Origin of the sequence: Mycobacterium sp. IS-3022 (assembly GCF_001500065.1) — a bacterium.
Lineage (GTDB): Bacteria > Actinomycetota > Actinomycetes > Mycobacteriales > Mycobacteriaceae > Mycobacterium.
The window spans coordinates 111,652-226,994 of sequence record NZ_LQIN01000048.1; the positions used below are offsets into that span (position 1 = coordinate 111,652).

Genomic DNA, 115,343 nt, shown 5'->3' on the forward strand with positions numbered 1-115,343 from the left:
TCGACGTCGCCGGCGATGATGCGCAGCAACGCGCCGCCGTCGTCCGACGACAACAGCTTCACCTCGTTGCCCTCGATGGCCTGGTACCTCGGGGTGGCGAACTTGTCCGTGCGGGGCAGGTTCACCCACAACTGGATGCCGTGGAATACGCCGCCACGCTCGACGAGTTCGGCGGGCGGTGTCTCGATGTGCAGGATGCCCGAACCGGCGGTCATCCACTGGGTGGCGCCGTCGGTGATCAGTCCGCCGCCGCCGTGGGAGTCCTGGTGAGCGAAGCGGCCGTCGATCATGTAGGTGACGGTCTCGAACCCGCGGTGCGGATGCCAGTCGGTGCCGCGCGGTTCTCCGGGTTCGTACTCGACCTCGCCCATCTGGTCCATGTGCACGAACGGGTCGAGATCGGCGGCGGCGACGCCGGCGAAGGCGCGCACCACCGGGAAGCCTTCGCCTTCGAAGCCCCGCGGGCCGGTGGTGATCGACCGCACGGGGCGTTCGGTGTCCGCCGGGGCGGGGGCGGCGATGCGTGGGAGGGTGAGGGTATCGGCTGTGATGGCAGGCATGCGTGAAATAACCGGACCGCGGTCCGATACATTCCCCGGTGTCCGCAAATGACTTTCCGCAGGCGTCACCGCGCGGAGTTACCATTCGTACATGCGTTCGAAACAGGTTACCGACGTGCTCACCGCGCTCGAGTCCGCCTACAAGCAGGTAGCGGCCCTGCGGTTGGACGATTTGTCGCGCACCGATCTCTACGCGCTGATCGAGCGACTGGACCGACTGGACCACCAACGCGCAGCGCTCGACCGGCGGCTGTTGGGACGGCTACTCGCCGTCGGCGGTTCGTCGGCCAAGGATGTGGCCAGACGACTGCGGATTTCACCGGGAGAGGCGCAGCGGCGCCTGGGCCAGGCGGCCTGCTAGCCATCACTCGGACTTGGGCTTGAGGGTCCATGCCGGGATCCAATGCGTCACGGCCTTACGGCGCGTGCCGTAGGCGATCTCGTAGGTGACCAGGCCCCACCAGTGGCCCTGCTCGCACAAGCCCCAGCACGTGAGTCGCCCGTCGACGACGGCGTGCATCTGCAGCCCCGCCGGGTTGTAACCGCCGACGGCATGCGGCTCGCGCGGGAACACCGCGGCAAGATCTATCAGGACGGTGATCGGCGGGTCGACGCGGCGGAACGCGTGCGCAACGGGCTGGCCGTTGTATCCGATGCCCTTCAACTCGCCCACCGCTCGATCATACGTTCGAAGCCGTGGCGGGCGGACCCTGACTGTATTCGGCCGCCCGAACATCGGCGATCGGCTGTCCCGCAGCAGGATTGCTGCCATCCGGCAACCAATTTCTGCCATCGGAATTAAAAGCGTTGACCACGTGGTTTCCAAGATCAGCTGCAGCTACGAACCGCGACACATGCCACGGCTCGGATACCAAACGCACGAGAGAAGAAGGGTCCGAAATGAAGAAGTTTGGGATCGCCACCGTCGCCGCCAGCGCCTTCGCCGCCGCTCTGATCGGACTGGCAGCGCCTGTCCAGGCTGCTCCGTCCGGACCGGGAAACGCGCAGCAGACCATCAGTGAACTCGAATCGCAGGGCTACAACGTGATCGTGAACCGCATCGGCAATGCCCCGCTGGACAAGGCGAGCGTCGTGGCGGTGCGCCCCGGTCAGACCTACACCGAGACAAACAGCCTCGGCGTCGGTGGTGACCGCGCCACCCGGGTGATCAACAAGACCGTCTATGTAGACATCAAGTAGTTCGTCCGCCAGACAGGCCCCCGGATGCCACGGCATCCGGGGGCCTTCATGTTGGCGAACAAGTGTTTCGCGACGCCCTCCGCTGGCTAACAGACTGACGTGGCCTTCGACCTCACGCCCACCGCCGCCCAGCACGACCTCGCGCAACGGACACACGAGTTCGCCGAGCAGTGCATCCGTCCGGTTGCCCTCGAGTACGACCGGCGTCAGGAGTTCCCCTGGCCGGTCTTGGAAGAAGCGGCTGCTCGGGGGTTCTACAGCCCCTTGTTCTATCGGGACCTCATCGGGGATCCGACGGGGCTGTCGCTGCCGATGTTCATGGAGGAGTTGTTCTGGGGATGCGCCGGGATCGGACTGGCGGTGGTGATGCCCGCGCTCGCGCTGTCCGCGATCGGGCAGGCCGCGTCTCCGGAACAGATGCTGGAGTGGGCGCCCGAATGCTTCGGCACACCCGGCGACCTGAAGCTGGCCGCGTTGGCGATCTCCGAACCCGAGGGCGGCAGCGACGTTCGCAACCTGCGCACCCGCGCGCAGCGCGACGGTGACGATTGGATCATCGACGGCCACAAGATGTGGATCGGCAACGGCGGTATCGCCGACGTGCACGTGGTCAACGCCGTCGTCGACGAACAACTCGGGCACAAGGGACAGGCGCTGTTCATCGTGCCCGGCGGCACGCCCGGTCTTGAGATGGTGCGCAAGCTCGACAAACTCGGCTGCCGCGCATCGCATACCGCGGAGTTGAAGTTCAACGGCGTCCGGGTGCCGGCCGCCAACCTGCTCGGCGGTCAGGAAAAACTCGACCACAAACTCGCCAAGGCGCGCGAGGCCGTCGAAGGTGGGCAGCACTCCGGTTCGGCGACGCTGGGCACCTTCGAGCAGACGCGTCCGATGGTCGCCGCGCAAGCGCTCGGGATTGCCAGGGCTGCACTGGAATACGCGACGGAGTATGCCAACCGGCGGGAAGCGTTCGGTGCGCCCATCATCGACAACCAGGGCATCGCGTTTCCGCTCGCCGAACTGGCGACCGGGCTCGACGCCGCCCGCCTGCTGACCTGGCGCGCGTCCTGGATGGCCGCGAGTGGCGTGCCGTTCGAACGCGGCGAGGGGTCGATGTGCAAGCTGGCCGCCAGCGAGGTCGCGGTCCGCGCCACCGAACGCGCCATCCAGACGATGGGCGGCTGGGGCTACATCACCGACCATCCCGTCGAGAAGTGGTATCGGGACGCCAAGTTGTACACCATCTTCGAGGGCACCAGCGAGATTCAACGCATCGTGATATCCAATGCGCTCGGCGCCGCCGACGGCAAGCCGCCGCTGCATTTCGACCTCGAACCCACCGGCGGGCCGATCAATCGCGTCTTCGGCCGCGGCACGCCGCTACGCGGACGCGCCGCCGACGCCGCGCTCGCCGCCAAGGATCGGGTGCCTGCGCCGATAATGCGGTTGGCGATGAACGTGTTGCGCCCGCCTCGAAAGTGATTCGCGGACAGGGGGTATCCCGAAATGGGCGTCAGGATGGCCGAACTGCTGCGCGGGAGCCTCGACGCCCTGCGATACGAACCGACACCCAAGCGGATCCGCGTCAGCCTGGCCGGTGAACCGCTCGTCGACACCGGTTCCGCCCTTCTCGTGTGGGAGCCGCGCCGAATCGTGCCGACCTACGCGGTTCCGGTGTCCGACCTGGTCGAGCGACTGGCGCCAGCGGGCGCCGAGTCCGGCGACGACGATCTCGATCGCCCCGGGTCCGACCGTGCGGTGCTGGATCCGACAGTTCCGTTCGGCGCTCACACGTGTCCCGGCGCCGAGTTCGATGTGATCGCCGGCGAGGAGACGGCGCCGGCGGCGGCCTTCCAGCCTGACGACGCCGACCTGGCCGACTATGTGGTTCTGGAGTTCGGCGCCTTCGAATGGCTGGAAGAGGATGAGCCGATCGTCGGCCATCCGCACGATCCGTTCCACCGCATCGACGTGCTGGCCAGCGGACGGCACGTCCGCATCGAATCCGATGGACACCTGCTCGCCGAGTCGAACCGCCCGCTGCTGCTGTTCGAAACCCACCTACCGGTGCGGTTCTACCTGCCGCGCGATGACGTACTCGCCGACCTCGCCGACAGCGACGCGGTCAGCTACTGCGCGTATAAGGGCCGGGCGTCCTACTTTTCGGTGCCCGACGGGCCTCGCGATGTGGCGTGGACCTACCCCGATCCGCTGCCGGACGGTGCGCGGGTGCGTGACCGGATCTGCTTCTTCGACGAACGAGTCGACGTCACCGTCGACGGCGTTCGCCGCGACCGCCCGGCGACGCAATGGAGTTAGCGCCGCAGACGCTGTCTACTCAGGGAAGCGAGTGAAGCACGCGTCGGTGTCGGGATTCACCAAACCTGAGCGGAACGCCATGATGCGGGTGAAGCCGGCCGCGACGGTGTTGCCGTTGACGTCACTGGCCGCCAGGCCGTTATTGAGCAAGCCGGCAACGGCCTCATCGAGGTCACCGGCGGTCAACACGATGGAGTTGCCCGACGGCAACTTCACCTCCGAGACCATGCCGCGTTGACCAACCCCGGTCAGGCATGCGGTGCGCAGTGCCGCCGCAGCCGAATCGAGCTCTGCTTGCCGTTGATGTTGCAGCGCAAGCATGTAACGCGACGTGAGCACCGAGATTGCGGTGTTGTCCCCCTGCACGAGCACACCCTCCTCGGTTCCCGCCTGGGTGCCCAGAGCCTGCAGCCCCGGCAGATCGACCGAAATCGTGTTGTTCTCAGGGCAGTACGACGTCGGCTCGGTCACCTTGGCATCGCCGCATGACTGTCCGGGCTGCATCGACAGCGTCGGCGGCTGCGCGGGCTTGAACTGCAAATTGAGGGCCTCGATCACGGTCTTGACCAGTGCCTCGTCGAGCGCCGTCTCACCGGTCTGCAGGGCACCGCTGTCATCGACGTCGAGCATGATCGGCAGATCCGCTCGACTCTGCTCGACAGAGTCGAGATCGATTGCCGCGCAAGCTGAAAGCCCGTCCGTGAATCCTGATTGGAATGCGCTGACGCGGTCCAGCGCAGTGCCGTGGCCACCCTCGACCATCTCGGCGTCCTCGGGTGTCAGGATCGGGTCCCGGATGGTGATGACCCCGGCGAGCACCTTGTTCAGCCCATCGCCGGTGCTCATCTCGAAGCGCGGTGACGACCCCTCGGCGACCCAGCGGGTGTAGCTGCCCGCGAAGCAGTCGGCTTGCTGCTCGCGCACGATCGTCGGGGTGGTCCGGTCGACCAGATCGGCCATGTTCTGCACCGCGTGGCCGTACTCATGCGCGATCAGCGCCGCGACCGACATGTCACCGAAGAACTTCTGACCGGTGGGTACCAGAACGCCTCTGTCCCAGGCGATCAGGTCGCTTCTGGGACAAAAGAAAGCATTGGGTTCCTGGTAGAGAATCTGGCCGCACAACGGCGGGCCGAGCGGGTCTTCGGAATCGTAGGACGCAAGGTTCTCAACCGGCTCGAACCTTCCGTCCAGCGCCTCGCTGTAGTGCTCCTCCCAGTACTGCACGAGATCGTTGACCGCCGACAGCGCCATCCGGTCGACGGGCCCGTCGTCGGTGAAGCGGACTTCTCCGGTGGGTTCGGCAGCATCAGGGCGAAGACCGCTCGGGCCGTCGACGACCGGCAGCCCGCCCACGCTGTTGGGGTTGTAGAGACTCGAAACCGCCTGGCCCTCGACCGTGGAGCAGCCGGTGAGCACGAGGGCACTGACCCCAGCCGACACCAAGGCCGGCGGCAGCCACCTACGGCGCGACATCTGCCCGATAAGCCTCATGACCCCTACTTCCGCTCTGGCGTTGCGATCTGATGCTAACGGCGCCATGACCCCTCCCCCGACACCAATTTGCCCCGCCGGAGCTTCATCGCGGTTCCCAGCCGTGCTCGAGGATGTCGACGAACCGCTGCAGGGTGGCCGCGGCCGGGCCGGGCACCACGAGGTCGGATTCAGCGTTGATGACGTCATCGTCGGTGACGCCGGCGGCGTTGGCGGTTTCCTGCACCGTCAGTTGGCAGCGGTGGCGCGCTTCGTAGAGACGCTGACCCAGAGTCGCTGCGGGGGCGCGTGCGGCGCGGCGCATCAGATCGGTGTATGCCTGCCTTACCTCGCCGAGGGCGATCGCGAGTTCGGGCCGCCCGGTAGCGCTACGCGCGGCGTTGGTGAGCGACGTCTCGAGGCGGCGCAGCTCGGACAGCAACGCGGCGGCTTCGGGAGCGAACTGCGGGTCGTCGCTCATGGGCAGCATGGCCGTGCGCGCGTAGATACCCCGCAGCGCGATGTCGGCTGCGTCGATGGCGACCGCCACCTGCACGGTCGGCGTGATCGCCTCGGTGGACTCTTCCTCGGGGTCGGGCTCGGCGTCGTCGGTGCCCGTAGCCGTCACGTCCGGGGCGAACGTGTCCGTTGCCGCGGGCGCCACCACGGCCCCGGCGCCTGCACCGAGGGAGGGACGCAGCCGCACGCAAATGCCGTCGGGGTTGCCCAAGTAGACGTCGAGTTCGCGGTCGATCGCAAGGGAATCGACGCGCCGCCTGTCGAAGAAGGTCCCGTTCCGGCTTCCGGTGTCGGTCAACACCCAGTGGTCACCGGCCGGTTCGAGGCGAACGTGCATGCGCGAGATGCCGGGCTCGTCGATGCGGATCTGCGCGGGCAACTCGCGACCGATCGTGACAGGGCCGGCGTCGGGATGTGCGGTGTAGTCGACGCCGGCGACGTGCACCGTCAGCGTCGCCGCCTCGCCTTCTCGCGTTTCGGCTCCGGCGGACCGTCCCTCGTTCATGAGACCTCCCGGTGCGCCCGCAGCACTGACCAACGGCGAGCGCTCATGCTAGCAATTCCGCTGGCCCGCTACCGTTTCGCCCTGACCGTCGCCGGGCCAAAATTCCTGCACTGAGGGTGTGCTCGTTCATGCGATGATTTGCGTGGCCGCACGGCCGGCGTACTCGACGCATGAGACAAGTGGTGAGGGGACTGAGCGTGAACCCGAACGACCCGGCAGAAGGGCCTCGCGGCGAGGAGACGGCGGACTGGCCAGCCGGTCAACAGCCACCGGCGGGCGGGCAGCCCCAAGACCCGGAGACCACTGTTCCGGCGCCCGCCACCCCGCGGGGCTTCCACGAGGAGAACACCCTCGACGCCGGACAATTTCTTAGTTCACAGCAGCCTCCGCCGGCATCACCGCCACCGTCCCCGGGCTGGCCAGGTCAGCCCGCAGGGCATCCGCAGCCGTCTCCACCGGGGCCGGGCGGTAATCCGCCGCCGTACCAACAGCCCGGTTCCTGGCCCCCTGGGTATCAGCAGCCGCCAAACGTCGTCCCGCGCCCGCAGCCCAGCCTGGCGAGCCGGCTCGCCGAACACCGCAAGTGGGTGATCGGCGCCGCCGCGGCCCTCGCTGTCGTCCTGGTCATTGCGCTGATCGTGGTCACCAGCGGTGACGACGGCTCCTCCGAAGCCGGGCCGCCGACCAGCCCGGCGCAGGTGCCCGCCCGTCCCACGACGAGCCTGCCCGCCTCCCCGACGGCCGCGCCGCCGACACAGCCGCCACCCCCCCCCCCGGCACCGATGGTCGCGCCCGATGCCCTGCCCGGCCTGCTGCTGCCGGCCGAGCAGATAAACCAGCGCCTGAACACGACAGGGATGACTGCGCTACCGACGGAGCATGCGCCGCTGGCCGGATCCGTCACTCCGCCCCACTGCACCGGCGTGTGGGCTCCGGCGTACCAGGCGACCTACGACGGCTCGGGCTATACCGGGCTGGCCATTCAAGGCGTCCACCGGGAGCCGTCGCACAAGGTGGCCCAGGCCGTCATCTCGTTCCCCGACGCCGGGCGGGCGAAGGCGTTCTACGACAAGCAGGTTGCCGATTGGAATGCCTGCAAATCCACTCACGTCAGGTGGGAGTACGGCGGCAATTCCACCGAACTCGACGTCGGCGTGCCCGCGACCACCGCGGGAGTGATGACCGTAATGCTCTTCCCCACGAACTCGCCAACCGCCGGTCAACAGTGTGAACGCGATATGACAGTGCGCGGCAACGTGATTGTCGATGTACGCGCTTGCTCGCCGACCGTGGGCAGCGCGGGGTTGTCGATTGCGACCGCCATCGCCGACAAGATCGCGCCGGCGCCGTAGTCAGCGCACCTGCCGGGCAAGTGCGCCCACCAGCGTGGTGTTGAGGAACTTCGTCGCCGCATAGCCGGGAGTGGAGAGCGCGTCGATGACCTGGGGGTCGTCGATGATCACCGTGGTTCCCCGGTAGGTCGAGAATGCTTGCGGCAGACCGTTGTAGCTGCCGCCACCCGCCCCTTTGTCGGTGCGCACCACAACCCGCACATCTGTCGGTGTGGTGTTGAGCTCCTCAGGGTTGGCGACTGGCCGGAATGCAGCGCCGGTGCTCGCAGGATCGAACTCGGCCGGGTACCGGAAGCCCAATCCCCTCAGGTAGCGGCCGGCGGGCGAGTCGGGCAACGCGACCGTGACACCGTCGTCGGCGACCGTGACCACTTCGACGCTCTTGCCGTCGAAGGTCGGATGCTGGCTGCGCAGGTCGGCCTGCTCGGCGGCGGCCTCGTCGAGTAGCTTCTTGGCCTCATCGCTGCGGTCCAGAATGCGCCCGATCCACTCGAGCTGGCTCTGCCAGGTCCACTCCGTGGTGTTCAGCGGCCGGGTCACGGTCGGCGCGACCGCGGCCAACGCCTCGTAGGCCGCGTCATCCATCTCAGCGGTGTCGATGATGAGATCGGGGTTCGCTGCGGCGATCGCTTCTGCGCTACCCTCCGCCAGCGTCCGCACATCACCGTTGACCATCTGCTGCAACCAGTTGGGCAGTGCGCCACCAGGCGCCACCACCGCTGCCGGCTGCACGCCCAGCGACAACACCGCGTCGCCGTCACCGGGCCCGACCGCGGCGACCGCGCCGGGCTGGGCGGTCAGCTGCGTTTCACCGTGTTGGTGCACCAAGGTCTGGGCCGTGTACGACGGTGCTGAATCCTCCCGCATTGCAAGCGATCCCACACCGATAGCCGCGGAGAGGGCCACGACCGCGGCAACCGCGATCAGCCCCCACTTGCGTCGTCCCGCGAGCCGCGATCGCGACGCCGGCCTAGCAGCGATGGGCGGCGCCGGGGCGTAGCCGGCCGTCGTCGGGCCACTATGGCCTGGCCATGCCGGCCCACCGTAGGCGCCGGGCATCGGAGGGCCCGTGTGGTGAGGTGGCCGCGGCGGTGGTGTCTGTTCGCTCGGCCACGGCGGCGCGCCGGCGAACGGCGCAGGCGCAGCCCGAACGGCGTCGGTGGTTTCGTCGAGTGCCCGGGCCGCGGCGACAGCCAACTCGCCCGCGCTCTGGTAGCGCTCGTTCGGGTTCTTCGCCATCGCCCGGGCGATGACGGCATCCATCGCGGCGGGCAACCCGGGCGCGACGTCGGTGGGCCTGGGCGGCGGCTCCGTGAGATGCGCGGCCGCCACCGCGGCCATGCCGCCCGAACGCGAGAAAGGTGAAGTGCCCGTGAGCATCCGGTAAAGCGAACAGCCCAGCGAATAGGTGTCGGCGCGGTGGTCGACAGCCTCACCGGCGAGACTTTCGGGCGCGGCGTAGGCCACGCTGGCCATCACCATCCCGGTCTGGGTCAATCCGACCGCTTCGTCAAGGGCACGGGCGATGCCGAAGTCGGCAAGGAACACCCGCTCGTCGTTGGGCGCGAGCAAGAAGTTGGCCGGTTTGACGTCCCGGTGCAGCAGATGCCGGCGGTGCGCGTAGTCGAGCGCCTTGGCGACCTCGCCGACGATGTGCACCGCCCGCGCCGGCGTCATCCGCCCCTGGCTGAGCTCCTTGTCGGCGTCGCTGCCGGCGACGTATTGCATCGCGATCCACAACTGCCCATCAGTTTCGCCGCGGCTGTAGACGGTGACGATGTTGGGATGATCCAGGGTGGCCGCCAGCTCGGCTTCCCTCTCGAAGCGGGCACGAAAGTGTGGATCCTGCGACAGCTGCTCCGAGAGGACTTTCAGTGCGTCACTTCGCGGCAGCGTCGGGTTTCGGGCCTTGTAGACCGTGCCCATGCCACCCGCGCCCAGCACCGCCTCGATGCGGTAACCGCCCATTACCGAACCCACGCTCAGTACCACTTGCCATGGCCTCCGGTCACTGGCCCGACAAGATGCGGTACTGGGCCGAGATCTGCTGATGGACATCCTCGAGGTCTACGGAGAACCCGGTATAGGCGTAGCGGTCCACACTGGCCACGCACTTGAAATGCCACACGACCCGCTGCCACGTCATCGGCGTAGTCGCCGGAATCCAGCCCTTGGCCCGCTCGAAACAGCGCGCCGATGGAAAGCCCGGCACACCCTCGACCGATCGGACACCACTGATGCTGCCCATCTGCTCGGAAAATTCGTCGACGATGCGGGCGGCCCCATCGGCGTTGGCCGCCTGATACACCGTCGTCAACCGCTGTGTGACTGCATCGACACCGGCGGTGCTGAACAGCGACGTCGACGCCACCGGATCTTGTTCGAAATGCAGCCAGGCTCGCGGCCGCCACACCCCCATGATGAACGGCGACCTGTTGTCGGGGGACCACAGCGTGCGTGCCAACAGCTGGCCGGTCGGGTCCAGCGGCAACTGCGGCATCGCCGCGGGCTCGGTCGGGGCGAATTCGTCGATGCGCCGCTTCTGCTTGTTGAGGGCGCCCTGAACCAGCGGCCCGGCGGTCGCACCGAGGAACATCTTCGCTGTGCGGGCCGATTGGTACAGCACGTACCGCCCGTGCGCGGTGTAGCTCTCGACCCGCTCGGTACCGTCGGGCATGTCATAAGTCTTGGCGATCGCTTCCGATGTCCCTGCGATCGGCGTCGGGCGCCCCGGCGTGCCGTCTGGATCAGGCGCCTTGGCCGCCATCTCCCCTGCCGCGGCCGCGGCCGCCGCTGCGTCGGGGAACTGCAGCACCACGTTGTGCAGCCCACGCTGCTGCCCCGACTCCGGTGCAGTCATCCGCACCGTCGTAAACCCGGTTATGAAGCGGTGTGCGGCAGCGATGTCGGGCAAGGGCTCGGGCAACACATGGTTGTCCCGCATCATCTGCAGATCCGACACCGGCCCGATCAGGCCTGAATCCATGGCGCCCGGGAGCATACGGAGCGCCGCGTCGACCTCCCACGGACCGACGGTGAACTCGGCGATGCGATGCGCCTCCATCAAACTCTGACTTGCCGGATCGTCGCCCACCGCGCCGAACGGGTGGCCGGCCGCCGTCGCATACGCCCCGGTGTCCAACAAGGACGGCACCACACCGTCCGAGCCGGCGGCATCCGAAGCCTTCACGGCCCTGCCTGGCGTCATCGAGGAGCATCCTGCAACCACAACAGCGCACCCGAGCGCCACCGCCAGCCGACCCAAACCAGCCTTTGGTCGCCGCACCGACCCTCCTCTCCTACACCCACTGCTCAGCAGACCACACCTCCGGCGTCGGGCGTGCGACATGGCATAAGTTTGGCACGACGACGGTATACCGAACGCGGGATGCAGGCTCGCAGCAGAAACCTGCGGTCACTTGCCCGACAAGATGCGGTACTGGGCCGCCATCTGCTGATGAACGTCCTTCAGGTCTTCAGAGAACGCGGTGTAGGCGTAACGGTCAACCCTGCCAACACACTTGAAATGCCAGGCGACTCGCTGAAAGCTCATCGCCGTACTCGCCGAAACCCACCCGTTCGTCCGCTCGAAACAGCGCGCTGACCCAAGGCCGGGTACACCGTCGACCGAGCGGACTGCACCCATGCTTCCCATCTGCTCGGAGAACTCATCAACGATGCGGGCCGCTCCATCGGCATTGGCGGCCTGATACACGGTCGTCAACCGCTGCGTCACCGCGTCGACGCCGGCGGTTTGGAACAGCGCCGTCGAGGCAAGGGGGTCATCTTCGAAATGTAGCCATCCACGCGGCTGCCACGTCCCAACTATGAACGGCGCACTGTTGTCAACAGACCACAGCGTGCGCGCTAGCAGCTGACCGGTCGGATCCGTGGGCAACTGGGCCATTTTCGCCAATTCGGTTGGCACGAACCCGTCGATACGCCGCTTTTGTATGCCGAGGATCCCTAGCACCAACCCGGTAGCGGTGACACCCATGAACTTCGCGGTCGTGCGGGCCGACTGGTACAACACATATGGGCCGAGCGGGGTGAAACTGTCCACGCGCTCGCTGCCGTCGGCCATGTCATAGGTCTTGGCGATCGCTTCCGGTGTTCCTGCGAGCGGTGTCAGCCGCCCTGGCGCAACACCGATCTCAGGCGCCTTGGCGGCCATCTCGCCCGCAGCGGCCGCTGCAGCCGGTGGGTCGGGGAACCGCAGCACCACGTTCTGCAATGCACGATGCTGTTCCTCGTCGGGTGCGGTGGTCCGCACCGTCGAGAACCCGGTTATGAAACCGTGGGTGGCAGCGATGTCGGGCAACGGGTCCGGCAACACCTCGAGGTCCCGCATGAGCTGCGGAGTCGGGACCGGCCCAGTCCTCCCCGTTCGCAGCACTGGTGGAAACATGCGCAGCGCCTTGTCGGTTTCCCACGGGCCCACGGTGAATTCGGCGATGCGATGCGCCTCCAACACACGCTGGCCCTGGGGATCGCCTTCCCCCATCACGCCGAACGGGCGACTCTGCGCGGTCGCATAGTCGCCGGTGTCCAGCAAGGACGCCACCACACCGTCCCCATCCGCCGCATCCGATGCCTTCACGGCTTCTCCAGGTGTCGTCGACGAACACCCTGCAACCGCGATGACGCACCCGACTGCTACCGCCAGTCGACCCGAACCAACCACTGGTCGCCGCACCGCCCTCCTCTCCTGCTTCCACCCGTCAGTAGATCGCACCGAGTCGCGGCCATGCCGGCCCTCGTGGTCACTAGCTCCGCACTCGAGGCACACCGCAACATGTCGCACGGCGAGACCTAGAACCGCAGGTTGCGCAAAACGTCATAGACGCTGGCGATCCACAGCAGCATCGGGATCACGGCGGCGATCGCGGCACCGTCGAGCAGTTCGAGGATGCGCTTGGTTACCGGTGAGACCCGGCGCACCCCCGCGGTGGCCCCGACGATGATCAGCGCGATGATCGCTGCCGCCACGTACCCCGCTAGCACCAGCCACGCCGAGTCCGGGTACCAGAGACAGAGCCGAATCATCACGCCGGTCGGAATGAGGACGACCGAGCCCAGGAGCGCCCACGCACACCACCGCTCGGCGTAAAGCCGAGAACGGAAAGCGCAAATCGCGGTGACGAGACCCGCGACCATCATGCTGTGCACGAAGAAATGTCCCTGCACCACAACGGCGATGGCGCCGACGGACAACACCAGCGCTCCGGCCGTGACGAACCCGATCAGCAGGCGCTTGGCCAACTGGCTGCGCTCGTGCAGGCGCGCCGCGGAATCCGGTACGGAGGCGATGATGGCCTGCCAGGTCGGTGACTCCTCATCCGTCCCAGAGGTTGTCACCGGATCCAGCAGTTCGTCGTTGGAAACCGTCTCGCCCGGCGCCGGAATGGGCGGCAGCGCGATCCGGGCCACCGCGACCGTGAGCTTCGCCGCGTTGGTGACGACGATGAGGCCGAACGCGATCGCACCCGTCGGCACCCAGTACTGCCATCCGTAGCCGTAGGCGATCGCCGCGGCCGTCGCCGCGACCGCTGTGACCGCAGTGAAGGAGGCGAACTCCGCTCGCCGGCGAGGTCCGCCGCGTGTCGCCAACGTCAACAGCAGCACAACGGCGGCCGCACCCGCGATCTGCGGTGCCCCAAGCGAATCGACCCCGCGGGGTAACGGCACGGCCAGCGCAACCGCACCGGCGAGTGTCGGTATCGACGCCGCCAGCAGGCTTTCCGACATGTCGAGGTTCTGGTAGCGGTTGGTAGCCAGCGCGCTGCCGACGAGCAGACCCAAACCCAGCACGCCGAGGGCGGCCGACCACCACCAGTCATGGCCTGCCCGCGTCCACGCCACCAGCGCCATCACCGTCACGACGAGCGCCACCAGCGGGATGGCAACGCCGACAAAGCGATTCAGCGCGGTCCGGTCGAACTCCGGTGACTCGTCGAGCACTGCGATGGCGTCGATGACATCCTCGACAAGGGGGCGGTACCGCTCGGTGCGGCTCACCGAGACCAGGGTCAGCAGCGACCCGTCGACGACCCCTGCGTCGTCCAAGGACTCGTTGAATTTCAACGGCGGGGCACCGGGCCTGGCGAACGCCCACACGCCCTGCGCCGAGAAATCGAATCCGGCGAGTACGTCTTTCGGTGTGTCCTCGAGGAGTTCGGCCAGCACCGACACGGTCTCGTCGATGTAGGTCTCGATCGGCGCCGCCGCGGGCAGCACCAGATCGGTCATCCGCCTGCCGGTGAGGATCGTGACCCGCGTGGTCGACGGCCGGCCGGGCGTGACGCTCGACGTGGATGCTGCTGCTGCGGTGGAGGTCAACGCCGTTCGAGCCTGTCGAAGTCGTCGGACAGGGCGGCCGCCAGCTCGACGACCCGGCGCCGGAACGTCTTACCCAACAGGTCGAGTTGGATCTCGGTGCCCGCAGCGATGTGCTTGTCGAACGGCAGGACGATGACCCGGCCCGGCGGGACATGGCGCTCGAACTGCGCGACCAGATCTTCGACGTCGATGTTCGGCTTGCCCGGGACGACGTGGTTGATCACTACGCACGAGCGGCCGAGCAGATCCTGATACCCGTTCTGGCGCAACCAATCCATCGTCATCGCCGCCTGTCGGGCACCATCGATCGACGCACTGGCAACAATCACCAGACCCGATACCGTGGACAGGACGCCGCGGGCCGCGGGCTGGAACAGCCCGGCGCCGCAGTCGGCGAGCACGAGGTTGTAGTAGCGCGACACGATGCCCGTCACGCCCTTCCAGTCCTCGTCGTTGAATTCGCGACGGGCGCCGCTGTATTCCTCGCTCGACAGCACTTCGAGGTTCGCGCCGTTCATGCTGGTGTACGCGCGAATGTCGTTGTATCGCGCCAGTTCCTTGTCGGCGAGCAGATCGGCGACGGTGGCGGCGGACTGGCGTCCCGCCCGGTCACCGAGGTTGCCGCCGTCGGGGTCGGCGTCGATGGCCAGGATTCGGTCACCGCGCACCTTGCTCAACGCCGATCCGAGTGCGACGGTGACCGCGGTCTTGCCGACGCCGCCCTTGAGTCCGAAGATGCCGATCTGGTAGGAGTCGCGGGCGTTGCGGCGGATCCGGGTGTGCAGGTCCATCTCGTAGAGCTCATCGGACGACAGCCCGAGGTTGATCCGGGTCAGCAGGTACAGCAGATGCCGCCAGCCCCGCTGCGACGGCATCTTCACCGCGGACTTGACCCCGACGTGGGACAGGGCGTCGATCGCGCGGTGATTGCCGATCGTGGCCGCCGATGTCTGTGCCGGCGCGGCGCTACCGAAGGCGCCGTTCTTGTCGGCCTGCACTTCGGCGAAGTGCTGGCTCGGGGCGGGGGAAGGCGCGTGCCGCGGTGCCGGCGCCGGCGCGGGCCGGGGCTGTTCGTATCGAGCACCGGCGGGCATGTTGTGGGCCTGCGGCGTGCGCATCATCCCGTTCGCAGGAAGCTGCGGCGCTGTTGAACGCGCGGGCGGCATCTGCGTGGTGACCTCGGTCTGCCCGGGCGGGGGCGCCGGCGCAGGCTTGGTTTGGCCGACAGGCATCGTGGGCGATGTCAGCTCGCTGTTGCCCTGGCCGGTGGGCATGGGCGGTGGGGCCTCGCCGTGCTTCGGTCCGTTCGGCGTGGGCTTGCCCTCGGAGGCCGCGACGACGTCGCGGTCCACCGTCACGGTGTCCTCTTCGGTCGTGGTCGCGGCGTCCGCGGAATGGAAGAGCCGGTCATAGTCTGCCGACATGGGTGCCTCTCATTACTGAATGTTGCACCGGGCGCACGAGGTGGGCGAGCATCGTCGTCGAGCTACCCGCCCACCAGCGTGCGTAGCCGGCTAGTGGAACGAGTTCGCGATGCCGGTGTTGATGTTCCCCATGTGGTGGCCCGTATCGCGCACGGTTGCCGCAAGGCTCCTCAGCGCCTGATTCAATTCGTTCGCGTTGACATCCCAACGGGTCTGGGCCTCCTGCCACGACATCGAGGCATCGCCTTCCCACTGGCCGGCGAGCCGGGACAAAGACTCCCTGCCCTCCTCGAGCAGACCTTGGGTCTGCACCACGGAACCGTCCAAATCGCTGGCGCCGCCTTCGATTGCACCGAAGTTGTATACGAGTTCTGGCACGTTGTTTCCTTTCTAGAAAGTGCTTGGGTCAGCCGCCGAGCTGCATCTGATGAGCGAGGGCTTCGCTGCCATCGATATCGGCAGTGTCGTACTGGAGACCGCCCTGCTGCACGTTTTGCGAGATCTCCGTGAGGAGCTGTGTCTGCTGCCGCGCAGCCTCTTCGAAGCGCGTCAGCGCCTGCTGTGCTGCGGTGCCGGCCAGCCCCTGCAGAGACGCCGCCAAGCCCGCCGCTGTCGTGCCGACGTGGTTCATGACTGCCGTGAGCTCGCCGGCGATGCGATCGAAATTGCCAGCCTCCGTCTGCATTGCTGCAGATTCGGTCCTTAATGGATCCATGCTGCCTGCCTAACTGTTCTTCACCTGTTCCCACCACGGCAGTGGTGAGCCTTCCGGCCGGGTGGCCGGGAAGTCCGATCTGTGACTGTTACCAGTCGTCCTCTTCGTCCTCGTCGAGTTGTTGCGGGAGCGGCGACGGGGCGGTCCGCCCCGACTTGGAGCCACCGCCTTTCGAGCGCTGCCCCAGCATCCCCATCGGACCGCCGGTGCCCATCCCCGCACCTACCGGAGCCAGCCCCGCAGCGGCCGCGCCCGCAGCGGCCCCCGGCGAAACGGATACCGGAGATCCGTCCTGCAGACCGATGAGGTTGGCCATCAACGGCGTACGGATCGCTGTCCCGCCGGCTCCGGGCAGCGAGGCGGCTCGGACCAGTCCAGCCCCCGACGTCGGGCCGTTTCCACCGATTGCGGGGTGATTGGAAAACGGCGAAGCACCGATCAGGCCGACTTGAGCCCCCTTGCTCCCATTCATGCCGCTCATCTGGCCGAACAGCGATGACACCTGCTGCAGCGGTTGCGTCAGTTGCTGAAACGGCTGCGTCACACCCTGCATCAACTGCTGCGGTAGCTGCCCGAGCGAGGAGCCCATCTGCGTCGCCATCTGAACGCCCTGCTGCATTCCCTGCTGGACCATCTGATCCTGCAGCCGGCCGGACGACGAGAAGTCGCCCGCCCGCTTTGCGTCCGAACTGGCATGCGCCACACCTTGATTGGCGGCCGACGCGGCGCGCCCGGTCTGAAGGGCGACCGAGCGCGCTTTTCCCTCGGCGCTGACCTTGGTGAACGTGGCATTCCGCATCATCGCCGTCGGGGCCATCGCTGCGGCGTTGCTCAGCGCAACGCCCGTCGCGGCTTCGGCCACGCCGGGAATCACGATGGGCTTCGGCATCACGATGGGCTCGAACGTCGTGTTGACCACCGTCTCGGCCTGATAGGCATCCATCACCGCGGCGGCCTGATCCCACATCCGGATGTAGTCGAGTTCGTTCAGCGTGATCGGCAGCCGGTTGATCTCGAGGAAGTTGGTGGCCTCTAACACCGCGTGGGTGATGTGGTTCAGTTCGATCTCGACCAGCGGCGGCGTCGTTGCCATCGCGGCGGTGTACGCCGTCGCCTGCGCCGCCGCCTGCAGCGAACGCTTCATCGCCTGCAGCGACAGCATCCGTAGCCATATCACCATCGGAAGGGTTGCTGAAACCGCGCGTTCACTTGCCGTTCCCGTCCACGCCGACGCCAGAGACGACATACTCCCGGCCAATTCGTCGGCCTGCGCCTCCAACGAGATGGCAAGCGCTTCCCAACCCGCTGCAGCCTGCAGCATCGGCGCCGCGCCCGCCCCGAACATCAACCTCGATGTGTTGACCTCCGGGGGCAGGGCCGCCCAGATGGGCGGGACCAATACGGGAACTGTAGCCATATCGATGAAATGGGTAGTCGACCTGAATTGGTTAGACCAGACCGGCGGCGTTGGCGGCGTCGACCGCCTCGTAGGTGCCCGCGGCCTGAACGTATGCGGCGCCAGCGCGCGACAGCTCTTCCTGGGCCAGCGTGTTGATCCCGAGAGTCTGCACGCCCTCGGCAGCGAACGCCGCCACGGCATGCACCGACACTTCCTCCGCCCCCGCCGGCACCAGCGCGGTGACCTCTGCGGTCGCGGCAGTACCAGCCGCCAGTCCGCGGACACCGTTCGCGACGACCTGCGTACCGATGGCAGCGAGGGCGGGATTGACACTCAAAGGTTCCATTTGCTCCTACTCCTTATTGCTGCGGAAACAATCGTCGTCGGGCTGCACCGCTGCGCGGCCTCTGCGGGCGTAGCTAAGTGGCACCGTCGGCGGTCCCCCGACCCCTTTGCTGGCGTCGTTTGCCAACTTTGCTGAACAGTATGGATAGATACTAACCGCCCCCCAATGGTGCTCATGACACTTCTTCAGGGCCCCCCACATAGGCCGCCTGGATCACCTCCCTGCCGTCGGGCGTGACGAGAAACGCCTGGCCAGGGGGCCGACGCTTGACGATGATCTCGCGCGAGGGGAAGTCCTGCTTCTCACCTGATAGGAACATCGTGGGGGTGCCCGCCCCGTGCACAACGCCTACGAACTTGTCCATGGTGGCCCGATGGGCCTGGCTCATCTGGCAGGTCGCGATGATGTGCAGACCGATATCTGCTGCGGCAGGTAGCAGCGGCGCAAGTGGTGCCATCGGCGGCAGCATGCCGCCGGCGGCCACGATCATGTGCCAATCGTCGACCAGTAGCACCACGTCTGGCCCGGTCCACCACGACCGCGATCGCAGCTGAGCCGCCGTCAAGTCCGACGGCGGTAGCCGCTTCTTCAGGTTGACGGCCAACGCTTTGATCGACTCTTCGAGTGTCGCATGATTCCGGTTGATGGCTCCGGCGGCGAGCAGATGGCTCTGGGGCACCGCATCAAGCAGGCCGGACCGGTAGTCGGCGACCATGAATCGCACCTGATCGGGACTGTTGCGTGCGCAAATCGACCGCGCCAACGCATGCGCGATACGGGTCTTACCCGACTTCGCCGCCCCGAAGATGAGTTGGTGTGGTGTGTTGTACATGTGGTTGTAGGCCACGGTCAGGTCTGATTCGCGCACGCCAAGAGGAACCGTCCAGCGGGTCCGATAATCCGCGTCCGGGCCCGGCGGTTGTGGGTCCAGCTCGTGAAGGTAGACGCGTTCTGGCAGCACCCGAACGCGCGGAGCCTCGTCGGTGTACCTTGCCGCTACCTGCTGAACGGCGGTCGTCAGCGCAGGCACGAGCTCCTCCGCGCTGTGCACGCCGTCGAGCCTCGGGACCCCGATCATCAGGTGGTGCTTCTCCATCGAGATCGCCCGTCCGGGTCGGTTGGCCGGGATCTCGCGGGTGATGCGGTCGACCTGGGTCTCGTTCACGTCGCCGAGCCGGAACTCGACCTTGGTGCCCAGGTAGTCGCGGACGCGGGATCTGAGCTCTGTCCACCGCGGCGTTGATATCACCGTGTGGACGCCATAAGCCAATCCTTGGCCCGCGATGTCCTGCACGAGCGGCTCGAGGTCAGGGAATTCGCTGACGAACACGGTCCACCCATCGATCACCAGGAACACGTCACCGAACGGGTCCGCGGCCGCTGGGTGGGCCGGGTCGTCGCGCATCTGCCGGTACGCGGCCATCGAGCCGACGCGGTACTGCTTGAACAGCGCTTCCCGTTGGCGCAGAACGGCTTTCATCTCGGCGACGACGCGGTTGACGCGGTCGGGCTCCGACCGGGTCGCGACGCCACCGACGTGCGGCAGTTCCTCGAGGTACATCAGCCCGCCGCCGCCGAGGTCGACGCAGTAGAACTGCACCTGCCGCGGCGTGTGGGACGCGGCCGCCGACAGGATCAGCGTCTGCAGGAAGGTGGACTTGCCGGTCTGCGGCGCCCCGCCGACCGCGATGTTGCCGCCGGCCGCCGACACGTCGATGCCCCACACCTCCTGGCGGTGCCGGCGCGGCTCGTCCATGATGCCGAGCCCGAAGCGCAGCGGCTGGCGCTGGTGGTCGTGCGCGATCAACTCGTTGACCGGAGTGGGATCGGCCAACGGCGGCAACCACATTCGATAGGCCCGGGTCTCGCCGGTGGTCAGCTGGTCGAGGACCACCTCGCGTAGCACGCGCTGCTCGGATTGGACGCTCACGATGTCACCGCCGTCGCGTCGAGGATGGGCGCCGCGGTGAATGGGCGGATCTGCGGGCGCCTCTGACCGTTGGTCCGCGGCTTGGATTCGCCGTCGTCGTGTTGTGCAGCCGTCGGCGCATAGGGCACACCGGTGTAGACGGCCTGGAACTTGACCGGGTCCTCCATGCCGACGCGCAGGAACCCGACGCCGCTTTCCTTGTTGGTGATGTACTGCGCCTCCGGTGTTCCGATCACCGCCTTGGATTCGGCGGAACTGGTGGTGCGCAATGCGATCCGGTAGGTGAGGTTGGGCTCGAGCTTGTCGATGCGCACCCCACCGGTGTTCAGCGACTGCGTCGCGAGCAGCAGGTGCACGCGCAGCGACCGGCCGACGCGGCAGATGCGGTCGAACAAGCCGATGAAGTCCGGGTGGTTCTGCAACAGCTCGGCGAATTCGTCGACGACCACGAAAAGCGTTGGCAGCGGCGGGAGCTCGGATCCGCGTTCGCGGTGCTTCTCGTACTCGGCCACACCGGACAGCGCGCCCGCCGCACCGACCTGCATTCCCGCCTGCCGCAGGATCGATTGCCGTCGGTCCAGTTCGCCGGACAGCACCTCGCCCATGCGGCTGACCAGCTCTGCCTCCTCCTCCATGTTGGTGACCACCGCCGCGGTGTGCGGCAGTTTCTCCATGCCGAGGAACGTCGAGCCGCCCTTGAAGTCGGTGAGCAGGAGGTTGACCTGATCCGGATGGTGCGTGGCGGCCAGCGACAGGATCAACGTCCGGAGAAACTCGGATTTACCGGAACCCGTTGTGCCGATCAACATCCCGTGCGGACCGGCACCGAACTCCGCGCCCTCCTTGATGTCGAGGTGCATGATGTCGCCGGTCTTGAGCTCGTGACCGAACGGGATACGCAACCGGTCGCGGTCGGTGTCGCTGAACATCCGCCACCGCGCCGGGGTGACTTCCTCGATCGTCTGCGCCCCGACCAGTTGATGCCATTCGGTGGCGACCTTCTTCTGCACCCGCACGCTCTTGTCGATGATCGTGCCGGTGATCGACCAGCCGGCCAGTTTCCGCGCGACGCGACCGGCCTGTTCGGGTGTCATGTGGTCGACCGCGGAGGTGATCAGCCTGAACGTCTGGTTGGGCAGCCGATCGTCGGCGGTGCCGTCAGTGGCGACCCGGATCCGGTACGCCGAGCCGCGATGGTTGCCGAGCGTGATCACCGTGACGCCGGCCCGACCGTCGACCGGGAAACCGGCCTTGCCGCCGGTGAGGTCGAAGACGACGACGTAGGGTCCGCTCGGCGCCGCGTCCGCGGTGTGGGGACCGCGGGCGGTCAGGTCGCTCAGACCGTCGGGACGGGTGAAGATCATCCGGGTCGGACCCGCCGCGTCGGTGTCGGTCTGATGCTGCACATGCGGCAACCACTTGAGCCATGCCCAGTTCGGGTCCTCGGGGTTGTCGGTGAGCACCCGCATCTGCAGCAGGTCTGGCGGATGGAAGACCGCGAGGTGGCAGATCATGGCGGTCAGCAAGCCCGCGGCGCCCGCGGGATCGCCGCCGACGGCAATGGTGGGAAAAGTCCGTAGCTGCAACAGCTTCGGGCAATCGTGGATCAGTCCGTGCGTGCGCAGGAACTTCGTTACCCACATGTGACTCACCGGCTCCAGGTGCGGCTGCGGCGCTCCCTGCGGGCCCGCCAACTCGCCACCGACGGCCGGCTTGAGCAGCCGGTCGACCGCGGGTTCGGCGCCCAGCCCCACCCGGGTGGCGGTGTAGAAGTCGGCGTTGGTCTGCCGGGACCACTGCCGGTTCGTGCCGATGATCGACAACAGGTCCGCCGGGTGTGGCGCGTGATAGTTGAAGAACGTCACCTGCGCCGCTGCCGACGACGTGACCCGGGTACGCAGCCCGGACAGATAGCGCAGGTACTCCTTACGGTCGGCGTTGATTTCGGGCACCCGCTTGCCGCCGGGCCCACCACCTGCCATGAACCCGACCGTGGCCATGATCATCATCAGCGGCATCATCAGCATGTATGGCGAAAGCTGCCGAATGCCGGTGAAGATCATGATCGCGATCATTCCGAGCATGCCGCCGCCCATCACCCAGGGCAGCGCCTTCTGAATGCCCGACGGCGGGATCTCGACGCCGAGGTCGTCGGGCGGCGCGACGTTGACTTCACCCGGCGTCAGCCGCGGTCCCCGCTTGATGATCGGGGTGAATTTCTTCGTCGTCATCCGCCGCCTCCGGTCCGGGACGTGGCCGGCTGCGCCGCACCTGCGGTGCCGTCGCCGACCTTGCGCGGGTTGGGGTCTGGCGGCAGGGTGTCGTGTTCGACGAGGGCCGCCTCCTTCGACAGCACCGGCCCGTCAACGAGAAGGCCGACCACCTGCCACGGTGCGGTCACCGGCCCGCTGAGCCCGAGCACGTTCCCGGTGTCCTCGTTGGGTAGCCCGTAGCGCACGCCCTGCGGGTCGACGTAATACAGGCTCTCGCCGTACCGCGGATCGGGCGACTGCAACCGGATGTACTGCCCACCGTCGATGTAAACCGTTGCCTCGCCGCCGATCTGCTTGATCCCGGTGTTCATCGCCGACGCCGGGATCGGCAGGTGGCGGCCGGCGATCACCGTCGTCTTCGGCGCCTGATCACCCGGTTCGCGCTGCCAGGACCAGCACAGCGTCGGGGCGTCCCCACGCAACAGAATGTTCAGCGGCTCGGCGGGCAACGGTGAGGCGAACACGTGCTCGGGGATTCTCGCGACCACGCTCGCCTCCACCGCGGGCGGCGTGACGAGACCGAACGAGTTGGTGGCGCGGATAGCTGCGGCGGTGGTGTCGTTGATCCGGGCGACGCCGTCGGGCAGTACCACGAAATGTTGGTTGCCATCCTCTGTGAGCGCCTTGAACACCGAGCCGATCACGAGATTCGGCGGTAAGCCAAGCGAATTCGGCGCACCCGAGGAGGGGATCACGGGCAGCCGCCACGGACCTGCGTTGGGCAACGCGTTGAACAGTCCCTCGGAGATCGGCGTCGCCTTGGCGGTGACCGGAATCCCGACCGCCGACGTTATCGCGCGATCGGCGAGATCGATGTCGTGCCTGCCGCTTTCGGTGACCAACCAGCTTTCGTTCTCGTAGGTCACCAAGATGCCCTCATCGGCACGCATCGGCCCCACCGAAGCGTCGGTCACCAGGGGTCGCACGATGGCCGAGGTCTCTACGATCGGGGCCACGCTCTCCGGTTTGGTCACCGTGTCACACAGCGTCCACATCGAGCTCGCGCTGCCGACCGGTGTTGCGTAAGGGGCTCCGGGTATTCCGACGGGCTGACCCTTCGGCATCCGGTTGAGCTCATCGGATTTCACCGCCGACGGCGTTCCCGAGTTCCCGAGAACGAGCCGCGCGGAAGTCAGGTTGTACACCGGCCGCAACTGGCCGCTGTCCGGGAGCACGACATAGAGCTGGTTGGTGCTGCGGTCGACGAGAAGGGTGTCGCCGCTGCGCTTTCCGAGCGGCTTGAAGTACGCCAACAGCGCGGCGCCCAGACAGATCAGTACCGCGATGACGACGCCGGCGGACACGGCGCGGCTGTAGAACTGCAGCGGGTCGTCGAACATCCGGGTGTCCCGTCGCACGATCGCGTGCTCCACGCGCCGCAGCAGGAAGCGCCACCCGCTGACCTGCACCTTGGTGGTGAGCCGGAAACCCGCCATGTCTACTCGCCGATGCTCAGACGTCCGTGGACCGCGGCGATGGCGGCGGCCATGTCCTCACCGTTGATCTCGCTGAGCTGTTCGACGTCGAGGCTGTCGACGTCGAGCGAACGGGCCAGCCGCATGTCCCGGTTCTGTTCACCCGCCTCGACGAGCTGGCGGGCGTAACGGCCGTTGCCGGCGATGTCGAGGGCGGGTTTGCCGTTCAGCTTCCGCTGGCTCAGCAGCGTGGCGGCTTCCAGGACCCGCTTCGCCGCCTCCTCGTCCAGCGCCGAATCATTCGCCTTTGCAATGACTTTGCCGATTTCGACGATCTCGTCCGGGGTGTAGGAGTCGAACTCGATGCGGGTCGCGAAACGCGACCGAAGGCCGTCGTTGGACTCCAGTAGGCGGTCGATGTCGGCGCTGTAGCCGGCGATGATGACCACCAGGCGGTCGCGGTCGTTCTCCATCCGGGCCAGCAGCGTGTCCAGCGCCTCGGTGCCGAACGGGTCGGCCCGGCCGTCGCGTTCCTGCACCAAGGTGTAGGCCTCGTCGATGAACAGCACGCCGCCGATCGCGCGGTCGATGGTCCGGCTCGTCTTGACCGCCGACTGCCCTTCGTACTCCGCGACGAAGTCTTTGCGCGAGGACTCGACGAGTTTCGGCTCGCTGATCACTCCGAGGCCGGCGAGGATGCTGGCCACCACGCGGGCGATCGTCGTCTTCCCGGTGCCGGGCGGTCCGGCGAAGATCATGTGCTTCGACGCCTGCGCAACCTTCATACCTCGCGCCGCGCGGATCTTGGCCATCTGTGTTGCGGCGCGGTACGCCTCGATCTGCTCCTTGACCCGGGTCAGCCCGATCTGGCGCTCCAATTCGGCCTGCGCCTCGGCCAGTAACCGGTCACGACCGGCGGTGTCGGCCTCCACGCTCGTCGGGTCCCATGGGTCTTTGCGAGCGGCGATCTTCTCCGCGGTGGTCGTGGTCAGCCGATACGACGGGTCACGTAGCGCTTCAGTGACTTTCGGCTCCGGATGGGTGGCCTGCAGCCATTCCAGCAGCGCCACCGCGGCCTCTTCGTTGCCCTGGCTGCGCCGGGTCATCGCCAGGAACCAAGCAATTGCGGGTGCGCATGCTTCTCCTGCGGGCGAGGAGTTCGACTCGGTCAGGCGCCGCTCCGCCTCGGTGAACAGCCCGAGGTTGGCCGCGGCGACGCCGTGCGCCACACCTGCCGCGGCCGCGAGGAACTTGTCGGGCCAGCCCGCTGCCCCGCGAACCTGCTCGATCACATCGGTCCAGCGCCCGGCCGCACCGTAGACAACGGCCTTGACCCAGGCGACCAGGTGCTCGGCCCCGGCGGACGGCAGGTCCTCGAGTGCCTCCATCGCGTCGGCGTAATTGCCGACCGTCGCCTCGTTCACCGCGAAACCCATCGCGATGGCCAACGGGGAGTTGACCGGGTAGGTGATGTCCCCGAACTGCCCCCCGATCGGCACCCGCGCGTTGACGCTGTTCATCGAGATTTCGGCGGAGCCGGCGAGTTGGCCGAAGTTGGCGCGGGAATACCAAGCCCGAAAAAGAGTGACCCGGTCGGTGTCTCCGCAGCGGATGCGACCCACCCAGGCGTCGCAGGCGGATTCGTCCAAAGTGGTGATCTCGGTGAAGATCTCGAACGAGCGCGCGGGTGCGCTGGGCAGCATGCCGACCGCGCTTCCGAAGAGGCTGGCGAGGTGTTCAGTCATCGTCACCCGCATATCTTGTCGCGAATACCCGTGCGCGCTCGGCCCGGGCCTCTTCCGGGCTGGGCAGGTCAAGGTCGCGGGTCAGGAAGTCGCGGGTCGCCGCGTCGTCGTGGCCCTGTTCCCGCATGCCCTCGAGCATCATCGCGTGCTGGGCCGACTTCGCCTCTCGGGTCGCCAGGCCGGCGATGACGACGACTTCGGCGGCGAGGTCGGCTTCGGTCAGCTCGGTGGCCTTCGGCGACAGTTCGATCTGGCTGACCCGGCCGTCGAGGAACGTGCTGACGGCGACCGTGCCCGGCGGGTTGGTCACGGTGAAGACGGGGTCCGTGGTTTCGGTTTCGACGGGTTCGCCCGGCGAGTAGATCGCCAATGCGTCAAGGACCGAGTCCGTCGGATCCTCGCCGCGAGCGAAGGAGTCGAACCCTTCCGGAGGCGTCTCACTCGCCATGGACGCCTTCCTCACTGTCCGCGGCCTGCTCGAACCAGGTGCCCGAGGGCAGGAACTCGATCAGCCCGTCGAGCGCGCGCTGCAGATTCGCGGTAGTCCCCGGCAGGAAGCTTCCGTACAGTTCGCCACTGACCCGGCGCGGAATCGACACGATCCGCCCGTGCTTCGAATCGAGCACCCCGGCCGCGACATCGGCCTGGGTGAAGGTGCCGCCGGGGTGGCGTTCGATCGCGGTGATCTCCACCCAGCTCTCGGGCTCGGCGATGATGTCGGCATACGCGCGAGCCGAGGTCGGCGCGATCCCATAGGCCGCGAGCTGGTTTGCTTCCCGGCACTCGGCCAGTTTGCTGGCGACGCCCGTCAAAGGTTCGACATCGGCCGCCGTCGCAGAGCCCAGCACCGTCGTCACCATGCCCGCGAGCCCGACCTGCGGGGCGATCCGCTGCAGCACCAGCATGTCACCGTCACGAGCCGCGACGACATGCCGATCGCCCTTGCGGCAGACGACGAAACGCACCATCTTCCCGCCGACGTCGCGCCGCCACCATCGGGCTTCCAGCGTCCGGTCGGCCCTGCTCAGGGTGTCGACCATGGCCGCCACCTCGGGGTGCGGTTGGCCGAAGACGTCGAGCACGGCCTGCTCGGTCAGATCCCGGGCCACCTGCTCCCACACCCGGTCACGCAGATCGGGCTGCGGAATGTTGAGCCGGATTCCCAGCGCGGTCGGAAACTCCGTCAAGCCCAGCCGGTCGGCGATCACCAGCATGCCGTCGATAGTGACCTCGACGCCGACCACGTCGTCGATGTGCGTCGCGTCGGGGCTCACGGTCGATCCGCCAGGACGCAAAGATGGGCGGTGGTGGCGCGCAGGTCTTCGCCGGACATCAATCCATCGCTCCTCTTACTTCTCGTCGTCGGCAGCCCGGCCGGCGGCCCGGGTGAATTACCCGCACCAACCTAACCGCCGTCGGAGGGCCGCGTTTCACCGATTTCGGTGCGCTGACCCCTCGCCGGGAGGCTCGTCGGCCGGATCCACTACGCGATGTCCGCGGCTTCTTTGCCGCGGTTCACGCCCGCGTCGCAGTGACCCGTCGCCGCAAACCCCTTTGCCGCACGTCAGCGTACCAGCGTCGCAGCGCCACCCATGTCACCAATTTTGCCGTCCCGCAGCCGGCATCGAGCTCCACCACACTCCGCTGTCAGTTAACTTGGGTTCACCGCCGGACACCGACGATACGGTAGTCAGCAAAGTCAGTCCGCGCTCTGGCCGACGTTCGCCGCCCCGGGACGGCATGAGCGGCTACGGGGCTCTTCGGGGGCCGCTTCCGGGCTTTCTGGTTATCGATGCCGTGGTTCGAGAACGGGTTCGGCGATCGCCCAAACCGTCGCGCCTGCGTTTGCTGATGTCTGGCGTAGGTGCGCTCGAGGGGGCCCTTGGCTGGGTAGCTGATACTGGTGGAGGGCCAACGCACCGACATCCGGAGGAGATCGCAGTGACCGACCGCGATGACGCATTGCGGAAAGAACTCGGCTGGACGGGTCCCGAAGAGACCGACTACGAGCCCTCGAACGCCGACCCCGATCCGGTGACTCCCCCGCACTCGCCGGTGGCGCCGCGGCCGCCCGTCGACTATCCCGCTCCCGAGCCGCCCGAAACCCGCGACGACGATCTCCCGCGCGCTGCGCCGTCGCCGGAACCTCCACCGGGATTCCAAGCGCCGGAGCGGTCTGGTGTCAGCTTCCGTCAGCCGCCGTCCCGATTCGGGCCGCCGCCGGGGTCTCCGCGCGACACCGGGCCGGTACCCACCGGCGGCCGGCCCGATCCGGCCGCCTGGGGCCAGCCGGCCAGGCCGATGCCGCCTCGCCCACCTCAACGGCCGGCTCCCCCACAGCAGCAGGCGCCGTTGTCCGGCCAGTGGCCGGGTGCCGGATACGGTCCGGACGGTCGGCCGACGGCGCCGCCGCCGACCGGTTCGTATGCCGAGCGGATCAGGGCCGACGAACTGGTTCCCCCGCGCCGGGTTCCGCCCAGCCGGGGTTGGCGCTTCGTTCTGTACCGGGCCACTTTCGGACTGGTGAACCTCGGGCCGGGTCCGGACGAGATCCGGCAGGCCGAGATGGAAGCCACGATCCGGGGTCCGCTGCGGGGCCACTTCAAGATCGGCGTGATGGGCAAGGGTGGGGTCGGCAAGACGACGGTCTCGGCCAGCATCGGCTCCGTGTTCGCCGAACTGCGCCAGGACGACCGGGTGGTCGCCATCGACGCCGACACCGCGTTCGGCAAGCTCGGCAGCCGCGTCGATCCCAAGGCGCAGGGCTCGTACTGGGAGCTCGCGTCCGACCAGCATCTGGAGACCTTCGCCGACGTCCGCAGCCGGGTGGGCAACAACGCCGCCGGCTTGTTCGTGCTCGCCGGAGAGGCCACCCCCGCCCGCCGCCGTGTCCTCGATCCGGCCATCTACCGGGAAGCCACCTCCCGGTTGGACCGCCACTTCACGATCTCGATCATCGACTGCAGTTCGACGATGGACGCGCCGGTCACCCAGGAAGCCCTCCGCGACCTGGACGCGTTGATCGTGGTGTCGTCGCCGTGGGTGGACGGCGCCGCGGCGGCGGGCCAGACGTTGGACTGGTTGGCCGCGCGGGGGCTGACGGGGCTGCTGGAGCGCACGGTCATCGTCCTTAACGACTCGGACGGGCACGCCGACAAGCGAACGCGTTCGATTCTGGCGCAACAGTTTTCGGGGCAAGGTCAGAAGGTGATCGAGGTGCCGTTCGACGGGCACCTGCGGCCCGGTGGCGTCATCAACGGGACATCAGAGATGTCCGCGGCGACACGGCGTCGGTTCCTCGAGATCGCCGCCGCGCTGGCCGAGCACTTCCCGGTCAGCGACGACCGCAGCCGGGAGCGGTACTGACGTCGGCCTCTCAGGCGAGTTCGCCGACGAGCGCCTCGATCGCCTCGGCGGCCGCCGCGGACACCGGCTGTTCGGCTTCGACGTGGATCACGTCGTCGTCGGCCACCCCGGCGGCTTGTGCGGTTTCGGAGATCGTCAGGTTCGCACTACGACGGGCGGCGTAGAGCCGCTGGCCGAGTGTCGGCTGCGGACCCCGTGCCGCGCGCAGCATCAGAGTGTCGTAACGCGTCCGGACCGCGCTCAACGCCTTGATCAGCGGCGGGGTGACCTTACTAATGCGTGTCGCCCGTGCGGCGACGGCCTCCAGTTGGCGCAGGTCCGCCAGGATCTTCGTCACCTTCGGTCCGAACTCCGGATCGTCCTGCGGGGGCAGCGCCGCGATCGCCGAGTCGAACGTGCTCACCGCCGTGATCACCGCCTGCGCTATCAGGGGCACCTCGTCGGCAGGCGGGGTCGGCGGCGTACCGTCTCCGCCTTCGACGGGTTCGCCTCGACGGATTCGCGCGATCGCGCCCGGCGGCCACTGGAGCACCTCCTCGAGCTTTGCTCGAGTGCGCTCCCGCGGCCAACTCCTGCCCTTCTCGAACGCGATCAGGGCGCCCGCGTTGATGATGCCGTCGGCGGCGAGGCTGCGCTGGCTGATGTTGAGTTCACGACGCCGTGCCGCGGCCGCCGCACCTGCTCGGGCCATGCCGGGATCTTGCGCCTCGATCGATTGGTCGATCGACTCCGGGTGGGTCATGGCGCGGCGATCCTCATGGGCGGGCGGGGCGGAACGGCCCCGTAATCGTAGCCATCGTTTCGGCCAGTGCTACGGCTTGGGCTTGGCGTGGCGAAGCAAAGACGTCTCAACGCTGTGGTTCTGCGGTCGCAGAAACCTCATCAACGCTACGTTTTCGGTCTCCGCAGATTCTTGCTTTACCTGCGCTAATGCGTAAGCCAACGCGCGAGGAAGGACGCTCGCTCACTAGTAACTGTTGCATCGCTACGGTTCGTGCGCTACGTTTTCACCACCGCGGCAAGATCGCCGCCGACAGCGCACAAGGAGCGAGACTGATGAACACGACGGAATGGGACGAAATCCCCGTCGGGGCTTGCACCCGGGATCCGGAGCGGTGGACCACGTCGGCCGACGAGGAGGCCAAGGCGATTTGCCGGGCCTGCCCGCGGCGCTGGCTTTGTGCTCGTGAAGCCTGCGAGCTGCCGCGCGCCGAGGGCCTCTGGGCGGGCATCTTCGTGCCGGAGGCCGGACGTGGCCGCACGTTTGCTCTACGGCAGCTGAAGTCGCTGGCGGAACGCAACGGCCAGCCGGTGCGTGAGCGTCGAGCGTACGCAGAATCCGCCTGACCGTCGGCTCGTCCGCCGCCGGATCGGGGGCTCGGCGGCGGGCGGCCGACACCCCGCTCGCGTACCGGAATACGGCGCCGCCGCGGGCGGTTGAGAGAGGCGACGGTGCCGGGCATGCCCCGGGCCCCAACTTAGAATCGTCGCTGCGAGCGACCACTCGCCGAGAGGCGCAGGCGGCACCGTCCCCTCTTCTTTTTCGCGGCTACCAGGTGTCGACGAACCGTCGACTCTGCGTTCGAGATGTGTGCGCGGTGGCCGCGGTCAGCGTGTTGATGATGACGTCGCGCGTTTCCGCCGGATCGATCACATCGTCGATCTCGAACAGCTGAGCGGCGTTGAGCGCCTTGGCATTCTCCTGAGCTACCGCCGTCGCCTGGCGGACGCGTTCCTCGCGTTCGGCGACGTCGGCGATCGCGTCGAGTTCCTTGCGCATCCCCAACCGGACCGCACCCTCCAGCCCCATCGGTCCCAGATGAGAGCCCGGCCAGGCCACCGTGAGCGCGGGCTCGTGCAGGCTCCCGCCGGTCATCGCCTGTGCCCCCAGGCCGTATCCGCGGCGCAGTATGACTGCTATCAGCGGAACCTCGAGCGCGGCGCCCGCCACCAGCATCCGGGATGCGCGGCGGACCAGCGCCTCGGATTCGGCCGCCGGTCCCACCATGTACCCCGGACAGTCGACCAGCGAGACGACCGGCAGCCCGAACGCGTCGCACAGTTGCAGAAAACGGGCCGCCTTGTCGGCCGCCGCGGCGGTGATGGCTCCGGCCATCACCATGGTGTTGTTGGCGATGATGCCGACCGCGCGACCGTCGAGACGCGCCAACGCCGTCACCATCTCCGGTGCGAATCTAGTGCGCAGGAACGTCACCGACCCCCGGTCGGCGAGCGTCTCGATCACCGGCGCTACCTGATACGCCCGGCGGGCACGCTCGGGAACCATTGTGCGCAAGAGGTTTTGGTCGGCGGCCTTGCCCGATCCGGTGGTGCCCTGGAAGTATCCGAGCAGCCGCTTGGTCACCGCGACCGCCTCGATCTCGTCCGCGACGACGACGTCGACCACACCGTTGGGCGCCTGCATGCTGATCGGGCCGACTTCGTCGGGCGGGACGTCGCCGAGTCCGCCGCCGGCGATCATCGCCGGACCGCCCATGCCGATCGACGCTCCCTCCGTCGCGACGATCAGGTCCGAACATCCGGCGATGACGGCGTTGCCCGCGAAGCAGCGGCCGTTGACGACAGCGATCCGCGGCACCACACCCGACAGCGCCGCCCACAGCTTGAACGCGCGCGCGTCGAGCGCCGAGACGACCGGGATGTCGGTGTCGCCCGGGCGTCCGCCCCCGCCCTCGGCGAAGAACACCGTCGGCAGGCGCATCCGCTCGATCAGCTCGAAGAGCCGGTCCTTCTTGCGATGGCCGAGCGCGCCCTGCGTTCCTGCCAGCACGGTGTAGTCGTAGGACAGCACCGCGCAGGCGCTGCGGTCAGTTCCGAAGAGGTGCCCGTTGATTCGTGCGGTACCCGCGACCAGGCCGTCGGCCGGAGTGCGGGCGATCAGGTCATCGAGGTCGCGGCGATGACGCTGCGCCGCGATGGCGAAGCGGCCGTATTCCACGAACGACCCGTCGTCGACGAGGTCGGCGATGTTCTCCCGCGCGGTGCGGGCGTTCGCCGCACGCCTGCGCGCAACGGCCTCGGGCCGGGCCGCGTCCTCGGTGAGCTCGCGGCGCCGCAACAGTTCGGCGTGGTCGTCGCGCAGCGAGTCGTCACTCACGGCGTCCGATGCTAATGACCTCGAGCCGGAGGTTATCCACAGGCCATGTGTCCGGCACGCCCGAGCTGTCGGCCGTCGCGCTTAGCGTGCGGACTATGACGAACTGGATAAACACAGTGAGCCGCGACCACGTCGAACTCGGCGTCCGCGGCCGCTTCACTCAGGCAAACCACGGCAAGCCGGCCATGTTGCGCAAAATGGCGCGCGGCGACTGGATCGTCTTCTATTCCCCGCGCATGGTGTACCCCGACGGTCCGCCACTGCAGGCGTTCACCGCGATCGGACAGGTCGCCGACGATGAGCCCTACCAGGATCGGGTGTCGCCCGACTTCGAACCGTGGCGGCGCAACGTGGATTTCCTCGACTGTGCCGAGGCGCCCATCCGTCCGCTCATCGAGCAGCTGAAGTTCATCGAGGACAGGACGCACTGGGGGTACAAGTTTCGGTTCGGGATGTTCAGGATCGACGACGATGACCTGGCGGTGATCCGTTCGGCGATGACCGGCCCGGGTTGAGGCCTACCCTGTCGAGGTGAGCAACACCGACCCGGCGCCGGCCGAAGTCGCCTGCGCGGCATCGCCCTTCGCCGGCGTCCTGCATCCGCGGGAAGTGCCGTTGGGCGGGCCGCGGGCCATCAGGGTGCGACGGACACTGCCGCAGCGGGAGCGGTCGCTGATCGGGGCGTGGTGCTTCGTCGACCATTACGGCCCGCACGACGTGCGCAGCGGCGGAGGGATGGACGTTCCACCACACCCGCACACCGGACTGCAAACAGTCAGCTGGTTGTTCAGCGGGGAGGTCGAGCATCGCGACAGCGCGGGCGTGCACGCGATGGTGCGGCCCGGCGAGCTCAATCTGATGACGGCCGGCGCCGGCATCGCTCACTCCGAGGTGTCGGTCTCGTCCACCCGGTCAGCGAGCACGCTGTTGCACGGTGTGCAGTTATGGGTGGCGCTGCCCGACGCTGCGCGCGACACCGCACGCGATTTCGAGCACTTCGTGCCGACGCCCCGGATGCTCGGCGGCGCAACGCTGCGGGTCTTCCTCGGCGAGCTCGCCGGCCAGCACTCCCCCGTGCACACGTTCACGCCGCTGCTCGGTGCGCAGGTCGACCTCGAGCCCGGCGCGGACCTGACGCTGGAGGTGAACCCGAACTTCGAACACGGTGTGCTGCTCGACCACGGCACGGTTTCGGTCGCCGGTACGGCGCTGAACGTGGCCGACCTTGCGTTCCAGGCCGCCGGTAACGACCGGTTGAGCGTTGCCAATGACGGAGCGGGTGCGGCCCGGTTCCTGCTGCTGGGCGGTCCACCATTTCCCGAACAGCTGGTGATGTGGTGGAACTTCGTCGGTCGTAACCACGACGACATCGCGACGTACCGCAGGCAATGGGAGGCGGGCGACGACCGGTTCGGCGCGGTGCACGGTTATCGCGGCACGGTCGCGCGCCTACCCGCTCCTCCCCTGCCCAACGTGACGTTGCGTATGCGGCCGAACCCCGGGGTATAGCAGGAGCATGACAACCGACAAGACGGGCGCGCCCACCGAAGTCACCGCCGAATCCGACCGATACACCATCTCCGTCGAGGGCAAGAGGGTGGGCCTGACCGAGTTCATCGACCACGATGGCCAGCGCATCTTCCCCCACACCGAGGTGGACGGCGAGTTCGAGGGACGCGGCTTGGCCACCATCCTGATCGGCGAGGCGCTGCAAGACACCCGCGACACCGGGCAACGCATCGTCGCGGTGTGCCCGATGGTGGCCGCCTACCTCGACAAGCACCAGGAGTTCGCCGATATCGTCGATCCGGTGTCGCGGGACGTCAAGCGCTGGCTGGCGAATCGCTGAAGCCGCCAGCCGCGAAGCGCTAAAACTCAAGCGACACAAGAAAACACCCCGCGAGACCTTCGCGGGGTGTTTCCGTGCGGTTCAACGGTCAGCTGAGGCCGACGACCTCCTGGGCTATGTCGGCCAGGCGGGTCTGCGCCGCCGACACCAGCCGCTGCCGGTTCTTGTGCATCTCCTCGTAGGCGATGATCGTGCGGATGTCGCTCGGATCGTCGAGGTCCTTGACCGCGGCCACCGCATCGTTGAGGTTGAGGTCCTCGTACCCGGCGATCGGAAGCTCTTCGGCGTCGACGACGCCGCCTTCCGCGCGGGCCTTGTGCAGCGCGTCGGCCGCCTCATTGGCGCCCTCACGGCGGACGACCTCCTCGGCTCGCTTCAGTGCCCCGTCACGCGAGGCGCCGAGCGCCTTGAGCGTGATCTCGCTGGCGCGCTGGGCACGTTGACGGAGGTCGTCGACGGCCGGACCCGCAGAGCGCAGCAGCTCGGCGATGCGCTCGACCGACTGCGCCGACCACTGCCCGGGCAGGTTGACGATCCTCACCGCGGTGCCCGCGGCGGCCTGCAGCGGGGTGCGCTGCAGCGCCGCCGGACCACCGAGCGCGTCCTCGGCCAGCACGGTGGTCAGCCAGTTCACCGTCGCCGAGTGCGCGGTGATCAGCCGGTCGGCCAGCTCTTGAACATCCGGCTTCTTGGCCGCGACGGCCAGGGCCTTGATGTAGCGGGCGCGGTCCAGCAGCTGATCCTCCAGCGCCAGATCCCCCAGCAGTGCCTCGTCGAACGGTTGCGCCTGCTCGGTCAGCGCCTTCACGGCCGCGGCGGCGCGGCCGAGGAACGGGCCGATCGTGTCGGGAAAGCCGCCGAGGTCGCGGATCGCCTTCTCGATCGCCTCGGCGCGGATGCGGCCGTTTTCGGCGTTCTCGGCCAGCTCGCGGCGGACCGCCTCGGTCCTGGCCTGCGCGATCCGGGTCTCGGCGACCTGGATCTCGGTGTGGGTGAGGTCGAGAATCGTGCGCAACTGCGTCAGCAGTGTGGTTTCAGTGGTGGTGGTCATTGATATAGCCCCTCAAGCGTTGACGGATTGGGTCGGCGCTGGGCTGCACCTGGTCCGTTGGCTACCCGGCGTGTGGGGACATACGAACACGTCCCCGATGTGAGATGGGTCGCAATCGCGTCAGCGCGGCTGCAGGATGATGACCGGGATCTCGCGAGCGGCCCAGGACTGGTAGGTGTCGAAATCGGCGTACGCCTCGACGAGCTTCGGCCACAGCCGGGCCCGCTGCTCGGGGGTGGCGGTCACCGCGCGCACCGGTCTCCGCTCCGAGCCGATCTCGATGTAGGCATCCGGGTTGGCCACGAGATTGCGGTACCACTGCGGGTCGGTGTCGCGGCCACCCTGCGAGGCGACGACGATCACGTCGTCTCCGTCGTGGATGTACACCAGCGGGGACACCAGCCGCTTGCCGGACTTACGGCCGATGTGCTCGAGCAGCAGGGTCGGTACCGGCTTCTTGAACCCGGCCCCCACGCGCCAGTTCGCGCCGATCTTTCCGCCGGAACGGCGATACACCCACACGTGCGCCTTGCCCGCGTACTTCATGATCTTGGAGACGAAGGGCGAGTTCAGCTGCTTGGGCTTGTTGTTCGGGTCCATGCGCTCAACCTAGATACTGCGCCGTGCTGCCGCCCAGCGGCATGGCGGGCATACCGAGCTTGCGATGGTCCCAGCTGCGGGTCCGAATGGGTGCCACCCGCACACAGATCCGGTTGTTCATCATCTGGTCGACGAACGGGCGCATCTCTTCGGAGTACGGTCCGGTGTAGCGCTCCCAGACGCTGATGCCAACGCGCAGTGCGGTTTGCGGGTCGTCGATGATCTCGGCCCGGCCGTCGATCGAGACGCCGCGCAGGGTGTCGTAGGTGTGGCCGTCCTCGATCATCACGGTCACCGTCGGATTGCGACGCAGGTTCACCGCTTTTTGCGACTTGGCCTTCGTCTCGAACCAGATCTCGCCGTCGAGCACGGCGTACCACATCGCGACCAGGTGCGGCCGCCCGTCGGGCAGCACGGTCGCCATCGTGGCGGTGCGGCTGCGTTCGATGAATTCGGCGATCTCGTCGTCGGACATGACGATCTTCGCGCGCTCGTTCTTGCCCACGATCGAAATACTGTCAGGTCGCGGGTGCGGCCACCGTCACGGGGATGCCGTATCAGCTACTCATCAACATGATGTACTGCGCGGCGTTCATCTGCTGCGTGGCCAGCAGGGTCGGAGCGCTCGTCTCGATCGCGTACCGGTCGGCGGTCGCCAGGCAGTAGAACGTCTCGTCGGTCATCCGCAGGCAGCGGCTGCCGGGCATGTTCGGCACCGGGTTGGCGGGCGCAGCGATCGGTGACACCTCGGCGAAGAACTCCTCGACCACGGTCTCGGCGCCGTCGGCGTCATCGGCACGGTAGACGCTGGAGCCCGCCATCGCGACGAGGTCAACTCCCGTGTCGGAGAACAGCTTCGCCGAGCGGACGGGGTCGGATTGGAAGTGCAGGGCGCCGCGCCGTTCGTACGTCGTGTTCTTGGTGAACGTCAGATCTCGCCCGTCGAGCGGGATCGTCCGGGCCAGCAGCCCGGTGGGATCGATCGAGATGTCGGCGAGCTCGCTCAAGTCCGTGGCGCGAAAATCGTCGATCGCCGGCGTTTGCAGCTCGATGCTTTTCGCCACCAGCTTGGCCGCGGCGTCGACGCCGGCGGTCGCCTGCGCCTGCTGCATGAAGACGTACGGGCCGTGCGCGGTGAACGAGCGCACCGCGCCGAACGACCCGATCGTCCGATCACTCGCGGTGTAACTGGTTGCCCGCGCCTCCGGATGGCCCGGGATCTCCAGCGTCGCCGGTCCGTCGGCACCTTGCTGCTGCGCCGCCGCCTCGCCCAGGTCGGTGGCCGCGGCTGTCGCAGCGTCGTCGTCGGCGAAGCGCAGCACCGCGTTCAGCAACACCCGGCGCTTCTTCTCGGTGCGCACCGTGGCGAAGCCGGTGACGAAGTCGTGCCGGGCTGCCGCCCCGGCGAGGTTCATCGGGCCGATCAGCGCGAGAGCCTCCGCGCGCGGCAGCACCACCGCGCCGAAGCCGAATCCGTCCTTCAACGCCGGATCGACTTCCCACGGCCCGACGACATAATTGGCGAGCCGCTGGCCCTCGAGCACCGCGCCGAGCATGGGGTCACCGGCGACGCCCAGCGGTTGCCTCGGCGTCGTCGGGAACCGCCCCGGGTCCAGCCGATTGAAATCCAGCGTCGGCCCCGACGGTCCGCCGGTGGCCTTGACCGCCGCCCCCTCGACGGTGGACGTACACGCCGCCGTTGCGAGCAGCGCGACTACGGAAACGAGGGCGAGAATTGCGTGCCGCATCCAGGCGAAATTACCCGCCCCAGCAGAAACCGCGGTTCAGGCATGCCGGTGAAATCGAGTACTTGAGCTCGGATCCCCAAACACCAAAGGCCACGACCTCTTTCGAGGTTCGCGACCTTTAGCCCTGCAGTTCGTTTTGTGGGCGAAGGGGGACTTGAACCCCCACGTCCCGAAGGACACTGGCACCTGAAGCCAGCGCGTCTGCCATTCCGCCACTCGCCCCAACGACCGGGGGAGCCTATCACGCTAGACACCCCGCTCCCCAACCGTACCGGCGGCAGCGCGGACCCGGGTCAAGCGCCCGGACCGATCGTGATTCACATGGCCTGAGCTGGGTTGATCCGATTCTCAGAATTCTGTTGGTCCCGCAGCGTGGTGCTGGGCCGATACCATGCACATGAGCATTGTGGCCAGGCGACACGCTGGGCATCCGTGCCGATGAGCAGGACGAACGAAACGACCGAGTGAGGCGGGCGGTGACATGGGTCTAGTCGACCGCATCGAGCGCAAGCTCGAGTCGACGGTCGGTGACGCTTTCGCCCGGGTCTTCGGCGGTTCGATAGTTCCGCAGGAAGTCGAGGCGATGCTCCGCCGGGAAGCCGACACCGGTGCGCGGGAAGTGCTCGGCGGCCAGGTTTTGGCCCCGAACGACTACGTCATTACCCTCAGTGTGCCTGACTATCAGAAGGTGAGCGCCGACCCAGACCTCACATCAGCGACTTTTGCCAAGCACTTGGAGGGATACATCCGTGATCAGGGGTGGCAAACGTATGGTGATGTTGTCGTCAGGTTCGAAGAATCATCCACCCTGCACACCGGACAGTTTCGCGCGCGTGGAGCGGTCAATCCCGACTCGACCACTGGCGAACCCGCCCCACCACCTCGAGTACACGCGTCCAGCGCAGAATCAGGAGTACCACCGATGAGCGACAACCCGACCTACCGCGGCGGCCAGGGGCCGGGGCGGCCCGCCGACGAGTATTACGACGAGCGGTACGGCCGTCCGGATGACCGCGGTCAGTATCCCCCACAAGAGCAAGGCGGCTACCCGCCCCAGGGTGACCCCTACCCGCCGCGTCAGGGCGGCTACCCCGACCAGGGTGGCTATCCAGAGCAGCAGGGCGGTTACCCGGAACAGGGCGGCTATCCCGACCAAGGCTATCCGCCACCGTCGTACGAACAACGGCCTCCCGCCGGTGGCTACGGCCCCCCGCAGGGCGGTTACCCGGATCAGGGCTATCGCCAGGCACCCGGCGGCTACGGTCCCCCACAAGGTGGGCAGCCGGGCTATGGCGGTCCTCCCGCGGGTGAGTACGACTACGGTCGCCCGCCGGCGCCCGGCCGTCACGAAGACGGCGGTTATGGCCGGCCCGAGCCGCGGCCCACGTATCCGGATCAGGGCGGCTACCCCGACCAAGGTGGCTATCCCGACCAGGGTGGCTACGGCGGTCAGCAGTACGGCCGCCAAGACCAGGGCTACGGCGCCCCGCCGGACTACGGCCGCTACGGCGACGCCCCGGCCGCCGGTTACGCCGAGCCCGGTTACGCCGAGCCCGCGGGCGGCTACGACTACGGCCAGCAAGGCGGCTACGGCGCCGGCTACGGCCAGTCCGACTACGCCGCCGGCGGCGCCACCGTCACGCTGCAGCTCGACGACGGCAGCGGCCGGACCTACCAGCTGCGCGAGGGCACGAACGTGATCGGCCGCGGCCAGGACGCCCAGTTCCGGCTGCCCGACACCGGTGTGTCGCGACGCCACCTGGAGATCCGCTGGGACGGTCAGGTCGCGCTGCTGTCCGATCTGAACTCCACGAACGGCACCACCGTGAACAACGCGCCGGTGCAGGAGTGGCAGCTCGCAGACGGCGACGTGATCCGGCTGGGCCACTCCGAGATCATCGTCCGCGTGCACTGAGCACCGTGGCCGGCCGCGGCCGGGGCGCGAAGCTCGTCGCTTCCCGCTCATGTCGGTGACCGTCCAAGTATCGTGACGGTGCCGAGGCCGGCTGCGCGGTGCCGACGCAACCAGAACGGGACGGGGACGGAGAGGACGTCAGATGCAGGGGTTGGTACTGCAGCTGACGCGCGTCGGATTCCTGTTGCTGCTATGGCTGTTCATCTGGTCGGTGCTCAGGATTCTGCGCACGGATCTCTACGCGCCCACCGGCGCCGTCATGGTGCGCCGTGGGCTGCCGCTGCGGGCCTCGCTGCTGCCCAACCGCGGCCGTCGTAACGTGGCGCGGCACCTGGTGGTCACCGAGGGCGCGCTGGCCGGCACGCGCATCACGCTGGGCAGCCAGCCGGTGTTGGTCGGGCGCGCCGACGATTCGACCCTGGTACTCACCGACGACTACGCCTCGACCCGGCACGCCCGGCTGTCGCCTCGAGGTTCGGAGTGGTATGTCGAGGACCTAGGATCGACCAACGGCACATACCTCGACAGGGCGAAGGTGACGACGGCGGTACGGGTTCCGATGGGCACGCCGGTTCGGATCGGCAAGACGGTAATCGAGCTGCGCCCGTGACACTGGTGCTTCGCTATGCCGCGCGCAGCGACCGCGGCCTGGTCCGGGCGAACAACGAGGACTCCGTCTACGCCGGTGCGCGACTGCTCGCGCTTGCCGACGGGATGGGCGGCCACGCCGCCGGCGAGGTCGCCTCCCAGTTGGTGATCGCCGCGCTGGCCCATCTCGATGACGACGAGCCCGGCGGCGACCTGCTGTCCAAGCTTGACGCCGCGGTCCGCGAAGGCAACTCGGCGATCGCCGCGCATGTCGAGGCCGACCCCGAACTCGAGGGCATGGGCACCACGTTGACGGCAATCCTGTTCGCGGGCAACAGGCTTGGGTTGGTACACATCGGCGACTCCCGGGGCTATCTGCTGCGCGACGGTGAGCTGACCCAGATCACCAAGGACGACACATTCGTCCAGACACTCGTCGACGAGGGCCGCATCACCGCGGAAGAGGCGCACAGCCACCCGCAGCGGTCGCTGATCATGCGCGCGCTGACCGGCCACGAGGTGGAGCCCACGCTGATCATGCGTGAGGCGCGCGCCGGCGACCGTTACCTGCTGTGCTCCGACGGGCTCTCCGATCCGGTCAGCCACGACACCATCCTCGAGGCACTGCAGATTCCCGATGTGGCCGAAAGCGCGGACCGGCTCATCGAATTGGCGCTGCGCGGTGGCGGACCCGACAACGTCACCGTCGTGGTGGCCGACGTCGTCGACTACGACTACGGGCAGACCCAGCCGATCCTGGCCGGAGCCGTGTCCGGCGACGACGACCAGCCACCGCCCAACACCGCAGCTGGTCGAGCGTCGGCGTTCAATCCGCGCCGCAACGAAGCCAAACGCGTTCAACCGGAACCGGAGGAACCGCCGCGGCCGCCCAAGTCGCGGCGGCGAATGTTCATCGCCGCCGTTCTGCTGGTGTTGGCGGTGTTGGCCGGGTTGGCCGTCGGCCGGGAGATCATCCGCAACAACTTCTACGTCGCAGCCCACAACGGCACCGTGTCGATCATGCGGGGTGTGCCCGGATCGATCCTCGGCTATTCGTTGCAGGAGCCGTACCGACAGGGCTGCTTGACCGAACGCAACGGCCTGAACCTCATCAGCCCCGGACAGCAGCCGCGCGACTGCCAGATCTTTCGGGTCAGCGATCTGAAGCAGTCCGAACAACGGCAGGTCATCGCGGGGCTGCCGACGGGCTCCGAAGACCAGGCCATCAGCCAGATCAACCAACTGGCACGCGATTCGCTGCTTCCGATCTGCGCGCCGCCGCCGCCACCACCGCGCACCAGTGAGGCACCGCACAGCCCGGCACCGACGAATTCGCCTGGCGTACCGAACAATCCGCCGACCCGCGGTGAAACCGGCGCCCCGGCACCCGAGACGCCGCGGACGGTGACGCCGCCACCTCCGGAACCGAGGTCGCCTGCTCCGCAACCGGAGTCGCCGCGACCGGAACCGGGTGCACCGGCACAGCCGGGCGAACCGTCACCGCCCGCGTCGTCACCGAAGCCGCCGCCGGCGCCGACGGTCACCGCGTTGCCCCCGCCGCCACCCGAACCGGGCACCAACTGCCGGGAAGTGGCATGACCACCCAGCCGCAGTCCGCCGTCGCCGTTACGCCGCCACTCCCCAACCGGCGCAACGCCGAACTGCTCCTGCTCGGCTTCGCGGCCGTCATCACCACTCTCGCGCTGCTACTCGTCGAGGCGAACCAGGAGAAGGGCCTGCACTGGGATCTCGCGCAGTACACCGTCGCGTATCTGGCGTTGTTCAGCGGTGCGCACCTCGCGGTGCGACGTTTCGCGCCCTACGCCGATCCCCTACTGCTGCCGGTGGTCGCGCTGCTGAACGGGTTGGGACTGGTGATGATTCACCGCCTCGACCTCGGATCCGGCGAGCTGAGGCAGGACGGCTTGGGCGGCACCGCCAACCAGCAGATGCTGTGGACCCTGCTCGGGGTCATCGGGTTCTCGCTGATCGTGATCTTCCTGCGCGACCATCGACTGCTGTCCCGCTACGGCTATCTGTGCGGGCTCACCGGCCTGATTCTGTTGGCCATTCCGGCGGTGCTGCCCCGCTCGATGTCGGAGCAGAACGGTGCCAAGATCTGGATTCAGTTCCCGGGCTTCTCGATTCAGCCCGCCGAGTTCTCGAAGATCCTGCTGCTGATCTTCTTCGCGGCGGTGCTGGTGTCGAAGCGCAATGTCTTCACCAGTGCGGGCAAGCACGTTCTCGGCATGGACCTCCCCCGGCCCCGCGACCTCGCGCCGCTTCTCGCCGCCTGGATCGCCTCGGTCGGGGTGATGATCTTCGAGAAGGACCTCGGCACGTCGCTGCTGCTGTACGCGTCGTTTCTGGTGCTGGTGTACGCGGCCACCGACCGGCTCAGCTGGGTCGTCATCGGTCTCGCCCTCTTCGCAGCGGGAAGCGTTGCCGCATATCACCTTTTCGATCACGTCGAGGTCCGCGTGCAGACATGGCTGGACCCGTTCGCCGACCCCGACGGCGCGGGTTACCAGATGGTGCAGTCGCTGTTCAGTTTTGCGACCGGAGGGATCTTCGGCACCGGTCTGGGCAATGGTCAACCCGCCACTGTGCCCGCCGCGTCAACCGATTTCATCATCGCGGCCATCGGCGAGGAACTCGGCCTGGTGGGCCTGGCCGCGGTGCTGATGCTCTACACCATCGTCATCATCCGGGGACTGCGCACCGCGATCGCCGTGCGTGACAGCTTCGGGAAGTTGCTTGCCGCGGGCCTGGCCTCGACGCTGGCGCTGCAGTTGTTCATCGTCGTCGGCGGTGTCACCAAACTCATTCCGCTGACCGGCCTGACGACGCCCTGGATGTCCTACGGAGGGTCTTCGCTGCTGGCGAACTACCTGCTGCTCGCCATCCTGGTGCGCATCTCGCATGCGGCGCGCCGCCCCATCGTCACCGCACCGCAGACCCCGACCCCGATCGCGGCGGCCGGCACCGAGGTGATCGAAAAGGTATGAACACCTCGCTGCGCCGCATCGCCGTCTCCGTCATGGCCCTGATCGTGCTGCTGCTCGCCAACGCCACCCTCACGCAGGTGTTCACCGCCGACGGGTTGCGCTCCGATCCGCGCAACCAGCGCGTGCTGCTCGACGAGTACTCCCGGCAACGCGGGCAGATCTCCGCGGGTGGCCAGCTGCTGGCCTACTCGGTGTCGACCAACGGCCGGTTCCGGTTCCTGCGCGTGTATCCCAATCCCCAGGCGTACGCACCGGTGACGGGCTTCTACTCGCTGCAGTACTCGAGCACCGGCCTGGAGCGCGCCGAGGACTCCATCCTCAACGGCTCCGACGAACGGTTGTTCGGCCGCCGGCTCGCCGACTTCTTCACCGGCCGCGACCCGCGCGGCGGAAACGTCGACACCACGATCAATCCGCAGGTGCAGCGCGCCGCCTGGGAGGCGATGGAGGACGGCTGCGACGGGCCGTGCAAGGGTTCGGTGGTGGCCATCGAGCCCTCGACGGGCAAGATCCTTGCGATGGTCTCGGCGCCGTCCTACGACCCGAACCTGCTGGCCACCCACAACATGGCCGCCCAGACGGCGGCCTGGCAGCGGCTGCGCGACGACCCCGAGTCTCCGCTGCTGAACCGGGCGATCTCCGAGACCTACCCGCCGGGGTCGACCTTCAAGGTGATCACCACCGCGGCGGCCCTGCAGCGAGGCGCCACGGTAGACACCCAGCTCACCGCCGAACCGCGAATCCCGTTGCCGGACAGCACCGCATCGTTGGAGAACTTCGGCGGCGCGTCCTGCGGCGGTGGCCCCACCGCGTCGCTTCGGGAGGCCTTCGCCAGGTCGTGCAACACCGCGTTCGTCCAGTTGGGCATCGACACCGGCGCCGACGCGCTGCGGTCGACAGCCCGCGGGTTCGGCCTCGACGCGCCCGCACCGATGATCCCGCTTCAGGTGGTCGAGTCGCGCGTCGGGCCGATCGCCGACGCCGCCGCGCTGGGCATGTCGAGTATCGGCCAGAAAGACGTTGCGCTCACTCCGCTGCAGAACGCCCAGGTGGCCGCGACCATCGCCAACGGTGGGGTGGCGATGCGGCCGTATCTCGTGGATAGCCTGAAGGGACCCGACCTCTCGAACATCGCCACGACGGCTCCGCAGGAAGAGCGCCGGGCGGTGTCGCAGCAGGTCGCCGATACACTTACGGACTTGATGGTCGCCGCCGAGCAGGTGACGAAGCAGAAGGGAGCCATCGCCGGCGTGCAGATCGCATCCAAGACCGGCACAGCGGAGCACGGCACCGACCCGCGTAACACCCCTCCGCATGCCTGGTACATCGCCTTCGCCCCGGCACAGGCCCCCAAAGTCGCGGTCGCGGTGCTGGTCGAGAACGGCGGTAACCGGCTGTCGGCGACGGGCGGGGCGCTTGCCGCGCCGATCGGCAGGGCGACGATAGCCGCGGCGCTGCGGGAGGGCTCATGAGCTCCCGAGCCGGAGGCGAGAAATGAGTCCCCGAGTCGGAGTGACGTTGTCCGGCCGCTACCGGTTGCAGCGGTTGATCGCCACCGGCGGCATGGGCCAGGTGTGGGAGGCGGTGGACTCCCGGTTGGGCCGACGGGTGGCGGTGAAGGTGCTCAAGGCCGAGTACTCCACCGACCCCGAGTTCGTCGAGCGGTTCCGCGCCGAGGCCCGCACCGTCGCCATGCTGAACCATCCCGGCATCGCCAGCGTGTACGACTACGGCGAGACCGACATGGACGGCGAGGGCCGCACCGCCTACCTGGTGATGGAACTGGTCAACGGTGAACCGCTGAACTCGGTGCTGAAACGGACCGGCCGGCTGTCGCTGCGCCATGCGCTCGACATGCTCGAGCAGACGGGACGCGCTCTGCAGGTCGCCCACACCGCGGGCCTGGTGCACCGCGACGTGAAGCCGGGCAACATCCTCATCACCCCGACGGGTCAGGTCAAGCTCACCGACTTCGGCATCGCCAAGGCCGTCGACGCCGCGCCAGTGACGCAGACCGGAATGGTGATGGGGACCGCGCAGTACATCGCGCCCGAGCAGGCGCTGGGTCATGACGCCACCGCCGCCAGCGACGTGTATGCGCTGGGAGTTGTTGGCTACGAATCGGTTTCGGGCAAGCGGCCGTTCACCGGCGACGGCGCGCTGACGGTGGCGATGAAGCACATCAAGGAGACGCCGCCGCCGCTGCCCGCCGATCTGCCGCCCAATGTGCGCGAACTGATCGAGATCACCCTCGTCAAGAACCCCGGCATGCGATATCGCTCCGGCGGGGCGTTCGCCGACGCGGTCGCCGCGGTGCGGTCCGGACGGCGCCCGCCGCGACCCAACGCCGCACCGTCGATCGGCCGCGCCGCGCCCACCGCCGTGCCGTCGGCCACCCAGGCCCGCGCCGCCGCCGACATGACCGGTCGCGCCCCGGCCACCGTCGCGCGCCCACGCCCGGCGACCGGTAGCCACCGCCCGCCACCGCCGCGGCGCACATTCTCGTCGGGCCAGCGCGCGCTGTTGTGGGCCGCGGGGGTGCTGGGGGCGCTCGCGATCATCATCGCGATCCTCATCGTGCTCAACGCTCAGGACCGCCAGGACAAGCAGACGCCGCCACCGACGATCACCAACACCATCACCGAGACCACCCCCTACGAGTCGCCGGCGGCCCTACCGGATCGGACCGGGCGCGGGGGCGAAGTTGATGGTGAGGAAGAATCAGGGGTAACCACACCGCAGGCGATGGCGTCACCGGCACCGGCGCGGGTGCCGCCGTCGACCCCGGCACAGGAGCTGGACCTGCGACTTCCGGCTCCAGAACAGACATCGCAATGACAACCCCGCAACATCTGTCCGACCGCTATGAGCTCGGCGAGATCCTCGGCTTCGGTGGCATGTCCGAAGTCCATCTCGCACGCGACACGCGCCTGCATCGCGACGTCGCGATCAAGGTGTTGCGTGCCGACCTCGCCCGCGATCCGAGCTTCTATCTGCGTTTCCGCCGCGAAGCGCAGAACGCGGCCGCATTGAACCACCCCGCGATCGTCGCGGTCTACGACACCGGCGAGGCCGAGACGCCCAGCGGTCCGCTGCCCTACATCGTGATGGAGTACGTCGACGGGGTGACGCTGCGCGACATCGTGCACAGCGACGGCCCGATGGAACCGCGGCGGGCCATCGAGGTGATCGCCGACGCCTGCCAGGCGCTGAACTTCAGCCACCAGCACGGGATCATCCACCGCGACGTCAAACCGGCCAACATCATGATCAGCAAGACCGGCGCGGTCAAGGTGATGGACTTCGGGATCGCCCGCGCACTGGCCGACGCCAACAGCGTCACCCAGACTGCCGCGGTGATCGGCACCGCCCAGTACCTGTCGCCGGAGCAGGCCCGCGGCGAAAAGGTCGACGCCCGTTCCGACGTCTACTCGCTGGGCTGTGTGCTCTACGAAATCCTCACCGGGGAGCCACCTTTCATCGGTGACTCCCCCGTCGCGGTGGCGTACCAGCATGTCCGCGAGGACCCTATTCCGCCGTCGCAACGGCACAATGACATCACCCCGGAACTGGACGCCGTGGTGCTCAAGTCGCTGGCGAAGAACCCCGACAACCGGTATCAGACCGCCGCGGAGATGCGCGCCGATCTGGTCCGGGTGCACAGCGGCGAGCAACCGGACGCCCCGAAGGTGTTCACCGACGCCGACCGCAACTCGCTGCTGTCGTCGCCGCCCAACCATGAGCGCACCGAACCGATCGAGCCCACCCCGATGCCGCAGCCGCGCGAGTACGCCGACCGGGAGCGACGCGGCTCGGTCTGGCGGTGGCTGGCCGCCGTCGCGGTACTGGCCGTGCTCACCGTGGTGGTGACGGTCGCGATCAACATGTTCGGCGGGGACACCCGCGCCGTCGAAGTGCCCGACGTGAGCGGCCAGCCGTCGGCGGATGCGATCGCCGAACTGCAGAACCGTGGTTTCAAGACGCGCACCCAGCAGCGCCCCGACTCGACGGTGCCGCCCGACCACGTCATCAGCACCGATCCGAGCGCCGACACGTCGGTCGAGGCCGGTGAGGAGATCACCATCAACGTGTCCACCGGTCCCGAGCAGCGGGAGATACCCGACGTCAAGAACCTGACGTACGCGGAGGCGGCGCAGAAGCTGACCGAGGCGGGTTTCGAGAAGTTCAAGCCGTCGTCGTCGCCGTCGACGCCGGCGCTCAAGGACCGGGTGCTCGGCACGAATCCGCCGGCGAATCAGACGTCGGCGATCACCAACGAGATCACCATCGTCGTCGGCTCGGGGCCCGAAAGCCGCACGGTGCCCAACGTCGCGAACCAGTCAGAGGCGTCGGCGCGCCAGATTCTTACCGCAGCCGGGTTCACCAACGTGGTGCCGGTCCAGGTCGACAGCCCCGAACCCTGCGGACAGGTCATCGGCACCCTGCCCCCCGCCGGACAGGATTCCCCCGTGGACGCCCCGGTTCAGTTGCAGCAGTCCGCCTGCAATCAGTTCCTGATGCCCGACCTACGCGGAATGTTCTGGGTGGACGCCGAACCGCGGCTACGGGCGCTGGGGTGGACGGGTTCCTTGGACAAGGGCGCCGACGTGCCGAACAGCGGCCAGCGGGCCAACGCGGTGGTCACTCAGAGCCCGGCGCCGGGCGCCAGTGTGGACTTCGGCGCGACGATCACGCTGAGTTTCGCGTCGTAGCGACCGCGCGCTGCACGGCGCTCGAGACCTCGTCCTCCAGCTTCCGGACCAGCGACTCGGCGGGCGCGGCGCCGCAGTAGCCGAGCCAGTTGGCCAGCATCCGGTGCCCACCCTCGGTGAGGATCGACTCGGGATGGAACTGCACACCGTGGATCGGCAACGCGACGTGCCGAACGCCCATGATGACGCCCCCTTCCGTGCGAGCGGTCACCTCCAATTCGGCGGGCACCGTGTCGGGCAGGATCGTCAGCGAGTGGTATCTGGTCGCGGTGAAGGGACTTGGAAGTCCTTGCAGCACACCGGAATTGAAGTGATGAACGACGCTGGTCTTACCGTGTAGCAGTTCTGGGGCGCGGTCGACCGTGCCGCCGAAGGCCACCCCGATCGCCTGGTGGCCGAGGCACACGCCCAGCAGCGGGGTCCGGGCCGCCGCGCACGCCTTGACGAGGGGGATGGACGCGCCGGCCCGCTCCGGCGTACCCGGGCCGGGACTGAGCAGCACCCCGTCGAACTCGTCGGCGGCCTTCGCGATGTCGGCGTCGGTGCCCAGGCGGTCGTCGTCGTTGCGCCAGACCTGCGCGTGCACTCCGAGCTGACCCAGATACTGCACGAGGTTGAACACGAAGCTGTCGTAGTTGTCGACCACCAGGACCTGCATCAGCCCAGGTTACTGGTTGCGGTTTCGGTGTACCTCGTCGCGGCTCGCGCCACCTACGACACCGAAATCACCATCCGATCGGCCCCGCCGGCCTGGCGAAGCGCATCCGGACCGGCTCGTTGTGCCCGACGAGTTCGACCTCGGCGCGGGGCTCTTCGGAGTAGCCCAAGCCGAAGCGCACCACGTACTGCCGATAGAGGTTGACCAGGGGAGCGGCCGCCAACGCCGCCTGCATGGCAGCCGCATCGCCGATCGCGGTGATCACGTAGGGCGGGCTGTACGTGCGCCCGTTGAGCAGCAGGGTGTTACCGACGCACCGTGGGGCGGACGTGCCGATGATCCGCTGGTCCTGCATCTGGATGCCCTCGGCACCGGCGCTCCACAGCGCGTTGAGTACGGCGTCGATGTCCTGCTGGTGCACCACCAGGTCGTCGGGGGAGGCGTCGCGGGGGAACCGGCCCTCGGCGTCGCGCTGGGCGTCGTTGAGGGTGACGACGAGGCCAGGCCCGCGCATCGGGTCCAGACCGGCGACGGTCGCCAATCGCGAAGCGCGCGCGGTGATGGCGGTCAGGGCGGCGTCGGCGCGGGGGCTGCCTCCGTGGTGGCTCTCCATCGCCGTCGCGAGGGAGTCCCGTTCGGCGCTGAGCCGGTCCACCGACTGCTGGGTTTCTCGGACGAGATCGACCAGCCGCGGGGCATCGCTGCGCCGGATGTCGTCGCCACCGGAGACGCCGTGGGTGGTGGCGAGCAGAAGACCCGCCAGCAGACAGATCACCGGCACGCCGTACCGCCACAGACCCGCGCGGGGCGGGGACCCTCGCGTCCCGCGATTACGCACTGACCGTTGCATCCGCTGCTAACCGGCTTCCCTGACTCTGCTGTGGCGGACCTACGTTAGGCTCGTATCTACATCGTCGCACCAGTTGTCCCGAAGGTACCCATGCCCAAGTCCAAGGTCCGCAAGAAGAACGACTTCACCAGCAGCCCGGTGAGCCGGACGCCCGTCAAGGTCAAAGCCGGACCGTCCAGTACCTGGTTCGTGGTGTTGTTCGTCGGCTTGATGCTGATCGGTCTGGTCTGGCTTCTGGTCTTCCAGTTGGCGTCGTCGGCGATCCCGTTCCTTGCCCAACTGGGGCCGTGGAACTACGCGATCGCGTTTGCCTTCATGATTACCGGGCTGTTGCTCACCATGCGGTGGCGCTGAACCATCGATCCGACAACATGAATTCATTCTCGTCGCTGATCGTTATCCTCCCAGCAACCTCCGAGTAATCGGATCACACCGATGTGATTCATCCCCATTGGGGATAGCACTTGTGGATAACCGCGTAAGGGGCGGTGAAAGGGTGTGCACAACGGATGCAGCAAACTCAGTGGGGCCCTCCTGCGGCGGGCATCGCCGCGTGCGGCATAGCCGGAGTCATCCTCACCATTCCCGCTGTGACCCTGATCACAGACCCTCCCGGCCGCATTCTGGCGGGCGTTGCCGGGGTGGGATTGATCGCGTTTGCGATCCTGTCGTGGCGCGCGCGACCGAAGCTGGCAATCAAAGAAGCCGGCCTGGTGACCCGGGGCCTGTTCGGCACCCAGATTTTGCCGCGCACCAACATCAAGCTGATCCGGATCACCGAGTTCCGCAGGTTGGCCCGCAAAGTCCGGTTACTTGAAATCGACACCATCGACGACCGGCTGCTCGTGTTCACCCGGTGGGATCTGGGCACCGATCCACTGCAGGTACTCGACGCGTTGACCGACGCGGGTTACGCCGGCGCGGGCTCCTGACCGCTTCGGTCAGGCGATGGTGATCGAGTCGACGACCACCGGATCGGTGGGTCGGTCGTTGCGGTCGGTCGCAGTCGTTGCGATCGCGTCGACGACCTTCTGCGACTCAGCGTCGACGACCTCGCCGAAGATCGTGTGTTTGCGGTTCAGGTGCGGAGTCTTGCCCACGGTGATGAAGAACTGCGAGCCGTTGGTGCCCGGGCCGCGGTTGGCCATCGCGAGCAGGTAGGGACGGTCGAACTGAAGCTCGGGGTGGAACTCGTCGGCGAACTCGTAACCCGGCCCGCCGCGGCCGGTGCCCGTCGGGTCACCGCCCTGGATCATGAAGCCGTCGATGACGCGGTGGAACACGACGCCGTCGTAGAACGGGCCCGATGTGCTGCCCGATGCATTCTCGCCGCTGTAGTCCTTGGTTCCCTGGGCCAGGCCGACGAAGTTGGCGACGGTCTTGGGCGCGTGGTTTCCGAAGAGTGCGATCTTGATATCGCCACGGTTGGTGTGCAGGGTCGCGGTCGCTGTCTGAATGGGGCTCGTCACGGGGTGTCAGTGTGCCACGCCGCGTTCGAAGCCCAACCGGCACCGCCGCCTTGCGGTAGATGGCAGGCTGTTGTCGACCCCATCCACGCCGCGAAAGAGGTGCGCCATGAGCTCGAAGACGGACGTCCGGTTGACCCCAGGCGAGCGGTTGAGCCGCGGCCTGAAGTACACGGCGGTCGGCCCGGTCGACGTCACGCGCGGCGCGCTGGGGCTCGGCGTCCATGGTGCGCAGTCGTCGGCGGATTGGGTGGGCGAGCGGTACCGCCGCGGCCGGCTCAAGGCTCAGTTGAGCGAGGATCTGGCCACCGCGCAGCAGGCGATCGCGCAGGAACTCAGTGCGGCGCAGGAGATCGTGTCGCAGGCGCTGCTCGGCGCGTCCTCGGCGCGCACCGCGAAGAGCAAGCTGCGCAGGCGCAGGCTGGTGTTGGTCGGCGTGGGTGTCGCGGCGTTGGCCGGGGGAGCGGTCGCGTTCTCGATCGTGCGGCGGTCGACGCAACCGGAGCCGTCGCCCCTGCCGCCGAGCGTGGAGGTGGCGCCGCGGCCCTGACAAGGGCCGGCCGCACGAGGTCGAAGTGGAGCCTAGGAGAATCGAACTCCTGACATCTACCTTGCAAAGGTAGCGCTCTACCAACTGAGCTAAGGCCCCTGGTCCGCCGACGGCGCGCCGGGCGCCGCATGCCACACCTCGACGCCGTGGCGTGAACGCCAGAGGGCGACGGCGGCTGCGGCGGCGATCGCCGTGGCGATCAACAGCACCCGCCTCATGGTGTGCACCTTTCCGTGGGGCTAGGAGGACTCGAACCTCCGACCTCTTCGTTATCAGCGAAGCGCTCTAACCGCCTGAGCTATAGCCCCGTAACGCCGCTACGGCCGAGCGACGAGATTACCGCAATCGTAGGCTCCCGCCCAAACCGCGGAGCGCACCTCAGTCCCGTCGGCGGGCCGACGATCAATCCCGGTCGGCGAGCGTGACTTCCACGCCGCCGACCAAGTCCGTCGTGAGGTTGTAGACGAACGCACCGATGGTGGCCATGGCCGTCAGCAGCACGATGTTGACCAGGCCGATCAACGTCGCGCCGCCGAAGATGGTTCCGCTGGACACCAATTCGCCGCCGGACCCGCCGCCGGCGCTGGTGAGCAGGTCACCGACGTTGCTGTTGAGCTTGCTCCACACGCCCATGCCGCCGAGCACGAGGTAGAGGAACGCCACCGCGATCATCCACACGAAGAACAGCGCGACCGACAGCACCGCGGAAACCTTCAGGGTGCTCCACGGGTCGATCCGGCGGATCTGCATGCTGGCCCGGACCGGGCCCTTGTGCCGGGTGCCGACCTGGACACGGGCCCCCGACGCCGGACGGCCGGCCGGTTCCCCGCTCGGCCGTTCGGCGGGTTTGCGCTGCTGCGGCGGGCGCGGCATCGGCCCGGACAGGTCCGGCAGTTCGCTGGCGTAGGTCTCCGGGCGGGGGGGCTCAGCCCGCTCGCCGCGCGTCGGCACGTCCTCCGTCGGCGCCGATCCACCCGACACGAAGCGGTTCAGGCGGGCGCTGGGGCCAGGGGAGTTGTTGGGATTGCCTCGGGCGTCGTCGACAGGCCGCTCCGGCGGATGACCGTCATCGCCCGGACCGTCGCCGCGCGGCCCCGGAGCGGGACCCCGCCTCGGCGGCGGCTCCGGCGGCCGGCCCGCCGGCTGTGCCGCCCGGGCCGCGGGCCCCCGCTGCCACGGCGGGACGTCTCCGCGGTCGGGGCCATCGGGCCGGGCGGCACCGAGAGCGTCGTTGTTGGCGGCGGAGCCGTTGGCCCCCGCTGGACTTTCGCCCGCGCGTGGGCGTCCCGGCTCGTTCGGTGAGCTCACCTACGGCTCCTCACTGGTCCCGTCACTGCTCACGCACCGGGGTCGGTGTTTACCTCGTCGGTGCTGTCGCCTTCCTCCGCGTTGCGCGCGATGGCTATCAGTGTGGTGCCCTCACCCAGGTTCATCAACCGAACGCCCTTGGTTTGCCGCCCGGCCTTGCGAACCTGGCGAGCCGCGGTCCGGATGACACCTCCACCTGACGTGATGGCGTACAACTCTGTGTCGTCATCGACGATCAACGCACCCACCAGACTGCCACGGCGTTTGTCGTACTGGATTGTCAGGATGCCTTTGCCGCCGCGGCCCTGGGGGCTGTACTCCTCGATGGCCGTGCGCTTGGCGTAGCCGCCGGATGTCGCGACCAGCAGATACGTGTTCTCCCGCACGACGTTCAGCGACAGCAGCTCGTCGTCGGCATTGAACCGCATGCCCTGCACACCGGAAGTGGCACGGCCCATCGGCCGCAGCGCCTCGTCAGTAGCTGAGAATCGGATCGACTGGCCCTTGGCCGACACCAGAAGAAGGTCATCCTCGGCCGAGCACAGCACCGCGCCGACCAGTTCATCGCCGTCGCGCAGGTTCACCGCGACGATGCCGCCCGAGCGGTTGGAGTCGAAGTCGGTCAGCTTCGACTTCTTCACCAGCCCGTTGCGGGTGGCCAGCACCAGGTACGGCGCGTCCTCGTAGCTCTTGATCTGGATGACCTGGGCGATCCGCTCCTCCGGCTGGAAGGCCAGCAGGTTCGCGACGTGCTGGCCGCGTGCGGTGCGCGACGCCTCCGGCAGGTCGTACGCCTTCGCCCGGTAGACCCGGCCCTGGGTGGTGAAGAACAGGATCCAGTCGTGGGTCGAGCAGACGAAGAAGTGGTTGACAATGTCGTCCTGCTTGAGCCCGGCGCCCTGCACACCCTTGCCGCCGCGCTTCTGGCTGCGGTACAGGTCGGTTTTGGTGCGTTTGGCGTAGCCGGTCTCGGTGATCGTGACGACGACGTCCTCGCGGGCGATCAGGTCCTCGTCGGCAACCTCGCCGTCGGCGGCGATGATGCGGGTGCGACGGTCGTCGCCGTACTTGTCGGCGATCTCCTTGAGCTCGTCGCGCACGATCGCCCGCTGCCGCTCGGGCTTGGCCAGGATGTCCTCGAGGTCGGCGATCTCGGCCTCGATCTTCGCCAGGTCGTCGACGATGCGCTGACGTTCCAGCGCGGCCAGCCGGCGCAGCTGCATGTCGAGGATCGCCTGGGCCTGGATGTCGTCGATGTCGAGCAACGCGATCAAGCCCTGCCGCGCCACGTCGACGGTCTCCGACGCCCGGATCAACGCGATCACCTCGTCGAGCGCATCGAGCGCCTTGACCAGACCGCGCAGGATGTGGGCCCGCTCATTGGCCTTGCGCAACCGGTAGCGGGTGCGCCGCACGATGACGTCGAGTTGGTGGTTGACGTAGTGCCGGATCAACTGATCGAGGCGCAGCGTGCGCGGGACGCCGTCGACGATCGCCAGCATGTTGGCCCCGAAGCTGGTCTGCAGCTGGGTGTGCTTGTAGAGGTTGTTCAGCACCACCTTTGCGACCGCATCGCGCTTGAGCTCCACCACGATTCGCAGTCCGACACGGTCGCTGGACTGGTCCTCGATGTTGGCGATGCCATTCAGCTTGCCGTCGCGGACCTGCTCGGCGATCGAGGTGATGAAGTTGTCGTGGTTGACCTGATAGGGCAACTCGGTGATGACGATGCCGGTGCGGCCGCGGTTGTCCTCTTCGATCTCCACCACGCCGCGCATTCGGATGGATCCGCGCCCGGTGGTGTAGGTGTCGGAGATCCCTTGCGACCCAACGATCAAACCGTGGGTGGGAAAGTCCGGCCCCTTGACGCGTTCGGTGACCGCGGCGAGCGTCGCCTCCTCATCGGCGTCGTGGTTGTCCAGGCACCAGTACACCGCCTCGGCGAGTTCACGCAGATTGTGCGGTGGGATGTTGGTGGCCATGCCGACGGCGATGCCACCCGAACCGTTGGCCAGCAGGTTGGGGAACCGGCTCGGCAGTACGGTCGGCTCCTGCACCCGGCCGTCGTAGTTCGGAATGAAATCGACTGTCTCCTCGTCGATTTCACGCAACATCTCCATGGCGAGCGGAGTGAGCCGCGCTTCGGTGTTGTGGCTGACGAACCCATTGGTGATGAAGGCGTGGTCGTCTGTGTCGACACGAAGGCTGTACACCGGTTGCACGCCGGCGTCCGTGACGGACTCGACGCGGGCGTAGGTGTAGTCCTCGATTGTGAACTCTACGACGGGATTCCGTTGATCTGCGTCGCCGGATCCACAATCGGTGAGCATCGCGATGCGATCGCCCGGCCGGATGTCCTCGATCAGCTTCCACTCGAGCGTCGGTACGCCACCCACCTCGTCCAGGCACAGCAGCGGGTGGTTACCCGTACCCGTCACGGCACGGCCGTCGGCGCTGGTCACCGTGTACGTCTGGTGATCGCCCGAGTGGAACAGCCGGTCGGCGACGACGGGCTCGCCGTGGCGGCCGAGGACCTTCATCTCGATGACGTTGTCCGAATTCGGCTTTGCGTCGGGCACGACCGCGTCGATGCGGATGCTTCTGCCTTCGGGCAGGCTGACCACCGTGTCGCCGGTGACGCAGTACCGCATCGCGGCCGGCGGGTCGTTGCCCGGCGAGCCGAAGTTGCCCTGGCCGTCCACCAGGGGATAGCGCAGCGACCACGGCTGGGCCATCCGGACCAGGGTGTCGTAGATCGACGCGTCGCCGTGCGGGTGGTAGTTACCCATCGTCTCGGCCACCGAGCGTGCGGATTTCGCGTGGCTGCGGTCCGGCCGGAAGCCCGAGTCGAACATCGCGTAGAGCACGCGGCGGTGCACGGGTTTGAGGCCGTCGCGCACCTCGGGCAGCGCGCGCCCGACGATCACGCTCATCGCGTAGTCGATGTAGCTGCGCTGCATCTCCTGCTGGATGTCGACCGGTTCGATCCGGTCGCCTTCGGGCGGCAAGGTATCAGTCACTATCTGTCCTAGTCAGAGTTAAACATCAAGGAAGCGCACGTCTTTGGCGTTGCGCGTGATGAAACTGCGGCGGGCTTCGACGTCCTCGCCCATCAGGATCGAGAACAGTTCGTCGGCGGCCGCGGCATCGTCGAGGGTGACCTGACGCAGCACCCGCACCGACGGGTCCATCGTCGTCTCCCACAGCTCCTTGGCGTCCATCTCGCCGAGACCCTTGTAGCGCTGGATGCCGTCGTCGGTGTTGATCTTCTTGCCCGCCTTGCGGCCCGCCTCGAGCAAGCCGTCGCGCTCGCGGTCGGAGTAGGCGAACTCGGGGTCACTGCGCTGCCACTTCAGCTTGTACAGCGGTGGCTGCGCCAAGAAGATGTGCCCGTTTTCGACCAGCGGCTTCATGAACCGGAACAACAGCGTCAGCAGCAGCGTCGAGATGTGCTGCCCGTCGACGTCGGCGTCGGCCATCAGCACGATCTTGTGATAGCGCAGCTTGGAGATGTCGAACTCGTCGTGGATACCGGTACCCAGCGCGGTGATGATCGCCTGCACCTCGGTGTTCTTCAACACGCGGTCGATGCGGGCCTTCTCGACGTTGATGATCTTGCCGCGCAGCGGAAGGATCGCCTGAAACATCGAGTCGCGGCCGCTCTTGGCCGAGCCGCCGGCCGAATCGCCCTCCACCACATACAGTTCCGACTTGCGCGGATCGGTGGATCGGCAGTCGGCCAGCTTGCCGGGCAGCCCGCCGATGTCGGTGGCGCTCTTGCGGCGCACCAATTCGCGCGCCTTGCGGGCCGCGATTCGGGCCTGCGCCGACGACACCGCTTTGTTCACAATGGTTTTGGCTTCGGCGGGGTTGGCGTCGAACCAGTGCGTGAGTTCCTCGTTGCAGATCTTCTGCACGAACGACTTCACCTCGGTGTTGCCGAGCTTGGTCTTCGTCTGGCCCTCGAACTGCGGCTCGGACACCTTCACCGAGATCACCGCGGCCAGACCCTCACGGATGTCGTCGCCGGTGAGGTTGGGGTCCTTGTCTTTCAGCAGCTTCTTGTCCTTGGCGTACTTGTTGACCACCGACGTCAACGCGGCGCGGAAGCCCTCTTCGTGGGTACCGCCCTCGTGGGTGTTGATCGTGTTGGCGAACGTGTGCACGGACTCGGAGTAACCGGCGTTCCACTGCATCGCGATCTCGACCTCGTGGCCGGAGCCCTTGCCCTCGAAGTCGATGACGCTCTGCTGGATAGGTGTTTTGGTCCGGTTGATGTGCTTGACGAAATCCACCAGACCGCCGGGATAGTGGAACGTCCGGTGCTTGACCTTGTGCGGGGCGCTGGCTTCGGCGGCCTTCTCGTCGGCGCTCTTCGGCGCTTCGGCGGTGTCGCTGACGACCTCGTCGACGACTTCCTCCGCGGTGACGCGTTCGTCGGTCAGTTCGATGGTGAGGCCCTTGTTCAGGAAGGCCATTTCCTGCAGGCGCCGCGCGATCGTCTCGAAGTCGTAGTTCGTCGTCTCGAAGACGTCGGGGTCGGGCCAGAAACGGATGGTGGTGCCGGTCTTCTTGGTCTTCTCACCCTGCTTGAGCGTTCCCGGCACCGACCGGTCGTAGGTCTGGAACCACTGATAGCCGTCCGTCATGATGTCGGCCTCGAGCCGGGTGGACAGCGCGTTCACTACGGACACACCGACGCCGTGCAGACCGCCGGAGACCTGGTAAGCGCCTTCCTCGAACTTGCCACCGGCATGCAGAACCGTCATCACGACATCGACGGTCGGGATGCCCGTGGAGTGCATGCCCACGGGGATACCGCGGCCGTCGTCGGTGACCTGGACACCGCCGTTCTCCAGGAGTCGCACGTCGACTTTTGTCGCGAAACCGGCCATCGCCTCGTCGACGGCGTTGTCGACCACCTCCCAGATCAGGTGGTGCAGGCCGCGCTCACCGGTGGAGCCGATGTACATGCCCGGGCGTTTGCGGACCGCTTCCAGGCCTTCGAGCACCTTGATCGAATCGGCACCGTATTCTTTCGGGGCACTCTTCTTCTGGGCAGCCACGTTGGACGGGTCTCCTTGGTCTCTTGCCGGGGAAAGCTGGCTAGGCGGTCGACGGCCGCCTGCGGATCGCTTCCCAGTCTACCGTCCGATGGCGACAGGACCGATTCTGAGGGGGCGTTTCTACACACCTATTTGAGCCGCCTGTGGAATTTCTCGATTGAAGGTGCCTGAAGACGCTTGAGAAGTAGGATCGCGTCGTCCTCGCGGCTCTCAGCCAACAGGCGCGAAGGATGGCTAGCCATACGTGTCGCGCGGACCCCGGCCGGGGATGTGGTACCGGCCCTTGCGCCACGACGGGCCGACCGGGCCGACGATTTTCAGCGATCTGACGACGCCGTCGCCCACTGCATCAGCGATCTTGGCCAGCACCTGGGCTTGCACCATCCGCAATTGGGTCGCCCATGCCGTCGACTCCGCCGAGATGGTCAGCACGCCGTCGTTCAACGACGTCGGCGTCGCGTGCGCCGCGATGCCCTCGCCGACGACTCCGGCCCAGCGACCGAACACGGCACCCTCGGCGACCCGGCCCGACCACCCGCGGCTGCGGGCGAGGTCACTGGCCGCGGGTCCGAACGGTTGCGGATCCCGCGAATCCGGCCCCGGCCCCGACCACCGCCGTCGGCTGCCGCCCGCGATCCGGCGCGGGGCCGACCCGCGGCCGCGGCCGACATCCTTGCCCTGGCTGCGCGCCGCGCCGCGGGCCTCCTCGAGCGTGCGTCGCACCAGGTCCATTCCCCGCAGGTTCGCCAGGTGCTCGGGTGGGCCCGCCTCGTTCTCGTCCGCCGTCATGGCTGCACCACCGAGATTCGCCCCGCATCGTCGTCGTCTCGCATCGCCACCCCGATCCTGCGCGCATCCCAGTCGCCGGGGATGTCGTCGGGTACCGCGGCGGTCACCAGCACCTGCTCGGCCGACCCCGCCACGGTGGCCAGCGCCCGCCGCCGAGCGGTGTCCAACTCCGCAAACACATCGTCGAGTAGCAGCACCGGATCGCCCCCTTCCGCCCGCAGCAACTCGTAGGCGGCCAACCGCAGCGACAACGCCATCGACCACGATTCCCCGTGGCTGGCATAACCTTTCGCGATCTGATCGCCGAGCCGCAATTCGAGGTCGTCGCGATGCGGACCGACCAGGCAGACCCCGCGTTCGACTTCGGCATCCCGACGGCGGGCCAACGCGTCGAGCAACGCGGCCTCGAACAACTCCGCGTCGCCCGTCCCGGCGGACTCTTCCACCGCTTCCACGCCGCTGCGGTAGCGGATCGCCGCCGGCCGCGACCCGGGCGCCAACAGTTGGTAGGCCTTCTCGACCTCCGGGGCCAGTTGATTGATGAGGTCCACCCGCGCCGCGATCAGCCGCGCACCCTTCTCGGCGAGGTGGCCGTCCCAGACGTCGAGGGTGTCGAAGACGCTGCGGTCCCCGCGGAATCGCGCGCCGGAGGCCGTTTTCAACAGCGCTGCGCGCTGACGCAAGACCTTGTCGTAATCCGCGCGGATCGCGGCCACCTGCGGTCTGCGGGTGGTCGCGAGTTCGTCGAGATAGCGGCGTCGTTCGCCGGGGTCGCCACGCACCAGCGCGAGGTCCTCTGGGGCGAACAGCACCGCCCGCAGCACACCGAGGATCTCGCGGGCGGAACGAACGGGGGAGCGGTTGAGCCGGGCCTTGTTCGCGCGCCCCGCGGTGATCTCGAGGTCCACCGCGAGTTCGCGTTGCTCGTTGACGACGATCGTCGACACCACCGCCCGTTCGGCGCCGGTCCGGATCAGCGGCGCGTCCGCGGCCACCCGGTGTGAACTCAGCGTCGACGAATACCACAGCGCCTCAACGAGATTCGTCTTACCGTAGCCGTTCGGTCCGACGAACACGGTGCGACCCGGCTCGAGGTCCAATTCGACGCGCGGCCACGACCGGAAGTCGGTCAGCGCAAGACGGCGGACGTACACGGCGTCGCGACCTAGCCGGACTCGCTGACCCGTTTGACCGCGTGCCCGCCGAACTGGTTGCGCAGCGCCGAGACCGCCTTCATCGCCGGCGAATCCTCCTGGCGCGAGGCGAACCGCGCGAACAGCGACGCCGCGATCACCGGCATCGGCACCCGGTGGCTGATGGCCTCCTCCACGGTCCATCGCCCTTCCCCGGAATCCTCGGTGTAGCCGCTGATGTCGGTGAACTTCGGGTCTTCCTTCAACGCCTTGGCGAGCAGCTGCTGCAGCCATGACCGCACCACGGTGCCGTTGGTCCACGCCTGAATGACGGCCTGGGTGTCGGTGATGAGCTCCTCGGCCGCCAGCAGCTCATAACCTTCGGCGTAGGCCATCATCAGGCCGTACTCGATGCCGTTGTGCACCATCTTCGCGTAGTGCCCCGCACCGACCGGTCCGGCGTGCACGAACCCGTCTTCACGAGGTCCCGGCGGCCGCAACGCGTCGAAGATCGGCATCGCGCGTTCGACGTCGGCGTCGCTACCGCCGACCATCAGGCCGTAGCCTTCCTTCAATCCCCAGACACCGCCGGACACGCCCGCGTCGATGAACGCAATTCCCTTGTCGTTCAACAGTTTCGCGTGTGGTCCGTCTTCGGTGTAGCGGGAGTTGCCGCCGTCGATGACGAGATCGCCCTCGCCGAGTTCGTCGGCCAGGGATGCGATGGTCTCGTGGGTGATCGGGCCGGACGGCACCATCACCCACACCACCCGCGGCGCATCCAGCGCATCGGCCAACGCCGCGAGCGTCGGGACGTCGGTCACTTCCGGTCTGGGGTCATAGCCGACGACTTCATGCCCGCCTTCGCGCAAGCGTTCGCGCATGTTGAAGCCCATCTTGCCCAGACCGACCAGCCCGAGTTGCATATGCGCCCCTTCCGTGGCGTCGGCCGGTCAGCCGGGAAGCCGCACCGGCATCAGCAGGTACACGTAGTCCGTCTGCTGCGCGGGAAACGGCCCCGCTGCAGCGACACTCGCATCGTCGTCACTGGCCGGACGCAACACGGCGGGACGGCTGGGTGTGGTGAAGCCGAATGTCACCCGCTCGGAGTGAAGCGAACCGATCCCGTCGGTCAGGTACGTCGGATTGAACGCGATGGTCAACGGGTCTCCGACGAAGCTGACAGGAAGGTCTTCTTCCGCGCGCCCCACGTCGTCGGCGCCGGCCGAAAGCCGCAGTGCGTCGTCGGAGAATTCCATCCGCACCTGCGCGCCGCGGTCCGCGACCAACGCGACACGCTTGATCGCCTCGGTGAGTTCGGCGACTCCGATCGTCGCCATCGCGGTGTGCTCGGTCGGCAGCAGTTGCCGGAATTTCGGGAACTCGGCATCGAGCAGTCGCGTGGTGCTGCGTTTGCCGCCGCTGCTGATTCCGAGCAATCCCTCCTTGCCGACGGCCGCACCGGCCCCCAGCGAAAGATGCACATCGCCGCCGTCGGCACCGGCCTTGGCGGCCTCCGACAACGTCTTGGCCGGCACCAGAACCGCGGCTTCGATGTCGGCGCCCGCCGTTGACCACGTCAGCTCGCGCACCGCCAACCGGAACCGGTCGGTGGCCGCCAAAACGACCTTCTCCCCGGCGATTTCGAGCCGGATACCGGTCAGCATGGGCAGCGTGTCATCGCGGCCGGCGGCGATGGCAACCTGGCCGATCGCTTCGGCGAACAAGTCGGCGGAGATGACCCCGGTCTCGTCCGGCAACGTGGGCAGGGTCGGATAGTCCTCGACGGCCATGGTCGGAAGCGAGAAGCGGGAACTACCACAGGTCAACGACACCCGGGTGCCTTCGACGCTGACATCGATCGGCTTCGCCGGCAAAGCGCGGGTGATGTCCGACAGCAGCCGGCCGGACACCAAAACGCTGCCGGGTGAAGCGATCTCGGCCGGCACCTGCACCTCGGCGGAAACCTCGTAGTCGAATCCCGAAATCGTCAACCCATCCTCGGAACCGGTCAGCAACACGCCGGCGAGCACCGGAACAGTTGGTCGAGTCGGCAGATTGCGGGCCACCCACGCGACAGCGTCGGCGAAGTCCTCTCGTACCAGGCGGAACTTCAGATCGGTGACACCAACCGTTGTCGTCGCCACGTCCATTGAGTCCCTTCGATCAATACCACGACAAGCATCAAGCAGCGGTTTCCCGGTGTCTCACCACGCGTCTGACCGATGCGCCCGACGACCGTAACGGCTGTCGATGAATCACCGTAGAGCTTTCCGCCCCAACTTGAAAGCTAATCGATCGGGCTGACATCGACGGTTACCGGTGGGCTCACGGCCGGCCGGCTCGGTGCTTCCCCAGCCGCCTTCTTCGAAGAGGATCTTTTGGAGATTTACAAGCAACAGTATTAGGGCCTGTGGAAGCTGGGGATGAATCGATGTCGGCCCTGCTGACAGGCGTGCGACCGTGTGGGGCAGCTGTGGATGAGTGCAGGCCAGGGTGGGATTGAGTGTGGAGAGGCCGGCGGGTGTGCACGAATCAGCGAGTAGTTCGCCGGTTGAGCCCAGGTTCTCCACATCGATGTGCACAACCTCCGCGTGTGACGGATGGTGTGGCCGGGACAGAAGATTTTTGGAGAATTTTCGTGGTCGTCGCAGGAGACGCCGACATCTGGGCGCGCGCGGCACGAGCAACCGCGGGGGAGGAGCGGGCGATTCAGCGCTTGGAGCGCTGGCGAATTCGCGTCGTGAGTTCCTTCACGTGATCGAAGACCTCGCGGCGCTCGGCCATTTCACCGCGAATCTTCTTCTCGGCGTACATGACGGTGGTGTGGTCGCGCCCGAACGCCTGGCCGATCTTCGGAAGGGACAGATCGGTCAGCTCGCGGCAGAGGTACATGGCGATCTGTCGGGACTGCGCGAGGGCGCGGGTCTTGCCGGGGCCGCGCAGTTCCTCGACCGTCGTCTCGAAATATTCGGCGGTGGCCGCCATGATCGTCGCAGTGCTGATCTGCATGGTGCTGGGATCGGAGATCAGATCACGCAGCACGATCTCGGCCAACGACTTGTCGATCGTGGTCTTGTTCAGTGACGCGAACGCCGTGACCCGGATGAGCGCGCCCTCGAGTTCACGGATGTTGCGTTCGATGCTGCTGGCGATGAGTTCGAGGACATCGTCGGGCACGTCGAGCCGGTCCATCTGCGCCTTCTTGCGCAGGATCGCGATTCGCGTCTCCAACTCCGGCGGCTGGACGTCCGTGATCAGTCCCCACTCGAAGCGGGTGCGGAGCCGGTCCTCGAGGGTGGCCAGCTGCTTGGGCGGCCGGTCCGAGGAGATGACGATCTGCTTGTTGGCGTTGTGCAGGGTATTGAAGGTGTGGAAGAACTCCTCCTGGATGCCTTCTTTGCCCTCGATGAACTGGATGTCGTCGACCAGCAGCACATCGATGTCGCGGTAACTGCGTTTGAAGGACGCCTTGCGGTCGTCGCGCAACGAGTTGATGAAGTCGTTGGTGAATTCCTCGGTCGAGACGTACTTCACCCGCATGCCGGGAAACAACCGCTGCGCGTAGTTGCCTGCCGCGTGCAACAGGTGCGTCTTGCCCAGGCCGGACTCGCCCCAGATGAACAGCGGGTTGTAGGCGCGGGCCGGCGCCTCGGCGATGGCCAGGGTGGCGGCGTGGGCAAACCGGTTCGACGCGCCGATGACGAAGGTGTCGAACGTGTAGCGCCGGTTGAGGTTGACCGCGCTGGGGCCGTCGGTCAGCGTGTTCGGCGGCCGGCTGGTGAAGTACGTCGGCCAGCTTTCCTCGGCGCTGATGCGGGCTTCGAAGTCCTCATCGACCTCATCGGGTTCGGCGACGGCGGACAGCCCGTTGAGCGGCCCCTCGGTGGCGTCGTCGGGACCGGGATCGGCGATGCGCACACCCAGTTCGACGCGCTGGCCGAGCTGACGGCTCAATGCGGTGATGATCGGCTCGCGCAGATGGCGTTCGATCTCGTTCTGGACGAACGGGGTCGGCACGGACAGCAGGGCAAATCCCTCGGTGATGACGAGCGGTTTGACGAGTTTCAGCCATGCTCTTTGCTGTGGGGTGAGGGTCGGGCCGTGATCGCCGATGGTTCCGGCGCCGGGGCCACCGTTGAGTTCGGCAACCACGGTGTTCCAAACGGCGACGAAAGGCGGGTCGGGGTCAGCTGTCAACGACGACTACCCCCTTGCGGTCGACCCAGAGACGACCAATGGAACGAGGACGATCTGTCCACAAAGTTATCCACAGGCTGTGGAGACAGGACAGTCGTCGTCGTTCTGTTGTCTACCGGCGGGAACGCCGCGGGCCGGGGCACATCACGGAAGTGAGGCATCCTGTGGGCTCACGACTAGTCGGGCGTCCTCGCTTCGTTGTTCGTCGCCGTTTCGTTATCGAATCGGCCTTGGCAGAAGCTAACAGTTTTCTCGGCGGGTGCCAACCGTTCTGCAACATTGCGCGGGTGGATATTTCGGCTTCCGGCGGCATCGTGACGGGTGGTGCAATTGTGGCTGTCGTCCGGGCCATCGGGCGAGGTTTGACCCAGCGAAAACTCGTCAGTACCCTCGAACAGTCGCCCGTACGAGGCGATACGGCTGCGATCCGGTTCCGACCGGGGACCGCGCCGGCTAGCAAGACGGACGAGCTTACCAACGGCAACTGCGTCCACACCGATTCGTACGCCGATCGGTGGGGGCTGCGGATGCCAGACGCAACAAGGAGATACAGCCGTGGCCAAGGGCAAGCGGACCTTCCAGCCGAACAACCGGCGCCGGGCGCGCGTGCATGGCTTCCGGCTGCGGATGCGCACCCGCGCGGGCCGCGCGATCGTGGCGAACCGCCGCGGCAAGGGTCGGCGCAAGCTGACTGCGTGATTCCCACGTGACTTCAAGCGGAGTCTGACGCGGTGCTTCCGGCGCGGTACCGGATGACGCGGTCGACGGAGTTCGGGATCACGGTCAACCGAGGGGTGCGCGCGGTGCAGCCCGACCTCGTCGTGCATGCGTTGCGGTCGGAAGTGGCCGCCGAGCCGGGCCCGCGGATCGGGCTCGTCGTGTCGAAGGCCGTCGGGACCGCGGTGCAACGGCATCGGGTGGCCAGGCGGTTGCGGCATGTTGCGCGCACGGTGCTCGACGAGCTCGATCCGGCCGATCGGGTGGTGATCCGCGCGCTGCCCAGCAGCAGGCATGCCATATCGGCGCGCCTCGAGCAGGAGCTGCGCACGGCCCTGCGCCGGAGGAGGCCCAAGAACGAGGCGGCCGGGTGAGGGCGTCTATGAGGTCTCTCGGTGCGAGGGCAGCGCGGGTCGTGATCTACGTGATTCAGCTGTACCGGCACACGGTTTCACCGCTGCGGCTGCCGACGTGCCGGTTCACGCCCACGTGCAGTCAGTACGCGGTAGACGCGCTGAGCGAGTTCGGGCTCCTGCGCGGTGGCTGGCTTGCCACCGTACGGCTGCTGAAATGTGGGCCGTGGCATAGGGGAGGATGGGACCCGATTCCGGAACGCCCGTCACCTGAACGCGAAGGCGACGCGCACGCATCGTGCGCGTCCGCGGCCGAGTCCTCAGAGGATCGGGTCATCGTCGGCGACGTCAGCGGCGGTACACCAGCATTGCGAGCAGGAAGCGAGACGCGTGTTTAACTGGTTCAGCCTCGACATCATCTATTACCCGGTGTCGGCGATCATGTGGGTCTGGTACAAGCTGTTCGCCTTCCTGCTGGGGCCGTCGAACTTCTTCGCCTGGGCGCTGTCGGTGATGTTCCTCGTCTTCACGCTGCGGGCGATCCTGTACAAACCGTTCGTCAAGCAGATCCGCACCACGCGCCAGATGCAGGAGTTGCAGCCGCAGATCAAGGCGCTGCAGAAGAAGTACGGCAAGGACCGCCAGCGGATGGCGCTGGAAATGCAGAAGCTGCAGAAGGAACACGGGTTCAACCCGATCCTCGGCTGCTTGCCGATGCTGGCCCAGGTGCCGGTGTTCCTCGGGCTGTTCCACGTGTTGCGGTCGTTCAACCGGACGCAAGGCGGGTTCGGTCAGATCCAGCTGTCCGTCGAGCAGAACCGCGCCACCGGCAACTACGTCTTCAGCCCCACGGACGTCGCGCACTTCCTCGACGCGCACCTTTTCGGTGCACCGTTGGGCGCCACCATGATTCAGACCTCTGGCCTTGACGCGTTCACCGAGTTCAGTCGGGGAGCGGTCATCGCGGTGGGCGTGCCGATCATGATCCTGGCCGGCATCGCGACGTACTTCAACAGCCGCGCGTCGGTGGCGCGGCAGAGTCCGGAGGCGGCGGCGAATCCGCAGACCGCGATGATGAACAAGCTGGCGCTGTACGTGTTCCCGCTCGGCGTTGTCGTCGGCGGGCCGTTCCTGCCGCTGGCCATCATCATGTACTGGCTCGCCAACAACATCTGGACGTTCGGCCAGCAGCACTACGTGTTCGGCAAGATCGAAAAGGAAGAAGAGGCCAAGAAACTCGAGGCGCAGGAGCGGCAGGCCAAGAACGCACCGCCGCCGGGTGCCAAGCCGAAGCGCACACGCAAGGGTCAGACGCCGGAGCCGGCGTCCAGCGGTGAGACCGAAATCGCCGACACCGTCTCCGAGAACGGGGCCGCCGAGAAGAAGCCGACGGGAGCCGGGACGGGCAAGACGGCCTCGGGGGCAGGCAACCGCACGCCGCGTCCGGGCGCGAGTCCACGCCCCGGCGCACGGCCGAAGAAACGTAAACGTTGACCGGGCACACCGGTGGGGATGAGGAGATACCGAGATGACAGACGCCGATACGACTGAGCGCGACGACCTGACCGACGAGGAGAACGGGTCCGCGGCGCCAGTCGCCGAGGATGACCTCGAGGAGAGGTTGGTCGCGGAGGGCGAGATCGCCGGCGACTACCTCGAGGAGTTGTTGGACCTGCTCGACTTCGACGGCGACATCGACCTCGACGTCGAAGGCGACCGCGCGGTCGTCAGCATCGACGGCGGTGGCGACCTGAACAAGTTGGTGGGCCGCAAGGGCGAGGTGCTCGACGCGTTGCAGGAGTTGACGCGGCTGGCCGTGCACCAGAAGACCGGGGAGCGCAGCCGCCTGATGCTCGACATCGCGCGGTGGCGCCGGCGGCGCCGCGACGAGTTGGCGGCGCTCGGTGAGAAGGTCGCGCGGCGGGTGCTCGAGACCGGCGAGCGCGAGGAGCTCGCCCCGATGACGCCGTTCGAGCGCAAGATCGTGCACGACGCGGTGGCCGCGGTCGACGGAGTGCACAGCGAGAGCGAGGGCGTGGAGCCGTCGCGGCGCGTCGTCGTGCTCGCCGACTGACCCGAGTTACACGCGTGTAGTTCATAGAGGCCGTCCGCGCGACGCGACGATCCGGAGGATGTTTCACGTGAAACACGGCGAGGTGTCGGCCCCCCCGGATGCGGCCGCCACCTTGTTCCGGGAGAGATTGCCGCGCGCTCGGCTCTACGCCGAGATCTTGGCGGGCGCCGGTGTCGAGCGCGGCCTGATCGGACCCCGGGAAGTGGACCGGTTGTGGGATCGACACATCCTCAACAGCGCCGCGGTGTCCGAGCTCATCGACGCCGACTGCCGGGTTGCCGACATCGGTAGTGGCGCGGGCCTGCCCGGGATACCGTTGGCGATGGCTCGGCCGGATGTGCACGTGACGCTCATCGAACCGCTCCTTCGCCGCAGCGATTTTCTGCGCGAGGTGGTCGAGGAGCTCGGGGTCGAGGTGACGGTGGTGCGCGGCCGGGCGGAGGAGCCGGCGGTGAGGAAACAGGTGGGGGAGACGGATGTGGTGGTGTCCAGGGCGGTGGCCTCTCTGGACAAGTTGACTCGATGGAGCATGCCGCTGCTGCACATCGACGGCCACATGCTCGCGATGAAGGGCGAGCGTGCCGAAGAGGAGATCCGCGACCACCGGCGTGTGATGGCGTCGCTCGGGGCGGCCGATGTAAGGGTAATGAGGTGTGGCGCGAACTACTTGGATCCACCCGCGACCGTCGTCGTGGCACGGCGGGAGAAGGCGGTAGCGCACCGAGCAACGGGCAGGAGACGGGGTTGAGTTCGCCGCAGAACGGATCCGCGATCGGCGCCGGCGCGCAGCCGCGCCGCGATGTTTCACGTGAAACGGCCTCAGCCCATGTTTCACGTGAAACCACGCCGACGGACGTTTCACGTGAAACCTGGACGGACAAGGCCGCGCCCGACAGCGGGTGGGATCCGACGGCCGGCGTCGACACCCCGATCGGGGCGGAGGCCGAACGGGCGGTTCGCCTGCTGCACGCGGCGGCCAAGGGAAACCTCCCGCGGCCCGACCGCCAACGTGTTTTCACGATCGCCAATCAGAAGGGCGGCGTCGGTAAGACCACGACGGCCGTCAACGTCGCGGCGGCGCTGGCCCTGCAGGGGCTGCAGACGCTCGTCATCGACCTCGACCCGCAGGGCAACGCGAGCACCGCGCTCGGCATCGAGCATCGCCCGGGGACGCCGTCCTCGTACGAGGTGCTGATCGGGGAGATCCCGTTGCGCGACGCCTTGCAACGCAGCCCGCACAGCGAGCGCCTCTACTGCGTTCCCGCAACCATCGACCTGGCCGGCGCCGAGATCGAGTTGGTCAGCATGGTGGCCCGGGAGGGCCGGTTACGTTCCGCGTTGGCTGCACTCGACGATTACAACTTCGACTACGTGTTCATCGACTGCCCGCCGTCGTTGGGCCTGCTGACGATCAACGCGTTCGTCGCGGCGCCCGAGGTGCTGATCCCGATCCAGTGCGAGTACTACGCCCTCGAAGGGGTGGGCCAGCTGATGCGCACGATCGAAATGGTCAAGGCGCACCTCAATCCGCAACTCGACGTGACGACGGTGATCCTGACGATGTACGACGGGCGCACTAAGCTCGCCGACCAGGTGGCCTCCGACGTGCGGACGCACTTCGGCGACAAGGTGCTGCGGACCGTCATCCCGCGCAGCGTCAAGGTGTCCGAGGCCCCCGGTTACGGGATGACGATCCTCGACTACGACCCCGGCTCCCGGGGGGCGATGAGCTATCTCGACGCCAGCCGGGAGATCGCCGACCGCGGCCGGAACCGTAACCACCGATGAGCGCGCGACAACAGGAGAGGCCATGACCCAACCGACACGCAAGCGCAGCGGCCTCGGCCGCGGACTGGCTTCGCTGATTCCGACCGGACCCGCCGACGGGGAGCAGTCCGAGCTCGGGCCACGGATGGGCGACGCGGCCGCCGATGTGGTGATCGGGGGACCGTCGAACGGCAACACGGCCAACACGGCCAACGACGTCGGCGCCGTGTACCGCGAGATCGACCCGTCGTCGATCGAGCCGAACCCGCGGCAGCCCCGCCAGGTCTTCGACGAGGAGGCGCTCGGCGAGCTGGTGCACTCGATCCGCGAGTTCGGTCTCATGCAGCCGATCGTGGTGCGGGCGCTGCCTGGCGGTACGCCGGGTCCGATCCGCTACCAACTCGTCATGGGGGAGCGGCGATGGCGCGCCGCCCAGCAGGCCGGCCTGACCGCCATCCCGGCGATCGTGCGGGAGACCTCCGACGACGGCATGCTCCGCGACGCGTTGTTGGAGAACATCCACCGCGTCCAGTTGAACCCGTTGGAAGAGGCGGCCGCATATCAGCAGCTGCTCGACGAATTCGGGGTGACCCACGACGAACTCGCGTCCCGCATCGGCCGGTCGCGCCCGTTGATCACCAACATGATCCGGCTGCTGCGGTTGCCGATCGCGGTGCAACGGCGGGTGGCCGCCGGTGTGCTGTCGGCCGGCCACGCGCGCGCCCTGTTGGCGCTCGAGGGGGGACCCGAGCAGCAGGAGGAGTTGGCCGCACGCATCGTCGCCGAAGGGCTGTCCGTGCGCGCGACGGAGGAAGCGGTCACACTGGCGAACCGGGCCGGCCCGCCGGCCCCGTCGTCGCCGAAGCGTAAGCCGATCAGCATGCCGGGACTGCAAGACGTTGCTGAACGGCTGTCGACGGCGTTCGACACCCGGGTCACCGTCAGCCTCGGCAAACGAAAAGGCAAGATCGTGGTGGAGTTCGGCTCGGTCGACGATCTGCAGCGCATAGTCGAACTGATGAGCGCGTCCGACCGCTGACCCAGGACACCGGGTAATTACGTCACTGTGACACAACCCCCGTGTTCGTCGCCGTCGGCACCTCCGTTCGAAGGAAACCAATTGTGAGACAATACGTTTCGCACCCGCACTCGATAGCCGTGCCGAATCGAGGGCCGACCCCGCCGCACCCTTCTATCCTGGAGTGGCAGCTGTGCATCTTCGCACCGTGTAGGACCCGGGGAGTTTAGTGTCGGCACGCGTCACGCCTCTACGGCTCGAAGCGTTCGAGCAGTTGCCGAAGCATGCCCGCAGGTGCGTGTACTGGGAGGTCGATCCGCTGACCCTCGGCCGTGATGCGGCGGGCGCCGCCGTCCCCGGGGTCGACGACCACCTGTCCGACCCCGAGTTCGAGAAGGAAGCCTGGCTCTCGATGGTCATGCTCGAGTGGGGGTCCTGCGGACAGGTCGCAGTGCAGTGCGGCGACGAGCAGACCGACGACGGGCCTGCGCCGTTGAGCGGGAACGAGGCCTGTCTGGGCTACGCGTTCTACGCCCCGCCGAACGCCGTGCCGCGTGCACGCCGGTTCCCAACCGCCCCGGTGAGCGCCGACGCCGTGTTGCTCACCTCGCTGGGCATCGAGTCCGGTGAGGATGCCGACGGCGTATCGCGCATGCTGATCTCCGCCGTGGTCGGCGACCTGGTGCGCCGGGGAGCGCGGGCGCTCGAAGCGTTCGCCCACACGGCCGAGGTCAGTGAACTCCTCGATCCGGGGGCGGTCACACCGTCGTTGCGACCCGTCGTCGAGGTGCTCGGGGACTGCTCGGTCGAGCAGTGCGTCCTCGACGCCGACCTGCTGCTGGACGCGGGCTTCGTCGTGGTCGCCCGACACCGCTACTTTCCCCGGCTGCGTCTGGAGTTGGAACAGGGGCTGGGCTGGAAGGCCGACGTCGAGGCGGCGTTGGAGCGGTTGTTCGAGTTCGCGCAGCTGCCCGTCGGAGCGGGTGTGAGCCCGTCGCGATGACGGGTCGCGGTCAGGAGGGGCTGACGCGGCCGGCCTGCTCGACCGACAGTTCGTGCGCCAGCAGTTCGGCGAAGGTGAAAGTGCCTGTGGGACGGTCGTTTTTGCCGAGCAGATAGAGCCTTTTGACCGCGGCGAGTATTCCCTCGGCGATCGAGTCGCGGGTCTGCGTCGACACCAGGATGGCCCGGTCCCGCGGATTGGTGATGTAACCGACATCGACCTGCACGGTGGGCATGCGGGTCAGCCGCAGCAGGTCCCACGTCCTGCCGTGGGTGCGGCAATCACGTAACCCGCTGCGCGCCACCACTTCTCGTTGGATGAAGTCGGCCAGGTTGCGGCCGATCGTCGACACCGAGCCGTGTGAGTTGCCGAAGTGGAACGACGCGACGCCGTTGGCGGCGGGGCTGGGCTGGGTCGCGCAGCGCAGGCTGATCATCAGGTCGGCGCCGACGGCGTTGGCGGTCGCGGCCCGTTCGGCGTCCGACGGCGCGCGATTGGCCGGCCGCGACAGGAAGGTCTCCATGCCGATCGCCGTCATCCGGCCTTCGAGCCGACTGGCCAAGTCCCACAGGATGTCTGACTCGCTGATCGGCCCGCCGGGGCTCTGCATGATCTGCCCGTGGTCATCGCCACCGCGGCCCGGGTCGATGATGATGCGCTTGCCCGACAGCCGGGGACCGGAGCTGCGGACCAACTCCTCCTCGCGAATCGCGTGCGGGGATCCACCGGTGACGCGGGACCCGAGAAAGTACAAGGAGCGCAACGTTTCCGGGCCACAGATGCCGTCGGGGTACAGCCCGTACTCGCGCTGGTACGACATCAACGCGTTGTGCGTGGCGAGGCCGAAGTGCCCGTCGACCAGGCCGGTGTAGAAGCCGAGGTCCTGCAACCGGGCCTGCAGCGTCGCGACGTCGTCGCCGAACATCGGGGCGCCGAACTGGTGGCTGAGAGTGCGCGCGCCCAGGCGGTACGACGCCTCTTTCAGCGCACGGTAAGTCGCCTCGCCGACGATCCCGTCCACCAGAAGCCCGCGATGCTGCTGAAAGGCCCGCACCGCATGGTCGAGTTCTTCGTCGAACAGGTCCAGCGCGACGTGTCTGCCGGTGGTGATCTCCTCGTCGGCGTTGTCGAGCATGCCCAACGCCGTCAGTGCAGCCCTGATCTCGGTGACCGCGGCCCCGCGGTCACCGCGACGCAGACTGGACATATGCGGCCTTTCGGTCACGGTTGTCAGCTGCGCGAGGGCGCTGACCAAGTTGACGGGCTAGGCACGATTGTCGCAGACACCCCGCGGATTCAAGAAAACCCCAGGCCGGTGTCCGCGCGGCGGGTTGCGGGTGCAGACCCCCGGTCAGAAGAGGGCTAGACGATGTCGCTGAGCTCGCGCAGCAGCGCAGCCTTGCCTTTTGCGCCGACGATCCGCTTGACCGGTGCACCGTCCTTGAACACGATCAGCGTCGGGATCGACACCACCTGGAAATCGCGCGCGGTGGCCGGATTCGCGTCGACATCGAGCTTGGCGACCGTCAACGCGCCGGCCTTCTCGGCGGCGATCTCCTCGAGCACCGGGGCGATCATCTTGCAGGGGCCGCACCACGTCGCCCAGAAGTCAACCAGCACTGGGGTACTGCTGGACAGCACGTCCTGGGAGAACGAGTCGTCGGTCACGGCTACGGTCGACGCAACGCTGTCGGTCATCGTGGTGCTCCTATCGAACGGGGGTTTCGGTGGTTTCATCGCTTGGGCCAGAACCGGTTTCGGTGAGCCAGCGTTCGGCGTCGATGGAGGCCGAGCAGCCGGTGCCCGCGGCGGTGACGGCTTGGCGGTAGGTGCGGTCGACGAGATCGCCTGCGGCGAAGACACCTTCGACCGATGTGCTGGTCGATCCCCGCTGCGTCAGGACATAACCGTCCTCGTCGAGGTCGATCTGGCCACGCACCAGATCGGACCGCGGGTCGTGGCCGATCGCGACGAACACACCGGTGACTGCCAGCTTGGACTCCTCACCGGTGACGGTGTTGCGCAACCGAACTCCGCTGACTTTCGGGCTGCCCTCGATCTCGAGGACCTCGGTGTTGGTGACGAACGTGATCTTCTCGTTCGCGCGGGCGCGGTCCAGCATGATGCGCGAGGCACGGAACTCGTCGCGGCGGTGCACCAGCGTGACGCTGCGGGCGAACTTCGTCAGGAAGATCGCCTCCTCCATCGCGGAGTCGCCGCCGCCGACCACGATGATGTCCTCTTCGCGGAAGAAGAACCCGTCGCAGGTCGCGCACGTGCTCACGCCCATTCCGAGCAGCGCCTCTTCACCGGGCACGCCGAGGTGACGGGCCGCCGCGCCCATCGCGAGGATCACCGCGCGGGCCTGATACGTGTCGTCGCCGACGCTGACCGTCTTGACCGGGCCCTCGAGGGAGACGGCGTCGACATCCTCCATCCGCAGGTCCGCACCGAAGCGCAGCGCCTGTTCGCGCATCTCGTCCATCAACTCCGGACCGGTGATGCCGTTGCGGAAACCGGGGTAGTTCTCCACTTCGGTGGTCGTCATCAGCGCGCCGCCGAACTGAACGCCTTCGAACACCAGCGGCTTCAGTTGCGCGCGGGCTGCGTAGATCGCGGCGGTGTAGCCGGCCGGGCCGGATCCGATGATGATCAGATCATGAACCGTGGGTGTGGTGGTCATGAGCGCCTTTCTGCCGTCCCCTAGCTTCGCTGTGGGCCCCGTCGGCACCGGTACCAACACCAGCGTAGGCGGTGGTGTTCCCGGACTTCGGAGAGCAACGTCGGTGCACAGCCTACGGTCGCGCGAACACGGTCTCGGTCAGCAGGCCACCGTGAGCAGCATGGCAGCCCGCCTCGACCACCAGCGCGGCGACATCGCCGGCGGAGTCCGCGGCGACCAGCAGGACCACCGCGGGGCGCCCACCCATGTCGACCGGCCGGGCGCCGAGGATCGCGGTGGTCGGCGGGTAGCCGAGCCTCTCGAGGCAGGCGGCGCGGCGTTGCGGGTCCGACAGGGGGCCGTAATCGGGTGGAACTGTCAGCAGCCCGCCGAGCTGTTCATCGGTCAGCGGCAGCACCGTCGGCGGGCGCGACACCGTGATGCGTTCGGCCGTCGGGCCGGTCTGGGAGAAGCGCGGTGCGGGGTCGCGGGTCAGCATCGACGTTCCGATGACGATCCCGGCCACCGCGGCGGCGAGGCCGGCCACCAGCCCGATGACGTGGATCCGCCGCAGCCGGGGCCGGTCGACGGCGTGGGCCGGTTCGCCGGCGGCCTGCAGCGCCGCGCCGATGCGCGCGGTGATCTCCGGGGGTACGTCGGGCGCCGAAGCCGTGTCGCGTCCCAATCGGGCCAGTTCGTGGCGCACCCGCTCGACCGCCGGATCCGAGGGGTCGTCCGTTCCCGTCTGCATCGCTAGCCAGTCTCCACCACGACAGGTAAGACGCACGGCGCGTGCTTCCGGTTCCGCTCAATCGGTACGCGCGGTCGCCTCCGCGTCGAAACACTCGAGCGCCTCGGCCAGCTTGGCCCTCGCCCGCGAGCAGCGGCTCTTGACCGTGCCTTCGGGTACGCCGAGCATGCGCGCCGTCTCCGCCACCGAGTAGCCCTGCATGTCGACGGCCACCACCGCGGCGCGCTGCTCGACGGGCAACCGCATCAGTGCCCGCTCGACGACGATCGCGGTGTCCACCCGAGCTGCCGGATCGCCGATGTGCCCGAGCTCGTCGGACAACGACTCGGCGACCCGGGTCTTGTTGCGCCGCAGCCGATCCAGACACGCATTCACCACGATGCGGTACAGCCAGCTGCTCACCGCAGCGTCGTAGCGAAAGGCGGGCGCCCTGCGATGCGCCTTGAGCATCGCGTCCTGTAGCGCGTCGGCGGCGTCGTCGGGGTTTCGGCTGGTGATGCGGGCGATCCGGTACAGCTGGCGGTGGTGGCGGTAGAACAGTTCCTCGAATGCGTACCGGTCACCGGCGACGTGCGCGGCCAGCAACTCCGCATCGCTGCGCTCCCGACCGGACTGCCCCCCGAAGGTCCCCACAGCCGAACACTAAACGGCTGCGCGGGCGCCTCCCGACACATCTTTGTCGGGCTGGGGATGAAGGGGTCAGGACGCCGACCGCAGCGTGATCTCGGCGATGTCCGAGCGGCTCTGGCCGTTGACCTGCCCGAGGGTGGAGACCCAGACCAGGACGTTGGAGGTCGGGGAGGCGTTCTCCACCTTGATGGTGTTGGACCCCGGCTTGAGCTGCGTGGCAGGTGTCAACACGGTGGTGTCGGACAGCGACGACGGCGAGGACGACTGCGCCGAGCGGATCTCCACCGCCGTGCCGGTGCTGTTGAGGTCGATGTCGACCTCGCCGATCGTGGTGGGCTGCGGCAGCTGCAGGAGCAGCCCGACGCCGTTCTTGAAGCTCGGGAACGGCACCGGGTCGGTATAGGTGTCGATCGGCCACACCGTCGAGGAGTCACCGTCGATCGCGTTGTCCGCCTCGGCGGGCGCATCGGCCTCACCCTCGGGTGAGAAGACCGTCACCGCAGTGGGTTTCACGACATTCCCGGTGGCGCCGCCGGTGTCGCCCGATTCCGTGGTCGTCGGATCGTTGAGCCCGAGCCGGTCGCCGCCGAGGCCGTCGCCGACGTCGCCGAAAATCTGGCTCAGCACGGTGGCCAACACCACCAACGCGACCACGACGATGGCCCCGCCCACACCGAGCCCGATCATCAGCGCCTTGCGGCGGCGCGCCCGGGTCTCCGGATCGTCGACGACCACTTCCCGGGTGCGTGACGCGGAATCTTCGGGGTCGTCGATGGGGGAGATCAACTCGGTCCGGTCGGCGATCGCGGTGGCCTGTTGGAGCAGGTTCAACAGCGTCGGCGCGCTGCGGATGCCGCCGCCCTCCTGAACGGCGCGCGCCGCCGCGGCGGAGATCTGGAACGGGATGTGCCGATCGACCGCGCGCGGCTCGATCGGTTGCCCGGCGGCGTCGAGTTCGGCGGGGGCCAAGCCGCTGCGGACCCCGTGCTCGGGCAGCGGCCAGCGGTTGATCAGCAGCGCGTACAGCGCCGCGCCGATGCCGCGGATGTCGTCCTCGGGGGTCGCGTCGGCCAGCGTCGCCGGGAAGGCCAGCGCCACGTCGCCCTCGATGCTGACCCGTACCCGGCCGGGGTGGTCGATCGACAGCGCGACCCCGGCGCGGTGCGCGGCCTCGGCCGCCGCGGCGAGCGACTGAATGGCCCTGGCCCCGCCGATCGGGGATGGCGAGGTGTCGGCCACCTCGGCCAACGAGCCGCCTCGAATCCACTCCGAGACCACGAGGCCCCCGGATCCGGTGTTGACCACGTCGAGCACCCGCGCGACACCGGGCATGTCGAGGCGGCTCAGCTTCAGCGTGCGCGCCAGGATGTCGCGCAGCGCCGCGTCGGACAGGGTGTTGTCCGGATCGACGAAGGTGAGTGCGACCTGACGGTCCAGCGCGGTGTCCAGCGCTTGCCAGAACTGCAGTGTGGGCGGTCCGCCATGGAACACCAGCAGCCGGTAGCGGCCGCCGCCGATCACCGCTCCGGGAATGAGGTGGACGTCCTCGTCGGAGGTGGCGGCCTCGATGGCCGGTTCGCGCGGCGGGTCGAACGCGAGCGGTTCGCGGGTGGGGTCGCCGCCGTAGTCGGAGGGCGGCCGGCCCGACACCGGTATCCGGGCGGTGCCGTTGTCGGCCGCGAACTCGGTGGTCGCCGAGTCGTTGGTGGGCTCGGGCACGTCGGGCTGGAGGTCGTCGGCGGCGACCTCGGACTGCCCGGTCGAGGACAGCGGGATCTTGGTGGTGGCGGTGCTGTCGGGAGTGGGCGCGGAGCCGCCTGCGGGTTCGTCGCTCACCGCTGGTCCTTTCCGCGTCCGGTCCCAGGCAACTGGGGGAGGTGGTCCGCGCCGGACGGTCGGTGGGCTGTGACGCCGCCCTGGCGGGGACGAATTCCTCTGTTCAGGGTACGTGAGGGGGGTCCGCCTGCGTGGCCGGTCGGCGGCGGCAGTACTCGTCAGGGGTGTCCTCGCCGGGCGGCCGAGGCGGCGACGGACCGCGGCCAGTGCCGCGTGGGCGTCGGGCACCCGCGCGGCCAGCAGCACCGCGACGATGACCGGCGCCATGATCAGGCCGATCACCGCCAGCCGCAGCAGCGACCCGGCGCCGCCCCAGTTGCGCGTCAGCGACTCGAGCCCGAGCAGTTGGTCGACGACGTGGGCCAGCAGGCCGGCGAGCAGCGAGGCGGCGATGGTGACCAGGATCGTGCGGACCACCTGCAGGCTGATCAGCCGTCCGCCGGGCGGGTCGAGATTGGTCCGCAGCAGGAAGTAGCCGACGGTGGCGCCGGCCAGGAAGCCCAGGCCGTTGGCGGTGCCCAGATAGCCGGCCACCAGATCGGGATCGTCGGTGACATGGGGAGCGATGAGCGAGGCGATGATCTTCACCGTCGTGATCACCACGATCAGCAAAATCGGCGTCCATGGCTGCTGGCGGGCGTAGAAGACCCGAAGCTGCAGCAGAACCAGGGCGTAGGGGATCAACGTGAAGGCCGACAGCGTGATCGCCATGCCGAGGTAGTTGGCGTCGACCTCGCCGAAGTTGCCGTAGGCGAAGAGCGCGCTGCCGATGGCCGGACCGCCGACGGTCATCAGCGCCACGATCGGGATGAGCGTCACCATGGTCAGCCGGGTGGCCAACGACAGGTCGGCGAGCACCGCGCGCTGATCGTCGGCGGCGGCATTACGGCTCAACCGCGGCATCACGACCGTCAGCACGGTCACGCCGATCATGCCGAACGGCAACTGCAGCACCAACCACGTGTAGTTGTAGATTGCGGGCCCGGAAGCCGCAGCGCCACTGGCGATTCGGTTGCCGACGATCAACCCGATCTGGCTGATCAACACGTACAGCACCATCGCCCCGGCCATCGCGCCGAACTGCTTCATCCGTTCGTCGAGGCCCCACAGCGGTCGCAGGCTGATCCGTTCGCGGCGAATCGCCACCAACAGCACCAGGACCTGTGTCACCGTCCCGAGCGTCATCCCGATGCCCAGCACAAGAAGCTTCGCGTTGCCCATCTGCACGGGGTCGACCGAGAGTTCGCCCGGCACAATGAGATACAGGCCGAGGGTGGCCAACGCGACGAGGTTGTTGCACACCGGCGCCCACGCGGGCGGCCCAAAGACGTTGCGGGTGTTGAGGATTGCCATGAACACCGACGACAGTCCGTAGAACAGCACCTGGGGCACCAGCAGGTAGGCGAACGCGGTGGTGAGATCGCGGTTGACCTCAGGATCGCCGCCGAGCATGAGCCCGACGAGCATCGGCGCCGACGCCACCGAGAGCGCGGTGGTGATCAGCAGTAGCGTTGTCGCCAATGTGACGAGGCGGCGCACGAACGCCGTGCCGTTGTCGGGATCGTCGCGCTCGGCACGCGCCAGCACCGGCACGAAGATCGCGGTGAACGTCGCCTCGAGAACCAGCGCGGCGATCAGGTTCGGCAGTTGGTAGGCGACCGAGAACGCGCTGGACAGCGCGGCGCCCAGGATGGTCGCGAGCAGCACGATGCGGGCGAATCCGGTGAGCCGGCTGACCAGCGTGGCGACCGCCATACCCCACGACCTCGACACCACCGCTGCGTCGGAGAGTTCCGGGCGCCCGGCCCGTCTCCGCGGCGCCGGCCCGCGGCTGAGCCGCGGCGGCGGCGGGGGCGGTGGCCGGCGCGGCGGCAAGGCGGTGTTCATCCGGTCCCACCGGATGCGCCGGTGCCCTTGCGTCCGGACCGGCTCAGCGGCGCGTCGGGGGAATCGTCGTCATAGTGCAGCGCGACATCGAGCGGATCGGGGCGGTGCGGATCGGCTTCGAGGTCGGCGCGGTCCGGCTGGCCGCGGAACCGGTGCCACAGCCGGCGGCCGGCGAGCAGCACCAGCACCGCGCCCGCCGATAGCGTGATGAAGAACAGCACCTTGCCGTACGCGTTGGAGTGCAACGACAACCGCACCGGCTCCCCGAGCGGGAGGCCGTCGACGGTGCGCAGAGCGACATCGACGGCGACCCGTTGAGTGAAGTGCACTTCGATGGGCACCCGCAACGGCAAAAAGCCCGGCGGCAATTCGATCTCGCCCATGTCGGTCACCGTCATCCCGGGTGGCGCGTCGACGTGGAGCCGGACCCGGATCGGCACCGGCAGGTCGTTGCGCAGCGCCAGCGGCAGCGGGCTGCGTTCGGTGGCCAGGGTGTACGAGCCGCCCGGGTTGACGATGGTGACCGCGTTGAAGATGTCGTCGACCGTGTGCCCGACCGTGGTGAGTCGTTGCTGCGCAAGGCCGTTGCGGGCGTCCGGCGGTACCGACTGGCTCAGCGCGCGCAGCATGTCCTCGCGCAGCGGCGCGGTGTACCCGTACCCGGTGAGGCCGGTCCGCACGTCGGTGGTCAGCGCCGCGGTCAGCCCCCACAGCCGTCCGATGACAGCCGAGATACCCGAGACCACCGCGTCGTCGAAGCGGGCGTCGGGATCGCCGATGTCGTCGCCGGGCAGCGGGGCCGCTTCCTGGGGTGGGACGGCACTGGCCGCGGCGATCACCGCGGGCAGCGGACGCGGGCGTGCCAACCCGGCGTTGATCGCGGTGGCCACCGCCGTGAACAGCGCTCGGGCGTCGTCGGGCTGCAGGCTCCACGCGAGCGGTGGCATCAGAATCTGCGTGCGCGGCGCGACGTCGGGGTTCAGCCCCCGCCACAGCACCGCGCCGAGCGCATCCTGACGTCGCGCCACCGCCGAGTCGTGCTGCAGCGGAATGTCGAGGGACGGGTCCAGATACCCGGGGGCGACGGGGTCGGTGCCCGCGCCGGCGAGCGCGGCCCCCACCGCCGGATCGAACGGCGCGGCGACGAGTTGCGGCGTATAGCGCACCGGCGTGGTGTCCGCGGTGCCGGGATTCGCGGCGTCCGAGCCGTTGTCGCCGCCCGATCCGGCCGCGATGGCCACCGTCTGGCCGCCCCGCTCGGACAACAGCCGCACGGCGGGGGTGGTCAGCGGTCCGTCGCCGAGAAGGCTGGCGCCGCGGACCGACGTGATGCCGAGAATCTGGTCGACGATGTCGCTCGCGGAGGTGGTGGCGATCCGGCTGAGCCCTGGATCTCCGACGCGGCGCAGGGCGTCGAGGTCGGCCTGTGCGTACGTGGTCGCGGTGACGCACATCCGCTTCGCCAACGCCTTGAGCCGGTTCAACCACGCCACCGCGGCGGCCTGGCCGGTGCCGGGACGGGTCGGCGTGCCGGGCCCCGCGTCAGGGCCGATGTTGACGACGTAACCAGCCGTCATCGCGTTGACGGTGACGAGCAGATCCGGATCGACGGCCAGACACGTCGCCGCGTGCACCCGTCCCTCGGGGTCGACTTTGGGGCTGGTCGCGAACTCGGCCGCCGACAACAGTGTGTCGAGCCGCCCGCCCGCGGCCAGCGAGGTGGCGAGGTCGTCGTCGGTCAGGCGCACCGGGGTGGCGCCGCCGGGTGCGCCCGCCGCCAGGCGGGGACGGTCCGCGATCGGCCACAGCAAGGTCAGCTCGACGGGTTTGGACGTGTCGGGCGGTTCGACCGCGGCGACCGCGTCGGTCGCGGACTCGGTCGCCGGATCCGGTGGCACGCCGAGTACGGGCAGGAGGAAGCGGGCGTCGTCGAGGCGGGCGGGCTCGCCGTAGTCCGGGGTGCCGTTCACGTTGACCATGACCGGGTACACACCCGGCTGGTCGATGCTGAGCGACGGCTGGGCGGCCGAGCGCAGCGGATACGACAGGACGAACGGAACCTGTTGTCCGCGAGGCAGTTCCGGGGTCAGCGTGACGAAGTCCCCGATCGGTTCGAACTGGCCGACGTCGCCGGTGAGGTTGGTGCGCAGCCCGGTGGACGTCGTCACCGCGCCGGCGTCCTCCAGCCGCACCACGACGTCGCGCACCGGCCGGTCTCCGACGTTGAGTACCGCGCCGGTGACCGTGACGGTGGGCTCGCTGGTCGTGGTCACCACGTCGGGGGTGACGCGGTCGATGCGCACCTGCAGGAACGGCGTCGCATCGGGCTGGCTCGCGGCGGCGGGCGGTACGGCGATCGGGAGGGCGCTGAGCGCGAGCAGGATCAGCGCGGTCAGCAGGCGCAGCAGCGCGCCGGAGGTCACGGGCCCTGTCCGCAGCCGTTCGTCCGCTCGGCGCCCAGGGACGGTTGCGCGGGTCCGTCGGGCCGACGGTTGCGGGTGTGCGAATGCGTCTGCGGCCGACGCCGCGGTGAGGACCGGGGAAGCGGCGGCAGGGCGGACGGGCCGTCGGCGTGCAGCTTGTCGATCAGCTCCCCGGCGACCTCGGCGAGCCGGCGTTCGTCGGCGTAGGCCAGCCGGGACGGCAGCTCCTTCAGCGGCACCCAGGCCACCTCGCTGACCTCGACGTCCTCATCGGACAGTTCACCGCCGAGGAACCGCATCAAATAGTGGTGCACGGTCTTGTGCACGCGGCGGCCTTCGGTGACGAACCAGTAGTCGATGCTGCCCAGCGCGGCGAGCACCTTGCCCTGGACCCCGGTCTCCTCGGCGACCTCGCGGACGGCGGTCTGTTCGGCGGTCTCGCCCATCTCGATATGTCCCTTGGGCAGCGACCACAGCATCCTGCCGCGCCGGTCGATGCGCCCGATCAGCGCCGCGACCTGCCGTTCCTTGGGGCCGTCGAGGCCGTCGATGACCAGTCCGCCGGCCGATGTCTCGTGCACGGTCCGCAACCGGTCGGGCGGTCGGCGCGGCCGCCCCTTCTTCGAGTGCTTGCCCTTGGTGCCGGTGTCGCCGTTGAGGGCGGCGTTGTTGTGGTGGCCGCCGGGAACGGGTTGCGGGACGGGACGGTTGCGGGGCTGGTGGGACTGGTCGGACACTGCCTCCGGGGGGCCTGCCGCGCGCCGGCGGCGCCGCCGCCCCCGGCGCCGTCGTGGTTTGGCCTGTTCGCCGTCCGACACCCAAGCGATAGTAGCTGCCACCCACATTCGCCCCCGTCGCACTCACCGGTCGTGACTGAGCCGTTGCCGATTAAGCTGTCCGAACGTGCCCGAATCCGCGACCGACGCCGAACTGCTTGCCACCGCGCAAGTCGAGCTGAACCGCCACGGCGCGGTGCTGCGCGAGCTCGGCCGGCTGTTCGCTGACGCCGGTCACGAGTTGTACCTCGTCGGCGGCAGTGTCCGCGACGCGCTGCTCGGCCGGCTGCTGACCGATCTCGATTTCACCACCGACGCCCGGCCCGACCAGATGCAGAGGTTCCTGCGGCCGTGGGCCGATTCGCTGTGGGACACCGGCATCGAGTTCGGCACGCTCGGGGTCGGCAAGGGCGACGAACGGCTCGAGATCACCACGTACCGCGCCGACAGTTACGACCAGGTGTCGCGCAATCCGCAGGTGCGGTTCGGCGACAACCTCAACGACGACCTGGTGCGGCGCGATTTCACCGTCAACGCGATGGCCGTGCGTGTCACCGCCGACGGGCCCGCCGAGTTCCACGACCCGCTGAACGGGTTGGCCGCGTTGCGGGCCAAGACGCTCGACACTCCCGCCGCGCCGGAGGTGTCGTTCGGCGACGATCCGCTGCGCATGCTGCGCGCCGCGCGGTTCGTCTCGCAGTTGGAGTTCACGGTGGCGCCGCGGGTGGTGTCGGCGTTGGTGGCGATGGCGCCGCAGTTGAGCCGCATCACCGCCGAACGGGTGGCCGCCGAACTGGACAAGCTGCTGCTGGGCGTCGACCCGGTCGCGGGTATCGACCTGATGGTGCAGACCGGGTTGGGTGATGTGGTGCTGCCCGAGGTCGGAGCGATGCGGATGGCCATCGACGAGCACCATCAGCACAAGGATGTGTACTGGCATTCGCTGACCGTGCTGCGGCAGGCCATCGCGCTGGAGGACGAGGGGCCCGACCTCGTACTGCGCTGGGCGGCGCTGCTGCATGACATCGGCAAGCCCGCCACCCGCAAGCACGAACCCAACGGCGGGGTCAGCTTCCATCACCACGAGGTCGTCGGCGCGAAGATGACCCGCAAGCGGATGCGCGCGCTGAAGTACTCCAAGCAGATGGTCGACGACGTGTCGCAGCTGGTGTATCTGCACCTGCGATTCCACGGTTACGGCGGCGGGAAGTGGACGGACTCGGCGGTGCGCCGGTATGTGACCGATGCGGGTCCGCTGCTGCCGAAGCTGCACAAACTGGTGCGTGCCGACTGCACCACCCGCAACAAGCGTCGCGCGGCGCGCCTTCAGGCCAACTACGACGACCTCGAGCACCGGATCGCCGAGCTGGCCGCGAACGAGGATCTCGCGCGGGTGCGGCCCGATCTCAACGGCAACGAGATCATGGAGATTCTCGGTATCCCCGCGGGCCCGCAGGTGGGCCAGGCGTGGCAGTACCTGAAGGAGTTGCGGCTGGACCGCGGGCCGCTGTCGCGGGAGGAAGCCGTCGAGGAACTGCTCGCGTGGTGGAACGCCCGAGGCTGACCCCGTATCTTTCGCGAGCGACCGTGTCTGCACACCGACACGCCGCTCGCGGGCGTACAACGGCGGTCGCTCACCGACGATCAGCGGCCGCGCGGAACCCTTGAGCGCGTCGTCGCGTCTGATCAGACATGGACTATTGCCTCGGCGATGGCGACGGGTCGGCGACGATCTGGTCCGCCGCGCCGGATGTGGATGTGGACGGTGACGGCTCCCTCGACGCGGTCGGGCTCGACTTCGACGGCGACGGCCTACTCGACGACGCGATGGCCGATCTCGACGCGGACGGTACGGCCGAGCACTTGGTGCGCGACTTCATCCCTGATGCCGGCGCGGCCGCATACTTCAGCGACGACGGCACCGGCACGTGGACGGTCAGCGTCGACCGGGCAGGACAATTGCGGTGGTTCGGGCTCGACGGCGTGGAGCAGTTCGGCGGGCCGCTGATCGACCTCGACGCCGATGGGCATGCTGACGAGCGTCTGCTCGATGTCGACGGCGACGGACTGGCGGACCGGGCACTGGGCGGCGGGGCCGCCTATGTCGACGCCGATGCCGACGGCCGGTGGGACATCAAGCTCACCGACAGCGACGGCGACGGCCGCGCGGACTCCGCAAGCGATGTGTAGTCGGCTAACCGCGGCCGGAGCCCGGCGGGCCCGCGAACGCCTGCGCGATGCCCAGCCACTGCTCCGCATCGGAGCCGACCGCCCGCACGTCCAGCGTCGACCGCGGCCGCCGCTGGGTGACCAGCATGCAGAAGTCCTCCGCCGAGCCGGTCACCCGTTGCGCGGCGTCCTCGGGCCCCCATGACCAGGTCGACCCGTCGGGGGCGCGCAACTCCACGCGGAACGGCTCGCTCGGCGGTTGTAGGCCGTTGACCGCGAACGCGAAGTCCCGGGTGCGTACGCCGATGTGCGCGATCGAGCGCAGTCGTGCGGTGGCCGGCCGTCGCACCCCGAGCGCGTCGGCGACGTCGAGGCCGTGTGCCCAGGTCTCCATCAGCCGGGCCGTCGCCATCGACGCCGCACTCATCGGCGGCCCGAACCACGGCAGCTTGCGCCCGCCGGGGACGGTCAGCAGCTCGTCGTGCAACCGGGCGCGGGTCCGTCGCCAGTCGGCGAGCAGCTCTGAGGGTGGCACGGCCGCCAACTCCTCGGCACCCGCGTCGACGAAGCCGGCGGGGTCCTTGGCCGCCTTCTCGAGCAGAGCGGCGAACCCGGTCTCGTCGGTGACGGCGGTCAGCGCGACGCGGTCGGTCCACAGCAGATGCGCGATCTGGTGGGCGATCGTCCACCCTTCGGCCGGGGTGGGTTCGGCCCAGCGCGCAGGCGGAAGGTCGGCGACGATCGCGTCGAGTTCGTCGCTCTCGGCGCGGAGATCGGCCACCATCGGCGCGGCACCAGCCATGCGGGCACCTTATCCCGCCGCCGACGTGCGCCTGCCGAGCGCCGCGTGCGCGGCCAGGCCGACGAGATACACCCCGACACCGGCCAGCGCCAGCGCCGGCTGATGCCCGTCGGGCGGAATCACGCTCGCGGACAGCGCGATTGCGCCGATGAATGCCATCCAGAACAGCGAGTCCTGCACGGTGAAGACGTGCCCGCGCAGCGCATCGTCGACGTCGAGTTGCATGGCGCTGTCGGCGCAGAGCTTGACCACCTGGCCCGCCATCCCGAGCAGGAAGCCGCACACCACCATCATCGCCAGTTGCAGGCCGGAACCGGCGAACTGGATCAGCGCGGCGATCGCCAACGCGCCGTTGGCGGTGGCGTAACGGCCCCACCGTCGCACCGCCATCGGCATGACCGCGGCCGCGATGAACGATCCCGTGCCCGTCGCCGCGACGAACAGCACCGCGGTGCCGAGACCCGCTACCGCATGAGTGTCGCTGTGCCGCACCATCACCAGGACCAGCAGGCTGTTGATCCCGAACACCATCCGGTGCGCAGCCAGTCCGGTCAGCGTCGCGGCGACGGAGGGCACCGCCGCCACCGTGCGAACGCCGTGTGCCCAGCCGGTGGCCACGGCGTAGAGCACCGACCCGTGGATCGCGCGCACGCTGTCGTCGGGGCCGAGCAGATGCGGTGTGAAGCGCCACGCCAGCCAGAGCGCCAGCGCCACCGGAATGGCGACGATCAGGATGATCGCGGCGGCACCGGCGTCGTCGGCGCCGAACAGCCAGCGGGGCAGCAGCATGAAATTCGCGCCGATGAAGGCGGCCGCCGCGCCGGTCGCGATGGCGACGGAGTTCATTGCGACCACCTGATCTCGCGGCACGACGTGCGGCAGCGCTGCCGACAGCCCGGACGAGACGAACCGGGTGAACCCGTTGACGACCAGCGCGCAACACAGGATTGGCAGGTCGCCCGCGCCGGATTCGAGCAGCGCGGCGACCGCGAGCACCAACGCCAGGCGGCCGGCGTTCGCCGCGACCAGCACCAGGCGACGGTCCCAGCGGTCGAGCAGCGCGCCGGCGAACGGGCCGAGCAACGAGTAGGGCAGGAACAACACGGCGAACGCCCCGGCGATCGCCCACGGTTCGGCCTCCCGCTGCGGGTTGAACAGGATCGCGCCCGCCAGCCCCGCCGCGAACAGGCCGTCGCCGAACTGGCTGACCAGCCGCAGTTCCAGGAGCCGCCAGAAGTCGGGCAGCTCGCGTACCGACCGCCAGACGGCGATGGGCGCGCGGATATCGGGCACGGGAGATCGCGTTCCTAGAAGCTTTGGATCGGGACCGCATCCACAGTACAAATATCGCGGCGGGGTCGCGCTTGTCCGCCACGATGCCGGTTGCTGATGCCATGATGGATACGTGGCGCAGTCAGAGGATCCGGAGGATTTCATCGCCCCTGCGGCGCCGCGCGTGCGGGCCGGAACGCTGCTTCTGGCCAACACCGATCTGCTGGAGCCGACGTTTCGTCGCAGCGTGATCTACGTCGTGGAACACAACGACGGCGGCACGCTCGGGGTGGTGCTGAACCGGGCGAGCGAGACGGCGGTGTACAACGTGTTGCCGCAGTGGGCGAAGGTGGCCGCCAAACCGAAGACCATGTTCATCGGCGGGCCGGTGAAACGCGATGCGGCGCTGTGCCTGGCGACCTTGCGCGCCGGGATGGAGGCCGCCGGCGTACCTGGTCTGCGACATGTGCAGGGACGCATGGTGATGGTGGACCTCGACGCCGACCCCGACTCGATCGCCCCGGTGGTCGAGGGAGTGCGGATCTTCGCGGGCTATTCGGGTTGGACGATAGGCCAACTCGACGCCGAGATCGAACGCGACGATTGGATCGTGTTGTCGGCCTTGCCGTCCGACGTTCTGGTGGAGCCAAGGGTCGATCTGTGGTCGCGGGTGCTGCGCAGGCAGCCGTTGCCGTTGTCGTTGCTGGCGACCCACCCGATCGACGTCAGCCGCAATTAGAACGGGTCAGCCGCACGGAAGCGTGCAGCTGGCGCATCCGCCGCCGCAGCCACCGGAGCTCGCCGCCGCCTCGCTGCGCGCGACCGCTTTCGCACTCTGCCAGCATCCGGCCGCCACCGTGCCCACCGCTCCGAGCACGCAGACGGTCAGCACGACGACGGCGATCCTGGGCTCGGCCGCCAGCGCGACACCGCCGCCGGCAGCGAGCATCGCCGCGGCCGCGAGTTGGGTGGGAGCAACTGAGCGCAGGACCGCCTGCACCGGATCGCCGGACGGGGGGCGACGCAGCAGCCACGCGCCGACTCCTGCGGTCGCGGCGGCAGCACACAGGCAGAGCACCGCGGCGATGAGCATGAGCACGAGGATACGAGGAGCGTCGGTGGGGTGAGATGGGGCGTCCCCCGGGCGCCAGGCTTCGCCCGGGGGACAGGTCTATCGCGGCAGTCCCAGCTGGCTGGAAACCGAAGCCGCCGGCGGCGGGGTAGTCGCGCCGGGGGAAGCCGCCGTGCCTGGGGCAGCCGCAGCCGTCGCGCCGGGCGCAGCTGTCGCGCCGGGCGCAGCCGCCGTGCCTGGGGCGGCAACCATGCCTGCGGCGGCCGGCGCAGGTGTCGCGGCCTGGCCGGGAACGCTGACCCGGAAGCCGTTGACGATCGCGTCGGTCGCTTCGGCGGCCGGGACAACTTGATCGACGCTTGTGGTCACCGACAGCGACACCAGGTACTTGTCCGGGCCGGCGGTGGCGATGACATGACGGCGCGAGGTGTTCAGCGTCATGTTGTTCTCGCGGTAGGTGCCCTCGATCAACGCCGACGGCATGCCGCCGAACTCCGCGAGCGACGCGTCGGTGGTGCGCCAGGCCGGCCGCTGCTGGCTGTCGATGAAACCGTGGCTGATGGCCTCTTTGGGGTCGAAGTCGCCGACCAGCTTGTACACCACGACCTGCGCATTGGATGTGTAGAGGCCGTTGCCGCCAACCCGGTCGGCGATCACGGCGAAGGCGTCGGGCACGTTCGGGTCGGGAACGTGCTCCCAGCCCCGCGGCATCGGCAGCACGATGTTGAGCGCCTTGAAATCCCGGCTGGACTGCGGTTCGAGTTTCACGCCCTTCTCGGCGAAGAATTCGGTCATCGTGCCGGAGCTGGCGGGTTGGATCGTGGCGACCGGCGGCGTCGGGACGGGCGCGGCCACCAAGCCCGGTGACGCGCTCGCCGCGGGTGACACCACCCCGGTGGCCGAACTCACACCGGGCTGGCTCAGGGCCTGAGCGTTGGGCGCGACCGTGACGGTCTGGGTCACCGTCGCAGGGGCGGGTAGCGGTGGTTGCGGTACGAGGGGTTCGGCCGAGGCGGTCGTGCCCGCGAAGCCGAGGACGCCGGCGGCGGCGGCGGCCACACCTGCGGCCAGAATCCGCCAGCGAGGGGCGATCTCGATCATCAGCGTTGGTCCTTCCGAACAGCACGGGGGTGGGTCAGGCGCTGACTGTATCGACCGGCGAAGCTCGGCCACCAGCGTCGGAATCGAGCTGCAACAGTGTTCTGACTTCCCCGCAACGCAACCGAGACCAACCCGTGGCCGGGCGAGGCGCGAACTGGATGCTTATACCCTGTTCACGTGACAGACGCGCCGACCACCGACACCCCGCAGCACCGCTACACCGCGGAGTTGGCCGGGCAGATCGAGCGCACCTGGCAACAGCGGTGGGAAGACGCCGGGACCTTCCATGTCCCGAACCCCGTCGGATCGTTGGCGCCGGCCGACGGTTCGCAGGTGCCCGCCGACAAGATGTTCGTGCAGGACATGTTCCCGTACCCGTCGGGCGAGGGTCTGCACGTCGGACATCCGCTGGGCTACATCGCCACCGACGTCTACGCCAGGTACTTCCGGATGACCGGGCGAAATGTCTTGCACGCGTTGGGCTTCGATGCGTTCGGACTACCGGCCGAGCAGTACGCGATCCAGACCGGGACGCATCCCCGCATCCGGACCGAAGCCAACATCGTCAACTTCAAGCGCCAGCTGGGCCGGTTGGGGTTCGGCCACGACTCGCGCCGCAGCTTCGCCACCACCGACCCGGACTATTACAAGTGGACGCAGTGGATCTTCCTGCAGATCTACAACGCCTGGTTCGATCCGGCCGCACAGAAGGCCAGGCCGATCGCGGAGTTGGTGGCCGAGTTCGAATCCGGCGAACGCACTCTCGACGACGGCCGAACGTGGGCGTCGCTGTCGGAGGGGGAGCGCGCCGATCTGATCGACTCGCACCGGTTGGTCTACCGGGCCGACTCGCTGGTGAACTGGTGCCCCGGACTGGGCACCGTGCTGGCCAACGAAGAGGTCACCGCCGACGGCCGCAGTGAGCGCGGCAACTTCCCCGTCTTCCGGAAGCGGTTGCGGCAGTGGATGATGCGCATCACCGCTTACTCGGACCGCCTGCTCGACGACCTCGAGCTGCTGGACTGGCCGGACAAGGTCAAGACCATGCAGCGCAACTGGATCGGCCGGTCGACGGGGGCCGCGGTGCTGTTCGGCACCGATGCGGGCGACATCGAGGTGTTCACCACGCGGCCGGACACGCTGTTCGGCGCGACCTACATGGTGCTGGCGCCCGAACACGAACTGGTCGACAGGCTGGTCGCCGACCAGTGGCCGGCAGGCGTCGACGAGCGCTGGACCTACGGCGCTGCGACACCGGCAGAAGCCGTCGCCGCCTACCGCACGGCGATTGCGGCGAAGTCCGACCTCGAACGGCAGGAGAACAAGGCCAAGACGGGGGTGTTCATCGGCGCCTATGCGACGAACCCCGCCAACGGTCAACGGGTTCCGGTCTTCATCGCCGACTACGTGCTGCTGGGCTACGGCACCGGGGCCATCATGGCAGTGCCGGGACATGACCAGCGAGACTGGGAGTTCGCCACCGAGTTCGGCCTCCCGATCGTGGAAGTCGTTGCCGGCGGAGATATCTCGCTGGAGGCGTACAGCGGTGACGGCGAGATCGTGAACTCCGGTGAGCTCAACGGGTTGAGTGTCGCGTCGGCCAAGGAGGCGATCACCGCACGGCTGGCGGCAGCCGGGCGCGCGCAGCCGCGGGTGGAATACAAGCTGCGGGACTGGCTGTTCGCACGGCAAAGGTACTGGGGTGAGCCGTTTCCGATCGTGTATGACGAGGACGGCCGCGCGCATCCGCTGCCCGAGTCTGCGCTGCCGGTCGAGTTGCCCGACGTGCCGGACTACTCGCCTGTGCTGTTCGATCCCGACGACGCCGACAGCGTGCCGTCGCCGCCGCTGGAGAAGGCGACCTCCTGGGTGAACGTGGAGTTGGATCTCGGCGACGGGCTCAAGCCCTACACCCGCGACACCAACGTCATGCCGCAGTGGGCCGCCAGCTCCTGGTACGAGCTGCGCTACACCGACCCGCACAACCAAAAAGAGCTGTGCGCCAAGGAGAACGAGTCCTACTGGATGGGTCCGCGGCCGGCCGAACACGGCGCCGACGACCCCGGCGGTGTGGACCTGTACGTCGGCGGCGTCGAGCACGCAGTCCTGCACCTGCTGTACGTCCGGTTCTGGCACAAGGTGCTCTACGACCTCGGGCACATCAGCTCGCGAGAGCCGTTCCGCCGGCTGGTGAACCAGGGTTACATCCAGGCGTTCGCCTACACCGACGAACGCGGAGCATACGTCCCGGCCGCGGAAGTCGTTGAGCGCGAAGGAAAGTTCTACTGGCCCGGACCGGACGGCGAAATCGAGGTCTTCCAGGAGTTCGGCAAGATCGGCAAGAGCCTGAAGAACTCGGTGTCACCCGACGAGATCTGCGACAGCTACGGTGCCGACACATTGCGGGTGTACGAGATGTCGATGGGCCCGTTGGAGGCGTCGCGGCCGTGGGCGACCAAGGACGTCGTCGGCGCACACCGGTTCCTGCAGCGGGTGTGGCGGCTGGTGGTCGACGAGACCACCGGCGCAAAGCGCGTCTCGGAGCACGAGGCGATCGACGAAGAGACGCTGAAGTTGTTGCATCGCACCATCGCCGGCGTGTCCGACGACTACACGAACCTGCGCAACAACACCGCGGCGGCCAAGCTCATCGAGTACACCAACCACTTGACCAAGCAGGGTGTGACGGCGCGCGCGGCGCTCGAGCCGCTGGTGCTGATGGTAGCCCCGCTGGCCCCGCACCTGGCCGAGGAGTTGTGGCGGCGGTTGGGCCACGACTCGTCGCTGGCGCACGGCCCGTTCCCGGTGGCCGACCCGCAGCATCTCGTCGAGGACACCGTCGAGTATCCGGTACAGGTCAACGGAAAGGTGCGCGGTCGGGTGACGGTCGCCGCCGATGCGGATGCCGACGCGCTGGAGGCGGCCGCGCTGGCCGACGAGAAGGTGCAGGCGTTCATCGACGGTGCGACGCCGAAGAAGGTGATCGTGGTGGCCGGCCGCCTGGTCAACATCGTCGTGTGATTCCGCCACCCCGTCCCGCATTGTGAATCTGGCGACGGTTTCGGCGCTTCGAGCGTCGCCGGATTCACAATCGGCGCGAGCTATTTACGGGGGCGGACGATGACCTGGTGCACGTGGGCGTCCGGCGGTGAGTTCACCGCATCGGCGACCACGCGCGCCACGCTCTGCGGGCTGAGAAACCGCGACGGGTCATACGAGCCGCCCTCGTAGGCGACCAGGCTCTCCTGCATCTCCGTGGCGATCCGGCCGGGATGCACCGACGTCACCCGCAGCAGCGGCTCGTCGTTGCGCAGCGAGTCGGCGAACGACCGCAGCGCGGCCTTGCTCGCCGAGTACGACGCCAACCCTGGCGACGCGTTGATGCCCCCGCCGGAGTTCACGAAGACCACCTGCCCGCGAGACACGCGCAAGGCCGGCAATAAGGCGAGCGTAAGGGCAACGGCGCCAATGACATTGACCTCCATGGTGGCGCGCCACTCGTCGACGGTCGACTCGGCGACCCGAGCCGGAAACGCCGTTCCGGCGTTGTGCACCAACACGTCCAGTTCGACGATCGGCTCCACCACGGCCGCGATACCGGAAACGTCGGCCAGATCGATCGGCCACGTCGTCGCGCCGAACCGCTCGGCCACCGCATCGAGCGCCGCCGACGGCCGGCCCGCCAGGAACAGCGTGTGGGTCGGGGCGAGCGCCGTCGCGATCGCCGCGCCGAGTCCTCGCGAGGCGCCCGTGATCATCGCGGTCGGCATGTCGAAACCCTACCGACCTGCGCCGCGCGGCCGGACGTCGCATCATGGAACCGATGCCCCCCGACCACGGCTTTGCTCCGACGCAGCTCGCGGCCCGCGCGGCGTACCTGCTGCGGGGTAACGACCTGGGCATCATGACCACCGCCGCCCCGCTGTTGTACCCGCATATGTGGAGCTGGGACGCGGCGTTCGTGGCGATCGGGCTGGCCCCGTTGAGCGTCGAGCGCGCCGTCGTCGAACTCGACACCCTGCTCTCGGCGCAGTGGTCCAACGGGATGATCCCGCACATCGTGTTCGCCAACGGAGTCGACGGCTACTTCCCGGGGCCGGCGCGCTGGGCCACCTCCGCGCTCGCCGTGCACGCGCCGCGCAGCCGGCACACCTCCGGCATCACCCAGCCGCCGGTGCACGCGATCGCCGTGCAGCGCATCGTCGATCACGCCCGGACCCGCGGCCGAACCGCCCGCGCGGTCGCCGAGGCGTTCCTCGACCGCCGATGGGACGACCTGGTGAACTGGCACCGCTGGCTCGCCGACGCGCGTGACCCGCAGAAGCATGGCCGGGTCACGCTGTACCACGGTTGGGAGTCCGGCATGGACAACTCACCGCGCTGGGACAGCGCCTACGCCAACGTGGTTCCGGGCAGCGTGCCGGAATACCAGCGTGAGGACAACACGATCGTCACCGACGCCACCCAGCGCCCGTCCGACCTGGAGTACGACCGCTACCTGTGGCTGCTCGAGGAAATGAAGTCGGCCCGCTACGACGACGAGTTGCTGCCCAAGGTGATGAGCTTCGCGGTCGAGGACGTGTTCGTCTCGGCGATCTTCGCTGTCGCATGCGATGTGCTCGCCGAGATCGGCGAGGACTACGGCCGCCCGGACGCCGACGTCCGCGAACTCTACGGCTGGGCCGAGCGATTCCGCCGCGGCGTCATCGACGCGGCCGACGAAAGAACGGGCGCGGCAAGGGATTACGACGTCCGCGCGGACGAGTGGGTGGCCACCGAAACGGTCGCGCAGTTCGCTCCGCTGCTGTGCGGCGGCTTGCCGCACGACAAGGAACGGACGCTGGTGAAGCTGCTGGAGGGCCCGCGGTTCTGCGGTCATCCAGAACTGAGATACGCCGGCATACCGTCCACGTCGCCGGTTTCCCGCGACTTCCGCCCGCGCGAGTACTGGCGCGGGCCGGTCTGGCCGGTGATGACGTGGCTGTTCTCCTGGTGCTTTGCGCGCCGCGGCTGGGCCGAACGCGCCCGTCTTCTGCGCCAGGAAGGTCTGCGCCAAGCCAGCGACGGGGCGTTCGCCGAGTACTACGAACCGTTCACCGGCGAGCCGCTGGGCAGCATGCAACAGTCGTGGACCGCGGCCGCGGTGCTGGACTGGCTGGGCTGACCGGCTACTCGGCCAGCCGCTCGAGCGGGGCGATCGCCTTGGTCAGCGTCTCGAGGTCTTCCGGGCTCAGTTTGGCCAGCAGGTTGGCCAGGTGGGCCCGCCGAACCTCGAGCGCCTCCTGATGTTGCGCGCGGCCTTCCGGAGTGATGTCGACCAGTACCGCCCGCAGGTCGGACGGGTCGCGGGACCGTTTGACCAGGCCCAACTTCTCCAGCCGGCGGATCGCGACGGTCGTCGTCGGGGTGCGCACGCGCTCGTGGGTGGCCAGGTCGGTCATCCGCATCGGCCCCTGTTCGAGCAGTGTCAGCAGGATCGACAGCTGGGCCAACGTCAGGTCTGCGGCGTCGTTACGGGGGGTGTCGCTGCGGCGCAGCACGGAGAAAACCCGCGACAGCACTCGCTGCAGCTCTCCCGACAGCTCTGCGACCTGCGGTTCTACGACGTCCGCCATAATTTCGGCAGTCTAACCTGTCTGTCGCTGCCACGATGCGTGACGGGCACGTAAGTTCAAAGCACTTGAGAGAGGAACCGCTGCAGCCGGTCCGTTTCGGCGGCGTCGAAGATCTGCTCCGGCGGCCCGGCCTCCACCACCTTGCCGTGGTCCATGAACACGACGGCGTCTGACGTCGACCGTGCGAAGCCCATCTCGTGGGTGACCACCACCATCGTCATGCCGTCCGCCCCGAGGTCGGCGATCAGCGCGAGGATGCCCTTCACCAATTCCGGATCGAGTGCCGAGGTGGCCTCGTCGAAGAACATCACCTGCGGCGCCATCGCCAACGCCCGTGCGATCGCCACCCGCTGCTGTTGCCCGCCCGACAGCGTCGTCGGCCGCACGTGAGCTTTGTTGCGCAGCCCGACCCGGTCCAGTTGCGCCATCCCCAGCTCGCGGGCCGCGTCGGCGCTGAGTCGTTTGAGCTTGCGGGGCGCCAGCGTCACGTTGTCCAGCACGCTGCGATGCGGAAACAGGTTGAAGTTCTGGAACACCATCCCGATGCGCTGCCGCAACTGGTCGGGGTTGTCGGCGAGCACCGAGCGGCCGTCGAGCAGGATGTCGCCGCGGTCGGGCTCATACAACCGGTTCAGCGTCCGCAACAACGTCGACTTGCCCGACCCCGACGGGCCGATCACCGCCGTGGTGCTGCCCGCGGGCACGTCGATGTCGACACCGCGCAGCACCGGGTTGGGACCGAAGGACAGGTGAAGATCGTTGGCGGCCAACGAGACCGGCTCGAAGTCAGCCATCAGATCATCTCCTGAGAGGCGGACAACTCCAGCGAATCCTCCTCGGTCGGCCGACGGCCGCGCCGCAACCGGTTGTCGATGTAGTTGACCAGATGCGTCAGCGGCACGGTCAGCATCAGGTAGAAGAACCCCGCGGCCACCAACGGTGACAGGTTGCCCGTCTGGGCGTTGAGGTCGCGCCCGACCTGGAACAGCTCACGCTGATCGGCCACCAGACCGAGGAAGTACACCAGCGACGACGCTTTGAGTAGCGAGATGAACTGATTCATCAGCGCGGGCAACACCCGTCGCACGCCCTGCGGGACCACCACCAACCGCATCGACGTCGGATACGAAAAGCCCAGCGCGCGCGACGCTTCCAGCTGACCGGGTTCGACGCTCTGGATGCCGGACCGCAGGATCTCGCCGACATACGCCGCGGCCATCAGGCCCAACGCGGCAATGCCCAGCGGATAGGGGTTGTTGCCGGTCAGTCCGCCCACGACCGGACCCAGACCCAGGCCGATCAGCAAGATGATCACCACCTCGGGCAGGCCGCGGAAGATGTCGGTGTACACCCGGGCCGGCCAGCGCAGCCAGCGATGCCGCGAGATGCCGGCGACCGCGAGAACCATGCCCAGCACGACACCGATCACCGCCGCGCTGACGGTCAGGATCAGCGTGTTGGGCAGGCCCGTCTTGACCAAATCCGGAATCGCCTGCCGGTACAGGTCCCAGTCCAGGAACGCATCCTTCAACTGCGCCAGAGTCGATTTCGGCGCGGCAGGCGCCGCGGGCACACCTTGGTTCTCGGCGGCGATCGCGTTGAAGTCCGGCAACCGAGGCACCGGCGCCGCCTTCGAGCCGGGCTTCCAGCCTGGCGGCAGTGCCCGCGGCACCCAGTCGGAGTACAGCCGGGCCCAGGTGCCGTCGGCGATCACCGCGTCCAGCCCGGAGTTCAACGCGTCGATGAGAGGCTGGTTCTCCTTGGCCACCGCCCACGCGACGAAATTGTCCAAGCTGAAGGTGTTTTCGATGATCTGCGCCGGGTCGCCGGGCTGCACCGTGCCCGACGCCTGCTGCGACGGCGCCACCCACGCGTCGATCTGTCGTGTCTTCAGGCTGGCGTAGACGGTGTTGTAGTCCGGGTACTTGACCGGCTGCAGATGCAGCGTCTCGATGACGTACGACTCCTGGACCGTGCCCTGCACGACGCCGATGCGCTGGCCGGCCGCCAGGTCGTCGAAGCCGGTGATCGACGAGCCGGTCGGCACGACGAGCGAAAAGTAGCCGAAGTCATAGCCATTCGTGAACCCGACCGTGCGCCGCCGCGCCTCGGTGGTGGTGATCGACGACGAGCCCACATCGAAGCGGTGCGCTGCGACCTGTGCCAGCAGACCCGAGAACTCGGTGCCGACGAAGTTGATCTGCAAGCCCAGTTTGTCGGCGACCGCGCGCAGCACCTCGTTGTCGAAGCCGGTGAACTGACCGGCCGAGTTGATGCAGATGCTCGGCGGCGCATCCGACAGCGTGCCGACGGTCAGCGTCCCCGGCTGGGTCAGGTCCAATGCGTCGACGTTCACCGCCGACAGCGGTTCGACGCCGGCTGTGGTGTACCGGTCCTCCTCGGGGCCCGTCGCCGCCGCGGCGAGGTTCGTGGGTAGCGCGCTGGCGCTTTCGACACCGGGCGGTGCGCACTGGTCGACTTGGGCATGTGCCGGCCCGGCGAGGCCGACACCGGTCACCAACACCGCGGTCAGCGCCACCACCGAAGTCCTGCAGAGCCGCACGAACGGGGTCACCTCAGCAACGTATCCGTCAGCGGCGCGCCGGCACCGCGTTGGGCTCGATCAGAACGCAACCGACGAGGCACCCGTCGCGCGCAGCACCCCGCGACGCACCAGTTCGGCGAGCATGATCCGGCCCATCAGCTCGCTGCGGTCGACGCATGCGCCGCGCGCGGCAGCCTCGTCGCCGCGGCCGATCGCGGCGGTCTCGTTCTCGTAGTACGGCAGCATCTCGTCGTGGTTGCTCAGATACGCGACCCAGAATTGGCGCGGTATGAACGCTTGCACCGACCTGATCAATGCGGCCAGCCGGGGACCGGCATACGCGTCGGTGATCACGCTGCGGTACTGCCAGGCTGCGTCGTGGAAGGCGCGCGACTCGCGGGTGCTGCGCAGCTGATCGGTCAGCGTGGTCAGCCGGTCGAGGAAGCGCGGGTCAGTATCGGCCGCGGCGCGCGCGGAGGCCATGCCGGTCAGAAAGCCGTGCAGCTCGTGGTGTTCGCGAATGAAGTCCTCGTCGAAGCGTTCGACGAATGCGCCACGGTGATACCGGGTGGACAGGATGCCGTCGTGTTCCAGTTGCACGACGGCTTCCTGGATCGGCACGCGCGACAGCCCGAGTTCGTGTGCGATCTCGTTGCGGTCGATCCGATCGCCGGAGCGGAGTTTGCCGGTCAGGACCAGGTTGACGACATGCGCGACCACAAGGTCTTTTTCCTTGACCCCGTACTTCTTTGGCATGGGTGGGATCGCTCTCCCGACCTCCGGTGGGGGTACCCCCACGCTTGCGCGGTGCGGCGACAGTCTCTCACGCTGCCCGTCTTGCCGTTGGCCGTTACGCCGCTTCAGCCGCCTTCGTTTTGACGACGGTCGCGCCACCGGCAGAGCGCCTCGGCGTCGGACAACTCGTAGTCGGGTCCGTTGACGCCGACCGTCAACATCGTCACGCCGAGGTCGGCCAGCGCCTCGGCCTCGGTGAGCATCGCGTCGACGTTCTTTCCCGACACCCCGGCCGACCGCTCGATCGCCGCGGGGTCGCGGTCGACGTCGGCGCAGTGGCCGGCCAGAATCTCGGCCTTGCGCGGATACTCGGCGCTGTCGGAGAAGCTGTGCCAGATGTCGCCGTACTCGGCGACCAGTCGCAGGGTCTTCTTCTCGCCGCCGCCGCCGATCAGCACCGGAATGTCGCGGGTGGGCTGCGGATTCAGCTTGGCCAGCCGCGACGTGATGCGCGGCATCGCCGCGGCGAGGTCGTCGAGCCGGCTGCCCGCGGTGCCGAACTCGTAGCCGTACTCGTCGTAGTCCTTCTGCTTCCAGCCCGAGCCGATGCCGAGGATCAGCCGCCCGTCGCTGATGTGGTCGACCGTGCGCGCCATGTCGGCGAGCAGTTCCGGATTGCGGTACGAGTTGCATGTCACCAGCGCGCCGATCTCGATGCGCGACGTCTGCTCGGCCCAGGCGCCCAGCATCGTCCAGCATTCGTAGTGCGCGCCGTCGGGATCGCCGTAGAGCGGGAAGAAGTGGTCCCAGTTGAACGCGACGTCGACACCGATGTCCTCACAGCGTCGGACCGCGTCGCGGATGTGGCTGTACTTCGGGGAGTGTTGCGGCTGCAGTTGCACGCCGATGCGAATGGGAAAGCTCACCTACGCGAGCGTACTTCCCTCAACACCCCGCGAAACCGACGAAATGGCTGCGAAACCGGCCGCGAAACCGCCATTTCGTCGGTTTCGACGCGAGTGCAGGCTAAAGGCCGATGTTCCCGCCGGGCTTCCACACCGCAACCACCGACGGGCGTGCCGTCCCGTTGCCGCCCTCCGGCCACCGCGACAGCGGGGCATCGATGCTGTTGTCGTCGTGCTCGCCCGGATGTTGGACGCATACGGTGACGACGTCGTCGGTGACGACGGGACCGCACGTCTCCGCACCGAGCGGAACGGTGAGGAACTGCCTGGTCTCGCCGCGGTTCGGCCCGTCGAGTGCGACGGCGAACAACCCGTCGTTGGACTCCAGCGCGTTGCCGTCGGTGGAGATCCACAGATTGCCGTGGCTGTCGAACGCCAGATTGTCTGGGCAGGAGATCGGGCTGACCCGGGTCTTGTCGAACCCGGCGAAATAGGTGTCGGCGGCCGCGGGGTCGCCGCACACCAGCAGCAGGTCCCAGGTGAAGTCGGTGCCCGCGTGGTTGTCGGTGATCTCGAGGATCTGGCCGTTCTTGTTGTCGTTGCGCGGGTTGGCCGCATCCGCGGGCGCTGCGCCCGCCGCGCCGCGCTCGTCGTTGTTGGTCAGCGCGACATAGACCTTGCCGGTTTTGGGGTTGGCCTCGAAGTCCTCGGGGCGGTCCATCTTCGTGGCGCCGGCCTTGTCGGCGGCGATCCGCGTGAAGACGGCGGCCTCCTGCGCCGAGATGCCGTCGACCAGCGACTCGGCCCGGCCGTCGGGTCCCGAGTGCAGCAGCGGGACCCACGTGCCGGTGCCCCGGAACGCGCCGATGGACGGCGGCTTGCCGGAGCCGTCGATCTCGTTGGCCGGGATATCGCTGGACAGCTTGGCGACGTACAGCGTGCCCTCGTCGAGGATCGTCATGTTGTGCGCCATTGCGGCGGCGTCGCGACCGGGCCGAATCTTCTTGTCCGACACGAACTTGTACATGTAGTCGAAGCGTTCGTCGTCGCCGGTGTAGGCGACGACCGTGCCATCGCCGGTGACGTAGATGGTGGCGCCCTCATGCTTGAGCCGGCCCAGCGCCGAGTGCTTGACCGGCGTCGAGTTCGGGTCCCACGGGTCGAGTTCGACCACGTAACCGAACCTGTTGACCTCGTGAGGATTTCGGGCCAGATCGAAGCGTGGGTCGAACGTCTCCCACAGCAGCTCGGAGGGTTCGGCGGTGATGCCGTAGCGATCGCGGCGGTCGGCGTCGACGGGTCCAAGCCGAGGCGCCAGCGTCGCGGCGCCGAAATAGGAGTGGAAGTTCTCCTCGCCGGACAGCACGGTGCCCCACGGGGTGACGCCGCCGGCGCAGTTGGCGAAGGTGCCCGCGACGGTGCGGCCGTCGGGATCGGCGTCCGTCTTGACGAAGTCGCTGCCCGCCGCGGGACCGGTCAGCGTGAACGGGGTGTCGGCGGTGATGCGCCGGTTGAAGCGGCCCAGCACCGGTGTCAGGCCGTTCGGCGTGCGTTCGACCTCGACGACGCCCATGCCGACCGCGGCGATCTCCACCTCGAACTGCTCGCGGGTGGGCTTGTCCGGATCGTAGCCCGGGAACATGAACTGCGGAGTGACGTACTCGAAGTTGTTGACCAACAGGAAGCGGTTCGGCTGCCCCGGGATCGGCAGCAGGCCCGCGAAGTCGTTGTTGAAGCCGAACTGTCCGCGTTGGGCGGCACCGGTCTGCTTGTGGACGTCGAACGGGGGCGCGCCGGGCAGCACCGGATCGCCCCAGCTGATGACGACCGCCTGGCGGTAACCCTCGGGGACGACGACGGCGTCCTCACTGTTGGGAGCGACCGAGGCGAACCGCATGCCCACGGGCGGTTCGGCCGGTGGGGCCGACGACATCGGCGCAGCCGCCGGGTGGCCGTCGCGGCCGCACGCGGCCAGCGCGGAAGCAGCGCCGACGGCCAGCACCGCGATGCCGCCGGCCTGCAGCATCGACCGCCGGGACACCGCCTTGACGACGTCGCCGAAGTACTCGTTGCCGCTGGTGTTGGGGACCGGCTTGGAGCAGGCGTCGCCGCACTTGTAGCGGCAGGTGACGTGTTGACGCCGGGACTTCCCGTCATGGGCGACGAACAGGTTCAGCGGCACGAGGGCCATATCGGCAGGGTCCTTCCGTCGAGTCGGCCGAGGGCTGAGCGGCCGGACGCGCGGAAACCTACGACAGCCCGACCAGCAGTCGGCGAGCAGAAGATGAACAGGAGACTAACTGAGCGTTTGCCTTTATAGCAAGAACATTTGCCGACGCGGCGCACAGTGGGCACGCTGGGAAGCGTGACCGAACTCGACAGAACGTTCTGGGAGCAGCGGTGGGAGACGGCGGCGCACACGGCAGGCATGTCGACCCCGAACCGAACGCTGACGGATGCTGTGGTGGGACTTCCCGCCGGACGTGCGCTTGATGCCGGCTGCGGCCTGGGCGCCGACGCCATCTGGCTCGCGCAGAACGGATGGGCCGTCACCGCAGTCGATTTCGTGGACAGTGCGCTACAGTGCGCCCGCGACCGGGCGGAACAGACGGGACCTGATGTCGCGGCGCGGATCGAGTGGCGACAGGCGGACCTCAGCATCTGGACCCCGCCGCCAGCCGCGTTCGACTTGGTGACAACGCATTACCTGCATGGAGTCGCCCAGCGCGACTTGTTGTTTCGACGGCTGGCCGTCGCAGTGCGGCCGGGTGGCACGCTGCTGGTCGTCGGACATCATCCCTCGAATGCCGACATCTCCGGCGGCACAATGCCGGACGCGGTGTTCTTCACAAGCGCCGACGTGGTGTCGGTGCTCGACGAGGGATGGGAGCTCCTGACGGTCGACGACGACGTGCCGCGTCGCACAGCCAACCACGGAGGCGCGGAAATCACCCTCCGGTCAGCGGTGGTCAGGGCTCGGCGAGCACACCACTGAGGATCTCGATCAGCTTGCCCGGTTGGTCGCTCTGCACCGAGTGCCCGGAGTCCTCGACGATCTGGACGTCCTTGAAACCCGGTGCGTTCCGGGCGAACTCTGCGGCGTCGTCGTCGTTGACGAAGAACGAGTTTGCCCCGCGCACCAACGTCGTCGGCACCGTCAGCCGCGGCACGTCGTCCCACAAGCCCTCGAACCCGTCGCCCTTGCGGATGGAGTCGTAGCGCCAGGTCCAGGTGCCGTCCTCCAGCCGCTTCGCATTGTGGAAAACCCCGCGCCGCAACGACTCCCGGTCCCGGTGCGGCGCCGCGGCGACGGTCTTCTCCAACATCGCGTCGAACGACGGGAAGACGCGGTCGCCCTGCACCAGCGCGACGGTGCCCTTCTGCGCCTCGGTCATCGCGGTGTGCCGCTCCGGCGCCGACGGCGTCACGTCGACGAGCACCAGCCGGCGCACCAGGTCGGGCGCCGTCACTGCGAGCCGCAACGCGGTCAGGCCCCCGAGCGACATCCCGACCACCAGATCGGCGTCGGCCGCCAGTTCGCGGACCACGGGTTCGATCGCCGCCGCATTGCGCTTGGGGCCGTAGTCGCCGTCTTCCCGCCACGCCGAGCGGCCGTGACCCGGCAGGTCGATGGCCAGCGCCGGCTCGCCGAGGCCGACGATCACCGTGTCCCAGGTGTGCGCGTTCTGACCGCCGCCGTGCAGGAACACGATCCGCGGGGCACCGTCGCCGAACTTCAGCGCGCTGATCGGCCCGACGTCTACGCGCTTCGCCGGCGGCACCGCATCGACGCCGGCTTGGCGCGCGTTCTCGTCGAGGAAGATGAACTCGTCGAGCGCAGCCAGCTCGTCGTCAGGCGAGATCTCGGTCACGAAATGACCCTACAAAACGCGATTTGTGGAGCCCCAGCGGCGCTCACCGCCGGTAAGACTCCACAAATCGCAGGGGAGAGAGGGTCAGCCCTCGATGAACGTCTCGAGTTGCGCGCGAGCCACGTCGTCGGGCAGCTGCTTGGGCGGGCTCTTCATCAGGTAGGCCGACGCCGCCTCGACGGGGCCGCCGATGCCGCGGTCCTTGGCGATCTTCGCCGCGCGCACCGCGTCGATGATCACACCCGCCGAGTTCGGCGAATCCCACACCTCGAGCTTGTACTCCAGGTTCAGCGGCACGTCGCCGAACGCGCGGCCCTCAAGTCGCACGTAGGCCCACTTGCGGTCGTCGAGCCAGCCGACGTGATCGGACGGGCCGATGTGCACGTCCTTGGTGTTGAACTCACGCTGCAGGTTGGACGTGACGGCCTGGGTCTTGGAGATCTTCTTCGACTCCAGCCGCGAGCGCTCGAGCATGTTGAGGAAGTCCATGTTGCCGCCGACGTTGAGCTGCATCGTGCGGTCGAGTTGCACGCCGCGGTCCTCGAACAGCTTGGCCATCACGCGGTGGGTGATCGTCGCGCCGATCTGGCTCTTGATGTCGTCGCCGACGATCGGCACCCCGGCGTCGGCGAACTTCTTGGCCCACACGGGGTCTGACGCGATGAAGACGGGAAGCGCGTTGACGAACGCCACGCCGGCGTCAATCGCGCACTGGGCGTAGAACTTGTCGGCCTCCTCGCTGCCCACCGGCAGGTAGGACACCAGCACGTCGACCTCGGCGTCCTTGAGCGCCTTGACCACGTCGACCGGATCGGAGTCGGAGACCTCGATGGTGTCGGCGTAGTACTTGCCGATGCCGTCGAGTGTCGGGCCGCGCTGCACGGTCACGTTGGTCGGCGGCACATCGGCGATCTTGATGGTGTTGTTCTCGGACGCGAAGATCGCCTCGGACAGGTCGAAGCCGACCTTCTTGGCGTCGACGTCGAACGCGGCGACGAATTTGACGTCGCGCACGTGGTACGGGCCGAGACGCACATGCATCAGACCGGGCACAGTGGCCGTCTCATCGGCGTCCTGGTAGTACTGCACGCCCTGTACGAGCGACGACGCGCAGTTGCCCACGCCGACAATCGCGACCCGCACCTCTCCGTTTGATGCCATGACGACTTCTCTCCTCTTCCGTACTGGTTCGGTTTTGCCTAGGGCTGCACTGCGTTGTCCGAGCGCCCTTGGCTCAGACGTTCCGCCGCTATCAGCTCGTTGAGCCATTTCACTTCGCGCTCGCTGGACTCCAGCCCGAGCTGATGGAGCTGTCGGGTGTACCGGTCGATTGAGCTGCTAGCCCGCGCGACGGCTTCGCGCAGACCCTCACGGCGTTCCTCTACCTGACGACGACGCCCCTCCAGAATCCGCATCCGGGCCTCGGCCGGGGTGCGGTTGAAGAAGGCGAGATGGACGCCGAAACCGTCGTCGGAGAAGTTCTGTGGGCCGGTGTCGGCCACCAGCTCGGCGAAGCGCTGCTTGCCCTTGTCGGTGAGCTGGTAGACGCGCCGCGCCCGGCGCATCTTCGGGGTGCCGTCCGGCGCCGCATCCTCGACGATGAGCCCGTCGGTCTGCATCCGCCGCAGCGCCGGGTACAGCGAGCCGTACGAAAACGCACGAAAGGCGCCGAGCAAGCCGGTCAGCCTCTTGCGGAGTTCGTAGCCGTGCATCGGCGATTCCAGCAGGAGCCCCAGGATGGCCAATTCCAGCACCGAGGACACCCCCTTAAGAAATCGCAGCTCGTCCGTTACGGCGGTTCGACACCTCGCACCATAGTATCGCGCCGATATATTCGGCGCGAACATCGGGTTACCGTCGCGCGAACGGTCGGGCGTCAGCCGGGGTAGCGGACCTGCTTGACCGTGCCGTCACCGGCCAGCTCGATATAGCCGCTGCCGAAGTCGCTGGACACGTAGACGTCGATCGACAGGGCGCCGGGTGTGGTCGGGTCGTTGGCCGGAGCGATGCTCAAGTAGGTGCTGTCGACGTCCTCCGGCTTGATGCCCAGCGTCTCGGGGGCGCCCCGCAAGACGCCGACGACGGCCTTGGCGTCGAACTTGCCCAGATCGACCTCGACGGCGTCGCTGGTCTTCGAGCTCGACGTCGGATCGTCCCAGCCGCCGCGGTAGCTGTAGATGAGCTCGCGACGGTCCTCGTTCGGGTCCGGCCGGGTCAGCGACGCGTAGTCGGGGTAGACGACGAGGCGGTAGCCGGTGGTGTCGCCGAAGCGCTGCTTCATCTGCTCGAGCAGTCCGGTCAGCCCGCCGAGCGAGTGCAACTGCTTGGGCGGGGTGAGCACGACCGGGGTGATGCCGTCGGACTTGGCGCCCGGGTCGGAGGTGAAGTTCAGCGGCGACGGGGTGTTGCCGTACAGACCCCAGCCGATCGCGACGCCGAGGACCACGAGCACACCGGCCACCGCGAGACGCAAACCCCAGCCGCCGCCGGGGACCGATACCGCCCGCGGCTTCTTCAGCGTCGGAAGTTGCACCGGCGCGTTGCCGGTCTGAAGGTCGGCCACCAGCGCCTGTAGTTCGCCGAGCGTCATGGCGGTGGTCGCGGCCTTGACCCGCTCGCCGTGCTCGGTCATCGACAGCTGGCCCTCGCTCAGCGCGCTGTCGAGGATCTGGCAGGTGTCGTTGCGATCACTGTCCTTCGCGCGCGTTCCCGGTGTCTGTCGGCCAGACCAGCTCGCTGCCACGTCGATGATCGTAGAAGCAAAGATCAGCCGATCCTCAACGGATGAGGCCCTGAGAGGTCAGCACGGCCAGCAGCGACCCGTCGGAGCCGCGCAGGGAGCCGTACGCCGAGACGCCTCCGTTGGCGACCGAACCGCGCGACTCCAACAGCCGCCATGCGGTCGACGGAACGAGGTGCGCCCCGGGCTGCCACACCACGCTGAGGTCCAGGCTCAGCAGCCACGCGTCGACGAAGCCGCAGACCTTGCCCGGCGCGTCGAAGAGGTGGGCGTCGGCGTGCAGCACGTCGGCGATCTGCGGATGCTCGAGAGGGTCCCGTGTGTCGCCGGGGGCCCCGCAATCTGTGCTGACCCACAACGCCACCTCCGGCCGACGGTCCGCGAAGTGGGCGAGGCTCGCGGGGTAGTCCACGCCGCGGCGCTGGGCGAACCGCAGCGACGGGTACTCCTCGCCGATCCAGTCCAGCGACGACCCCGCCGACGGATCCGGCAGCGGCGAAGCCGCGGTGCCGTAGCGCTCGAAAGGGACCGGCGCATCGACCGACGGTGGCCCGAGCCAGCCGTCGGCGAACCAGCTGTTGGCGAGCAGAATCGTGCGGCCGCGCTGGCGGACCGTCGCTTCGACGGCCGCGGCCGTGCGACCGCCGCGGATGCTGCGCACGTCGATTTCGAGCGGGCCGGGTACGCCGCCGTCGACGAAGGTCACCGACAGCGACGCCGCCGCCGGGCGGCCGCTGTGCGCGAACATCGCGGCCAAGGCGAGCGCCGAGGTGTAGCCGCCGAACGCGCGGCCGTCGAAGCACCAGTGCTCGGGAAGCTCACGGGTGAAGCGGCTGACGTCGTCGGCGGCCGGTCCAACGTCGAGGGCGAAGTCGCGCCCGTCCAGCATGCAGTTCTCCTGAGGTTGACGGCATACGGCGAAAGTTGGTCCCGTATCTCCAGATCAAACACCTTAGAGATGGCCTGGACCGCGCCGTCACGCTCCGGCAGTCGCATCGCCGACGTACTCTGGTCCTCGTGCGATTGCAGCGACAGGTGGTGGACTACGCGCTTCGGCGACGGTCCCTGCTGGCCGAGGTCTATTCGGGGCGCACCGGCGTCTCCGAGGTCTGCGACGCCAATCCCTATCTGCTGCGCGCCGCCAAGTTCCACGGCAAGCCCAGTTCGGTGACTTGCCCGATCTGCCGCAAGGAACAGCTCACCCTGGTTTCGTGGGTATTCGGTGACCATCTGGGCCCGGTGTCGGGTTCCGCACGAACCGCCGAGGAGTTGGTCCTGCTGGCATCCCGATACGACGAGTTCTCGGTACACGTGGTGGAGGTATGCCGCACCTGCAGCTGGAATCACCTGGTCAAGTCGTACGTGCTCGGCGCAGTCCCGCCAACCGGAGGTTCTCGGGGTTCACGCAGCACTCGGACCGCGCGCGAGCGTGCGCGCACGGCCAGTGAATAGCGAAGGGCGCCACGACCGGTCAGTCAACGATGTCCGTTCCGGACGCGGGGCTGATGGTGTGAGCGCGTCACACAGTCCACAGCAGCGCCCACCCGGCGGTCCCGGGAAGGGACCGCGGCGGTCGGCGCCGCCCGACGATCGGCACACCGCGGTGCTGCCGCCGGTTCGCGAGGCGCGACCGCCACACCTGCGCGACCCGGTCGACGTCGTCAAGGCGGCGCTGGACGGCACGCCGGCACCCAAACCGCCGGCGCCTCCGCCCCCGCCGCGCAGGCCACCCGGCGGTGGGGGACCTCCGGGCGGGCCGTCGGGTCCGCGGCGCAACCTGCCCAAGCAGATCAACTGGAAGTGGGTGCGCCGGGGACTGCTCGCGGGCGCGGTGGTGTTCATCGTGCTGCCGCTCGTCACGTTCGCGATGGCCTACCTGATCGTCGACGTGCCCGAGCCGGGCGACATCCGAACCAACCAGGTGTCGACGATTCTGGCCAGCGACGGCAGCGAGCTGGCGAAAATCGTTCCGCCCGAAGGCAATCGGGTCGACGTCAACATCGACCAGATCCCGGTGCAGGTGCGCAACGCGGTGATGGCCGCCGAGGACCGCAATTTCTATTCGAACCCGGGGTTCTCGTTCACCGGTTTCGCGCGCGCGATCAAGAACAACCTGGCCGGTGAGGACCTGCAGGGCGGGTCGACGATCACGCAGCAGTACGTCAAGAACGCGCTCGTCGGTTCCGAGCGCTCGGGTATCGGCGGGCTGATCCGCAAGGCCAAGGAGTTGGTCATCTCGACGAAGATGTCCGGCGAATGGTCCAAAGACCAGGTGCTGCAGTCGTATCTGAACATCATCTACTTCGGCCGCGGCTCCTACGGCATCGCGGCCGCGTCGAAGGCGTACTTCGACAAGCCGGTCGAACAACTCAATGTCGCCGAAGGCGCACTTCTGGCCGCGTTGATCCAGCGGCCGTCCGGACTCGACCCCGCGGTCAACCTCGAAGGCGCCACCACGCGGTGGAACTGGGTGCTCGACGGCATGGTCGAGATCGGTGCGCTCTCCCCCGAGGAACGCGCCGCGCAGGTGTTCCCGGCGACGGTGCCGCCCGATCTGGCCCGCTCGCAGAACCAGACCACCGGGCCCAACGGCCTGATCGAGCGGCAGGTGCAAAAGGAACTGCTCGAACTGTTCGACATCAACGAGCAGACGCTGAACACCGAGGGCCTGCAGATCACCACGACGATCGACCCGGACGCGCAGGCCGCCGCGGTAGACGCGGCGACGGAGTACCTCGAGGGCCAGGACCCCGACATGCGGACCGCGATCGTGTCGATCGATCCACGCACCGGCGGGGTGAAGGCCTACTACGGCGGCACGGACGCCAACGGCTTCGACTTCGCCCAGGCCGGCCTGCCGACGGGTTCGGCGTTCAAGGTGTTCGCATTGGTCGCCGCGCTGCAGCAGGGCATGGGGCTGGGCACGCAGGTCGACAGTTCGCCGCTGGAAGTCAACGGCATCAAGATCACCAACGTCGAGGGCGGCGGCTGCGGCACCTGCAACATCGCCGAGGCGCTGAAGCGCTCGCTCAACACCAGCTACTACCGCCTCATGCTGAAGCTCAAGAACGGGCCCGAGGACGTCGCCGAGGCCGCCCATCAGGCCGGCATCGCCGAGAGCTTCCCCGGTGTCGAACACACGCTGTCCGAGGACGGCAAAGGTGGTCCGCCCAACAACGGAATCGTGTTGGGCCAGTACCAGTCTCGGGTGATCGACATGGCGTCGGCATATGCGACGTTGGCGGCCTCGGGTGTCTACCACAAGCCGCACTTCGTGCAGAAGGTCGTCAACTCCGAGGGCGAGGTGCTGTTCGACGCGTCCCAGCAGGACAACTCGGGCGAGCAGCGCATTGACAAGAAGGTGGCCGACAACGTCACCAGCGCGATGCAACCGATCGCCGCCTACTCCAACGGCCATGCGCTGGCCGGCGGACGGCCGTCGGCCGCCAAGACGGGCACCAACCAGCTCGGCGACACCGACGCCAACCGCGACGCGTGGATGGTCGGCTACACCCCGTCGCTGTCGACCGCGGTCTGGGTGGGCACCACCGAGGGCACCAAGCCGCTGGAGAACAAGTGGGGCGCGCCGATCTACGGCTCCGGTCTGCCCTCTGACATCTGGAAAGCCACCATGGACGGCGCACTGGAGGGCACCGACGTCGAGGAGTTCCCCGAGCCCGAGGAGATCGGCGGCTACGCCGGGGTACCGCAGGCGCCCGCCCCACCGTCGACGACGGCTGCCCCGACGACGCCACCGACGCCACCGTCGCAAACGGTCATCCAGCCGACCATCGAAGTCGCGCCGGGCATCACGATCCCGTGGGGCCCCCCGACGACGGTGCCCGTCGGCCCGCCGGCACCGCCTGCCCCCGCGCCAGGACCGGTCGGCGCGCCCGTGCCCGCACCGCCGGGAGTGCCGCCACCGGGACCGGTCGGAGCACCCGTAGCGCCAGGCGCGCCCCTGCCGCCTCCGTGACCGAGGTGGGGGGCGAGGAGACCGGCGAACCGTCGACGGTGTCGCCCGGCACGGCGGCGCGCGACCTCAGGAGCCTCGACGACCGCGACCTGCCGAGCCGCACCGACGCGATCGGCTCCGCGCTGTCCGAGGTGATCGGCGGCCCGGTCGGCAGGCACGCGCTGATCGGCAGGCAACGGTTCCTCACCCCGCTGCGGGTGATGCTGATCATCGCGCTGGTGTTCCTGGCGCTCGGATACTCGACCAAGGCCGCGTGCCTGCAGACCACCGGCACCGGCACCGCCGATCAGCGGGTCGGCAACTGGGACAACCAGCGGGCGTATTACCAGCTGTGCTACTCCGACACGGTTCCGCTCTACACCGCCGAACTGCTGAACCTCGGCAAGTTCCCGTACAAGTCGAACTGGGTGGAGAAGGACGCCACCGGAGCGCCGCGAATCCAGTACGACGGCAACATCGCGGTGCGGTACATGGAATATCCGGTGCTGACCGGCATCTACCAATACCTGTCGATGTCGCTGGCCAAGACCTACACCGCGTTGACCAAATTGGGGCCGGTGCCGGTCATCGCCGAGGTGGTGATGTTCTTCAACATCGCCGCGTTCGGGCTGGCGTTGGCGTGGCTGATCACGGTGTGGGCGACGTCGCGGCTGGCCGGGCCGCGACGGGTCTGGGACGCCGCATTGGTGGCGGCGTCACCGTTGGTGATCTTTCAGATCTTCACGAATTTCGACGCCCTGGCAACGGCTTTCGCGACCGGCGCGCTGCTCGCCTGGGCGCGGCGAAGACCGGTGCTGGCCGGCGCGCTGATCGGGCTCGGCGTGGCGGCCAAGCTGTATCCGCTGCTGCTGTTGGCGCCGCTGGCGGTGTTGGCGGTGCGCACCGGCAAGCTGCGGGCGGTCGGCAAGACCGCCGCGGGCGCAGTGCTGACCTGGCTGGTGGTCAACCTGCCGATCATGGTGTTGTTCCCGCGGGGCTGGTCGGAGTTCTTCCGGCTCAACACCCGTCGCGGCGACGACATGGACTCGATCTACAACGTCATCAAGTCGTTCACCGGCTGGCGCGGTTTCGATCCCGACCTCGGCTTCTGGCAGCCGCCGACGGTGACCAACACGGTGTCCGCGATCCTGTTCGTATCGTGTTGCATCGCAATCGCTTACATCGCGTTGACCGCCAAGCGGCGGCCACGCGTGGCGCAGATTGCGTTCCTGGTCGTGGCGGCGTTCCTGTTGACCAACAAGGTGTGGAGCCCGCAGTTCTCGCTGTGGTTGGTGCCGTTGGCGGTGCTGGCGCTGCCGCACCGGCGAATCCTGTTGGTGTGGATGACGATCGACGCGTTGGTGTGGGTGCCGCGGATGTTGTACCTCTACGGGGAGGCGAACCGGGGCCTGCCCGAGCAGCCGTTCACGATCACCGTGCTGCTGCGCGACGTCGCGGTGGTCGGGCTGTGCGCGTTGGTGATCCGCCAGATCTACCGTCCGGAACTGGACCTCGTGCGGGCGCGCGGGCTTGTCGACGACCCGGCGGGTGGAGTGTTCGACGGGGCGCCGGACGCGCCGCCGCGGTGGCTGCCGGACTGGCTGCGCCCGGACGCGTCGAGACTGCGCACAGATCGCGAATTCGCGGAAGATCGCGATCTGACTGCAGTTTCGAAGTAGGCGGCCCGCTATTCGGCACCGCCGTCGCTTCGATTGTGAAACTACCTGCGCGACACGCCGTCGAAGCGCAGCCAGATTCACAATCGCGACGAGGCGACGCCGAACAGCGCGATTTCGCAGATCAGCGCGGTTTCCTGTAGCCTGGGCCGGTTGCCGACGCAGGCGACCCTCCTGCCACGGAACGACCGTGGCCGACAAGACCGTAGGAGGTGATGAGGTCTTCATGCGTCCATACGAAATCATGGTCATCCTCGACCCCACCCTTGACGAGCGCACCGTGGCTCCGTCGCTGGAAACGTTCCTCAACGTCATCCGCAAGGACGGCGGCAGCGTCGACAAGGTCGACATCTGGGGCCGCCGGCGGCTGGCATACGAGATCGCCAAGCACGCCGAGGGCATCTACGCCGTCGTCGATGTCAAGGCCGAACCCGCGACTGTGACCGAGCTGGACCGCCAGCTCAACCTGAACGAGTCCGTGCTGCGGACCAAGGTCATGCGGACGGACAAGCACTAGTCCCGAGAACAGGCTGTACGCGTCGGAGTGCTTCCGTAGGCTCGCCTGCGACCACTCGCCTGAGCTACACCGCCAACCCAGGAGGACATCGTGGCTGGTGACACCATAATCACCGTCGTCGGAAACCTGACCGCCGATCCGGAACTGCGGTTCACACCGTCGGGTGCGGCCGTCGCCAACTTCACCGTGGCGTCGACACCGCGCATCTACGACCGCCAGAGCGGGGAGTGGAAGGACGGCGAAGCGCTGTTCCTGCGCTGCAACATCTGGCGGGAGGCCGCCGAGAATGTGGCCGAGAGCCTGACCCGTGGTTCACGGGTGATCGTGCAGGGCCGGCTCAAGCAGCGTTCGTTCGAAACCCGTGATGGCGAGAAGCGCACCGTCGTGGAGCTCGAGGTCGACGAGATCGGCCCGTCGCTGCGGTACGCCACCGCGAAGGTGAACAAGGCCAGCCGCAGTGGCGGTGGCGGCGGCGGATTCGGCGGCGGCGGCGGTGGCGGTTCGCGTCCCGCCGAGCAGCCGAAGGACGACCCGTGGGGCAGCGCTCCTGCGTCGGGGTCGTTCTCCGGAGCCGACGACGAGCCACCCTTCTGATCCACAACCGATCAACGAAGTAGCAAGAAAGAGAAAGACACATGGCCAAGGCCACCAAGCGTCGGCCGGCTCCCGAGAAGCCGGTCAAGACCCGCAAGTGCGTGTTCTGCTCCAAGAAGGGGCAGACCATCGATTACAAGGACACCGCGCTGCTGCGCACCTACATCAGCGAGCGTGGCAAGATCCGCGCCCGCCGCGTCACAGGCAACTGCGTGCAGCACCAGCGTGACATCGCCATCGCCGTGAAGAACGCGCGCGAGGTTGCGCTACTGCCGTTCAGCTCGTCGACGCGATAGGGAGGAACAGACGATGAAACTGATTCTCACCGCCGACGTCGAACACCTGGGTGTGCAGGGCGACATCGTCGAGGTCAAGGACGGCTACGGCCGCAACTATCTGGTGCCGCGCGGACTGGCCGTCACGGCGTCCCGCGGCGCGGAGCGCCAAGCCGAGGAGATCCGCCGGGCGCGCGAGCAGAAGGCCGTCAAGGGCCGCGAGCATGCCGTCGAGCTGAAGACCGCGATCGAGAACCTCGGTCCGGTGCAGCTGCAGGTCAAGGCGGCTGCCGACAGCGGCAAGCTGTTCGGCTCGGTGACGACGGCCGACGTGGTCGCGGCGATCAAGAACGCCGGCGGCCCGAATCTCGACAAGCGCACCGTCCAGCTGCCCAAGGCGCACATCAAGACGACGGGCACGCATCCGGTCGCGGTCCGGTTGCATCCGGAGATCGCCGCCTCGGTGTCGCTGGAAGTCGTCGCCGGTAAGTAGCAGCAGCGTCAAATACGGCCGGGTGAAGCCATGATCGATCTTCACCCGGCCGTTGCTGTGTGCGCTGGCGAACTCCTGACATGGATTAGGCCCCAGCGAAGCTAACCTGCTGTTAACCTGCATGGCCCCGGGCCGCAATACAACACGCCCGACTTCGCAACCCCGGCCGACACGCCGGAGCAATTCTCATCCACAGCATCCCAAGCGGTTTATGGTGCGGCTATCTGCACAGACGCAGTGAGCGAAGTGGTTCGTTAACAGGTTCTCCCCAACGACTCAACATGGCTGTCCAGCGCTATCCACACCCCATCCACAGGTCTATGAACAAGGGCTGGTTGCGCCCCCGCCAGCAACGTCTAGCGTAGGCGCTCGGCGGGACAGGTTCGGCACCGCGGAAGCGGATTGTCGGCGGTCTGGCTTACAGTCGCGATAAGCGGGTATCGAATGTACGTTCGATAGTGAATAGAGGGGGTGAGACGCTTCGTGGCTGTCGTGGACGACCTGGGCCATGGTGCGGGCCACCCGGGGATGGACACACCGCCGCCCAGTGAAGACTTCGGGCGCCAACCCCCTCAAGACCAAGCCGCCGAGCAGGCGGTCCTCGGCGGGATGCTGCTGAGCAAGGACGCCATCGCCGACGTGCTCGAGAAGTTGCGTCCGGGTGACTTCTACCGTCCCGCGCACCAGAACGTCTACGACGCGATCCTCGACCTCTACGGCCGCGGCGAGCCGGCCGACGCGGTGACGGTGGCCGCTGAGTTGGATCGGCGTGGGCTGCTGCGGCGCATCGGTGGGGCGCCGTATCTGCACACGTTGATCTCGACGGTGCCGACGGCTGCGAATGCGGGGTTCTATGCGGGCATCGTGGCGGAGAAGGCACTGCTGCGGCGGCTGGTCGAGGCGGGTACGCGGGTCGTGCAGTACGGCTACGCGGGCGCCGAGGGCGCGGATGTCAACGAGATCGTCGACCGCGCACAGTCGGAGATCTACGACGTCACCGAGCGCCGGACGTCCGAGGATTTCGTTCCGCTCGAAGAACTGCTGCAGCCGACGATGGACGAGATCGACGCGATCGCCTCGCAAGGCGGTCTGGCGCGTGGCGTTCCGACGGGCTTCGTTGAACTCGACGACGTGACCAACGGTCTGCATCCGGGTCAGATGATCATCATCGCGGCGAGGCCCGGTGTCGGGAAGGCGCTGGCGCTCGATACGCCGCTGCCGACGCCGACGGGCTGGACGACGATGGGCGACGTTGCGGTCGGGGAGTGGTTGCTCGGCGCGGACGGAGAGCCGACGCAAGTGGTCGCGGCGACGGAAATCATGCTCGGGCGGCCTTGCTACGAGGTGGAATTCTCGGATGGAACGATGATCGTCGCCGATGCTGAACACCAGTGGCTCACCGAGACTCGAGCATCGCGCAAGTCGGCGCAGGCGGCCGCGGTCGGGTACAACCGCACGAGGAATCAGCGAACTTTTGCGGCTGTGCGCACCACCCGCGAAATCGCTGACACACTCCGGTGCCCTACAGCGGACCGTCGCCTGAACCATTCGGTCGTCAATGCCGCCCCCCTGCAGGCTCGCGAGCGAGACCTACTCGTACCGCCCTACACTCTCGGCGCCTGGCTGGGGGACGGCACGACCGCGGCAGCGCAGATCACGACAGCAGACCCGGAGATCATCATGCGCATCGAGAGCGAAGGTCTCGTCGCGCGTCGATCGGCGGTTGCAAAGTATCGCTACCAGTTGTGCCTGCCGGATGCCGAGCCGATCGCTGCGCGCAAGTGTGTCGTCTGCGGCACATCTTTTGTTCCGCAGACCAGTCAGGTTCGGACGTGTGGCCGGTCCTGTGGAGGACGCGCACGGTTTATTTCGGATCAAGTGCCCGCGCCCACATGCGTGCGTTGCGGAAAACCATCGTGCGGCCTCCGGCTCTGCCAGGAGTGCCGAAATGCGGTTGGCACACTTCAAGCGCGACTCCGGTCGATCGGCGTACTGGGAAGCAAGCACATCCCGAGCGAGTATCTGCGGGCGTCAGAGTCGCAGCGTAGAGCGTTGTTGGCGGGTCTGTTGGACACCGACGGAACAGTGACCGCCGGCGGAGCAGTCCAGTTCTCCGTCACTGATCGTCGACTGGCGAGTGACGTCGCCGAGTTGATCGTGAGCCTCGGATATCGCTGCCAGACATCGAAGAAATCCGTGCGGGGACGGAGCGAGTCCACGTCGATCGCTTACACGCTGACGTTCTCAACTGAGAACGAGGTGTTCGGCCTCACCCGAAAAGCACTGCTGCACAAGGAGCGCCGGGCAGCTCGGAGCGTCGCGCGATCGGGGTCGCGCTTCATTGTGGACGTGCGGCCCGTTGCGAGTGTCCCAGTGCGGTGTGTCGAGGTCGACAACGCCGACCACTTGTATCTGGCAAGTCGCGCCATGATTCCCACGCACAACTCGACTCTGGGACTGGATTTCTTGCGGTCTTGCTCGATCAAGCACCAGATGCCCAGCGTCATCTTCTCGCTGGAAATGAGCAAGTCCGAGATCGTGATGCGGCTGTTGTCAGCCGAAGCGAAGATCAAGCTGGCCGACATGCGCTCGGGCCGCATGAGCGATGACGATTGGACCCGGCTTGCACGCCGGATGAGCGAAATCAGCGAAGCGCCTTTGTATATCGACGATTCGCCGAACCTGACAATGATGGAGATCCGCGCGAAGGCACGTCGCCTCAGCCAAAAAGCGGGCCTCAGACTCATCGTGGTCGACTATCTACAACTGATGACGTCGGGCAAGAAGTATGAGTCGAGACAACAGGAAGTATCAGACTTTTCACGAAGCATGAAGCTGATGGCGAAAGAACTCGATGTACCCGTGGTGGCCATCAGCCAGCTGAATCGTGGCCCAGAGCAAAGAACGGACAAGAGGCCAATGGTCTCTGACCTGCGCGAATCGGGAAGTTTAGAGCAAGATAGCGACGTAGTAATCCTTTTGCACCGGCCGGATGCGTTCGAGCGGGACGACCCACGCGGTGGAGAAGCGGACCTCATCCTTGGCAAGCACCGTAACGGTCCGACGAAGACGATAACCGTTGCACACCAATTGCATTTGTCGCGGTTCGCGAACATGGCCAAGCAATAATGACAAAAAAACAATTCGCGAACACTGTCGCTGTAGCTGACCAGTTGTACTTGTCGCGGTTCACATAATCGGGTGCTATCGGTGGTGGTGGCAGCTTTGGCGCGATGGGCAAGCGTCGGGCATCAGTCGGAAAGGCGGATTCTTCATCCGCGCAACGCCCCGCCATCACGCTTTGATCTGTCCTTCGAGTTCATAGGACGCGTCCTTAGCGGACATTTCGACCCATTCGCTTCGGTCGCGTTGCGTTGGGTGTGTTGTTTGGGGGAAGTCGCTTAAGCACGCTACGAAGGTCGGCTCGCTCCACCATGCGTCGATGCATAATCCAGTCGGTCGCGTCGCCCCACCCCTCTTGGTCAACCATGGCAGGTTCAAGCGAAGCCGGTACGGGCGAGCACAGCGCCCAGATGAAGGGGAAAAAGCAGATCTCGGCCAATACATCGTAGGTCTGCCTAATGCCGACCACTTGCAGCATTGAGTAAGCACTGGAGAT

The 115,343-nt window shown here is 67.8% G+C and carries 104 protein-coding genes and 3 tRNA genes (1 of these 107 running past the window's edge); 43 read left to right on the plus strand and 64 right to left on the minus strand.

What is annotated here, in order from left to right; translation table 11 throughout:
- Positions 1 to 560: the 5' portion of a pirin family protein gene (locus AU188_RS20855; protein WP_059165384.1), read on the minus strand. 409 nt of this gene lie to the left of the window's left edge; only the first 560 of its 969 coding nucleotides appear in the window; its start codon is at positions 558 to 560; the stop codon falls past the left edge of the window.
- 91 nt (positions 561 to 651) lie between these two features.
- Between AU188_RS20855 and AU188_RS20860 the strand changes: the two genes are divergently transcribed.
- On the plus strand, positions 652 to 921 hold the full coding sequence (locus tag AU188_RS20860) for a hypothetical protein (protein WP_082686726.1): 270 nt from the start codon (positions 652 to 654) through the stop codon (positions 919 to 921).
- 3 nt (positions 922 to 924) lie between these two features.
- Here the strand turns inward: AU188_RS20860 and AU188_RS20865 are convergent, their stop codons facing one another.
- Positions 925 to 1,233 (minus strand): hypothetical protein, encoded by a 309-nt coding sequence (locus AU188_RS20865; RefSeq protein WP_059165386.1) that lies wholly within the window; start codon positions 1,231 to 1,233, stop codon positions 925 to 927.
- A gap of 227 nt (positions 1,234 to 1,460) precedes the next feature.
- Between AU188_RS20865 and AU188_RS20870 the strand changes: the two genes are divergently transcribed.
- The 3 genes from AU188_RS20870 to AU188_RS20880 all read left to right on the plus strand — a co-directional run bounded on the left by AU188_RS20870 (position 1,461) and on the right by AU188_RS20880 (position 4,079).
- The gene (locus AU188_RS20870; RefSeq protein WP_059165387.1) at positions 1,461 to 1,760 is read left to right on the plus strand and encodes a hypothetical protein; all 300 of its coding nucleotides are present in this window, start codon (positions 1,461 to 1,463) and stop codon (positions 1,758 to 1,760) included.
- 99 nt (positions 1,761 to 1,859) lie between these two features.
- On the plus strand, positions 1,860 to 3,242 hold the full coding sequence (locus AU188_RS20875; RefSeq protein ID WP_059165388.1) for an acyl-CoA dehydrogenase family protein: 1,383 nt from the start codon (positions 1,860 to 1,862) through the stop codon (positions 3,240 to 3,242).
- A 24-nt stretch (positions 3,243 to 3,266) separates the two neighbouring features.
- Complete coding sequence (locus AU188_RS20880; RefSeq protein ID WP_059165389.1) at positions 3,267 to 4,079, plus strand: DUF427 domain-containing protein; 813 nt, start codon at positions 3,267 to 3,269, stop codon at positions 4,077 to 4,079.
- Positions 4,080 to 4,094: 15 nt separating this feature from the next.
- Here the strand turns inward: AU188_RS20880 and AU188_RS20885 are convergent, their stop codons facing one another.
- Together AU188_RS20885 and AU188_RS20890 are read right to left on the minus strand one after the other, a co-directional pair.
- Entirely contained in the window at positions 4,095 to 5,573 is a 1,479-nt protein-coding gene (locus AU188_RS20885; protein WP_059165390.1) for a neutral zinc metallopeptidase, read from the minus strand.
- Positions 5,574 to 5,658: 85 nt separating this feature from the next.
- Entirely contained in the window at positions 5,659 to 6,576 is a 918-nt protein-coding gene (locus AU188_RS20890) for an FHA domain-containing protein (RefSeq protein ID WP_059165391.1), read from the minus strand.
- Between the two features lie 197 nt (positions 6,577 to 6,773).
- Here AU188_RS20890 and AU188_RS25095 point away from each other — a divergent pair, with 197 nt between their 5' ends.
- Positions 6,774 to 7,928, plus strand: coding sequence for a sensor domain-containing protein (locus AU188_RS25095; protein WP_286137599.1), 1,155 nt, complete (start codon positions 6,774 to 6,776; stop codon positions 7,926 to 7,928).
- Here AU188_RS25095 and AU188_RS20900 read toward each other — a convergent pair whose 3' ends face one another.
- The 15 genes from AU188_RS20900 to AU188_RS20970 all read right to left on the minus strand — a co-directional run bounded on the left by AU188_RS20900 (position 7,929) and on the right by AU188_RS20970 (position 26,728).
- The gene (locus AU188_RS20900; protein ID WP_156426770.1) at positions 7,929 to 9,896 is read right to left on the minus strand and encodes a serine/threonine-protein kinase; all 1,968 of its coding nucleotides are present in this window, start codon (positions 9,894 to 9,896) and stop codon (positions 7,929 to 7,931) included.
- Between the two features lie 40 nt (positions 9,897 to 9,936).
- Positions 9,937 to 11,136 carry a DUF7373 family lipoprotein gene (locus AU188_RS20905; protein ID WP_156426763.1) on the minus strand — a complete coding sequence of 400 codons (1,200 nt, stop codon included), beginning with the start codon at positions 11,134 to 11,136 and terminating at the stop codon, positions 9,937 to 9,939.
- A 207-nt stretch (positions 11,137 to 11,343) separates the two neighbouring features.
- Entirely contained in the window at positions 11,344 to 12,528 is a 1,185-nt protein-coding gene (locus AU188_RS20910; protein WP_059165395.1) for a DUF7373 family lipoprotein, read from the minus strand.
- A 212-nt stretch (positions 12,529 to 12,740) separates the two neighbouring features.
- A complete protein-coding gene (gene eccD, locus AU188_RS20915; protein ID WP_059165396.1) occupies positions 12,741 to 14,267 on the minus strand; it encodes a type VII secretion integral membrane protein EccD in 1,527 nt (508 codons plus the stop codon).
- The gene (locus AU188_RS20920) at positions 14,264 to 15,691 is read right to left on the minus strand and encodes a MinD/ParA family ATP-binding protein (protein WP_059165397.1); all 1,428 of its coding nucleotides are present in this window, start codon (positions 15,689 to 15,691) and stop codon (positions 14,264 to 14,266) included. Before AU188_RS20920 ends, eccD begins: the two co-directional genes overlap by 4 nt.
- Before the next feature lie 90 nt (positions 15,692 to 15,781).
- Positions 15,782 to 16,069, minus strand: a complete 288-nt coding sequence (locus tag AU188_RS20925) for a WXG100 family type VII secretion target (protein ID WP_082686728.1) — start codon at positions 16,067 to 16,069, stop codon at positions 15,782 to 15,784.
- Positions 16,070 to 16,097: 28 nt separating this feature from the next.
- Positions 16,098 to 16,406 (minus strand): WXG100 family type VII secretion target, encoded by a 309-nt coding sequence (locus AU188_RS20930; RefSeq protein ID WP_059165399.1) that lies wholly within the window; start codon positions 16,404 to 16,406, stop codon positions 16,098 to 16,100.
- A gap of 88 nt (positions 16,407 to 16,494) precedes the next feature.
- The gene (locus AU188_RS20935; protein ID WP_059165400.1) at positions 16,495 to 17,823 is read right to left on the minus strand and encodes a PPE family protein; all 1,329 of its coding nucleotides are present in this window, start codon (positions 17,821 to 17,823) and stop codon (positions 16,495 to 16,497) included.
- A gap of 31 nt (positions 17,824 to 17,854) precedes the next feature.
- Positions 17,855 to 18,151: a PE family protein gene (locus tag AU188_RS20940; protein ID WP_059165401.1), complete on the minus strand. Its 297-nt coding sequence runs from the start codon at positions 18,149 to 18,151 to the stop codon at positions 17,855 to 17,857.
- A gap of 172 nt (positions 18,152 to 18,323) precedes the next feature.
- Positions 18,324 to 20,081, minus strand: a complete 1,758-nt coding sequence (gene eccCb, locus AU188_RS20945; protein ID WP_059165402.1) for a type VII secretion protein EccCb — start codon at positions 20,079 to 20,081, stop codon at positions 18,324 to 18,326.
- Complete coding sequence (gene eccCa, locus AU188_RS20950; protein WP_059165403.1) at positions 20,078 to 22,312, minus strand: type VII secretion protein EccCa; 2,235 nt, start codon at positions 22,310 to 22,312, stop codon at positions 20,078 to 20,080. Before eccCa ends, eccCb begins: the two co-directional genes overlap by 4 nt.
- A complete protein-coding gene (eccB, locus tag AU188_RS20955; RefSeq protein ID WP_059165404.1) occupies positions 22,309 to 23,790 on the minus strand; it encodes a type VII secretion protein EccB in 1,482 nt (493 codons plus the stop codon). The genes eccCa and eccB overlap by 4 nt, the downstream gene beginning before the upstream one ends.
- A 2-nt stretch (positions 23,791 to 23,792) precedes the next feature.
- The gene (gene eccA, locus AU188_RS20960; protein ID WP_059165515.1) at positions 23,793 to 25,514 is read right to left on the minus strand and encodes a type VII secretion AAA-ATPase EccA; all 1,722 of its coding nucleotides are present in this window, start codon (positions 25,512 to 25,514) and stop codon (positions 23,793 to 23,795) included.
- Positions 25,507 to 25,962, minus strand: coding sequence for a secretion protein EspD (locus AU188_RS20965; protein ID WP_082686729.1), 456 nt, complete (start codon positions 25,960 to 25,962; stop codon positions 25,507 to 25,509). The genes eccA and AU188_RS20965 overlap by 8 nt, the downstream gene beginning before the upstream one ends.
- Complete coding sequence (locus AU188_RS20970; RefSeq protein ID WP_082686737.1) at positions 25,952 to 26,728, minus strand: ESX secretion-associated protein EspG; 777 nt, start codon at positions 26,726 to 26,728, stop codon at positions 25,952 to 25,954. The genes AU188_RS20965 and AU188_RS20970 overlap by 11 nt, the downstream gene beginning before the upstream one ends.
- Positions 26,729 to 27,455: 727 nt before the next feature.
- Here AU188_RS20970 and AU188_RS20975 point away from each other — a divergent pair.
- A complete protein-coding gene (locus AU188_RS20975; RefSeq protein WP_059165406.1) occupies positions 27,456 to 28,880 on the plus strand; it encodes a MinD/ParA family ATP-binding protein in 1,425 nt (474 codons plus the stop codon).
- Between the two features lie 10 nt (positions 28,881 to 28,890).
- Here AU188_RS20975 and AU188_RS20980 read toward each other — a convergent pair whose 3' ends face one another.
- Complete coding sequence (locus tag AU188_RS20980) at positions 28,891 to 29,622, minus strand: hypothetical protein (RefSeq protein ID WP_059165407.1); 732 nt, start codon at positions 29,620 to 29,622, stop codon at positions 28,891 to 28,893.
- 314 nt (positions 29,623 to 29,936) lie between these two features.
- Here AU188_RS20980 and AU188_RS20985 point away from each other — a divergent pair, with 314 nt between their 5' ends.
- Positions 29,937 to 30,227 (plus strand): WhiB family transcriptional regulator, encoded by a 291-nt coding sequence (locus tag AU188_RS20985; protein ID WP_059165408.1) that lies wholly within the window; start codon positions 29,937 to 29,939, stop codon positions 30,225 to 30,227.
- 202 nt (positions 30,228 to 30,429) lie between these two features.
- Here the strand turns inward: AU188_RS20985 and AU188_RS20990 are convergent, their stop codons facing one another.
- A complete protein-coding gene (locus AU188_RS20990) occupies positions 30,430 to 31,998 on the minus strand; it encodes an acyl-CoA carboxylase subunit beta (RefSeq protein WP_059165409.1) in 1,569 nt (522 codons plus the stop codon).
- Positions 31,999 to 32,093: 95 nt separating this feature from the next.
- On the opposite strand from AU188_RS20990, the gene AU188_RS20995 reads away from it, so the two are divergent.
- From AU188_RS20995 to AU188_RS21005, 3 genes are read left to right on the plus strand one after another with little or no spacing between them, the layout of a single operon-like run.
- Positions 32,094 to 32,513: an EVE domain-containing protein gene (locus AU188_RS20995; protein ID WP_059165410.1), complete on the plus strand. Its 420-nt coding sequence runs from the start codon at positions 32,094 to 32,096 to the stop codon at positions 32,511 to 32,513.
- A gap of 16 nt (positions 32,514 to 32,529) precedes the next feature.
- Positions 32,530 to 33,507 (plus strand): pirin family protein, encoded by a 978-nt coding sequence (locus AU188_RS21000; RefSeq protein WP_059165411.1) that lies wholly within the window; start codon positions 32,530 to 32,532, stop codon positions 33,505 to 33,507.
- Positions 33,508 to 33,514: 7 nt separating this feature from the next.
- The gene (locus tag AU188_RS21005; protein ID WP_059165412.1) at positions 33,515 to 33,847 is read left to right on the plus strand and encodes a GNAT family N-acetyltransferase; all 333 of its coding nucleotides are present in this window, start codon (positions 33,515 to 33,517) and stop codon (positions 33,845 to 33,847) included.
- Between the two features lie 88 nt (positions 33,848 to 33,935).
- Here the strand turns inward: AU188_RS21005 and AU188_RS21010 are convergent, their stop codons facing one another.
- The 5 genes from AU188_RS21010 to AU188_RS21030 all read right to left on the minus strand — a co-directional run bounded on the left by AU188_RS21010 (position 33,936) and on the right by AU188_RS21030 (position 37,468).
- On the minus strand, positions 33,936 to 34,898 hold the full coding sequence (locus AU188_RS21010) for a hypothetical protein (protein ID WP_059165413.1): 963 nt from the start codon (positions 34,896 to 34,898) through the stop codon (positions 33,936 to 33,938).
- Between the two features lie 120 nt (positions 34,899 to 35,018).
- Positions 35,019 to 35,498 (minus strand): nitroreductase family deazaflavin-dependent oxidoreductase, encoded by a 480-nt coding sequence (locus AU188_RS21015; protein WP_059165414.1) that lies wholly within the window; start codon positions 35,496 to 35,498, stop codon positions 35,019 to 35,021.
- Positions 35,499 to 35,502: 4 nt separating this feature from the next.
- A complete protein-coding gene (locus AU188_RS21020) occupies positions 35,503 to 36,003 on the minus strand; it encodes a pyridoxamine 5'-phosphate oxidase family protein (protein WP_059165415.1) in 501 nt (166 codons plus the stop codon).
- Positions 36,004 to 36,055: 52 nt separating this feature from the next.
- Positions 36,056 to 37,246: a DUF7373 family lipoprotein gene (locus tag AU188_RS21025; RefSeq protein WP_059165416.1), complete on the minus strand. Its 1,191-nt coding sequence runs from the start codon at positions 37,244 to 37,246 to the stop codon at positions 36,056 to 36,058.
- A 139-nt stretch (positions 37,247 to 37,385) separates the two neighbouring features.
- Positions 37,386 to 37,468 (minus strand) — tRNA-Leu (locus tag AU188_RS21030).
- A 259-nt stretch (positions 37,469 to 37,727) separates the two neighbouring features.
- On the opposite strand from AU188_RS21030, the gene AU188_RS21035 reads away from it, so the two are divergent.
- The 7 genes from AU188_RS21035 (at position 37,728) to pknB (ending at position 47,469) form a co-directional block, all read left to right on the plus strand.
- On the plus strand, positions 37,728 to 39,161 hold the full coding sequence (locus AU188_RS21035) for an FhaA domain-containing protein (protein WP_059165417.1): 1,434 nt from the start codon (positions 37,728 to 37,730) through the stop codon (positions 39,159 to 39,161).
- A gap of 142 nt (positions 39,162 to 39,303) precedes the next feature.
- A complete protein-coding gene (locus AU188_RS21040; protein WP_059165418.1) occupies positions 39,304 to 39,771 on the plus strand; it encodes an FHA domain-containing protein FhaB/FipA in 468 nt (155 codons plus the stop codon).
- Positions 39,768 to 41,348 (plus strand): PP2C family protein-serine/threonine phosphatase, encoded by a 1,581-nt coding sequence (locus tag AU188_RS21045; protein WP_059165419.1) that lies wholly within the window; start codon positions 39,768 to 39,770, stop codon positions 41,346 to 41,348. Before AU188_RS21040 ends, AU188_RS21045 begins: the two co-directional genes overlap by 4 nt.
- Positions 41,345 to 42,757, plus strand: coding sequence for an FtsW/RodA/SpoVE family cell cycle protein (locus AU188_RS21050; protein ID WP_059165420.1), 1,413 nt, complete (start codon positions 41,345 to 41,347; stop codon positions 42,755 to 42,757). Before AU188_RS21045 ends, AU188_RS21050 begins: the two co-directional genes overlap by 4 nt.
- On the plus strand, positions 42,754 to 44,229 hold the full coding sequence (gene pbpA / locus AU188_RS21055) for a D,D-transpeptidase PbpA (RefSeq protein WP_059165421.1): 1,476 nt from the start codon (positions 42,754 to 42,756) through the stop codon (positions 44,227 to 44,229). Before AU188_RS21050 ends, pbpA begins: the two co-directional genes overlap by 4 nt.
- Before the next feature lie 22 nt (positions 44,230 to 44,251).
- Positions 44,252 to 45,595 carry a protein kinase domain-containing protein gene (locus AU188_RS21060; RefSeq protein ID WP_059165422.1) on the plus strand — a complete coding sequence of 448 codons (1,344 nt, stop codon included), beginning with the start codon at positions 44,252 to 44,254 and terminating at the stop codon, positions 45,593 to 45,595.
- Positions 45,592 to 47,469: a Stk1 family PASTA domain-containing Ser/Thr kinase gene (pknB, locus tag AU188_RS21065; protein ID WP_059165423.1), complete on the plus strand. Its 1,878-nt coding sequence runs from the start codon at positions 45,592 to 45,594 to the stop codon at positions 47,467 to 47,469. Before AU188_RS21060 ends, pknB begins: the two co-directional genes overlap by 4 nt.
- Here pknB and AU188_RS21070 read toward each other — a convergent pair.
- Together AU188_RS21070 and AU188_RS21075 are read right to left on the minus strand one after the other, a co-directional pair.
- On the minus strand, positions 47,447 to 48,127 hold the full coding sequence (locus AU188_RS21070; protein ID WP_059165424.1) for an aminodeoxychorismate/anthranilate synthase component II: 681 nt from the start codon (positions 48,125 to 48,127) through the stop codon (positions 47,447 to 47,449). The two genes, pknB and AU188_RS21070, sit on opposite strands and share 23 nt — an antisense overlap.
- A 67-nt stretch (positions 48,128 to 48,194) precedes the next feature.
- On the minus strand, positions 48,195 to 48,977 hold the full coding sequence (locus AU188_RS21075) for a DUF881 domain-containing protein (RefSeq protein WP_082686730.1): 783 nt from the start codon (positions 48,975 to 48,977) through the stop codon (positions 48,195 to 48,197).
- A gap of 90 nt (positions 48,978 to 49,067) precedes the next feature.
- On the opposite strand from AU188_RS21075, the gene crgA reads away from it, so the two are divergent.
- Together crgA and AU188_RS21085 are read left to right on the plus strand one after the other, a co-directional pair.
- Complete coding sequence (gene crgA, locus AU188_RS21080; RefSeq protein WP_059165426.1) at positions 49,068 to 49,331, plus strand: cell division protein CrgA; 264 nt, start codon at positions 49,068 to 49,070, stop codon at positions 49,329 to 49,331.
- Positions 49,332 to 49,486: 155 nt separating this feature from the next.
- The gene (locus AU188_RS21085; protein ID WP_059165427.1) at positions 49,487 to 49,909 is read left to right on the plus strand and encodes a PH domain-containing protein; all 423 of its coding nucleotides are present in this window, start codon (positions 49,487 to 49,489) and stop codon (positions 49,907 to 49,909) included.
- Between the two features lie 9 nt (positions 49,910 to 49,918).
- Here the strand turns inward: AU188_RS21085 and AU188_RS21090 are convergent, their stop codons facing one another.
- Positions 49,919 to 50,446 carry a peptidylprolyl isomerase gene (locus AU188_RS21090; protein WP_059100531.1) on the minus strand — a complete coding sequence of 176 codons (528 nt, stop codon included), beginning with the start codon at positions 50,444 to 50,446 and terminating at the stop codon, positions 49,919 to 49,921.
- 106 nt (positions 50,447 to 50,552) lie between these two features.
- Here AU188_RS21090 and cwsA point away from each other — a divergent pair, with 106 nt between their 5' ends.
- On the plus strand, positions 50,553 to 50,993 hold the full coding sequence (gene cwsA, locus AU188_RS21095) for a cell wall synthesis protein CwsA (RefSeq protein ID WP_059165428.1): 441 nt from the start codon (positions 50,553 to 50,555) through the stop codon (positions 50,991 to 50,993).
- 26 nt (positions 50,994 to 51,019) lie between these two features.
- On the opposite strand, the gene AU188_RS21100 is transcribed toward cwsA, so the two are convergent.
- The 11 genes from AU188_RS21100 to dnaA form a co-directional block, all read right to left on the minus strand.
- Positions 51,020 to 51,092: transfer RNA gene (locus AU188_RS21100), tRNA-Ala, on the minus strand.
- A complete protein-coding gene (locus AU188_RS25865; RefSeq protein WP_286131840.1) occupies positions 51,083 to 51,211 on the minus strand; it encodes a hypothetical protein in 129 nt (42 codons plus the stop codon). Before AU188_RS25865 ends, AU188_RS21100 begins: the two co-directional genes overlap by 10 nt.
- Before the next feature lie 16 nt (positions 51,212 to 51,227).
- Positions 51,228 to 51,301 (minus strand) — tRNA-Ile (locus AU188_RS21105).
- Between the two features lie 94 nt (positions 51,302 to 51,395).
- Positions 51,396 to 52,301: a DUF3566 domain-containing protein gene (locus AU188_RS21110; protein ID WP_059165429.1), complete on the minus strand. Its 906-nt coding sequence runs from the start codon at positions 52,299 to 52,301 to the stop codon at positions 51,396 to 51,398.
- 29 nt (positions 52,302 to 52,330) lie between these two features.
- Complete coding sequence (gene gyrA / locus AU188_RS21115; protein ID WP_502687629.1) at positions 52,331 to 55,261, minus strand: intein-containing DNA gyrase subunit A; 2,931 nt, start codon at positions 55,259 to 55,261, stop codon at positions 52,331 to 52,333.
- Positions 55,262 to 55,339: 78 nt separating this feature from the next.
- The gene (gyrB, locus tag AU188_RS21120) at positions 55,340 to 57,367 is read right to left on the minus strand and encodes a DNA topoisomerase (ATP-hydrolyzing) subunit B (protein WP_059165431.1); all 2,028 of its coding nucleotides are present in this window, start codon (positions 57,365 to 57,367) and stop codon (positions 55,340 to 55,342) included.
- A 234-nt stretch (positions 57,368 to 57,601) separates the two neighbouring features.
- Positions 57,602 to 58,156 (minus strand): DUF721 family protein, encoded by a 555-nt coding sequence (locus AU188_RS21125; RefSeq protein ID WP_059165432.1) that lies wholly within the window; start codon positions 58,154 to 58,156, stop codon positions 57,602 to 57,604.
- Positions 58,153 to 59,310: a DNA replication/repair protein RecF gene (gene recF, locus AU188_RS21130; protein ID WP_059165433.1), complete on the minus strand. Its 1,158-nt coding sequence runs from the start codon at positions 59,308 to 59,310 to the stop codon at positions 58,153 to 58,155. The genes AU188_RS21125 and recF overlap by 4 nt, the downstream gene beginning before the upstream one ends.
- 11 nt (positions 59,311 to 59,321) lie before the next feature.
- Positions 59,322 to 60,215, minus strand: a complete 894-nt coding sequence (gene gnd / locus AU188_RS21135) for a phosphogluconate dehydrogenase (NAD(+)-dependent, decarboxylating) (RefSeq protein WP_059165434.1) — start codon at positions 60,213 to 60,215, stop codon at positions 59,322 to 59,324.
- Between the two features lie 27 nt (positions 60,216 to 60,242).
- Positions 60,243 to 61,442 (minus strand): DNA polymerase III subunit beta, encoded by a 1,200-nt coding sequence (dnaN, locus tag AU188_RS21140; RefSeq protein ID WP_059165435.1) that lies wholly within the window; start codon positions 61,440 to 61,442, stop codon positions 60,243 to 60,245.
- 559 nt (positions 61,443 to 62,001) lie between these two features.
- Complete coding sequence (gene dnaA, locus AU188_RS21145) at positions 62,002 to 63,489, minus strand: chromosomal replication initiator protein DnaA (protein WP_059165436.1); 1,488 nt, start codon at positions 63,487 to 63,489, stop codon at positions 62,002 to 62,004.
- Positions 63,490 to 64,044: 555 nt separating this feature from the next.
- Here dnaA and rpmH point away from each other — a divergent pair.
- The 9 genes from rpmH to AU188_RS21185 all read left to right on the plus strand — a co-directional run bounded on the left by rpmH (position 64,045) and on the right by AU188_RS21185 (position 70,421).
- Positions 64,045 to 64,188, plus strand: a complete 144-nt coding sequence (rpmH, locus tag AU188_RS21150) for a 50S ribosomal protein L34 (protein ID WP_059165437.1) — start codon at positions 64,045 to 64,047, stop codon at positions 64,186 to 64,188.
- A 32-nt stretch (positions 64,189 to 64,220) separates the two neighbouring features.
- A complete protein-coding gene (gene rnpA / locus AU188_RS21155) occupies positions 64,221 to 64,580 on the plus strand; it encodes a ribonuclease P protein component (protein WP_059165438.1) in 360 nt (119 codons plus the stop codon).
- A gap of 8 nt (positions 64,581 to 64,588) precedes the next feature.
- Positions 64,589 to 64,957: a membrane protein insertion efficiency factor YidD gene (gene yidD, locus AU188_RS25100; protein WP_082686731.1), complete on the plus strand. Its 369-nt coding sequence runs from the start codon at positions 64,589 to 64,591 to the stop codon at positions 64,955 to 64,957.
- 43 nt (positions 64,958 to 65,000) lie between these two features.
- Positions 65,001 to 66,053, plus strand: a complete 1,053-nt coding sequence (gene yidC / locus AU188_RS21160; protein WP_502687630.1) for a membrane protein insertase YidC — start codon at positions 65,001 to 65,003, stop codon at positions 66,051 to 66,053.
- A 34-nt stretch (positions 66,054 to 66,087) separates the two neighbouring features.
- Complete coding sequence (locus AU188_RS21165) at positions 66,088 to 66,633, plus strand: Jag family protein (RefSeq protein WP_059165440.1); 546 nt, start codon at positions 66,088 to 66,090, stop codon at positions 66,631 to 66,633.
- A gap of 58 nt (positions 66,634 to 66,691) precedes the next feature.
- Positions 66,692 to 67,381: a 16S rRNA (guanine(527)-N(7))-methyltransferase RsmG gene (gene rsmG / locus AU188_RS21170; RefSeq protein ID WP_172799557.1), complete on the plus strand. Its 690-nt coding sequence runs from the start codon at positions 66,692 to 66,694 to the stop codon at positions 67,379 to 67,381.
- Positions 67,378 to 68,421 carry a ParA family protein gene (locus tag AU188_RS21175; RefSeq protein ID WP_502687628.1) on the plus strand — a complete coding sequence of 348 codons (1,044 nt, stop codon included), beginning with the start codon at positions 67,378 to 67,380 and terminating at the stop codon, positions 68,419 to 68,421. The genes rsmG and AU188_RS21175 overlap by 4 nt, the downstream gene beginning before the upstream one ends.
- Positions 68,422 to 68,443: 22 nt before the next feature.
- Entirely contained in the window at positions 68,444 to 69,439 is a 996-nt protein-coding gene (locus tag AU188_RS21180; RefSeq protein WP_059165441.1) for a ParB/RepB/Spo0J family partition protein, read from the plus strand.
- A 208-nt stretch (positions 69,440 to 69,647) separates the two neighbouring features.
- On the plus strand, positions 69,648 to 70,421 hold the full coding sequence (locus AU188_RS21185; RefSeq protein ID WP_059165442.1) for a hypothetical protein: 774 nt from the start codon (positions 69,648 to 69,650) through the stop codon (positions 70,419 to 70,421).
- Positions 70,422 to 70,431: 10 nt separating this feature from the next.
- Here AU188_RS21185 and AU188_RS21190 read toward each other — a convergent pair whose 3' ends face one another.
- From AU188_RS21190 to AU188_RS21225, 8 genes are all read right to left on the minus strand, one after another.
- The gene (locus AU188_RS21190) at positions 70,432 to 71,628 is read right to left on the minus strand and encodes an N-acetylmuramoyl-L-alanine amidase (protein ID WP_059100513.1); all 1,197 of its coding nucleotides are present in this window, start codon (positions 71,626 to 71,628) and stop codon (positions 70,432 to 70,434) included.
- 155 nt (positions 71,629 to 71,783) lie between these two features.
- Positions 71,784 to 72,119, minus strand: coding sequence for a thioredoxin (gene trxA, locus AU188_RS21195; protein WP_059165443.1), 336 nt, complete (start codon positions 72,117 to 72,119; stop codon positions 71,784 to 71,786).
- Positions 72,120 to 72,129: 10 nt separating this feature from the next.
- Positions 72,130 to 73,104 (minus strand): thioredoxin-disulfide reductase, encoded by a 975-nt coding sequence (gene trxB, locus AU188_RS21200; protein WP_059165444.1) that lies wholly within the window; start codon positions 73,102 to 73,104, stop codon positions 72,130 to 72,132.
- 112 nt (positions 73,105 to 73,216) lie between these two features.
- Entirely contained in the window at positions 73,217 to 73,834 is a 618-nt protein-coding gene (locus AU188_RS21205) for an RsmA family anti-sigma factor (protein ID WP_059165445.1), read from the minus strand.
- Positions 73,835 to 73,891: 57 nt separating this feature from the next.
- Complete coding sequence (sigM, locus tag AU188_RS21210; protein ID WP_059165446.1) at positions 73,892 to 74,467, minus strand: RNA polymerase sigma factor SigM; 576 nt, start codon at positions 74,465 to 74,467, stop codon at positions 73,892 to 73,894.
- A 66-nt stretch (positions 74,468 to 74,533) separates the two neighbouring features.
- Positions 74,534 to 78,187 carry a murein biosynthesis integral membrane protein MurJ gene (gene murJ, locus AU188_RS21215; RefSeq protein WP_059165447.1) on the minus strand — a complete coding sequence of 1,218 codons (3,654 nt, stop codon included), beginning with the start codon at positions 78,185 to 78,187 and terminating at the stop codon, positions 74,534 to 74,536.
- Positions 78,184 to 80,610 carry a DUF6049 family protein gene (locus AU188_RS21220; protein WP_059165448.1) on the minus strand — a complete coding sequence of 809 codons (2,427 nt, stop codon included), beginning with the start codon at positions 80,608 to 80,610 and terminating at the stop codon, positions 78,184 to 78,186. The genes murJ and AU188_RS21220 overlap by 4 nt, the downstream gene beginning before the upstream one ends.
- Complete coding sequence (locus AU188_RS21225) at positions 80,607 to 81,428, minus strand: NUDIX hydrolase (protein ID WP_059165449.1); 822 nt, start codon at positions 81,426 to 81,428, stop codon at positions 80,607 to 80,609. The genes AU188_RS21220 and AU188_RS21225 overlap by 4 nt, the downstream gene beginning before the upstream one ends.
- Before the next feature lie 85 nt (positions 81,429 to 81,513).
- Between AU188_RS21225 and AU188_RS21230 the strand changes: the two genes are divergently transcribed.
- Together AU188_RS21230 and AU188_RS21235 are read left to right on the plus strand one after the other, a co-directional pair.
- The gene (locus AU188_RS21230; RefSeq protein ID WP_059165450.1) at positions 81,514 to 82,950 is read left to right on the plus strand and encodes a CCA tRNA nucleotidyltransferase; all 1,437 of its coding nucleotides are present in this window, start codon (positions 81,514 to 81,516) and stop codon (positions 82,948 to 82,950) included.
- A 128-nt stretch (positions 82,951 to 83,078) separates the two neighbouring features.
- Positions 83,079 to 83,576 (plus strand): hypothetical protein, encoded by a 498-nt coding sequence (locus AU188_RS21235; RefSeq protein ID WP_059165451.1) that lies wholly within the window; start codon positions 83,079 to 83,081, stop codon positions 83,574 to 83,576.
- A 4-nt stretch (positions 83,577 to 83,580) separates the two neighbouring features.
- Here AU188_RS21235 and AU188_RS21240 read toward each other — a convergent pair whose 3' ends face one another.
- Both AU188_RS21240 and AU188_RS21245 read right to left on the minus strand, forming a co-directional pair.
- On the minus strand, positions 83,581 to 84,357 hold the full coding sequence (locus tag AU188_RS21240) for a TIGR03084 family metal-binding protein (RefSeq protein ID WP_059165452.1): 777 nt from the start codon (positions 84,355 to 84,357) through the stop codon (positions 83,581 to 83,583).
- A gap of 9 nt (positions 84,358 to 84,366) precedes the next feature.
- A complete protein-coding gene (locus tag AU188_RS21245; protein ID WP_059165453.1) occupies positions 84,367 to 85,650 on the minus strand; it encodes an MFS transporter in 1,284 nt (427 codons plus the stop codon).
- A 112-nt stretch (positions 85,651 to 85,762) separates the two neighbouring features.
- Between AU188_RS21245 and AU188_RS21250 the strand changes: the two genes are divergently transcribed.
- Positions 85,763 to 86,368 (plus strand): YqgE/AlgH family protein, encoded by a 606-nt coding sequence (locus AU188_RS21250; protein ID WP_059100502.1) that lies wholly within the window; start codon positions 85,763 to 85,765, stop codon positions 86,366 to 86,368.
- Between the two features lie 6 nt (positions 86,369 to 86,374).
- On the opposite strand, the gene AU188_RS21255 is transcribed toward AU188_RS21250, so the two are convergent.
- Entirely contained in the window at positions 86,375 to 86,722 is a 348-nt protein-coding gene (locus AU188_RS21255; protein WP_059165519.1) for a hypothetical protein, read from the minus strand.
- 78 nt (positions 86,723 to 86,800) lie between these two features.
- Complete coding sequence (locus AU188_RS21260) at positions 86,801 to 87,802, minus strand: LpqN/LpqT family lipoprotein (protein ID WP_059165454.1); 1,002 nt, start codon at positions 87,800 to 87,802, stop codon at positions 86,801 to 86,803.
- A gap of 177 nt (positions 87,803 to 87,979) precedes the next feature.
- Here AU188_RS21260 and leuS point away from each other — a divergent pair, with 177 nt between their 5' ends.
- A complete protein-coding gene (leuS, locus tag AU188_RS21265) occupies positions 87,980 to 90,823 on the plus strand; it encodes a leucine--tRNA ligase (protein WP_059165455.1) in 2,844 nt (947 codons plus the stop codon).
- Between the two features lie 80 nt (positions 90,824 to 90,903).
- Here the strand turns inward: leuS and AU188_RS21270 are convergent, their stop codons facing one another.
- A complete protein-coding gene (locus AU188_RS21270) occupies positions 90,904 to 91,572 on the minus strand; it encodes an SDR family oxidoreductase (RefSeq protein ID WP_059165456.1) in 669 nt (222 codons plus the stop codon).
- 53 nt (positions 91,573 to 91,625) lie between these two features.
- Between AU188_RS21270 and ggh the strand changes: the two genes are divergently transcribed.
- Positions 91,626 to 92,966, plus strand: a complete 1,341-nt coding sequence (gene ggh / locus AU188_RS21275; RefSeq protein WP_059165520.1) for a glucosylglycerate hydrolase — start codon at positions 91,626 to 91,628, stop codon at positions 92,964 to 92,966.
- A gap of 4 nt (positions 92,967 to 92,970) precedes the next feature.
- Here ggh and AU188_RS21280 read toward each other — a convergent pair whose 3' ends face one another.
- The 6 genes from AU188_RS21280 to AU188_RS21305 form a co-directional block, all read right to left on the minus strand.
- Complete coding sequence (locus tag AU188_RS21280; RefSeq protein ID WP_059100498.1) at positions 92,971 to 93,417, minus strand: MarR family winged helix-turn-helix transcriptional regulator; 447 nt, start codon at positions 93,415 to 93,417, stop codon at positions 92,971 to 92,973.
- A 56-nt stretch (positions 93,418 to 93,473) separates the two neighbouring features.
- Positions 93,474 to 94,211, minus strand: coding sequence for an amino acid ABC transporter ATP-binding protein (locus tag AU188_RS21285; RefSeq protein WP_059165457.1), 738 nt, complete (start codon positions 94,209 to 94,211; stop codon positions 93,474 to 93,476).
- Positions 94,211 to 95,980 (minus strand): ABC transporter substrate-binding protein/permease, encoded by a 1,770-nt coding sequence (locus AU188_RS21290; protein WP_059165521.1) that lies wholly within the window; start codon positions 95,978 to 95,980, stop codon positions 94,211 to 94,213. Before AU188_RS21290 ends, AU188_RS21285 begins: the two co-directional genes overlap by 1 nt.
- 60 nt (positions 95,981 to 96,040) lie before the next feature.
- Positions 96,041 to 96,718, minus strand: coding sequence for a GntR family transcriptional regulator (locus AU188_RS21295; protein ID WP_059165458.1), 678 nt, complete (start codon positions 96,716 to 96,718; stop codon positions 96,041 to 96,043).
- 104 nt (positions 96,719 to 96,822) lie between these two features.
- Positions 96,823 to 97,623: an LLM class F420-dependent oxidoreductase gene (locus tag AU188_RS21300; protein WP_059165459.1), complete on the minus strand. Its 801-nt coding sequence runs from the start codon at positions 97,621 to 97,623 to the stop codon at positions 96,823 to 96,825.
- Positions 97,624 to 97,723: 100 nt separating this feature from the next.
- Entirely contained in the window at positions 97,724 to 99,793 is a 2,070-nt protein-coding gene (locus AU188_RS21305; protein ID WP_059165460.1) for a PhoX family protein, read from the minus strand.
- Positions 99,794 to 99,967: 174 nt separating this feature from the next.
- On the opposite strand from AU188_RS21305, the gene AU188_RS21310 reads away from it, so the two are divergent.
- On the plus strand, positions 99,968 to 100,597 hold the full coding sequence (locus AU188_RS21310) for a class I SAM-dependent methyltransferase (RefSeq protein ID WP_082686738.1): 630 nt from the start codon (positions 99,968 to 99,970) through the stop codon (positions 100,595 to 100,597).
- Here AU188_RS21310 and AU188_RS21315 read toward each other — a convergent pair.
- From AU188_RS21315 to AU188_RS21335, 5 genes are all read right to left on the minus strand, one after another.
- Positions 100,572 to 101,474 (minus strand): Rv0045c family esterase, encoded by a 903-nt coding sequence (locus tag AU188_RS21315; protein WP_059165462.1) that lies wholly within the window; start codon positions 101,472 to 101,474, stop codon positions 100,572 to 100,574. The genes AU188_RS21310 and AU188_RS21315 overlap by 26 nt on opposite strands.
- Before the next feature lie 84 nt (positions 101,475 to 101,558).
- On the minus strand, positions 101,559 to 102,635 hold the full coding sequence (locus AU188_RS21320; RefSeq protein WP_059100491.1) for an inositol-3-phosphate synthase: 1,077 nt from the start codon (positions 102,633 to 102,635) through the stop codon (positions 101,559 to 101,561).
- A gap of 38 nt (positions 102,636 to 102,673) precedes the next feature.
- Positions 102,674 to 103,228 carry a PadR family transcriptional regulator gene (locus AU188_RS21325; protein ID WP_059100771.1) on the minus strand — a complete coding sequence of 185 codons (555 nt, stop codon included), beginning with the start codon at positions 103,226 to 103,228 and terminating at the stop codon, positions 102,674 to 102,676.
- A gap of 122 nt (positions 103,229 to 103,350) precedes the next feature.
- Entirely contained in the window at positions 103,351 to 104,217 is an 867-nt protein-coding gene (locus AU188_RS21330) for a DUF1707 SHOCT-like domain-containing protein (RefSeq protein ID WP_059165463.1), read from the minus strand.
- A gap of 34 nt (positions 104,218 to 104,251) precedes the next feature.
- Positions 104,252 to 105,103: a thioesterase family protein gene (locus AU188_RS21335; protein ID WP_059165464.1), complete on the minus strand. Its 852-nt coding sequence runs from the start codon at positions 105,101 to 105,103 to the stop codon at positions 104,252 to 104,254.
- 128 nt (positions 105,104 to 105,231) lie between these two features.
- Here AU188_RS21335 and AU188_RS21340 point away from each other — a divergent pair, with 128 nt between their 5' ends.
- From AU188_RS21340 to dnaB, 8 genes are all read left to right on the plus strand, one after another.
- Complete coding sequence (locus tag AU188_RS21340; protein ID WP_059100769.1) at positions 105,232 to 105,666, plus strand: DUF5318 domain-containing protein; 435 nt, start codon at positions 105,232 to 105,234, stop codon at positions 105,664 to 105,666.
- Positions 105,659 to 108,190 (plus strand): transglycosylase domain-containing protein, encoded by a 2,532-nt coding sequence (locus tag AU188_RS21345; protein ID WP_082686733.1) that lies wholly within the window; start codon positions 105,659 to 105,661, stop codon positions 108,188 to 108,190. Before AU188_RS21340 ends, AU188_RS21345 begins: the two co-directional genes overlap by 8 nt.
- A 5-nt stretch (positions 108,191 to 108,195) precedes the next feature.
- A complete protein-coding gene (locus tag AU188_RS21350) occupies positions 108,196 to 109,848 on the plus strand; it encodes a glycosyltransferase family 87 protein (RefSeq protein WP_172799567.1) in 1,653 nt (550 codons plus the stop codon).
- A gap of 223 nt (positions 109,849 to 110,071) precedes the next feature.
- Entirely contained in the window at positions 110,072 to 110,362 is a 291-nt protein-coding gene (rpsF, locus tag AU188_RS21355) for a 30S ribosomal protein S6 (RefSeq protein WP_014818429.1), read from the plus strand.
- A gap of 90 nt (positions 110,363 to 110,452) precedes the next feature.
- Entirely contained in the window at positions 110,453 to 110,956 is a 504-nt protein-coding gene (locus AU188_RS21360; protein WP_059165466.1) for a single-stranded DNA-binding protein, read from the plus strand.
- Between the two features lie 41 nt (positions 110,957 to 110,997).
- Complete coding sequence (gene rpsR, locus AU188_RS21365; protein WP_059100487.1) at positions 110,998 to 111,252, plus strand: 30S ribosomal protein S18; 255 nt, start codon at positions 110,998 to 111,000, stop codon at positions 111,250 to 111,252.
- A gap of 13 nt (positions 111,253 to 111,265) precedes the next feature.
- Entirely contained in the window at positions 111,266 to 111,724 is a 459-nt protein-coding gene (gene rplI, locus AU188_RS21370; RefSeq protein ID WP_059165467.1) for a 50S ribosomal protein L9, read from the plus strand.
- A gap of 483 nt (positions 111,725 to 112,207) precedes the next feature.
- A complete protein-coding gene (gene dnaB, locus AU188_RS21375; RefSeq protein ID WP_059165468.1) occupies positions 112,208 to 114,853 on the plus strand; it encodes a replicative DNA helicase in 2,646 nt (881 codons plus the stop codon).
- The last annotated feature ends 490 nt before the right edge of the window (positions 114,854 to 115,343 follow it).

Excerpts from the sequence above, each read along its gene's own strand:
- murJ (WP_059165447.1), bottom strand. The coding sequence starts at position 78,187 with ATGAACACCGCCTTGCCGCCGCGCCGGCCACCGCCCCCGCCGCCGCCG.
- AU188_RS21320 (WP_059100491.1), bottom strand. The coding sequence starts at position 102,635 with ATGGCATCAAACGGAGAGGTGCGGGTCGCGATTGTCGGCGTGGGCAAC.
- AU188_RS21180 (WP_059165441.1), top strand. The coding sequence starts at position 68,444 with ATGACCCAACCGACACGCAAGCGCAGCGGCCTCGGCCGCGGACTGGCT.
- AU188_RS21010 (WP_059165413.1), bottom strand. The coding sequence starts at position 34,898 with ATGACCACCACCACTGAAACCACACTGCTGACGCAGTTGCGCACGATT.
- AU188_RS20980 (WP_059165407.1), bottom strand. The coding sequence starts at position 29,622 with ATGACCCACCCGGAGTCGATCGACCAATCGATCGAGGCGCAAGATCCC.
- trxB (WP_059165444.1), bottom strand. The coding sequence starts at position 73,104 with ATGACCACCACACCCACGGTTCATGATCTGATCATCATCGGATCCGGC.
- eccB (WP_059165404.1), bottom strand. The coding sequence starts at position 23,790 with ATGGCGGGTTTCCGGCTCACCACCAAGGTGCAGGTCAGCGGGTGGCGC.
- AU188_RS20885 (WP_059165390.1), bottom strand. The coding sequence starts at position 5,573 with ATGAGGCTTATCGGGCAGATGTCGCGCCGTAGGTGGCTGCCGCCGGCC.
- AU188_RS21005 (WP_059165412.1), top strand. The coding sequence starts at position 33,515 with ATGACAACCGACAAGACGGGCGCGCCCACCGAAGTCACCGCCGAATCC.
- AU188_RS20985 (WP_059165408.1), top strand. The coding sequence starts at position 29,937 with ATGAACACGACGGAATGGGACGAAATCCCCGTCGGGGCTTGCACCCGG.
- AU188_RS21295 (WP_059165458.1), bottom strand. The coding sequence starts at position 96,718 with ATGCCAAAGAAGTACGGGGTCAAGGAAAAAGACCTTGTGGTCGCGCAT.
- AU188_RS21040 (WP_059165418.1), top strand. The coding sequence starts at position 39,304 with ATGCAGGGGTTGGTACTGCAGCTGACGCGCGTCGGATTCCTGTTGCTG.
- AU188_RS21205 (WP_059165445.1), bottom strand. The coding sequence starts at position 73,834 with ATGCAGACGGGAACGGACGACCCCTCGGATCCGGCGGTCGAGCGGGTG.
- AU188_RS21165 (WP_059165440.1), top strand. The coding sequence starts at position 66,088 with ATGACAGACGCCGATACGACTGAGCGCGACGACCTGACCGACGAGGAG.
- eccCa (WP_059165403.1), bottom strand. The coding sequence starts at position 22,312 with ATGACGACGAAGAAATTCACCCCGATCATCAAGCGGGGACCGCGGCTG.
- AU188_RS21125 (WP_059165432.1), bottom strand. The coding sequence starts at position 58,156 with ATGACGGCGGACGAGAACGAGGCGGGCCCACCCGAGCACCTGGCGAAC.
- AU188_RS20900 (WP_156426770.1), bottom strand. The coding sequence starts at position 9,896 with ATGGGCGGTTACCGCATCGAGGCGGTGCTGGGCGCGGGTGGCATGGGC.
- AU188_RS21050 (WP_059165420.1), top strand. The coding sequence starts at position 41,345 with ATGACCACCCAGCCGCAGTCCGCCGTCGCCGTTACGCCGCCACTCCCC.
- gyrA (WP_502687629.1), bottom strand. The coding sequence starts at position 55,261 with ATGCAGCGCAGCTACATCGACTACGCGATGAGCGTGATCGTCGGGCGC.
- AU188_RS21075 (WP_082686730.1), bottom strand. The coding sequence starts at position 48,977 with ATGCAACGGTCAGTGCGTAATCGCGGGACGCGAGGGTCCCCGCCCCGC.
- pknB (WP_059165423.1), top strand. The coding sequence starts at position 45,592 with ATGACAACCCCGCAACATCTGTCCGACCGCTATGAGCTCGGCGAGATC.
- AU188_RS20905 (WP_156426763.1), bottom strand. The coding sequence starts at position 11,136 with ATGACGCCAGGCAGGGCCGTGAAGGCTTCGGATGCCGCCGGCTCGGAC.
- yidC (WP_502687630.1), top strand. The coding sequence starts at position 65,001 with ATGTGGGTCTGGTACAAGCTGTTCGCCTTCCTGCTGGGGCCGTCGAAC.
- AU188_RS21280 (WP_059100498.1), bottom strand. The coding sequence starts at position 93,417 with ATGGCGGACGTCGTAGAACCGCAGGTCGCAGAGCTGTCGGGAGAGCTG.
- yidD (WP_082686731.1), top strand. The coding sequence starts at position 64,589 with ATGAGGTCTCTCGGTGCGAGGGCAGCGCGGGTCGTGATCTACGTGATT.
- AU188_RS21190 (WP_059100513.1), bottom strand. The coding sequence starts at position 71,628 with ATGTCCAGTCTGCGTCGCGGTGACCGCGGGGCCGCGGTCACCGAGATC.
- AU188_RS20890 (WP_059165391.1), bottom strand. The coding sequence starts at position 6,576 with ATGAACGAGGGACGGTCCGCCGGAGCCGAAACGCGAGAAGGCGAGGCG.
- AU188_RS21270 (WP_059165456.1), bottom strand. The coding sequence starts at position 91,572 with ATGCCGACCGCGATGATCACGGGCGCCTCGCGAGGACTCGGCGCGGCG.
- AU188_RS21085 (WP_059165427.1), top strand. The coding sequence starts at position 49,487 with ATGCAGCAAACTCAGTGGGGCCCTCCTGCGGCGGGCATCGCCGCGTGC.
- AU188_RS21015 (WP_059165414.1), bottom strand. The coding sequence starts at position 35,498 with ATGGACCCGAACAACAAGCCCAAGCAGCTGAACTCGCCCTTCGTCTCC.
- AU188_RS21240 (WP_059165452.1), bottom strand. The coding sequence starts at position 84,357 with ATGGCTGGTGCCGCGCCGATGGTGGCCGATCTCCGCGCCGAGAGCGAC.
- AU188_RS20970 (WP_082686737.1), bottom strand. The coding sequence starts at position 26,728 with ATGCTGGTGATCGCCGACCGGCTGGGCTTGACGGAGTTTCCGACCGCG.
- AU188_RS21035 (WP_059165417.1), top strand. The coding sequence starts at position 37,728 with ATGGGTCTAGTCGACCGCATCGAGCGCAAGCTCGAGTCGACGGTCGGT.
- AU188_RS21025 (WP_059165416.1), bottom strand. The coding sequence starts at position 37,246 with ATGCGGCACGCAATTCTCGCCCTCGTTTCCGTAGTCGCGCTGCTCGCA.
- trxA (WP_059165443.1), bottom strand. The coding sequence starts at position 72,119 with ATGACCGACAGCGTTGCGTCGACCGTAGCCGTGACCGACGACTCGTTC.
- AU188_RS20870 (WP_059165387.1), top strand. The coding sequence starts at position 1,461 with ATGAAGAAGTTTGGGATCGCCACCGTCGCCGCCAGCGCCTTCGCCGCC.
- AU188_RS21060 (WP_059165422.1), top strand. The coding sequence starts at position 44,252 with ATGAGTCCCCGAGTCGGAGTGACGTTGTCCGGCCGCTACCGGTTGCAG.
- AU188_RS25865 (WP_286131840.1), bottom strand. The coding sequence starts at position 51,211 with ATGAGGCGGGTGCTGTTGATCGCCACGGCGATCGCCGCCGCAGCCGCC.
- AU188_RS20920 (WP_059165397.1), bottom strand. The coding sequence starts at position 15,691 with ATGTCGGCAGACTATGACCGGCTCTTCCATTCCGCGGACGCCGCGACC.
- AU188_RS20965 (WP_082686729.1), bottom strand. The coding sequence starts at position 25,962 with ATGGCGAGTGAGACGCCTCCGGAAGGGTTCGACTCCTTCGCTCGCGGC.
- eccA (WP_059165515.1), bottom strand. The coding sequence starts at position 25,514 with ATGACTGAACACCTCGCCAGCCTCTTCGGAAGCGCGGTCGGCATGCTG.
- AU188_RS20880 (WP_059165389.1), top strand. The coding sequence starts at position 3,267 with ATGGGCGTCAGGATGGCCGAACTGCTGCGCGGGAGCCTCGACGCCCTG.
- pbpA (WP_059165421.1), top strand. The coding sequence starts at position 42,754 with ATGAACACCTCGCTGCGCCGCATCGCCGTCTCCGTCATGGCCCTGATC.
- crgA (WP_059165426.1), top strand. The coding sequence starts at position 49,068 with ATGCCCAAGTCCAAGGTCCGCAAGAAGAACGACTTCACCAGCAGCCCG.
- AU188_RS20860 (WP_082686726.1), top strand. The coding sequence starts at position 652 with ATGCGTTCGAAACAGGTTACCGACGTGCTCACCGCGCTCGAGTCCGCC.
- rplI (WP_059165467.1), top strand. The coding sequence starts at position 111,266 with ATGAAACTGATTCTCACCGCCGACGTCGAACACCTGGGTGTGCAGGGC.
- AU188_RS21260 (WP_059165454.1), bottom strand. The coding sequence starts at position 87,802 with ATGATCGAGATCGCCCCTCGCTGGCGGATTCTGGCCGCAGGTGTGGCC.
- AU188_RS21335 (WP_059165464.1), bottom strand. The coding sequence starts at position 105,103 with ATGCTGGACGGGCGCGACTTCGCCCTCGACGTTGGACCGGCCGCCGAC.
- rsmG (WP_172799557.1), top strand. The coding sequence starts at position 66,692 with ATGTTTCACGTGAAACACGGCGAGGTGTCGGCCCCCCCGGATGCGGCC.
- AU188_RS21255 (WP_059165519.1), bottom strand. The coding sequence starts at position 86,722 with ATGCTCATCGCCGCGGTGCTCTGCCTGTGTGCTGCCGCCGCGACCGCA.
- rpsF (WP_014818429.1), top strand. The coding sequence starts at position 110,072 with ATGCGTCCATACGAAATCATGGTCATCCTCGACCCCACCCTTGACGAG.
- AU188_RS20935 (WP_059165400.1), bottom strand. The coding sequence starts at position 17,823 with ATGGCTACAGTTCCCGTATTGGTCCCGCCCATCTGGGCGGCCCTGCCC.
- rpsR (WP_059100487.1), top strand. The coding sequence starts at position 110,998 with ATGGCCAAGGCCACCAAGCGTCGGCCGGCTCCCGAGAAGCCGGTCAAG.
- cwsA (WP_059165428.1), top strand. The coding sequence starts at position 50,553 with ATGAGCTCGAAGACGGACGTCCGGTTGACCCCAGGCGAGCGGTTGAGC.
- AU188_RS21070 (WP_059165424.1), bottom strand. The coding sequence starts at position 48,127 with ATGCAGGTCCTGGTGGTCGACAACTACGACAGCTTCGTGTTCAACCTC.
- AU188_RS20995 (WP_059165410.1), top strand. The coding sequence starts at position 32,094 with ATGACGAACTGGATAAACACAGTGAGCCGCGACCACGTCGAACTCGGC.
- ggh (WP_059165520.1), top strand. The coding sequence starts at position 91,626 with ATGCCCCCCGACCACGGCTTTGCTCCGACGCAGCTCGCGGCCCGCGCG.
- gnd (WP_059165434.1), bottom strand. The coding sequence starts at position 60,215 with ATGCAACTCGGGCTGGTCGGTCTGGGCAAGATGGGCTTCAACATGCGC.
- AU188_RS21305 (WP_059165460.1), bottom strand. The coding sequence starts at position 99,793 with ATGGCCCTCGTGCCGCTGAACCTGTTCGTCGCCCATGACGGGAAGTCC.
- AU188_RS21285 (WP_059165457.1), bottom strand. The coding sequence starts at position 94,211 with ATGGCTGACTTCGAGCCGGTCTCGTTGGCCGCCAACGATCTTCACCTG.
- AU188_RS20930 (WP_059165399.1), bottom strand. The coding sequence starts at position 16,406 with ATGGATCCATTAAGGACCGAATCTGCAGCAATGCAGACGGAGGCTGGC.
- AU188_RS21235 (WP_059165451.1), top strand. The coding sequence starts at position 83,079 with ATGGACTATTGCCTCGGCGATGGCGACGGGTCGGCGACGATCTGGTCC.
- dnaN (WP_059165435.1), bottom strand. The coding sequence starts at position 61,442 with ATGGACGTGGCGACGACAACGGTTGGTGTCACCGATCTGAAGTTCCGC.
- AU188_RS20940 (WP_059165401.1), bottom strand. The coding sequence starts at position 18,151 with ATGGAACCTTTGAGTGTCAATCCCGCCCTCGCTGCCATCGGTACGCAG.